Below are 108972 nucleotides of genomic sequence, written 5' to 3' on the forward strand. Positions count from 1 at the left end.
GCACACAGCTGTTGAAATTCATGGACAACATATGTCGCAAACATGATATAAACTGGTGGATAGACTTCGGAAACCTACTCGGAGCAGTACGGCACGAAAACTTCATACCATGGGATGATGATCTGGACATAGGAATGATGAGACAGGACTACCATCACCTCATAAGTGTAATGTATGATGAAATAAACGAACATGGCCTGGATGACTGTATAAACGTTTACTACAGATACCGAAAACTGAATGCAAAACAGCTCAACTCATTCGCACAACTGTTTGTAATGGATAGGGAACGTGCTGGCGGAAACGTAATGGCAGGACTCGATGTCTTCCCATATGACTACATGAAAGAACAGGACACACAGAACATCGGAACAAGATACAACACAGCACAGAGAAACTTCTACAGCAACCTGACACGCGGAGATGATAGGTCAACAGTATACATGGGACTGGACTATGATAAAGTAATAGGAACATACTATGAGGAACTGGGATTATCATATGAAAAACAGCCGTATATCATACCTGGAGTAGAAGGAGCATATGGATACAAACAGAACCTCTATGAATTCAAAATATTTGAAACAGACAAAATATTCCCGTTAAGTGAGGTTCAATTTGGAAAATACAGATTCCCTGCACCAAATGATGTGGATTACTATCTTACAAATACTTATGGGGAATACATGACCATACCGAAAACAATCAGATGTCACGGAAGGGTATCAAACTTCAGAAAAATACCTGAAATAAACGAAACATTTGAAATGTACGTGGACAGATTCCGGGAAGTAAACAGTAACTTCTGACAAACTGAACTCCCATATCTTATTCAGACAGACATATTGTAAATACCCGAGTAAACTTTTAACAATCATATTAAAATAAAAGTTAACACAAAACTTTAACCAGAGGTGTATAATTATTATATTAGATTTATTAGATGGAAAAAATCCGGGATCCGAAGATTCAATGGCATATAAATTCGAGACCAACGCCACGGAATTTGACATTATCTTCAAAATAACAGATATCAAGAAAAGATTTTTTCCACATGTGGGTATAACAGCACGTGAAGGTATATCAGTAATGTACAGGTTAACAGGAACACAAAACTGGTGTAATATTGATTTTTTCTTCAAAAAACCAAGGGAAACAATAGACATGTCCTGCTATGTGGATGAAGGCGAAAACTATGAAATACTGATTTATGTACCGATTATTGCTAGAATCAGCCAGCTGGAAATAGAAGTACCTGAAGGTTCACATATAAGCAAAATAACAACACCCCCAAACAAGACAATGGTGGTTGTGGGGGGACCAACAAGTTACGGCATAGGATGTACAAGTGTTAAAAACATGTTCTCCAATATACTGGAAAGAAAATATGATGCAGAGGTAAGCCACGTAACATACAATGAAAAAAACTACCTTGAATCAGTACTTGACTACTATAATAATGATTATCCTCTTATAGCAGATGTCGGAATAATCGAACTTGACCAGTTCAGACAGAACGAATCAGCAGTAGAGGAAATACTTCCCCAGCTGATATCAATAATGAAACAGAGATGCAAATACCTGATAGGATGGTATGCAATACCCGAGTCAAAGGTATTCAAGAAAATCATAGCAAACAACACAATAAAGGATTATGTCTACAACAATGAAATCCAGATTATAGACTTGTCATACATATATGATGAGGAACACAGGGACATGTGTGCATACAATGATTATTTCATTAATGACACTGGAAACATAATAATATACAAGCAGCTGGACAAAACATTAAGGAGATTACCTCAATGGAATATTTAAAATCAGTAAAAGATCCGTTAAAAAAGATTAATGACAAAAATTTCAAATATCTGAATCTCTTTAAATACCCGCCACTGGTATTCGGAACAAACAGATCCGATAAGGTAGATTTCTGCAAATACCCTAAAGAAGTACGGACTGAGATAATGAAATTACATCCGAAAACAAAGTACCTGATGGAGTACCATAAGGCATCAACATGTGGGTGCCGTATTAGATTCAAGACAACATCAAGAAAACTGATATTCAGAATAAAACTCAGAAGAGGATACAACTATAAGAACATGGTAATGTGGAACTCATCAGCATTAAGCATATACACAGTTGACAAAAAAGGAAAATATCACTATAAAACATTACTGACACCAAGTGCTGGAAAAAACTGCTTTGCAGAGGCAATAAGATTACCAGCGGACAGTTCGGTATGCATATTCCTGCCAAGCTATGATACAATAGAGGAAATGTATATAGGTTTTGAAGAAAAGGCACGCATATTCCGGTTCAACTATCCTAAAGACAACAGATTACCTGTAATATTCTATGGGGGCAGTGCGGCACAGGGAGCATCAGCAACAAAAAGTTCAAACAGTTATCCCAATATTGTCAGCAGAAAATTAAACCGGGACATAATAAACTACTCAATTACAAGATGTTGCAAGGCAACACCATCCATGGCAAAGATTATAGGTCAGACAGACTGTGACAGCATAGTAATCGATTACTCTAGGGATGCAAAAGATAAGAAGGAACTCATGGAAAGACATGAAAAATTCTATAAACAGATACGGCAGGCACACCCTGACAGGAAGATAATACTCCTCACAACAGCTTCATTCAACGGAAGCAAAAAATATGAAGGATATGATGAAATCATACAGAAAACATACGAAAACGCATTGTCACGGGGAGAAAAAACACACCTAATAAACCAGAGAGAACTGTTTAAAAAAGAAGATTATGACATAATATCATTCAACAACGGATATTATACAGACTATGCAATGTTTAAACTTGCAGATAAGATTTGTGAAATAATAAATTCATAAATCAACACTATTTTTCAGATAATTTAATTAATAAATTATTTTAATAAGAATAAAAATTTTACAGGAATGATGATAACTTGGATTTTGAAATAAGATATAAAGATGCAATGGCAAGAATAGGAACATTCGAAACACCACACGGTACTGTAACAACACCAAATCTCATGCCCGTGGTTCATCCAGGAAAACAAACTCTTGATGTAAAACAATTCGGTGCAGAAATAGTAATAACAAACTCATATATAATATACAAAAATGAACACCTAAAAGAAAAAGCACTAAAAGATGGAGTACATTCTCTAATAGACTTTCCAGGAACAATAGAAACAGATTCAGGTTCATTCCAACTATCAGTATATGGTGACATAGACATAAACAATGAAGAAGTAATAAAATTCCAAGAAGCAATAGGAACAGATATAGGGACAAGCCTAGACATACCAACAGCACCATATGTTAAACGAGAAGAAGCAGAAGAAGACCTTAAAATCACAATAGAAAGAGCAGAAGAAGCATCAAAGGTACGGAAAAAATTACTATTAAACAGTGTAGTACAAGGATCAACATACCCTGACCTAAGAGAATACTGTGCAAAAGAAATATCAAAATACGATGCAGACATATATCCAATAGGAGCAGTAGTACCATTAATGGAAATGTACCGATATGCAGACTTAGTGGATGCAGTAATGTACTCTATGAGAGGACTACCAGAAAACAAGCCAAGACACCTGATGGGAGCAGGACATCCAATGGTATTTGCCCTAGCAGTAGCAATGGGATGTGACCTATTTGACAGTGCAGCATACATACTATACGCAAACAAAGACAGGTTCATGATGCCCGATGGAACATTAAAACTTGAAAACCTCATAGAAATGCCATGCAGTTGCAGAGTATGCACAGAACACACACCAGACCAACTAAGACAAATGCCACAAGAACAAAGAGCAAAACTCATAGCAGAACACAACCTCCACATAAGCTTTGCAGAAATAAGAAGAATCAGACAAGCAATTGTTGACGGCGAACTGATGAAACTAGTAGAAACAAGGTGCAGGTCCCATCCATTCCTATTAGACGGACTAAGAAGACTACAAGAATATACAGATGATATGGAAAAACTAAACCCAAGCAGCAAAAAATCAGCATTCTTCTACACAGGATACGAATCACTATCAAGATCAGAAGTGCAAAGACACAAAGAAAAACTAGAAAATATAACCCCAAAAAACAAAAACCTCATCATACTACCAAGCACAAGCAAACCCTACTCAAAACATGCAAACAAGGAATACATCAAAAAATACACACCAAAAATACCAACATTCTACTCAAAAACAACAAACACAGACTACACAGAAAGTGACATAGTTATAGCTGATATACCATTCGGAATAATACCATTAGGACTTGATGAATTCTATCCATTAGCACAAAACGAATCACCAACAAATACTGATGAAAACTCAAAAAAATACATACAACAAGCCATCAATGAATACTCCCAAAAATATGAAAACATTCTCATACACAGAAAAGTAGTAGGAAAATATGACCTGACAGATTATAAATTAATCGAAGAAGAACTAAAACTGCCAGAAGCAAAAGTAACAGACTTTGACAGACTTAAAACAATCGCAGATTATCAATTTGGAAAAGGATCAGGAGATGCATTATTCGGGGACAATCCAGAAAAAATTAAAATAGAAAAAAGTAAAAAAACAGGTAAAATCAGGCATGTATACCAAGATGATGATATAATAGTGAATATGAGAGCAAATGATGGTTTCCTAATATTATCAGATCTTGGAGCAATCAGATTACATAAACATTTACCAAGTCCAAACTTAAGGGTAGTGGTATCAGAGGACTCTGAACCATATGCACTTAAAGGAAAATCAGTATTCAATAAATTCGTCATAGATTGTGATGAAAAAATAAGAAGAAATGATGAAGTACTAATAGTAAATAAGGATGATAAACTATTAGCATGTGGAAAATCATTATTATCCAGTTATGAGATAAAAGACTTTAACACAGGTCAAGCAATAAAAACAAGAAAAATAAAAAAATTAACAGGGTAGATTATAATGTCAGAAAAGAAAGAATTAAAAGTAAAATCAATCAAAAATGGAACAGTAATTGATCATATAAAACAGAACCGAGCATCAAACATACTAAGTATGCTTAACTTACCCGATGATGAAACACCAGTTATGGTAGCAATAAATGTTGAATCATCAAATATGGGGAAAAAAGACATCATAAAAATTGAGGGCAGAGAACTCTCCGAAGAAGAAGTGGATAAACTAGTACTATTAGCACCAAAAGCATCAATAAACATCATAAGGAACTATGAAATAGTAAACAAGTTTAATCTACATTTATCCGATGAAATTGTAGATGTCGTCAAATGCTCAAACCCTAATTGTATTAGTAATTCAAATGAACCAATACAAGACAAGTTCTATGTACAATCAAAGGAACCTGTTATACTAAGATGTCATTATTGTGAAAGAACAATGGACTATGAAGACATAGAATCACAATTCTAGGTGCAACATGAATATTATCAAAGAAGAAATAGTTATCAACACAAAAAAAGAAGTTGAATTAATTAACATAACATCAAAAATAAATGAAATAATATCTGAAAAAGATATACAAGATGGATTAGTAAATATTTCAACAAAACACACAACAAGTGCTATAATAATTAATGAAGATGAATCAGGACTTAAAAAAGACATAATTAACTTGTATGAACAGATAATACCATTTGATGATTATTTTCATGATAAAATTGATAATAATGCAAAAAGTCATCTAAAAGCATCCTTATCAACACCTAATCAAACATTACCCATAATCAATGGAAAAATAAGTCTAGGAGTATGGCAAAGTATTTTCTTTGTTGAATTTGATGGGCCAAGAAAAAGAAGAAAAATACTTATCACGATTATTGATTAAAATAGAAATAGTTAAGGAATAAAAAGTTTAATTATTCCTTTTTAGCAACTATTCTTATTAATGTTGGGTCATCATCCTTATAAACAGATAGTCCATTACTTTCTAAAGCATAAACTATTGTTAATCCATGTTTTTTAAGCTTCTTTTTAGTATCTTCAAAATTAAGATATCTTCTATAATGTGTAGTAACATTTTCATTTTCACTAAGTTTTTCACCTTTTTTAAACATTGGATCATTAATACTTCTAACTTCTAATAAAAACAATCCCTTCTTATTTAATTGACTTTCAATCCAATCAAAAACTTTCGCTTCACGTTCCTCTGTAATTGAATGTAAAGTAAATCTTGAATAAACATAATCATAATTATTATCTTTTTTAAGGTTTGTAAAATCTCTAGTTTTAAATACTAAATTATCTGACCCATATTTCTGGTTAAGATAATTAATTTCGTCATCAATTTGATCAATAGCAGTAACATTAATATTTTTTTCTGCAAAAAATACACTATCCCTTCCATTTCCACAACCTAACTCAATTAAACTTTTACCTTCTTTTAAAAAACCAATACTAAATTGAGCAAATGTTGATGCTTCTACAGGATTTGGATTATTTTTATAATATTCTTTCCAAAATGATTTAGTTTCCATAATATTAATATTTTTCAAGTACTTAATTATATATTTTTCCATGAATATTTGTTTTAACAACTATTTAAAAAATTAGGGGTAAGTAATTTAATAATCACACTTTTTCTATATTATTTTTATAATATTCTAATAAACTATTTTTATTAATTCTAATAAAATATTATTATAATAGATTATTATGGTAATTGTTTTAATCATAAAAAATAATATTTTATAGGGAGATATCATGGAAAAAAATGCTATAATTATGGCTGCAGGTAAATCAGATAAATTTGCACCATTTAGTTACGAAAAACCAAAAGGACTGTTCATAGTTCGTGAAGAAATACTAATTGAAAGACAAATAGAACAACTACTGGAAGCAGGAGTTAATGAGATAATAGTAGTGATGGGATATATGAAAGAAAAGTTCTTCTACTTAGAACAGAAATATCCACAAGTAAAACTAATAGTAAACAACACTTATGGAAAGTATGGAAATATTTACTCATTATATGTTGCACGTGAATATCTTAAAAACACTTATATATGTTATGCAGATCATTACTTTTTAAAAAATCCATTTTTAGAAGAAAATCCTGACAATAAATCATACAGGTCCTGTGCTTTTTACAAAGGAAAATTCAAACAATTTTCCATATACTATTCTGATGCAGATATTATCACAGGTTGCTATCTTGGTGGTCATGATACAATGGCAATGGTAGGACCCGCATATGTAAATGAAAAATTTTCAAAATTATTTAGACAGTATTTGGAAGAGGAGATAAATAATTTTGGAATAGCAAATATGTATTGGGAAGAATACTATTCTACCCATATTAAGGACTTGACATTATATATGAAAAAGTTTAATGTAGATGAACTTGTAGAATTCGATGATATTGATGATCTTAGACAATTTGATTCAGACTTTCTGTTAAATGTGGATTCAGAGATTATTGGAAATATTTGTAACACACTTGAATGTCATCCAAATGATATAAAAGATATTGAAGTTATACAAGCTGGTTTAACAAATGTATCATTCAAATTTTCTATCAAAGGACATGAATATGTATATAGACATCCTGGAGGAACAGCAGATAATCTGATTGATAGAAGAACAGAGTATTATACTCAGTACAAGGCAAAAGAGTATGGTCTTGATAAATCATTAATATATATGGATAGAAGTGGATGGAAAATTTCTCATTTTATACAGAATATAGTACCATGTGACATATTGTCAAACAAAAAACAATTACAACAGGTTATGGATGCACTTCATAAAACACATGAAATGCCATTATCTGAGGAAGCAAAGATATTTGATAATGTAGCAGAATCTAAAAGACTAATAACACAAGCATGTAAAACAAAAGGAAATTTATTCAAAGAATTTGAGGAATTATTTGCAAAAATTGACATGGTTGATAACTTTGTTAAACAAGAACGAGAAAAATATGGCATAGATTTAGTTGTAAGTCATCATGATGTTTACGAACCAAATTTTATCTCAACAAAAGAAGGAGATTTCTATCTTATTGACTGGGAATATGCTGGAATAAACGATCCGATAAATGATGTGTGCAGTATATTCACACGTTATGACTACTCTGATGAAACACGATTATACTTACTTGAAGCATATTATGGAAGAAAATTAACAAAACTAGAATATAGACATGCATTAGGTCAATCCATATTAAACGCATTATATTGGATTAGCTGGGGATTATTCAAGGGAAGTGTAGGTGAAGAAGATGGATTTTTCTTCTTAACCTCATATAGGTATATAGTTAACAATATTGATGAAGTAATAGCAAGTTACGAGGAGATTTAATGAATATTCCAATAATTTTAGCAGGGGGAGTAGGTTCAAGGGTAGGAGCAGATAGGCCAAAACAATTCATAGAAATACAAGGAAAGCCTGTTCTAGTATATACTATTGAAGCATTTCAAAATCATCCTGAAATAGATGCTATAGAAGTAGTATGTATCGAAAGCCATATTGAATACCTTAAAGAATTAGTGGAAAAATATGAACTTACTAAGGTAAAATGGATTACAAAAGGTGGAGAAGACTTTCAACACTCAGTAATGAACGGAATTAATAATCTTAGGGATAAAATTGATGATGATGATATTGTAATGGTTCATTATGGTGCATCTCCCTTTGTAACAAGTGATGTGATAAGTGATGCAATAAGAGTATGTGAAGAAAAAGGAAATTCATCACCAGCTATGTCATCAGTATTACTGCTTGGAAGTAATGATGGAGAAAAATCCACACAGTGGATTGACCGAGATAAAGTTGTAATATTCAATTCCCCTCAATGTTTCAAGTATTCCTATGTAAAAAGTTTATATGAAGAAGCAATAGAAACAGGGGCAATAGATAAGGTTGAACCACATACCACTACTTTGATGTTCTATTTGGGTCATGAGATATACTTATCAAAATCCAATCAATTAAATATTAAAATTACAACAAAAGAAGATTTAGATTTATTTGATGCTTACGTTATGATGAAAAATTCATGTAAAAACTCATAATTTCTTTTTTTTAAAACAATTATCAAAATATATTAATAAAATAAGATAAATTACGATTAATCTTATCGTATGGTTAAATTAATCTTTAATGAATGAAAAAAAAATTAAATATTTGAATAAAAAAATATTAATTATAATCTATAATAATCATAAAAATAGTTTACTCCATTTAAGATAATGATAAATACATTGGACCAAGATAAAAATGTTACTTGATTTACTAAAAAATAAAAATTCAGAAAAAAATCATGAATATGATCAATCCATCTACAAAATCAAACTAAATTCCCCTGAATTCAGGATATCCTATGAAATAACAAAAATACAAAAAGGATACTATCCCCAAGTAGGAATAACAGCTAGACAAGGGATATTAATATTATACAAGTATCCTGATAATAACACATGGCATAACCTGGACAGTTACAGCAGAAGAAAGAACATAAACATCAATATGAAAACATATAACATTGACAAACATGTAAAAGACAATGAAACCTATGAACTAATGATAATAAGTCCAATACTCAGTCAACTAAAAACATTAACAATAGAAGTACCCGAGGACAAAACAGTTCAACTAGACACAACTATATCAGATAAAAAAATAGTAGTAGCTGGTGGAATACACTCCTATGGGATAGGATGCACAACAGTAGGACTAAAATTCTCAAACATTTTGTCACGAAACATGAATTTATCCATAATGGACTTAACATATAACAATAGGACAAGCTACCTTGAAAACATAAACAATTACTATGAAGAAAATCCATTAGCCTCAGATGCAAATGTTGGAATACTGGAATTAGACTATGCCTTACAAGACGATGAAATAGTAAATGAATACCTTAAAAATGTAGTAAATCATATGTTGAGACAATGTGACCATTTAATATGCTGGTACTGCCTACCAAAACAGAAATTATACAAACGAGCATTAATATTCGACAATTTAATGGAAGAGATTACAGAAAAGAAAATAACAATTCTTGACCTTTCATACATATATGATGAAGACCACGAAGACATGTGCACTGCCAGTATGAACTTTATTAATGATGCAGCAAACGTATTAATATACAAAAAGCTTAAAGAGACAATAATGGAGGTAACAAAATGGAATATCTGAAATCCATTAACAATAAATTAAATAAAATATCAGAAAACAACATAGAATATTTTGATTTATTTGACCGACCAGACCTTGTCTATGGAAACATTAACGCATTCCAGGAAAGAGTAAACTTCTGTAAAATACCAATTGAATCACAGGAAGAAATAAGAAACAATTGGAAAACATGTACTCATTCACTTGATTTGTTTAAAAATGCTAGTTGTGGAAACGTTATAAGATTACATACCAACTCAAAAAAACTAATACTCAAAGCCAATATCCAGAGAGATGAAAGTTTTGAAAAAGCATTAAACTGGAATTCCATGGGATTTGACATATACAATATAGAAAATGACGGAAAATACAAGCATAACAATATATTTGCACCAATGGATGGTCATAATATATTTGCCAACACAATAAGAGTACCTGAACATGGAAACATATGTATATACCTACCAAACTTCACAGAAATAAAAGAAATGCAGATAGGTGTTCTTAAAGGAAAAACAGTGGAAGCATACAAGTACCCAGAAAACAAGTTACCTATAATCTTTTATGGAAACTCAGTAACACAGGGAGCAGCAGCATCACGAAGTGGAAACACTTTTCCTAACATTATAAGCAGAAAACTGAACAATGAAATAATAAATTTATCTAGTTCCTCCTGTTGTAAGGGAATAAAAAGTATGGCTGATATGATAGGTAGAATCAACTGTCAATGCATAGTAATAGACTATACTAGAAGTGCAACAAGTGCAAAAATGCTTCAAGATACACACGAAACTTTTTATAAAACTATACGAAAATATCATCCAGACAAGAAAATAATTCTTTTAACCACAGAAGGATTTAATGACTGGAGATTATCTAACTCATTTGATAAAATAGTATCAAGAACATACAAAAATGCTAAATTAAATGGTGAAAATACTGAGATAATAAACCAAAGAAAATTATTCTCCGAAGAAGAATATAGTTATGTGGGTATAGATTCAGCACACTATACAGATTATGGTATGTACAAAATAGCAGATGCAATATGTGATAAAATAGTAGAATAAAACATTTGTTGAATAAAAATGTCTAACATTGAAATATCTATAATTATACCAGTATTTAATTCTGAAAAATACTTGGATGAGTGTTTAAAATCAGTAATTCATCAGACATTCACTAGATATGAAATAATATGTGTAAATGATGGATCAACTGATAGCTCACTTAGTATTATTGAAAAATACTTGCAAAAATATGATAATCTAAAAGTACACAATAAAGAAAATGAAGGCCCAGGTTCTGCAAGAAATTATGGACTAAAACATGCAAAAGGAAAATATGTGCTATTTCTTGATTCTGATGACTGGATAGAAGAAAACACTTTGGAAACTTTATATGAAACAGCAATGGAAAACGATTCCGAACTTGTAATGTTCAATGCCATGGAACATTATAAAAACAACAAAACCAAGAACAGGACATATCATGTCATAAAAGAAGATAATAATTTTAGACAATTCTCTTTTGATTATAACAATAATATAAACCTAGTGATGAATGGATATCATATTGTATGCACAAAATTACATAAAATGGATTTTATAAAAAAATATTCGTTATCTTTTGCCGAAAAGGATCAATTCGAGGATGTTTTATTTCATATAAAAAGCATGATATATGCTAAAAGAATATCATACACTCCGAAGGTATTATATCATTATCGAAGAACTGAGGATAATAGTAGGCAAAACAATGCATTAAGTGGTAAGAAAAGTTTACAATTCTTTGAAATATTTGGGGAAGTTAAAGAATTCTTATATGATGAATGTCTGTATGAGAAGTTTAAAATAAATTATTATAAATTTGTTATTAATGAAACAAGAAATATTGAACAAAATATTGATAATAAATATTATGATGACTTTTTCACAAAAGCAAAAAAAACATTCAATAAATTAAGTATAAGTACAAATGATATGATGAGATTACCTTTGGATTATCAGTACTTTTATAAAGCACTTATTGAATCAGATAACTCTTTAATGTTTAGAAAGAATCTGAAAAAAAGTAATAAGAAGTTATTAATAACAAAAAAAGTATTAAAAGTTAAGCAATGGATTAAACAAATCATTTAATTATCATCATTTAATATCCATTCATAAACTCTTTTTGAATTGTTTCTGTCATTGTATTTGAAGAAATCATTTATTCGTTCCACATATTTATCTTCTATCATACAATCATTTTCAATGTATTGCTTAATTAAATTGATTAATTCATTTTCATCATGGACAATTTGTCCAAAACCCATACTTTTATAGTTAAAATAGCCCTCTTTGTAATGATAATCATTATTCTGATAATATATTACAGGCTTCTTAATATAAGCAAAATCAAAGAATACTGAAGAATAATCAGTTATCAGTAATGATGACTTTTTAAACAATTCCTGGTATGATTCGCTTTCTGAAATTTCAATGTAATCCGGTATGTCTAGTAAATGAATATATTTAACTATTTCAGGGTGTGGCTTAAAAACAAACTTAAAATTGTTTTCTTTTAAGATCTTATGTAATTTATTATTATTTAGGAAAGAATTTAATCTTTTATAATAATCGGAAGTTACAAATAGAGTTTCATTTTCTAATTCTATACGCCATGTTGGAACAAATAATATCTGTTTTATTCTTTCATCTTCCAGTTTATCAAATCTTGGAAATCCTAATGTTTGAATAATATTCTCATCATAATTGTATCCTGGTTCTAGGAACGAATCATGTTCATGGTCTGATACAGTAACTATTAATGACAAGTTTTTATCATATTTTTTAATGAATTCGGATATGTTGTCTTTGGTTACACCATGTTGTAGGAAGTATCGTTTTGCTGTTTTCAGTCCATTGTATAAGGAGGGTGTTTTATAGTAATAAGGGTTTATAAAGTTTTCATTAACATATGATGATATTATTTTTTCTGATAATAGGTAGTAGATTTTATGTTTGTATAATCCAAATTTAAGAATATTTTTACTAATCTTTTTCATTTCATTAAAATCATTACTTGATTCATTTAAAACATAGTATTTACTAACACCATCATTTTTATTAATCGAATATTCAAATAGATGTCTTGCATTGTCATCTGCAAATTCTGGTCTGTCCTGATATAGCCAAATCCGCCTATTTCTATAAAAAGGGTAAATTATAAAATAAAGAAAACTAATCAAAACAGCTTCTTTATATCCTGTCGGCTTATCATGAACTATCTGCTTAATATTACTAACCTCAAAACGTAGCATTGACAAATAAGAATAAGGTAATACTACAAACTTATTAAACTTAAACAAAACAATCAAATCATCAGCAACAAAAAATGCACTATGAGTAGACAAACCACAATTATCCCTAAAACTCACATGAGGAATCATTGAATAATCACATGAACTACCATTATATTCAATTTTAAAATAAAATTCATCATCTACAGAAACTCTGGATTTTACATCAAAACTGAAACGATACTTCCATTCAACATCAATAAAAGTTAAAGTTCCACGATTCACATCATTATAAAAAATAGGAACACTATCAATACAAACAGTTGAATCACCACTCTTCCTAACAAGAACAATCCTCAGGTTCTCACTTCTAAAGGAAGACTCAATGTTACCAGAAAAATATATAAAACCATTACTTAACTCAACAATATCCAACCATAATCGGATAGAATTAAAATCGTCAACAACATAACCCTCAGAAACAACCCTTAACTCAGAATCTTCAACTAATTCTAATTGCCCCTTATTTTTCAAATAAACAAAAAACGATTCAATATTGGAATTAACAAATTCATTACCTATAATACAATCCAAATCAATAAAATCTAAAACCTGGTTTAGTTTCTTCCAAAAGTCAACCTTCTCCTGTGCATCTTCAAAAATGTCTAACTTATTAACGGATAACATCCACTGAAGATCATAAACAAACAAATATTGAATAAACTTAGGAATAAAACCTTCATATTTCAAACAAATATCACATAATTTAAGATAAAAACGTTCTAGACGATTAGTATAATATTCTTTCTTTCTTTGCATCAAATCAACAGTACTGCTATTATCACTTCTTTGACGATAATAATATTCAACACCATTAACTAAACCATAAACCTTTTTATCCAATAAAATTTCATTAATAACCAGTGCATCTTCAAGATTAGCTAATTTGGTGTCAAAAGAATAATTTTTCATAACATTTAACTTAATAAAGCTAGATGAAGCAGATAACTGGGGAGTATTTGGTTCAACATTCAAGTCAACTATTCTAGTTTCCTTAAACTTGGAATTTAAACGATGTGGCTTATTCACACGTTCAAATAATATCATAGGAATAGCAACAATATCAACTTCATCAAAGTGTTTTTCAAAAAAAGTATAAACAACATCTAACGTGTTTTTGGAAAAATAATCATCACTATCTAAAAAATTAACATATTTGCCAGTAGCATACTTTAAACCATAATTACGGGCACTGGATTGTCCACCATTACTCTTAGATAATGCAACAACATTCTCAGGATACTTCTCATAAAATTCTGATATAATTTCACCTGATTTATCCGTACTTCCATCATCAACCAGAATCAATTGAACATTATCTCTAAATCCAATGCTCTGATTAATAACACTATTAATAGTTTCTCTAAGATACTTGTCCACATTATAGACTGCAATGATGATAGAAAACTTAAATGAACTCATAGCAAATATGCTCCTAATCCTAAACTATAACTATTTTTCTAAGTCATCATGTATAATCTTTAATATTTCAGGATATTTCTTAATAACATCCCGTATATGCTTATCATTAATACCCTTTCTATTAGTTAACCATAAAGTTGTTTCATTCAATAAATTTAATTCACGGGCAGGATTAATATAAATCAAGTCATGATAACAATCATAAGCAATTTTAAATTTGCTTCCATTAAGCACAGCCATGGCCCAAAACCAAATATCATCACCATACTTACATAATTTTAAAAACTTATCCTCATCAAAAACATCCTTATACAATGCATGTGGTGGATATAATATGCCACCAGCACCAGTCATGAAAGTTAAGAAAGATGCTTCCCGATTATCTGTAATTAATTCCCATGAATTGTATTCTTTAAATTTTTCTTCGGACTCTAAAATCATCTTACGTGCCCTATGGACAATAATATTGTTTGGAAAATCAATGTAAGTTGAATACAATTTAAATAGCCAATCTTTTGGATAGAATATATCATCATCAGCCGTTACAATAATTTCCTCGGAATACTCTTTAAGTACGGGTATTAACTTTTTATAGGAATAAATATTATGGTACCATCTAATATCCAATCCATAACGGGTAAGGTTTAACAAGTCCTTAGGAATATCTTTCTCACGATTTGGAAATTCTTCTTTAGCTAACCATAAAATCAGTTTATCTGGCTTGAACTCTTGATTCAGTAAGGAATAAACAGCATATTTCGCATCATTTATCCTTAAAGGATAAGATGTTAAAGACACAACCACCTTTTTATCACGTGGCTTATTATTTAAACCATAACTGCTAAGAGTACTAAGTTTGTCTTTAAAATATAATCTGTTAATGGCTTTTGGCTGATAAAAAGAGGGATTAAGCTTAACCATACCTTCATCCATACCTTTTAAAACAAGGTATACTAAAGGATTAACTTCTGATTTTCTTGCATTAACATTATACTCTTTGTAAAACGATGCATCAAAATATGAACTAGGATTCTTTCCTTCATAATATCCATGATATAAGTAATGAAAAATAGGTGGAACACTTAAATTATAATCATATTCCTGCTCATAATATTTTTTATCAAAAAAATTCAGTAATAAAATCTTCTTAAAACCATTGAAATAAACTTCATTAGAGAATAAATCAATAATAATCTCTTTATATAAATTATTTTCAAATTCTAATTTTTTAAGACCATAACTAAAATGAGCACTATCTTGTTTGGTTTTATCATTAATATATTTAAGCTTATAATCTTCAGATAATTCCAAATCTAATAAAGGGTCTTCTTCAATTTTAATAATACTATGAGTCTTAAATGTCTCATGGTCCATGTTTTTATTGTAAACATTTGTTAATAATTTCTTAAATTCCTTATTTGAATAAATTAACTTATTCAATAAGCGAACTTTAGAAAAAACCTTATTTTTATCATATAAATTACTAAAAAACATAGAATAATCCTTAATATTACTTACTATGATATATGTTATAGTTTAAATAAATACTTTAGTACTTATCATAATTACTTGTATAATTCAATTACAATTAATATTTATAAGATATTTTAAAGTAGTTAAATCAACATAAATATAAATTAATATTTTAATGTAAAAAAAATTATACCAATATAAAACATGAGGGGAAAGCATTGAACAATACATGTAACTTTACAATAATAATACCATACAAAAACTCAGAAATGCACATAGAAGAAACATTATTATCAATAACCGAACAAAAACTATCATTCAAAGCAAACGTTCAATTAATATTATTAAACAACAATTCAAAGGACAACTCAACACTAATAGTCAGACACTTCCAAAGAACATACCCTAAAAACATAAGCATAATCAACGAGTCAAACATAAACAAATCCAAAAACATTGCACTAAAACAAGCTAAAGGAAAATACATAGCATTCATAAACAGTAACGACTATTTATCCAAAGAAGTACTAGCAAATGTGTTAACACAATTTAAACAAAACCCCGAATGTAACATAGTTAAAGTACCCTTCAACGAAATAGGTGTAAATCAGGAAATAAAAGAACAACTCGGACAAACAATAATAAACCTAGAAAAAACAAACAACATCCCCACAACATTAGAATCTTTATTTATAAAAAAAGAAATACTTCAAAACCAACAATATGACGAAACACTAACCGACTCCGAAAACCTACAATTAATAAACAATATTTTCACCAGTAACAAAACAATCAACATCGCAGAAGGAACATATAACAAAAGATTAACAAATCAAACAATTAAAACAAAACAACACTACGAAAACAAGATAACAACATATAAACAACTACTAAAAACAGAAAACAACAATCCAAATTATGTTCAAAACCTAATTTTAAAAGATTTAAACAAAATAATAACAGTACCCCACATACATCTATTCAAAACAACAGAAGAAAAAGAAAGCTATGTCAACTCAATACAGGAAATACTACAACAAATAGACACACAAAAAATATTAAAACAAAAATTCACAAAAAACATAAAAAAACTATTAATACACTTAAAAGAAAACAAAGAACAAAAAACCACACAAAATAACTTACAATTATATGAAATATTTAACAATTACTACCTGGAAGGAAATGAAATAAAATTCACAATAATACTAGAAACAATAGGAACACCAAAATACTTGGAAGAAAGCATCAAATCAATAATAAACCAGACACTACTCTTCAAAGAAAACATCCAAATAATAATTATCAACAATAACACCAACATTGAAACAACATGTATATCAGAACACTATCAGAAAATATACCCTCAAAACATAAGAATAATAACAGAAGATTCACAAAATGCTAAAAAAATTGCAATACAACAAGCAAAAGGAACATACATAAGTTTCCTGAATGAATCAGACTACTACTCCTGGAATGTAATGGAAAATGTATACAACGCATTTAAGGAAAATCCACAAACAAACATAATAAAAATAGGATATAAAGAAGTAGGAATCAAAGAACAATATACTGAACAAGAAAATACAAGCATAAACCTCAATAACATAATAAACAAAGATTACTCATACAAAACATTATTCATAAAAAAAGACAAACTCACACAATACAATTTCAATCATGACAAACATGACACAGAAAATCTGCACATACTAACAGATCTAATACAAAACAATCCAGAAATATTTCTAACTAAAGGATGGTATAATCATAGAACAATCAACACATTACAAACAGAACACCACTTCCAAAAAATAAAAGTATGCCAAGAATTACTAAACAAGACCAATAATAATTACACACAAAACCTAGTAATATCAGTCATAGATGAATTATTCACAACAGAATATATAGAAAATTTAGATGATAACAACGAGAAAAAAGATTACATTACCACGATACAAGAAATAACAAAGCAGTTAACTAAAGAACAAATAATTAATCACCAATACACTAACAACAAGACAAAAAGATTATTAATATACCTAAAAGAACAAATATCAGAAAATACAACAAATCTAGAAGTTTATAATATAATAAACACCATATTTCTCAAGGAAAACGAGATAGACTATTATCAATCAGGATCATTCAATTTCTCAATAATAATACAATACTCAAACTCAGAAAGGCTAATAGAAAAAACAATAACCTCCATAACAGAAGACCAAACACTACCTTTCAAACAAAACACTCAACTAATATTTATCAATAACCAAAGCACAGACAATTCAACAACAATAATCAAACACTACCAAAACCAATACCCCGAAAACATATCCATAATCAATGAATCAAACATAAATAAAGCCAAAAACAGAGCACTCAAATATGCAACAGGAAAATATGTAGCAATAATCAACGGAACAGATTACATATCACCCCATACACTAGAAAACGTACTTGAAATGTTCCCAGAAAACAATGAAATAAACATAATCAAAATGCCAATAAAACATATAGGACTACACAATATCAAAGACCCCATACTACAAGAAGATTCAATAGTAGACCTAAGGGAACATCCAAGCAAAACTCAAACATACGAATCCCTATTTATAAAAAACAAAATAATTAAACAAGAACAATTCGATGAAACACAAACAGATATAGATAACATAGAATTACTAAACAAAATCATACTAGAAAACCCAGTATTAGGAATAGCAAAAGGACAATACTATCAAAGAGTAACATATGATAATCTAAGAATACAAAACCAAAATCAAAGCACAAAAGAACATTATCAAAACAAAATAAAAACCTACCAAAAAATAATAAAAGAATCCACCAATAACGAAAATAAAATCAATGATTACACACAATACATGATATCCGATGATTTAGAACAACTAATCAGCAAAGCACATTTACATCTTTTCGAAACAGAACAAGAAAAAACAGAATACCTTAACAATCTAGAAAATATAATACAACAATTAGATGAAAACAAGATAATTAACCAAAAACACACATATACAAATATTAAACGTTTACAAAAATCATATAACAAGAAAAAAAACTATGAAGAAGATAATTTAACAATAAACAACATCACAGAAAAAGATAACAACATATACATTAAAGGAAACTACACATCAATACGAAACAACAAACACATACCAATCAACATAATACTAAACGAAAAAACAGAAATTCCATGCAACATCATCAAAACAGAAAACACAAACTATGATCCAGTAACACTAGCCGATGAAATAGAATTCACAGACCACTTCGAAACAACAATACCTAAAAACAATACCACAAAATTCGAATTTCAAATAACAGAAAACAACACACAATACACCCCACAAATAAAACTACAAGAAAATAAAAAAACAAAAAACTCAGTAAACATAAACAAAGAACTAATAGCATACAACAATACCAGAGACATAATACTTCAGGAAACAAAAAAAGACAAACATTACACATTCTCAATAATAATGGCAGTATACAACACAGAAAGATTCATAGAAGAATCAATAAATTCAGTCATCAACCAGACACTAAGTTTCAAAGAAAACACAGAACTAATCATAGTAGATGATGGAAGCACAGACAATTCAATAAACATAATAAAAGGATACAAAGAACAATACCCTGAAAACATAACAATCATAGAAAAAACACATAGTGGACAAGCAAGTGCAAGAGACTTGGGACTAAAAATAGCAACAGGACAATATGTTAACTTCCTAGACAGTGATGACTACCTTGAAAAAGACACACTAGAAAAAGTAAAAGATTATATTGATACAATAAACAATAAAACAGATGTTATAACAATCCCAATGAATTATGTGGATCGACTGGAAAAAGAACACCCACTAAATTACAAATATGATCAAACAAGGATAATAAACCTCGAAGAAGAATATGAAAACCCACAGTTGTCCATATCATCAGCTTTCATAAACACAGAAACCATACAAAAATATGAATTTGACACATCATTAATAAGCTCAGAAGATACATTAATACTAAACAAAGTTCTACTCGAAAAAAGGACAATGGGCGTACTAAATAACACACATTATAATTACCGGTTACGATTTAGTGAAGACAACCTCACAGAAAGTCTAACAACAGATAAACAGTATTACACACACAGATTAGAACACTTCCACAAACACCTATTAAACTACTGCCTGGAAGAATATGATGAAATACCATTATTCATACAATACATGATAGCAACAGACCTAAACAAATTGTTCAGCATACGAAAATTAGATGTATTTGAAGACAAAGACGAAATAGACGAGTTCTGGGAATACATTAAAAGTAATGATGGAAAATATGACATATTAACACACATATCCGATGAATGCATAAAAAATAATAATAACATTAAACAACCACTAAAATCCCTAATGTTATACCATAAAAACAGAGAATACAAAGTGTCAGTATCAAAAAATGGTATAGTAAAATTATCAACAAAGAATCATACAATAGACACACTAAATAATCATGGATTATGGTTTGACATAATAGAAGTCCGCTTTAACAAATTAAACCTATCCGGACACTTCGTATCCAACTTCTACCCAGAAACAATCACACTAAAAATTATCAAAACAAACGAAAACGGACGAGAACAAGCATATCCATGTGAATACTTCGAATATGCTACAGAAGACCGCAGTCACCTAGAATCATTATCATTCCCATGGAGGTATGATTACAACTTCAATGTACAAGTACCATTAGATAATGTTAGTATAGCAGACTTCAGATTCGAATTAAGATATGAGGAAAACGGAAAAACCATAACAATAACACCAACAATAGGATTCAGAGTACCATCCGGATTAACAGAATTCAACAAATACTTCGTACAAGAATCCAGAATAGTATTCTACCAAGACAAAAAAATATACATCTACCCATACTCCTATAAAATGATGTTAAAACGAGAATTCAGAACATTACAACTAATAACACAAGACAAACAAGACGGATACAAGAAAATAATATTCTACAGAATACTCTACATGATATTATACCCATTCATGAAAAACAAGAGAATATGGTTTATAAATGATAGATTAGACAGTGCAGACGAAAACGGAATACATTTATTCAAATACGCAAAACAACAAAAAGATGGAATAAAAAAATATTACATACTAGACAAACACTGTGATGACTACAAAAAACTTAAAAAAAGATATGGTAGAAGCATACTCGCACATAACTCATTCAAACATAAACTATTATACTTCTTCACAGAAAAAAGAATAGCCTCATTTTTAAATGAATCATTCTTCAACCCATTCTGGATTGACGGAAACTATGATATAAGAAAAATATACTGTAACCTGGTAACATCACCATGGTATTTCCTTCAACATGGAGTAATATATAGGGACTTAACCAGTCACATCAAACGATACAAATACAACCTAGCACTAATAGTAACATCAGCAGAACGTGAAAGACAATCATTCTTTGACCTAAAATATGGATTCCCTGAAGAAGTTGTTCAAATACTAGGACTACCAAGATATGATAACCTCATCAAAAACAATGAAGTCAAAAAACAGATTCTATTCACACCTACATGGAGATTACAACTAGAAAAAGACGAATCGTTGTTCTTAAATTCGGATTATTATCATATGTTGAATAGTTTTTTAAGTAATGGTGAGCTTTTTGAATTGTTGGATGAGTATGGTTATAAGTTTATATTTAAGCCTCATCCTCAGTTGATTAAGCATTTGGATTCTTTTGAGATGAATGAGGCTGTTGTTGTTTCTACGGGGGAGTCTTATCAGGAGTTGATAAGGGATTCTGCGTTGATGATTAGTGATGTTTCTTCGGTGATTTCGGATTTTGCTTATCTTAAGAAACCGATTATTTATTATCAGAAGAATGAGGATCATCATTTTGAGCCTTTCTTTGATTATGTGAGTGAAGGTTTTGGTGATGTGCTTAAGAGTGAGGATGATGTTATCTGTAAGTTGAGGTTTTATCTTGAAAATGGTTGTGTGATGGAAGATAAATATAAAGAGAGGGTTTCAAACTTTTTCAAGTATAATGATAAGAATAATTGTAAACGTGTGTATGAGTGGATTTTAAAGCATTAAGTTGATTATTATGAGTGATAAGAAAGGTTTTATGTTTTCTGTGGTATTGACTGTGTCTGATAATCCGGGTTATTTGGAGCAATCGATTAGTTCTGTGTTGGATCAGACATTGGATTTTAAGGATAATGTTCAGATAATTTTTATAGATTATGGGGGATGTGTTGAGTCAACAGAGCTTATTAGGCGTGTTGGTCGTGTGTATCCGGATAATGTTGTTATTTTGTCAAAGGATTATCTTGGTCAGCCTTATGCTGAAAATAATGTTTATAAAGTTCCTGGTGGTGAATATGTTACATTCCTTGAAGGAACTGATTACTTCTCAAAAAACACATTCGAACAAGTAAAAAACTTCTATGATAAACATTCTGAAGAGAGTAATATAGTATCAATTCCAGTAATTAATGGAAATACCGAAGATAGATTAAACTACAAATTCGAACAAACAAGAATAATAAATCTTGAAGAAGAGGCTAATAATCCACAACTACACCTAAAATCATGTTTTATCAAAAAATCAGCACTACACAACTACAAATACAATAGAAAAACATTATTTGAAGAAGAAACCATACTAATAAACCAATTACTCTTAGATCTTCCACGAATAGGTGTGATAAAAAATGTTAAATATTATATTAGACAAATATTCGACCCTAAACTCTTTAAAAACAAAACAATCCAAGAAAAAAAATATATTCAAAGAATAATTTTTATTAAAAAATTATTATCCACATCAATCACAAAAAAGAGTATTGTACCTGATTTTATCAAATATACAATCACATACTACATACAAAACATACTTAAACTACCTGATTTAAGTTTTCTAGATAAAGAAGGAAAAAACCAGTTACTTGGCGAAGTACAGAGTATTATCAGTATTCTTGATGATGATATGATTTATGATAATGAGAATATTGATTATGCTTTGAAGGGTTTCTTCATTTATCTTAAAAAGGGCGTATATTCTATTGTTGGTGAAGATGATAATGTTGTGATGCGGTCTGGTGATTATTATATTGATGATCTTAAGAAACATAGGATATGGTTGGATATAGTTGATATTAATGACAATCAGTTGATAATTTCTGGGGTATATACTACAAACTTTGATAATGATTCACTTAGAATAAACCTGATTAAAGAAGATGCAGGAAATAATAGGGAAACTTTTTCATGTGATTATTTTACTTATCCTCAAAGGGATAGAAGTAATGTTGAATATTTGGGCATTCCATGGAAGTTTGTTTATAATTTCGAAGTGTCATTAAAATTAAAAGATGTAATTCATAACAAATATACTTTCGAAGTAACATTTGAAGAAAATAATATTCAAATGAAATATACTCCTCGGATAGAGTTCAGGATATCCTCTTATTTTTCTAGTGTATCTATTTATGCGGTTATTGGGGAGTATATTTTATTTAAGGATAGTTCTTCTATTTCGGTTATTCCTTATTCTTTTAGGAAACTTTTTAACTTTGAAGTTAAGAATATTTTTAAAATCATTAAAAGTTCTGAAAAAGGTAAGGTGGGAGCTGCATTTATGCATTTCTTATATCTTTTATTGTATAAGTTAATGGATAATAAGAAGATTTGGTTATTGAATGATAGACTGGACATGGTCGATGATAATGCAAAACATTTATTTGAGTATGCACTTAAACAAGATGATGGTATAAATAAGTATCTTATCGTAGACAAAAATTCTGAAGATTATAAAAAACTTAAAAAGAATTATAAGAACATCATAACTTATGGATCATTCAAACATAAAATATTATACCTATTCAGTGAAAAAAGAATATCATCTCTCCTAAATGAAAAATTTTTCAATCCCTTCTATAATGACGAAGAAGATAAACGCAAACTCTACTGTAATTTAGTAACAGCACCAAGATACTTCATACAACACGGAGTAATCTACAGAAACTTAACAGAACACATAAAACGATATAATCATAATCTAAGATTAATAGTTACCTCAGCAGAACGTGAAAAACAATCATTCTTTGACCTAAACTATAGATTCCCAGAAGAAGTTGTTCAAATACTAGGACTTCCACGTTTTGACAACCTTATAAGAGATAACAAAATAAAAAAACAAATATTATTCACGCCAACATGGAGATTACAACTAGACAAAAATGAATCGTTGTTCTTAAATTCGGATTATTATCATATGTTGAATAGTTTTTTAAGTAATGGTGAGCTTTTTGAATTGTTGGATGAGTATGGTTATAAGTTTATATTTAAGCCTCATCCTCAGTTGATTAAGCATTTGGATTCTTTTGAGATGAATGAGGCTGTTGTTGTTTCTACGGGGGAGTCTTATCAGGAGTTGATAAGGGGTTCTGCGTTGATGATTAGTGATGTTTCTTCGGTGATTTCGGATTTTGCTTATCTTAAGAAGCCGATTATTTATTATCAGAAGAATGAGGATCATCATTTTGAGCCTTTCTTTGATTATGTGAGTGAAGGTTTTGGTGATGTGCTTAAGAGTGAGGATGATGTTATCTGTAAGTTGAGGTTTTATCTTGAAAATGGTTGTGTGATGGAGGATAAGTATAAAGAGAGGGTTTCAAACTTTTTCAAGTATAATGATAAGGATAATTGTAAACGTGTGTATGAGTGGATTTTAAAGCATTAAGTTGATTATTATGAGTGATAAGAAAGGTTTTATGTTTTCTGTGGTATTGACTGTGTCTGATAATCCGGGTTATTTGGAGCAATCGATTAGTTCTGTGTTGGATCAGACATTGGATTTTAAGGATAATGTTCAGATAATTTTTATAGATTATGGGGATGTGTTGAGTCAACAGAGCTTATTAGGCGTGTTGGTCGTGTGTATCCGGATAATGTTGTTATTTTGTCAAAGGATTATCTTGGTCAGCCTTATGCTGAAAATAATGTTTATAAAGTTCCTGGTGGTGAATATGTTACATTCCTTGAAGGAACTGATTACTTCTCAAAAAACACATTCGAACAAGTAAAAAACTTCTATGATAAACATTCTGAAGAGAGTAATATAGTATCAATTCCAGTAATTAATGGAAATACCGAAGATAGATTAAACTACAAATTTGAACAAACAAGAATAATAAATCTTGAAGAAGAGGCTAATAATCCACAACTACACCTAAAATCATGTTTTATCAAAAAATCAGCACTACGCAACTACAAATACAATAGAAAAACATTATTTGAAGAAGAAACCATACTAATAAACCAATTACTCTTAGATCTTCCACGAATAGGTGTGATAAAAAATGTTAAATATTATATTAGACAAATATTCGACCCTAAACTCTTTAAAAACAAAACAATCCAAGAAAAAAAATATATTCAAAGAATAATTTTTATTAAAAAATTATTATCCACATCAATCACAAAAAAGAGTATTGTACCTGATTTTATCAAATATACAATCACATACTACATACAAGACATACTTAAAATACCTGATTTAGATTTTCTGGATAAAGAAGAAAAAAATAGTTTGTTTGAAGAAATTAGGAGTATTATTGGTATTCTTGATGATGATATGATTTATGATAATGAGAATATTGATTATGCTTTGAGGGGTTTCTTTATTTATCTTAAAAAGGGTGTATATTCTATTGTTGGTGAGGATGATAATGTTGTGATGCGGTCTGGTGATTATTATATTGATGATCTTAAGAAACATAGGATATGGTTGGATATTGTTGATATTAAGGATGATTGCTTGGTAATCTCTGGGGTATATACTACAAACTTTGATAATGATTCACTTAGAATAAATCTGATTAAAGAAGATGCAGGAAATAATGGGGAAACTTTTTCATGTGATTATTTTACTTATCCTCAAAGGGATAGAAGCAATGTTGAATATTTGGGCATTCCATGGAAGTTTGTTTATAATTTTGAAGTGTCATTAGAATTAAAAGATGTAATTCATAATAGATATACTTTTGAAGTATTATTTGAAGAAAATAATATTCAAATGGACTATACTCCTCGGATAGAGTTCAGGATATCTTCCTATTTTTCTAGTGTATCAATTTATGCGGTTATTGGGGAGTATATTTTATTTAAGGATAGTTCTTCTATTTCGGTTATTCCTTATTCGTTTAGGAAACTTTTTAACTTTGAAGTTAAGAATATTTTTAAAATCATTAAAAGTTCTGAAAAAGGTAAGGTGGGAGCTGCATTTATGCATTTGCTCTACCTCATATTATATAGGTATATGGATAATAAGAGGATTTGGTTATTGAATGATAGACTGGACATGGTTGATGATAATGCAAAACATTTATTTGAGTATGCACTTAAACAAGATGATGGTATAAATAAGTATCTTATCGTAGACAAAAATTCTGAAGATTATAAGGAACTTAAAAAGAATTATAAGAACATCATAACTTATGGATCATTCAAACATAAAATATTATACCTATTCTGTGAGAAAAGAATATCTTCATTTTTGAATGAAAATTTTTTCAATCCCTTCTATAATGACGAAGAAGATAAACGTAAATTCTATTGTAATTTAGTAACAGCACCAAGATATTTCCTCCAACATGGAGTAATATCCTGTGATTTAACAGAACAAATCAGACGATATGATCATAATTTATCTTTAATACTCACATCATCAGATCTTGAATGCCAATCATTCTTTGACTTGGACTATAATTTTCCGAGGCAATCTATTCAGGTATTAGGACTTCCAAGATATGATAAATTAACAAATAAGGAAAAAAGGAAACAAATATTATTTATACCTTCCTGGAGATCATACCTTGATAATGATGGGGAACTTTTAAAACAATCTGATTATTATAAGTCAATTGAAAGCTTAATTAATAATAATAAACTAGCAAAATTATTAGATTCTGCTGGTTATCAATTAATATTTAAGCCACATCCTGAACTAATTAAACATACCGAAAAGTTCAACATAGGTAGTAATGTAAAGTTATCAATTAATAATTCATTCCAGGAATTATTTAACAATTCTTCATTATTAATCACAGATTTCTCATCAGTAATATTTGATTTTTCTTATCTGAAAAAGCCTGTAATATACTATCAACCAAATGATGATTACCATTACAAAGAAGGCTACTTTAACTATGAAGATATGGGATTTGGTGAAGTAATTAGGAATGAAGAAGATTTAATACTGAAAATAAGGGAATACATCGAAAACAATTGTATTATGGAAGAAAAATACCAAGAAAGAGTAACTTCCTTTTTTAAGTATCATGATAAAAATAATTCAAAAAGAGTTTATGATTGGATTAAAAAAAATTAGTAACACATTACTTCCATAAAAAATCTATTTAATGTCTTTATCATATAATTTAAGCATTAATCAATAAAATATAACTAAAAACTATATACTAAGTTAATCAAATAATTATTTAATTAAAACTGGGATAAAATATCAGTTTAATATTTTATGGGGATTAAAAAAATGAAGAAAATATCTGTAATAATACCTGTCTATAATGCATCAGATTCTATTGAAACAACATTAAATAGTGTTATAAATCAAAATATTGATAAAATGGAAGTAATATGTATAAATGATGGGTCAACTGATAAATCCTCAGAAATATTGAACAAATATTCATCAAAACATGATTTTATAAAAATAATTAATCAAAAAAACATGGGACCAGCCGGAGCAAGAAATAACGGAATACTTGAAGCTGAAGGAGAATACATAGCATTTCTAGATGCAGATGACATATACCTTGACAATGAAGCTCTAGATAAGATGCATAAAATAGCTGTCAAAAATGATGCTGACATGGTATCAGCAAATCTAAGAAAAATTAAACAGAATGGCGAATTAGAAGAAAGTTATGACTATAAAAATGCACAGTTTACTTATTTTACAAAAGAAACTATTATTAAAGCACCAGAATATGGAATACCATGGGCTTTCTATAAAAACATATATAAGAAAGAATTTTTAATCAAAAATAATATAACTTTTCCTGATTTACTAAGAGGACAGGATCCCGTCTTTTTGGCAGAAGTATTAACTCATATAGAACAGATTTACACAGTACCCCTAGATTTTTATGGATATAACTATTCTATTGGTGGCGGATTAAACATAAAATTAGACACACACGCTAAAATAAAGGATTACATATCACATTATAAAGAAGTATTTAACATATTAAAAGATGAAGAATTCCAGGACACAGTATACAATTATAAAAAAGAATTCATAGACTACCTAAATTTCAGACAAAACATCAACAATGAAACTATTAAAGAGATATTGTCAGAAGAATTTGGTGACTATAAATACTTCCAAGAATCAGATTATGGTTATTTAATCCTCAAGACATTAATAGATGATTATGATGAGAATGATGAAGAATACGATTTAATAAAATATTGTCTATTTGAAGAAAGTATGCTGGAAGACACTTTCATAGACATTGAACGTTTACAAGATTTTGTAAAAATATCCAAAGATAATGATATAACAAAGAGGGAATCATCATTCAAACAACTAAAAAATATAGACAATTACACATTTGAAGAAAAAAGAAAAATCAATGGAAAAGTGGATAAATTAAAGATAGATATTGCACGATTCATAAAATCAAATAATGATATATTAACATCAAATAGTTGGAAAATAACAGGATTTTTACGATCTATAAAAAATAACTCTGGGGAATAATTACATGACAAAAGTAACATTAATAATGATAATAAACTCGGAAAATTATCACGAAAAAAAAATTCAAAACATATTAAAATACTCAGTATATGATTTTGAATTAATATGGATAAAAAATTATTCCAAACAAGGGGAAAACATCGCAATCAATGATTCAAGGATAAAAATAAAAGAATCAGAAGAAAATAATCTGATGAAAACATTAAACATATCAATAAATGAAGCACAAGGAAAATACATAATATTCACAAACACACTAAACATATTATTGGATGATACATTAAAAAGAGGATATAACAAATTGGAAGAAAATAATGCAGATATGATAATATTCTCAGGAAAAACAAAGGAATCAACATTAATATCCAGAATAACACAAGGAAAACCATTCAACATAGAAAAAATAAGAGAACATGTATTTTCAACAAACTTTCAATTACAAGATTGCCTGTACAACAAACAATTTCTATTGAACAAAAATATACAATTCAATACACATAATAACAATGACTCAGAAGTATTCACATTTAAAAGTCTCATAAAAGCAGATAAAATATTATTATACGAAAAAAAATTAAATAATCCCAACAAAGAACAAATAACAATACAAGAATATAAACAATACCTTGAAAATCTCGAATATATTAAAGAAATATTCTACCAAAAATATGATCATATAATAGAACAAGCAGTAAACAATTATGCAATCAATCAAGCAATCAAAGCATACAATAAAATAGGAATAAAAAATAAAAAAGCAGCATATAATTTACTTAGAACAAATTTCATAGAAAAATTAAATACAAAAACAATAGAACAATACATAAAAACACTTACAAGCAGAAACAAGAAACAATTCGAACAAGTAATCATAACAGAAAGTGTAGAAGAATACGAACTACTAAAAAAAGTCTATGAAGATAAAAAGCATATAAACTACATGAAAAGATACGAACAAATACTACAAACAGAATACAAGAAAATACGAGAATTTAATCATAGTTTAATATCATCAAACAGTTGGAAAATAACCAAATTTTTAAGAATAAGAAACAAGTTGTGATAATGATGGTAAAAGTATCTGTTGTAATACCAGTATACAATGTTGAAAAATATTTGGATGAAAGTTTAAAATCTATAATAAACCAAACATTAACTGATATTGAAATTATATGCATAAATGATGGATCAACCGATAACTCATTGGACATCCTACAAAAATACGGAAAACAAGATAACAGGATAAAAATAATCAACCAAGAAAATCAGGGACACGCAGTAGCAACAAACATTGGAATGTCACAAGCAATCGGAGAATACTTATTTTTAATGGATTCTGATGATATCTTAGAACATAAAGCACTAGAACTCACATACAACAGAGCAAAAGAAACCAATGTGGACTTTGTAATATTTAAGGCATTAAACTATAATCACGACCAACAAAAATACTACGAAACACCATCATACAGTATGAACGAAATATATGGAAGAGTACAAGAAAACATATTCAGTTACAAAGACGTACAAGATTTAATATTTACCATGTCAGTAACACCATGGAGTAAACTATACAACAGACAATTCATCCAAGACAACAACATAATATTTCCTGAAGGATTAATATTTGATGACAACATATTCTTTTGGGAAGTACTCTTCAATGCCAAAAAAATAGTATTCCTAAATGAATTCCTATTTATCAGAAGATTTTACTCCACATCATCAACAAATAATGGAGACCTAAGATTTCTAGATTCAATAGAAATAAATAACATGATATGGGAAACATTCAAGAAACATAACCATTTCAAAACACACAAAAAAGAATTATATAATAATAAAGTACTGTCAGCATACAATAGATTCACAAAAATTAAGGAAATCCACAAAGAAACATTTTTCCAAGAAATGAAAAAATCATACATGAAAATACTCGAAGATGAAGAACTATTTGATGACTTCATAAAAAATTTGAATGAAAACAATAAACAGATATTCATACAAGTATTAAGCACACAAAACAGCAACGACTTTGAACTTCTAAGACTAACTTACAGCTCAATAATAAAAAACACTAAATAAAGGGTGGTGAATAATAAAATGGAAAAAAAACAACCAAAAGTATCTGTAATAATGCCATCATTAAACATGAAAAAATACATAACACAATCAATAGAAAGCGTAATCAACCAAACACTAACAGATATAGAAATTTTATGTATAGATGCGGGCAGTGATGATGGAACACTAGAAATACTGAAAAAATATGCAGAAGAAGATGAAAGAGTACATGTATTCTTATCAAACAAGAAAAGTTATGGAGCACAAGTAAACCAAGGATTAAACAATGCAAAAGGAGAATATGTTTCAATAATTGAAACAGATGACTACATCCAAGAAAACATGCTGGAATCATTATATAACTTGACACAAATAGGATATATTGACATAGTAAAAGGAAACTTCTACCATGTATATGATAATGTAGAAAACATCATTAAAGCAGACACTGCAAAAAGGTCTCTAGCAAACCTGGATAAAGCATTCAAAATAAACAATCAACCAATATTTCTCGAAGGACATCCATCAATATGGTCAGCAATATACAAGAGAAGTTTCCTATTAAACAATGAAATCATGTTCCTGGAAGAAGAAGGAGGAGCATGGGTAGATAACCCATTTTTCTATGAAACTGCATTAAAAGCACAAACAATAAGATATACGGACACTCCCTACTATTATTATAGAGAATCCAATGAAAATTCATCAACAAACAACTTAACAAACTTAAGCATACCAGCAAAAAGAATAAAAGACATATTTGAAGTATTAAAAGATAATGAATGGGACAACCCAGAAATAAAAATATTATTTTATAACAGGATATTTCGATACATAGAAATCATAATAGAAAACCAAGAAAAAAGTGGAGAAGAACTAGACTATGAAGCAACAAAAGATGTACATGAAATACTAAGAAATGTTGATATAACTTATGTACAAGAAAATTTATCCACCAAAAATAAAAGAATCTACTATAAATTCGCCTCCCCATTAATCTTAGCAAAATTTGAAAATAATTAAGCTAAGAAAACTACATTTTTCCACACTTTTTGAAATGAAATTAATTAAAAATATATTCTATTTCTTACATATATTATATTATTATCGAGAATTACTGAGAAAAATAGATAAAAAAATTTTTTATCAACACAATCAATAATTCAAGGAAAAAAATAATTATAATCATGAATTATGGGAGATATTTTTTAAATGAGTAGTAATGAAATTCCAAAAGATTATGATCATACAAAAGAAGAAGAATTACAAACACTATGGCAGAACGATAACACTTACCGGTTCATAGGTGATGGAACAAGACCAACATACATCATAGACACACCACCACCATACCCAACAGGAAAATTACACATGGGACACGTATTAAACTGGGTGTACATGGATATAATTGCCAGATACAAACGTATGAACAATTTTGACGTATTGTTCCCACAAGGATGGGACTGTCATGGACTACCAACAGAAGTAAAAGTAGAAGAAATCCATGAAATCAAGAAAAACGATGTACCAAGAGAAACATTCCGTGATTATTGTATAGACCTAACCCATGAAAACATAGAAAAAATGAGAAAACAAATGCGTAGCATGGGATACTCACAGGACTGGGACCATGAATACATTACAATGCTACCAGAAAACAAGAAAAGAACACAATTATCATTCCTCAAACTATACAATGATGACATGATCTATCAGGACATTCACCCTATAAACTGGTGTCCACGTTGTGAAACAGCAATTGCGTTTGCAGAAGTAGAATACAAGGATAACACAACAAAACTAAACTATGTGAACTTCCCTGCAACAGATGGTTCAGGAAATGCAACAATCGCAACCACCAGGCCAGAATTATTATGTGCATGTGTAGCAGTAGTAGTACACCCAGAAGATGAAAGATACACAAATCTACATGGAAAAACAGTAACACTACCAATATACAACAGAGAAGTAACAATCATAACCGATGAATCAGTAGACCCAGAATATGGTACCGGGGTCGTAATGATCTGTACCTTCGGGGATAAAACAGACGTTGAATGGGTAACCAAATACGATCTTGATGTAATCGATGCAATAAGTGAGAATGGGTTAATGCTACCAGTAGCAGGAAAATATGAAGGAATGCAAATAAAAGAATGCAGAAAAGCAATCATCGATGACCTAAAAAATGAAGGATTCCTCATAAAACAAGAAGATGTAGAACAGAATGTGGGACTCTGCTGGAGATGTAAAACACCAATAGAAATCATGACAAAAAAACAATGGTTCGTAGCAGTAAATAAAATGCAGGAAGAAATTATTGAACAAGCAAAAAATATGAGATGGATACCAGGACACATGTACCAGAGACTAGAAAACTGGGCAAACAGTATGGACTGGGACTGGTGTATCTCAAGACAAAGACTATTTGCAACACCAATACCAGTATGGTACTGTGATGAATGCCATGAAGTAGTACTTCCAAGTGAAGAACAATTACCTGTAGATCCAACACTAGATAAGCCAGACCATGCATGTAAATGTGGATGCGAATCATTCACACCTGAAGAGGATGTGCTGGACACATGGATGGACAGTTCAATAACACCCCTAACAATAGCTGACTGGCCAAATCCTGGATGGGAAAAAGTATATCCATCAACACTAAGACCACAGGGACATGACATCATCAGAACATGGGCATACTACACAATAATGCGTTGCTATGCACTAACAGGAGAAAAACCATTCGATGAACTAGTTATCAATGGTATGGTATTTGGTGAAGACGGACATAAAATGAGTAAATCCTTAGGTAATGTTATAGCACCTGAAGAAGTCATCTCAGAATATGGGGCAGATGCACTAAGATTATGGAGTGCAAACAGTGTACCTGGATCTGATGTGCCATTCGGATGGAAAGACATAAAACATGCATATAAATTCCTACGAAAATTCTGGAACGCTTTCAGATTCATTAACATGCACCTTGATGAAAACATACCTGATCAATTAACAGAAAATAATATTATAGACCAGTGGATATTATCAAAACTTAACAGACTAAATCAGACAGTTACCGAAGCATTTGAGGAATACAACTTTGCAAATGCAGAACAAGCAATCTATGACTTTGTATGGCATGATTTCTGTGATGAATACATTGAAGCAGTTAAATACAGGTTATATGAAGACACAACATCCACGCAGGATGCAAAGTTCACACTTAAGAAAGTTATAGAAACAGTACTAAAACTAATGGCACCTATCACACCATTCTTTGCTGACCAGGTAAATAGTTATCTTGGAAACAAATCATATGACTTACATAATGGTGGATGGCCTGAAATAGAGGAAGAATTAATAAGTGATGAAATAGAATTAACAGGTAGTTATGCAATTGATGTAATAGATGAGCTACGAAGATACAAGTCATCACATGGAATACCATTAAATCAACTACTTAACACGGTGAACATATACACTGAGGATGTTGAAAAAGTCAACTCCACAATAGATGATATTAAAAACACAAACAAGGTTGATAATATCACAGTTCAAAATGGAAAACCTGACTTACATGAAAAGGTAAATAAAGTAGAACCAATCATGAGTAAAATAGGACCAGTTTTCAAACAAAATGCAAAGAAAATCATAGACTACATAGCAAACACTGACCCACAAGAAATCATGAAAGAACTAGAAGAAAACGGAGAAGTAAAAGTAGAAGATGTAGCATTCACAAAAGAACACATAACAACAGAATCAGACCTTGTAAGTAAAACAGGAGAAATAGTAGACATCATAAAAACCGAAAACTACGAAATATTACTAGAAGTACAACAATAAAACAGTACTTCAAACACTACTCATTTTAAACAATTTTTTTTTAATAATTACATTGGAGACTCTTTTTATGGACTTAAAAATAGAAAAAGTAGAAAAAATCACAGGAACAATAAAAGCACCCGCATCAAAAAGCTACTCACACAGAGCATTCATAGCAGCAGCACTAGCAGAAGGAGAATCAGTACTAAGAGACCCACTATACTCCGAAGACACACTAGCAACACTAGAAGCATGCGAACAATTAGGAGCACTATTCCAAAGATACCCCGATAAATGCATAGTACAAGGAACAGCAGGATACATAAGAACACCAGACAACATAATAGACGTAAAAAACAGTGGAACAAGCGTCAGAATACTAAGCAGCATAGCAGCAATAGCACCAAGAGCAAACTACACAATATTCACAGGAGACGAATCACTACGAAAAAGACCAATGCAAGACCTGATAGATGCACTAGAAAACCTAGGAGTAAACATACACTCATCACAAAGCAACGGAACACCACCAATCATAGTAAAAGGAGGATTTGATGGGGGAGAAACAGACATCAAAGGTGACGTAAGCAGTCAATTCATATCCTCAATCATAATGGCAGCACCATACTCCAAAAAACCAGTAACACTAAATGTAAGAGGAACATTCGTATCAAAACCATACGTAAACATGACACTATCAGTTATAAGCAAATTCGGAATAGAATTCGAATACGACACAACAAACCAGCCAGAATACTCATCATACTACATAGAACCACAAAAATATGAATGCACAGACTACACAATAGAAGGAGACTACTCATCAGCATCATACATCCTAGCCGTTGCAAGCATGATCCCATCAGACATAACAATCCAAAACCTCTACAAAGACTCAATGCAGGGAGACAAAATCATAGTAGATATAATACAAAAAATGGGAGCCAACGTAACAATCAACGAAACAGACATACACATAAAAAGTGATGGAAAACTCAAAGCATTTGACATAGACTTATCAAACGCACCAGACCTTCTACCAACAGTAGCAGTACTAATGGCACAAGCAGAAGGAACATCCAAGATAACAGGAGTAGAACATGCACGATATAAAGAAACAGACAGAGTACATAACTGTGCAATAGAACTAGAAAACGTCGGAGTAGAAGTGGAAGAACTACGTGACGGACTAATAATCAAGGGAAAACCAACAGGTGGCCTAGTCGACTCACACATGGACCATCGTATGGTAATGGCATTCTATGTATTAGGACTGAAAATAGGAAACATCAGCATAAAAGACGCATCCTGTTATGACATATCATTCCCCAACTTTATAGATGTAATGAACAAAATCTCAAACTAAGGAATCAAGAAAATGGACGAAAATATGAAAGGAAACTTCTCAACAGATGAAATAAAATTCATAGTTGACGAACTAGAATCAATATTTGAAAGAAGAACATTCGAAGACCAAACACCTTACCAGGTACTTATAAGAACAATACTATCCCAACGAACAAGGGACGAAAACACTGACAAAGCAACAGAAAGCCTATTTAAGGTATATCCCACGATGGAAGAAGTAGCAGAAGCACCAGTAGAAGAAATAGCACAACTAGTACGACAGGCAGGATTCTATAATGTGAAAGCAGCAAGAATAAAAGAAGTGTCAAACATACTACTCGATGAATATGGGGGAATCGTTCCGGATAATATTAAGGAACTAATGAAATTACCTGGTGTTGGCAGAAAAACTGCAAACTGCGTACTAGTATTTGGCTTCCAAAAGGATGCAATACCTGTAGATGTGCATGTTCACAGGATATCCAACCGTTTAGGACTTGTTCATACAAAAGAACCCGAGGAAACCGAAGATGTTCTACGTGAAATAGTGCCCCAGGAGTACTGGTTACCCATTAATGATTTAATGGTTCAGTTTGGTCAAAACATATGTAAACCAATCAACCCACAACACATGGAATGCCCATTCACAGACTTATGTGAATTATACAATACAGAACTTGAATAAATGAAGACTGTATTTTTTTTCATTTTATTTTTAATAAAGTGTTAAAATCTAATATGCTCTGATGGATATTATTGTTTTTCTTATATCTTTTTTCAATTCAAAAAAGTAATATTCTAATGGACATATTTTTAATATAAAGAATTAAATTTAAATAATATTAAAATTAAACTTTTAAACATAATAATTTGTAGGGGAATAATTTTTTGTCAAACAATTCTGAAAACAATATAAAAAAAGAAATGTTAACTGAATACGAAGAACAGTTAGACTTAATATTCAATAATTTTAAGGATAAAACGATTGATCAGGAACGCTTCAAAAACAGTTTGCATTGGTTAAAACAAGTTTGGAAATATTCACGTATAGATATAAAAAATAGGGGCAATGCTTCAAATGATATTAAATTCTTTGAAAGAGATATAAGGTATGATAAGGATTTATCAATAGAAGCTCCAGACTGGTTCCAAAATGAAAATGGTAAAGGAGTAAAAATAGAATTTAAAGGTAGAAAAAAACATTTACACTTCCAATGTAAAAATGATGGCCATTTGGAAATAGCAGTCAGGGGATTTGATTACAGAAACATACATGATGAAAGAAAACCGGTATACATAAATTGTATAACTCTCATATTAAATGGTAAAAGTTTCATCTCTAAGGATATGTTAATAGATCATGATAATCCATTCTTATTCTCAAAGAGATGCCATAATCTTGAAAGAATAAATGTAGAAATAGAAACAAAAACTATTTACTATTATTATCCAGAATTGGATAACTTCTTTAATACGGATGATGTCAACATATTAACTAAAGATTGTGAAGAAACCAAAAAATTTATTGACACACAAAAAACAGCATTAAACAACAACAGTAACATAATAAATTTTAATGTCACAAACAAAGAAGAAAAAGCAGAAACCACGAAAACTAATATCGCAATATTTGGTTCATGTGTTAGTGTTGATCCATTCAGAACCTGTTATAACAATTATAAAAAAGATTTTAACAAGATGTATGAACATCAGAGAAGCACAATAATCAGTTTAATGAACCCAAAAATAAGTTATGCAGAAGAGGATATTAAGTACTTAATCAATGCTCCGGATAAACTATTCATAGATTCTGATATAAGAAGAGATTTTGAAAAAGAAATATTCAAACACCTTGATAACATAGATTATCTTGTAATCAATATGGTTCATGACATCCGGTGGGGAGTATTTGCATTTGAAGATACATATATTACGAGAAGTGACTATATCTATAAAACAAAATTCTATGAAAACAACCAATCAAAGCTACGACCTATCACCATATTTGATAATGAACATGAATACTTTGAATTATGGAAAGACAATTGTGACAAATTCTTCGAATACTTATCCAAAAACTATCCGAAACTAAAAGTAATCCTACAAAAAATAGAACTAAAAGATCAGTACATAAAATATGATGGAACTTATGGATATAGACAGGATTTCCATGAACAAGCACAAAAATTAAACCCTTATTTCAAAAAGTTAGAACAGTACATTGAAGATAATCATGATACAATAGTAATACCATTCCCATCAGATACATCGTTAGATGAAGGAAATATTTGGGGATTATATTCCACTCATTATTCTAGAAGTTATTATGAGAATGTTTTCAATAAAATTAAGATTCATGTTTTAGAAGATAAATTACATGATTCTAATAAATAATATTTTCTTTTTTTTTAAACTTTTTTTCAGTCTTAAAAAATATATGGGTAAAATATAAACTTTTTAAATAACATACTAAATATATTAATGAATTTTTTTTTCATGATTCTATAATATTTTCAATAATAATAAATAACTAAGTTACTAGAATAAGTTACAGGTTAATGGGAGATTTTTATGGTAGGAATATCAATAATAATGCCAGTTTATGATGTATCTAATTATTTACAAAACGCTATCAACAGTATTGAAAATCAAACATTTGAAGATGTAGAAGTAATATGTGTAAATGATGGATCAACAGATAATTCTCTAGAAGTATTAAATAAAATAAAAAAAGATTATGATAAACTAGTAATAGTAAACCAGGAAAATGCGGGTCCGGGAATAGCAAGAAACACTGGAATAGACTATGCTACTGGGGAATACATAGCATTTTTGGATTCTGATGACATCTTTCTTGACGAAGATGCATTAGAAAAAATGTACAATTCCGCTAAGGAAAACAATGCCGACCTGGTCTGTGGAAATCTTAAATGGATAAACCAAGATTACACCGTAGACAAGTACTATGATTATGTGAACACAAAATATGCATATGCATTTAAAGAAGAAGAAAAAACTACACAGGAATATGGTATTCCTTTCGCATTCTATAAAAACATTTTTAAAAAAGAATTTTTAAATCAATATAATATTCGTTTTCCTAACATGCGTGCAGGTGAAGACCCTATATTCATGGCTAATGTATTAACCAACACAGATAAATGTTATATGGTGCCTGTAGACTTGTATGGATATAATCATTCCATTGGTGGAGGAGTTAACGAGAAAATTGACTCATATGAAAAAAAATATTCTTATATCATTCATTTCAAGGAAATTTTTGACATATTTAAGAAAAACAATTTTAACTCAGCACTGTCATTATACAAGAACGAATTCATCCGTTATTATCTAATTTACTCTGATAATATGCAGGACCCTGAAATCATTGAAATAATAAGAAGTAACTTCAATAATTATGAAGATTACTTTAATAAGGAAGATTTCGGATACTTTATAATGGATTATATTGTTAATGAAGATATGGGTGCATCCTCTGATGAGTATAATTTAATCAAGAAATGTTTATTTGAAGAGGCATGCCTAAACAATAACTTCATTGAATTAGATGAACTGAAAGAATATGTTAAACTAATGGATGAGGACAAATATTCTTCTGATAAAAATAATCTGGCTAAATCTTCATATCATGAATTAAACACAATTAAAACAGTAACAGATAAGAATATTGACAGTGTAACTGAAGAATTACAAGGCTTAAAGGATGAATTAACTTCACAATACTATGATAATAATGCTGAATTCCTTAGAAAATACTATGAATCAAGATTTGACATTAAAAATGTTGGAGAAGAAGATAATGACGTTACTTTACTTGAATGTGATGATGTTATGTGTATTCCATCCAAGCCATCATGGTTTACTGATGAGGAAGGAAAAGGTATGGTATTAAATAGTATTAAAGGTGACATAAACTTTACTTTCCAGTGTGTAAATGATGGTCTTCTAAGAATTAACTTTAAAGGATTAGATTATAGGGATAAAAAAGACAACCGTATTCCAATATTCATAGATTTCTCTGAAGTAATAGTTGATGGGGTTAATTATGTGAATAGAAGTAGGGTAGCATGGCATGATAATCCAATCGTTGTCGAGAAAGAAGTGCGGGATGGTCAAACTGTTAATGTACGTGCAAAATGGTCTCCATTAAATTATAGTAGTAACTTAGAATTGTTCAGTAACTATGATGAATTATCCTATCTTGTTTCAGAGGGCAGAATGGATATCAAGAACTTTGGAAGCAAGGATAATAATGTTAAAATATTGAATCAGGATGAGCTGGAATGTGAAATTACCCAACCTGAATGGTTTGTTGATGAAGAAGGTAAAGGATTAATAATAGAATCTAATGAGGGAAAAATTAACTTACAAGTTGAATGTGAGGGTGATGGTGATTTCCTCATAGAATTCCGTAGTATCGATTATAGGGATGATCAAGATAATAGGATTCCAGTTTTAATCAAGTATAATAGTATTATAGTTGATGGTGAAACGATATTGGATAAGGAAAGAGTGTCATGGCATGATGATCCTATACTTTTTGAGCAAAAAGTTAAAGATGGGCAGGTGCTGAATATTGAAGCAAAATGGTCCTTATTTAATGATAAGTATTATGAAGTCGAAGAGTTACTTGACTTAAAATATAGATTATATTATGAAAATATGGAATTAAGAAAGTTCAGAGACACAGTTATTAACTCAACTTCTTGGAAAATAACAAGTCCTTTACGTTTACTTAAAAGGATAATACGATAATGTGGGGGATTGATTACTATGGTAGAAATTTCTGTAATAATGTATGTTTACAATAATCAAATCTTCTTAAATGAATCATTGGATAGCATAATAAATCAAACATTGGATGACATTGAAATAATATGTATTGATGATGCATCAAGTGATGCTTCACTAGAAATACTCAGTGAATATCAGCAAAAATATGATAATTTAAAAATAGATTCCTATGAACATATTGGATTAGCTGATGCTTTAAACAGTACCTTAGATAAAATAAATGGAAAATATGTTTATATAACAAATCCGGGATGTATACTTAGTGAGGATGCTTTAAAAATATTATTTGAAAAATCTGAAGAAAATATTTCACAAGTAACAGTATCTAACAAGAAAATTTTAGATGAAACCGGTCATATTGAAGAAGAAAAAGCATTCAATAAAGTAGGTGGGCAGGTATTCAACTATGAATCTATTGATGATTTAACAAAAATGGATGTTTCAATAGAAAATAAATTATTCAATACCAATTTTATTAAAGAAAATAATATTAAGTTTATGAATGATGATGTTAAATCATTTGTATATAATTCCATATTCCAGTCTGAAAGAATTTCATACATTAAAAAAGCATTATTCACAATTAAACAGTATTATCAAAAATTAAATAAAATTAATGATAATCAGCTATTTAACACAATACCTATACAGAATAACATTATAGATATATTCAGGCAATTCAATAAATTGGAAACTAATAATAATAAATTATATGATAATAAAATGTGGACAACCCTGGATGCATTGAATAAAATTTCTCCAGACTATAAAGAGAATTATTATAATGCTATTCGTGAAGATTTAAAACAAATATTATTAGATGATAATTTTTGCAACGAATTCTTGGATAATATATCATTACATTATAGGAAATTCTTTGAAATGATTATAATCTCAGAGACTTACTATGAATATGAGTTATTGAAGAAAACATACTATAAAATGAATGATTACTATGGATTATTAATTGATAGAAATTATTATAGGAATGTTCAAGAAAAGAAAAAAGAGATGGAATCATAAAAAAAAATTTAATGTGGGGGATAAGATAATGAATACATCACCAATAATTTCTGTAATAATGCCGTCATTAAATGTTGAAGATTATATGCAGCAGTGTTTAAAAAGTGTTCTTAATCAATCATTAACTGATATTGAAGTGATTTGTATAGATGCAGGATCCACAGACAAAACAGTAGATATAATAAAGGAATGTCAAAAAGATGATGATAGGATAAAGTTTTTAACTTCTGATAAGAAAAGTTACGGATACCAAGTAAACATGGGACTTAAGGAAGCCAAGGGAAAATATATTAGTATTATTGAAACTGATGATTATATCAGCAGTAACATGTTTGAAACATTGTATTCTCTTTCAGAAGATGATACTGTCGACATTATTAAAAGTAATTTCTTCTATCTGAATGATTATGATAAAAATGATGTGCAAATAAAAATTGATGTTGCTAAAAGAAATCTTGTTAATAATGGTGTATTTACTTTAAAAGAAGAACCATTAATAGTGGAGGGCCATCCATCAATTTGGGCAGGTATTTATCGTAGGAACTTCTTAATTGATAATAATATTAACTTCCTGGAAGTTCCTAAGGGTGGCTGGGTTGATAATCCATTTTTCTATGAAACTGCTATTAAGGCTGAAAAAATACGTTATATTAATGATGCATTTTATTATTATAGGATAACTAATCCTAACTCTTCTACTAATGATTTTGGTGATAATAAATTACCAATGCAGAGAATTCTGGATATTTATGATGTTTTTGAACGATGTGGTGAGGATGATTTAAATGTTGTTTTAATGTTTTATATTCGTATTTTCAGGTATATAGAAATTATATTGGAGAATACTGATGGTGGTTTGGATAGTTTAGATTATGATACTTGTTCTATTATTCAAAAAGTATTATCTAAGGTGGATGAATCATTAGTTAAAGAATATATGAATAAGAATTTTAAGGCATTGTATTATAAGTTTATGTCACCTCTCGTGTTACTAAAATTTAACACTTAATTATTAACTTCCATAAAAAGAATATAGATTATCTATATTCAAAAATTATTTTTACTAATTTCATTGTTCTAATCATTTATCTAAAAGTTGTTACAAATAATTTATATGCTTATCGTTATCAACTGCATAATTCTCAATCACTTTTATTAAAATATTCTTCATAATAATTAACTATTTTTATACCTGTTCATTAAATTTCAAAACATTTATTAATACCTTTAAACTTAAATTATAATAGGCTAGGTTGGGAGGTTAGTGGTCTCTTGTAAGCTCAAATCCTCTATATGGAGCAACCGAAGTTTTTGGAGAGGCATATTAAATATTAATAAGCCTATTTCTGTGATGTCGAAGTCTCGTCCCATAGGATTAGCGGTAATAGGGGTTCAACTGGAGGGTTGGATTAAACTATTTTAATTAATTGAATGGGTCAGGTCTGGAAAGAAGCAGCTCTGTTTTAGACAACTGATGTTTATGGATCAGCGGGGTGGAGTTACGGAATTAGATCACTTATTTCTATGAGGTATGTCCATCCAATTACATGCCGCTCTGAAACAATAACATTAAAATCGTAAACTATAAATGTAACAAATAACATACTTTTATACAGTCTTATTTTAACAAGTCGAGATGGCCCAGCCTGGTACGGCGGTGGCCTGCTAAGCCACTGGACAGATGTCCACCCGGGTTCGAATCCCGGTCTCGGCGCTTACTTATTTTTAACAAAATTTTACAATTAAATCTAGAAATAATATTATAACCTATTTTTAATAAATATAATAAACAATTAACATAATAGGTGGTAATTCTATGACAAACAATGCTCAAAACGAATTTATTTCTAAAGCAAAAAAAGAAATAGAACAAAGAATCAAAACAGAAACCAAAACATTAAAACTATTAAACACAGAAAAAAAAGAATTAATAAATGCAATACAAGGATACAAAAATTACCATCACGAACTCGAACATTTCATAGAAGACAATGCAAAAGACTTCAAAACAACACCAGAAGAATTACCAGAATACTTTAAAAGCAACATAAATGATGTATATCAAAGCTATGTGCAAATAAAACAAGACGCAAAAGAAGAAATACAAACACTACAAAAATACATCACGCACTGCAAAAAAGAAACAAATACAAACCAACGAACACTAAAATTCTACCGATCACAATACATGGACAGTGACTTCTTCGATGAATGCTTACCACTAGTACAAATATACCAAGAAAAAATAGAAATATACCAAGAAAACATAACACTAACAGAAAAAACAATAAAAGAATTAGAAAAAATAGAAAAAGAACTAGAAAAATGGAAATAAAATATTAAACAATTTTTTCCAACCTTCTCATAGCCTCCTCAAGATTCTCATAACTCTGAGCATAAGACAACCTAATAAATTCCTCACCCATACTACCAAAAGCACCACCAGGAACCATAATAACATCTTCTTTTACAGCCTTCTGAACAAAATCAACTGGATTATCATGATGGAAGAACACATAAAAAGCACCATCAGGCATTACACAATCAAGACCCATATCATTAAGACTACCAACAACAAGATCCCTTCTTCTTCTAAACTCACTTGTCATCTCACTCACACAATCCTGACTACCAGTTAAAGCAGTATTACAGGCAACCTGAGTAGCAGTATCAATACAAGCAACATTATACTGATGAACCTTAAGAATTTCCTCAATAATCTCAGGACTAGAAGCACAATAACCAACACGTAAACCAGTCATAGCATAAGCCTTACTAAAACCATTTATCGTCACAGCATTATCAGTAAAACTCTGGAAACTATAATGTTTCTTACCATAAATAATCTTCTCATAGATTTCATCAGAAAAAATAATAAATTCCTTATCAGTAGCAAGATCACTAATAGCCTTAATATCCTCTTTTTCCATAACAGCACCAGTAGGATTACAAGGAGAATTAATTACAATTGCCTTAGTGTCCGGAGTAAGAGCATCCTCAACATCAGATACTGTAGTTTTAAACCCATTTTTGCTACTTGACTTAACAGGAACACTATTTGCACCAGCAAGACGTACACACTCAGCATAAGATAAAAAACCAGGATCTGGAATTAAAACATCATCACCCGGATTAACAAGTGCCTGAATACTAGAATATAAAGCTTCACTAGCACCAACAGTAACAATCACATCATCACTGGAAACTCTGATATCATTATCTTTATTTAATTTACGAGCAATACTTTCACGTAACTTTGGTTCACCCTTATTCTGTGAATAATGAGTAAAATTATTATCCAATGCATTCTTCAATGATTCAATAATATGTTTTGGACAATCAAAATCAGGTTCACCAAGTGCTAGATTAATAGCAGTAGGACTAGCCTGTTCAAACATTTTACGTACCTGTGATAAATTAATATCTTTAACTCTATCTGCTCCAATATTCATAATAAACTACCTCAATTCAAATTAAAACTCTAATTACAACTTCCACAATTATAACAACCATCACTTTCACACCATGGAGTTACAATAGCATCATTTACTTTTTCATACTCTTTTACCAGGAATTTTTCATTAATACCAACATCAATTTCATGCCAAGGAACATGATAATCATCATTCAACTTAGCTTTATTAATACTATATGCAAGCTTGTACCAATCCTTAAATGAAATTTTATCTCCCACTTTTAACAAATCATTTAATTCAACACCACTATTAGTAAGAACATACTGTATAGTAGCTTTTTTCAAGTTTTCTTGTTTATTTCTATGTCTTAGACGAACACTGTACTTCTTAAACCTATCAAACAGGGTATCATAATCAAAACCCATAAACTGTAAAGGAGTATGAGGTTTAGGAATCAGAGGATTAACACTAGTTGTAATGGCATTATAACGAACACCACGACTAGTTATTGCTCTAAGAAAATTAACTAACTCTAAAACGTCATCATTGGTTTCACCGGGAGTACCTAAAAGAAGATACATTTTCACTTTTAACTTCAAGTCAAGAGCCCGGTCAATAGTACTGACAATATCCTTATCAGTCATTGGCTTATTAAGCTTAAGACGTTGCTTATAAGTGGTTTCAGGTGCAATGGTAATAGTTTTCATACCACTTGTCTTAAAAATCTCTAAAAGTTCATCACTAACAGATTCAACACGAAGTGATGGAGTAGCAATCTGAAAACCATCCTCATATAAATTCCAACATAACTCCTCAATCTTACTATAATCACTAACAGCCTCACCAATAAGTGCAACCTTGTTATGACCAGTTGCATGACGAGTTTTAACAGCAGTGTCTAATAGAATATCTAGTGGCACTTCACGTCGGGGCCTGTACATACAACCACTCATACAAAACCTACATCCACGGGTACAACCTCGTGAAACTTCCATAAGGAATGCATCAGTACCAAATGCAGGAACAAACTTCTTATTATCAGTTTTGGTTACAATCTGGTAAATAGGTCTCCAAGCATCCTTCATATTCTTAACTTGTTGTATTTTCACTGGTTCACCAGGTTTATAAACACCAGGTATGTCCAGGAAATCATAAATGTCTTCACGGGGGTTATTTGTATCACTCCTGACATCAATGATATCATCAATAATCATCTCAGCATCACCTATTACAAACAAGTCAATAAACTTGGAAATAGGAAGAGGATTGGATGCTGCACAAGGGCCCCCGGCAATTACTAAGGGGTCGTTTGGACGTCTGTTCTTGCTTTCTAATGGAATATTGCTACGTTTTAACATGTCAATCATGTTAAAATAGTCCTGTTCAAATTGTAAAGTAAATCCCACAATATCAAAATCAGCAAGGTCACTTCTGGTTTCAATACTCTTGGTTTGTGGATAAATAACTCTTTCACAATAAATATCCTCACGAGCATTAAGATAATCATAGATAATCTGATAACCTAACGAAGTCATTGCAACCCTATAAACATTAGGATAACATGAAGCAAAACGTGTTATCACTTTTCTAGGATTTTTAATTACTGTGTTATATTCTTCAATCATTTTAATATTCCATTATAAACTAGTAAGTTATATTTATATAATTATAAATTATTATTTTTATTCATTATTATTAGTCAAATTATTTAAGATTAATCTTTAATTTGAAATATGATCATAAATTAAGAAAAACATGATGGATAAATGCAGGTATTAATGAACTAAAACTATTTTGCATTTTGTATGTAATGACATGAAAAATTTAAACTATATATTATGTTACACAACTGATTGAATGAACCAATAATGGAATATGTAATTTTTAATGGAATTTATCAACTATTTATATGATTTAATTTATTGCTGAAATTAATATTAAATAAATTATGAATTATAAAAGTTAATTTGAAAAGGAGAATTAATTTCGTGGTGCAAGATATTCTAAACTTATATTTAATGTATTTTTGGGGATAATATCTCTTAAAATTCTAGATTTTAATTAAAAGAGTATTAGTAAGTTAACTGTCTATGATATTTTGGTTTTCACACATTTTATATTTATAGCAATTTTTTCTTTAATTCCTTGAGAATAGTTTCAAAGAATTCCTTTATTATGGGTTTCATTATTTAAAGTATTTCAAAGAATGACAAAATTTACTCTAAGATAATTATGAGCAAACTGATGTCTCATTCCAATCACATCAGGCCATGGAAAAAAATTATTATCATCTTTGATATATTTAGATAATTTTTCAGAATATTCTTCAATGTTAATAACAATCATCCCCGCTGAAAGAGAGTTTCTTTTATCATTAATAAATTCATTATAATCATAATTAATTTCATCTAATAAATATTCAACATCTGAACAGTTTTCCTAAATGAACTCAAATTATTCAATATCTATTTGTATAGGATTTTTATCTTTTTTTTTCATATAATAATACTCCATATTTTTTTTAATCTTATTTAAAAATTTAGGGTTTTCAATATTTGTTGAAACTAAATTAACATGGCAACCAAAAAAGTGATTTTAATTTTCTTACTAATGAAGAATATTGAAGTAATCCCGTTAATTCACTATTATATAAAAGATTAATATCACTATCTTCAGTTGCTTCACCTTTTGATATGATTCAAACAAGAATAAACTTATAAATTATACTCTTGGGTATTATGTACTGATTTTTCTTTAATTTTATCAATACTGTATACCATTTTTTAATAGTCTCCTTCGTTTGACTAATAGTACTTTTTATATGCAGATAAATAATTTTTTGATTGAAATACATTTCATTATAATTATTCATTTTTTGGTTTTTTAAAGTCAACAAGAATACTTTTATTTATCTCTTAAAAAAACTGATAAATATGATTTAATATTATTTTAAATATTATATTAAACAAAGAGTTATAATAGTATTTAATTATTTTTGAGGATATTATTTTGAATAAAAAGTATAAAAAGATAGCAGTTGGTGGAACTTTTGATAAGTTCCATAGGGGTCATGAAAAACTACTTGGTACTGCTTTTGAATTGGGTGATGAAGTTTTAATTGGGGTTTCTTCTGATGTTTTTGCAAGTAGTAAAAGTCATGAAATTGAACCATTGGATAAGAGGGTTTGTAAAATTATTTCCTTCTTGGAACAATTTGATAATACTTATGAAATAAAGGAGATTTTTGATTCTTGCGGTACTGCTGATGTTGACTCTGATCTTGATGCTATTGTTGTCAGTGAAGAAACTGAAAAGTCTGCTGAGTATATTAATAGTTTACGTTATGAACGTAATCTTGAATTACTGGATATTATTGTTATTGAATGGATAATGGCTGATGATGGGACTCCTATTTCTTCTACACGTATACGTAAGGGGGAGATAAATAAGAAAGGTAAGTTATTATAATTTGTTAAGTATATTATCTCTTCCGGTTATTATTACTTCTTTTGTCTGGTTTGTTATCTCATGGAGTGTATTTGTTGTGTAGTATGCTGTTATCAGTACTATCATGCTCATTATTGAAAGAATTAATATTAGTTCTGCACTTACTTGTCCTTTGCTATCTAGTTTTATTTTCATATTTTTTCTAGGTTTTTGTTAGGTTTTGTCTTATTTGTTCGGCATCATCTTTGGCATTGAATGTTTCTCCGTTTGAGAAGTAGTTTGAATATATTTGTAGTGCTACTAATGCTATTATTATCACTCCTCCGAAGAGTAGTATGTATTCTGCTGCTCCTTGTCCTTTTTCGTCTTTTATGATGTTTATTATGTTCACCTCCTAATGTATTACTATTTACACTTTTTAGTAATAATATTATATAAGTATTACTATTACTCTAATAAAGTAATAATTTTTAAGAAAAAAATATAACATATAACAAAAAACATAATAATAACAAATAAAGCAAAAAACACACAAACAAAAAAACTTCAAAGGAAAAGAAAAAAATGAAAATACTAATAACAACATGCGGAGTAGGAATAGGACACGCATCCAGAGACATAGCACTAGCACAATACCTGGAACAAAACCAACACCAAATAGAATTCGCAAGCTATGGATCAGGACTAAACTACCTAAAAAAATACAAATACAAAACACACAACCTACCCCCAATGAACTTTGAAGGAAAAGAAGGAGAAATAAACATCGAAGAATCAATAAAACAATCCAAAGACATACCATTCACATTCATAAAAAGCATGTACAAAGAATCAAGAATCATAAAAAAATCAAAACCAGACATAATAATATCAGACTCACACTACTCCATGCCAATAACAGCAAAATTCCTAAACATACCATGCTACATAATAACAAACGACCTAACATTCGGATTCTCAAAAAGCACAGAACTAAAAAGCATAAAATACTTCGAAAAAGGAATAAGAAAATTCATAATAGAAATAACAAAAGGATGCCAAAAAATACTCATACCAGACATACCAGGAAACATACAAATACCCGAAGAACTACAAAACAAAACATCACACATCGGACCACTACTACACAACAACTACAAACAAATAGACACAAAAGAAAACCTAAGAAAAAAACACAAATTCACAAACAACGAAAAAATAATAGTAGTAACCATAGGAGGAAGTGAATTCGGAAAAATCCTAATAAAAAACATCTGCACAATATCAGAACAAATAAAAGCAGATAAAATAATAATATTCACAGGACTAGAAGTAAAATCAGAATCATTCCACAACTTCAACAAAGAAAAACTAATAATCAAAGACTTCACACACAACCTAGTAGAATGGATGAAACTATCGACCTAACAATAACACTCGCAGGACACACAACAAGCATGGAACTAATATCAATACAAAAACCAAACATAATGATACCAATAACAAACCACATAGAACAAGAAAGAAACGCAAAACGAATGAAACAATGCGGAATAACAATAACAACAGAAATAAACAATCCACCAGAACTACTAAAACAAATAAACAAAACACTAGACAACATAGAAAACATAAAAATAAACAGAGAATACTACAATACATTCATAGAATATGATGGACGAAAGAATGCACATAACATAATAACAAATTTTAATCAAATAAAACAAATATAACAATAACAAATGAAGGTGATTAGAGTGAAAATAGAATACTTGGGACATTCAGCATTTGAAATAACAACAGAAGAAGGAATGAAAATATTAATAGACCCATTCATAAGTGCAAACCCATCATGCACAAAACCAGTCGAATTATTTAAACCAGACATAATACTAGTAACACACGGACACATGGACCACTTCGGAGACACACTAGAAATAGCAAACAATACAGGAGCAACAGTAATATCAACACATGAAATAGCAACATTCATACAAAAACAAGGACTAAACGCCATAGGCATGAACATTGGAGGATCAATATCAGTAAACAACCTAATAAACATAACAATGACAGATGCAAGGCACTCATCCGGCCTAGACTTCCTAGAAAACATGGAAGAAGGAGGAGTATCCACAGGATTTGTAATAACCCTAGAAAACGGCAAAAAAATATACCATGCAGGAGACACAGGGCTCTTCGGAGACATGAAAATGGTCATAGGAGACATATACCAACCAGATATAGCACTATTGCCAATAGGTGACAAATTCACAATGGGAATCGAAGACGCAGCAATAGCAGCATCATGGCTACAATCCAGAATAGTAATACCAATGCACTATGATACATTCGAAGAAATAGAACAAGACACAAACCTCTTTGCAAAATATGTGGAAGAAGCAAGTCTTGGAACAATCACAGTAGTACTTCAACCAGGAGAAAACTACCAAGAAGAATAAATTATAATAAATAACATAAAAAATAAAAATAGAACTAGGAAAGATTAAACAAAAAAACTAAAATTATATCCTAAAAAAAATAATACATAAGAAAATAATCATTTTTCTTATAAAATCTTTCCATATTTTTGTTTATACTCACGTACATCAAGTAAATCACATTTACCGCTAGGTAAACTACGTACGATATCATCAACACCAAACATTTTTTCTGAATCAATCTTACTCAAAATTTCCTTACTTATACGCTCTTTTTTAGTAAAACCTGGCTTGACAATAACAAAATTATCAGTTAAACGTTCAACACACTGAACAGGACCAGCCATAACACGTTTATCACCATCATAATCAACTATGCCAATAGCAATCAATACAGGAACATTACGAATAAAATTCTTACGACCACGAATAACAAAAGCACCCTTCTTCAAGAACTCACCAGACTGAGGAGTCTTAGAAACCTGATCCAAATTAACCCAATAACTATCATAACTACTAAAACCCTCACTCCAAGCACTACTATAACTACTAGCAAAACAAGCAGCATCATAAAGAGTACTTTCAGGAATTACTTCATCACCATCATTCTGGACAATAGTGGAAGGAGCACCATGAATATCACAATGTAAATAAATATCATTATTCTTAGAGTATTTCTTCACAACCTGTTCATTACTATTTGCATCACGACCACCAATGACAAGAAAACCGTCACGACTAATAAACCATCTGAGTTTCTCATACCATTTAAGTTCACGTTTAACCTTAGGCTTCTGCTTCTCTTTAAGCTCCGCGATAGCAACTTCCTTCTTATCCTGTAAACGTTTAATCTCTTTCTTAGTATTTTCAATAGCTTCCTTCACACCACTAATCTTTCGTTTAGCCTTCTTACCCTTATTATAATATTTTTCAGTACTCTCAGGAATACCAATATTACTATCAACCTGAACAACAACATCATCCAATTTCAATGTAAGAACACCCATCTTATCAACAGATTCAATCATACTAAGCTCAGGAATATTACCTTCCTTCTTAGATTTCTTAATAATCGATGAAATTTCCTTCCAGGAATATTTAAGCCGAGCATTACTTATAACATCAAGTATCTGCTGGATTTCATTATAATGGGCATAAATTGTATCTCCCTTATGTTGTGTATCATCAATAGTTTTATAAAATCCTTTCAGTGATTCTTCCTGCATATGTAAACGTTTTTCAAACTTACCTATACGTTTACTCCATGCATCTTCCTCCTGGTTTTTAATTTCGTTAACTATTTTTTTACTATAAAAATCATCAGCAGCTTTATTAAATGTTTCAAAAGTTTTACTTTCAAAACCTTCATAATTATTTAAGTTAATAGGAACCAAATCCTTATTTTTAGAATTATCCTCCTTATCAAGTATTATCTGAGGATTAGGTTCATTCTCTACTCTATAAAATAATTTCTTAATAGCTTCATCCAATTCATATACTTCATCATCACTTATTTCACCAGCAGGAGTAGACTTGTCAATATTTGTATATCCTATAACTTCTTCAGCATATAACCCGCCAAGACCATTTGTAGCAATAGTACGAGTAATATCAGCATCAGAACTTTCAAGAACACTTCTTATCTCTGAGGGATTAGTATTATTAATATTAATGCCCTTCTCTGGAGGATACTTGTACTCTTCATGAGAAGTAACCTTACGGTCCTGCCATTTCCTATGCTTTAATGGAGAAATAATATTCTTATTCTCATCAAGTAGAATAACATTACCTTTACTAAATAATTCCACGACAAGAGTATACTCCACATTCTTCTGAACAGTAATTTCTATGATTCTATCAAAATTATGTTGCTTAACACTGGTAATACTACCTCCAGCCAAATGTTTTCTAAGAAGCATAGGAAAATTTGGTGGAATGGTTGGATTAGGTTGTGGATAATCGGTTAAATGAATACGAACACCTGCCTGCATAACCAAATCCTTACGTCCCTCACCAGCCTTTCTTAATTTAATTCTAATAGTATCATATGTAGGCTGATATGACTTATCAATACGGGCACCAATAAGTTCATCATTCAATTCCTTCACAATTCTGTAAACATCTACATTAGACATTGATTTAATAATAACACTCTCAAAATAATTTTCTATATAATTCTATAACTCTCATCTTAATTAAAATTTCCATTATGATTTATAAGTAATATTTTTAATCTAAAAACTATAAAATAATATATAAAAATGATTATTTTTTCATGTTGAGAAGTGTGTAATATGGGATCAAATGTAGTATTAATCGGAAAAATAGCAGATTACCAATCTAATTTTAATTTAATCAATATGCAAATTCAAAAAGGAATATTAAACATTCTAGGATGGGTATTAGAAGAATCAAATTATGAAACAATAGATGATATTCCAGTTTACTCCTCATATTCAGAGATTAAAGATTTGGACTTTGATTATTTTATCTTATTAACCGAAAATAAGGAATATTATAATAGTATATCAGTCGAAAATAATTTTAAACAAAAAATTATACCAATAAGAGTATTTAATTTACCATTTTTTGATTTTGAAAAGTATCAAAAATTACTTGAAAATCCTCCATCAATTATAAGCAGACATTGTTGGGGTGGAATTGTTTATCATAGTTTAGGATTACAATTCAGGTCACCATTCGTGAATTTATTTTTACACGAGACCGATTTTAATAAATTAGCTAAAAATTTTTCTTATTACATGAACAAAGAACTGGAATATATTCAGGAAGGTTTTGATCCAATTCTTAAAACAAATTATCCAATAGTACGACTTGGAGACTTAACATTATACTTTAATCATTATTCTACATTTGAAGAAGCCAAGACTAAATGGGATGAACGAAAAAAGAGAATAAATTATGATAATTTGTTCTTTGAAACAACAACTGAACTAAAAAGTGTAGCACTACAATTCAAATCATTAGATTTAGAACGAAAAATTTGTTTCTGTGTTGATGATATTGAAGGAAAAGGAATGATAAACTGTGTAGACACAATTCCCGAATTTAGAAGAGGAAAATTAGGCATGTTTGTTAATGGAACAGCAACTGGCGAAATACCTTACTTTGATCTGATAGATTTATTATTAAATTATAATTATACTTCCAGAATTAAAGTTCCACAAAGATCAGATAAAGAAAGAGCATACTCATACTATAAGACAACAAACCTATATGAACTAGAATATACCAGATTCTTTGGTTTAGATGAACAAGTACCATGGGAATTAAATGATAACATACAGCTATCAAATTTTATAGAAAACTTAGGTATTAATCATCCTAAAATATACTATAAACTAGATAATATATCCGATTTAAAGAAAATAGAAAATAATTTACCAACAAAGTTTTTCCTCAAAAGCTCTTACAAAACATCAAGTAACATGATGCTGCTTAAAAAATTCGATGACAATCATTTTGTTGATGAATTTTCATCAAAAAAATATACAATTGATGAAATAATTAATGAAAATATTAATAAATTCAATTCAGTAAAAGAAATAAATCCTTATTTTGTTGTAGAGGAGTATATAGGTAATTTCCTACCAAATCTTAAGGTTCCTTTAGAATATAAAATATTCTGTTTTAATGGAATTCCAAAGATAATTTTACAAACTAATAAAAACAATCAGACATATAGCTTTTCATTATTTGACGGAACTTTTATTCCATTACATGAAGGAAGAGATTGGTTTATTGATAAAACTTTAGCAGAAGTGGGAATTCCAATCATACCACCAAATGCATATAAAATATTAGCTCAATCAATTAAAATATCCCAATCAATAGGTGACAAACTAGTTATAATTGACTGGTTTGATAATGCTGAAGAACCAGTATTTAAAGGATTAACTTTTGCGAGTAAGGAATTATTCACTGGAATGTTTTCATTATCAAGGGAAATAATATTAAATCTAAATACTTCCCTGGATAAACAATATCCTATGGCTTATATTGAGAAAGGATACAGAGTTGATGAAACTAAATTATATAATTGTCTCAGTCAAGAATTAAATTTCTATACTCAAGAATATAATGATTTACTAAATAGTTGGGCAGAGGGTAATATGGAATCATTAGAAAAAATAAGTTCCTACTTTAAAAAAGTAGCTTCTTCAGAAAGTGATGAGATTAAAAAAAGACTTTATCAACATTTAGAAATTGCATGGCTAGAAACTTTATTATTATATGATGAATTGTTAACAGAAAACCTATGTCGACAAATAAGGGCAGGATGGGGCTTCGTATTTTTAAAAACAATATATCATAATCAAAGAATAAATGAAGCAAATGAAATATTATATCATAACGCAAAAGAAAGTGATTGGTATAAAATTAGGTGGGCACAATTCATATTAGATTTAAGTGATAATGAAGCAGAAATAAGTCAAGCAAAAGAATATGTGAATACTTATTCAGAAAAAGGAATGGATTATGCATTAAGTGTGAAAGAAAAATATGCTTTATGAGTAGACTATTAGTCTACATCCCATTTAGCAGTTTTAAACCCATACTTCTTCTGTTCTTCTGGCGACCATCTGTTTTGAACATATAAAAGATTATGTTCCTTCTCAGATTTTTTTCTAAGCGTACTGGTTGCTTGTTGTAATTTATGATACACTCTTGCCTCAGATACATGATATATCTTCTGATTAAGAATGCTACGAATATAATTGCAATATATCATATCTGATCTGAAATGTCTTCCTAGTTCAGCATCTAATCCTAATGATTTATTGTATGTGTCACGTTTAATGTATACGCAGAAAAATGCTGCGAAACTAATTTCAGTATATTCACCATTATGGAATAATGGAACATTAATAATATTCTTATGATGGTTTGATAAATTCACATCACATTCAATATTTTTTTGAGCAAATGGTACATGAACATTAATTGTTTTAGTATTTGCAGGCAATACTTGTTGTGGAACAGTTATTCCACAATCTTTTAATTCATAAGCTGCTTTTTGTAGTAATGGTATTGCATTTTTAGTTACAACAGCATCATTATTTAGTAAAAGAATATCATTTCTTATATCTGAAATTTCAATTCCTTGATTAACTGCATAAGTAAATCCAAGATTTTCATTGTTTAATATTAATTTAATTTTATGTTTATCTTTTAAATCAATCAGATATTTTATTACATCTTCACTAGAATTATTATCTATAACAATAATTTCGAGCCAAGAAGCTTTTAATTCAAATAGTGAGTTCAAACATTCTTTTAAATCTTTTAAAGATTCATAACTTGGAATGATTACACTCACGCCATGTTTCATGTTAAAATCATATTTTTTGGACTCTAATCTCTTTTTTTGATTTTCAATCACTATTTCGGATTGGTTTAATAATTTAACATCATTTGATATGGAATTTTCTGCAATATTAAAATAATAGTTAGATAATATGACTGGTATTGAATATATTTTCCCGTAGGTCATATATTTTAATATTAAATCCCAATCTACAAAACGTTTTAAACCTTCATCAAAACCGCCATTTTCTTCATATATCTCACGGGTATGACAAAAACTATTTAAGTCAACATAGTTCCTGTTCATTAATAACCCTTTGTTTATGGTACCATATCGTATATATTTAAGGTTGTTCTTTTCTTTTTCATACACGTATTGTCCTGAATATAATGCATCAGCATCTTCAAGTACATTGAATGCTCCAATCATAGTTTTAACATAATCTTTTTCCCAATTGTTATCTGAGTCCAAGTACATTATGTATTTTCCTCTGGATTCTTTTAAACCAATGTTTCTGGACTTGGAAACTCCATAATTTTCTGGATTATTTATTAATTTTATACGATTGTCATCAAAACTATTTATCTTGTCAAGAGTGTTGTCCGTACTATTATCATTAATGATTATTAACTCTAAATTCTTATAACTTTGAGTTAAAACAGATGTAATTGCATTTTCTATTAAATCTTCCCTATTATAGACTGGCATTATCACAGTAACTAGGGGGTTATCATTTACATTTCCACATAAATATTTGGCAATATTATTCATTACGGCAAGTATTTTCTTTCTAGGTTCATTTAATGGTAAAATCATTTCTGGTGATGTCATACTATGGGAAAAGAATCTTTCTATATTATTTTCAAAGTCATACTTGACAAATGAATGACTTATCTCGCTAATTACTTTGTTTTCTGCTATTAATTGTATTTTATGTTCTTTTCCGTCAATAAAGTCATCGGGAATGCTGAATTCAAAGCCATGTTTTCCTTGATTTATATGTTTTAGTTTAAGGTCTTCCCTGTATATGTCGGCTATTATTGGATAGGATTTGTTTTCAATCTTTATTTTTGCAGGTACTGGTTCATTATTTCCAATTTCTGCCACCCATCCTTTAATCAAAGTATCCTTTATGCTGCTCTGAAAAGCTCCTTTCACTGGTTTTTTGGAGCTACGATCATTTTTCTTGGAATTGTAGGTAATTTCATCAATTTTGAAAGTATCAAAGTATATTAATTCAATTTTGTGGTCATTGTTGTCTTTGTATTCTTCTGGGATAATAAATTCAAATCCGTGTTCGCCGTGATTTATATGTTTTTTTTCTAAATCTTCCCGGTAAATGTTAGCGTTTAGGGGATATATTTTATTATCAATTTTAAGTTTAGCATCTATTGGGTAATTGTTTCCAATTTCAGCTATCCAACCTCTCAGAACATTATCCAGTACTGTTTCTTGTACTGTTCCTCTGATATGTAAATTTATGTCTCGTTCTTCTTTTCTTCCGTACAATAAGTAATGTAATGCTGGATTGATACTTATATTATTCAAGTCTGGATTTGCTTCGATATATCTATGATAATTAAATTCTTCATTAGGTTTTTGATTTTTATTAAGACAGTTATACAAGTAATGTAAATACACGTTATTACAATTTTTAATCTTGTATGTTCGAAGGTAATATCCAATATTTAAAAAGTTACTTTCATCTAATTGCTTGTATGATTTAATATTAAGTGGCAGGTTTTTAATTCCACCTATCTGTTTTGAATGAATTAATAAACTTAAAGGGTATATGGTGGATGATATTTTATTTTTTAAATTTTTATTTTTATTATATTCGTTTAAATATATTTGATTTAAAATGTTGTTTAACATTGGATTAAATTTATAACTGTTATTTAATTTCTTATCCAGATTATCAAATAAGTATATGAGATCATAATTTTCTGAAAGAGATATTGTTGTTAAGTTGTATTCGTTTAAGTCTTCATTAATTTTCTTATCTGATTTAATAATTAATAATGGAATTTCATCAGTTTCTTTCTTAATTATTTTAAGATAGTTTTCTGATGAAAAATCAGTGTTATCAATAATTAGATCATAACTGTTTTTTGAAAAACTTTTTTTAAAGTTTTGTATGAAATCATTTTCATTAACAGAAAGGGTTACGCCTTTTTTATCATTAAATGCATTATTTAAAAATATGTTTTCATTTATACTTGTGTCCTTAATGAATAAAATATTATCAATATCAATATTTTTTATAAAATCATAAATTATCTCTTCCACAAAATCCCTTCATTAATTATTATATTTTAATTTATACCTTTTGTTTCTTAAATAATTTTATATAGATTTAAATTTTGTTATCATTTAAATTAGCTATGAATTAACATCAGAGTTGTTTATAAATTAAATAAAAACCTTATTTTAGTCAATCAAATAATTATCTTAATTATAATATAATTAAACTAATATCTTGTTAATAAGAGTTGATAATAACGATGTAACCTATTAAAACAGGTATTTATTCAAATTTTTAATTCAAGAAAAATTAATTAATTATCAGATATATAATTAGATGTATTATAAAATATGTTCTAAGAATAAAATGGAATGTTTAAAAAAATAGAAGGTAATTATAATGGCTTATGGGATTAAATCAATGAGTGCAAATGCGATTAAAACTAAAATTATCAGAAACAAACTTTTTGATGAAGAATATTATTTATCATTTATCAAAGAGGAAAATATAGATGATGCATTAGAACATTATTTGAACATAGGATATAAAATGGGATTAAATCCTTCACCTTTTTTTGATACAAAATATTACTTAGAACATAATCCTGATGTTAAAAATACAAATATGAACCCATTAGCTCATTATGCAATATATGAATTAGGCAGTGACAAGAAAATTAAATTTGATCTAAGTTTATCTGAATATAAAAAATTCATTGAATTGGTCTATGCAGAGAAACTTTTTGATGAAGAATACTACCGAAAACAATGTAAAGATGAAAAAATAACTGATCTAATGGACCATTACATATATATTGGAAGTAAAAATGGTTTAAATCCATCAATATTATTTGATACAAATAATTATTTAAAAAATAATCATGATGTATCAGAAAAAAAAATTAATCCATTAATTCATTACGTACTTTATGCATTAAATAGTGAACGTAAGGTAAAACATGATTTATCCATTCAGGAGTGGAAAAACTTTAGAAAAAAAGTTTACAGGGAATACTTATTTAATGATTCATATTATCTATCAAACCTAAAAGAAACACAGGTAACAGACCCTCTGGATCATTATCTGAGTATAGGATATCATAATGGATTAAATCCATCAGAATATTTTGAAACAACAACTTACCTGGAAAATAATCCTGATGTAAAAAAATTGGATATTAATCCATTAATACATTATGTTCTATATTCATTTAACAGTAATCGTAAAGTAAAAATAAATCTAAGCTTGTCAAATTATAAAAAATTTAAAGAAACAGCATATAAAGAAAAATTATTTATAGACGAATACTATTTAAATCAATTTTCTGAAAAAATAAACAATCCATTCGATCATTATTTAACAATAGGCTGGAAAGAAAACAAAAATCCATCCTATCGTTTTAACACACAATATTATCTTCAAAAAAATAGGGATGTTAAAGAATCAGGAATTAATCCATTATTCCATTTAATAAATTATTCTTTAGAAAGTAATAGAAAATTCAATTTTGATATATCCTATCCAGAATTTAAAAAATTTGAAAAAGAAGTTATCGAAGAAGGATTTTTTGAAGAGGAATATTATACTAGTCAATTAAATGAATATACGCAGGACCCATTAGGACATTACTTGGAAATTGGATGGAAAGAAAATAAAAATCCTTCTTATATATTTGATACAAATGAATTCTTAAAATATAATAGTGACAGTATTAAAGGAAACAATAATCCATTAATCTATTTTATGTTAAATGATAGGGATAAGAACCATAAAATAAATTACGGTTTCTCTTATAAAGAATTCTGTGGATTTGAGAAAAAAGTTAAACAATTAGGTTTATTTGATGAAGAGTATTATCGTGTAACTAATCCTGATGTTCATGCTCATAATCTTTTATCTCACTATTTAACCATTGGATTTAAAGAGGGAAGAAATCCATCCGGATTATTTGACACTAACTGTTATTTAAAAAACAGTCGTGATATAGTTAAATTAGGATTAAATCCTTTGATTCATTATGCTAATCATGCATATAATGGGAATAGAAAAATTAAATGTGACTTAAGTTTATCTAAATTTAATGAATTTAAAGATTTTATAATAAATGAAGGATTTTATGATGAAGAATACTATTTAGAACAATGTAACACTACTATAATTGATCCATTGGATCATTATTTAACAGTAGGTTGGAAAAAAAATAAAAATCCTTCACCATTGTTTAATACAAAAGAATATTTACGATTTAATGAGGATATTCGTGAATCAGGAATGAATCCATTACTCCATTATGTGAAATATGGAATGAATCAATCAAGAATCTTTAATTTCGGATTAACATATGAAGAATTCAAAAACTTCCAAAAAGTTATAATGGAAGAAGAATTATTTGATGAAGAATACTACTTAAATCAATTAAAAAATCAAGAAATAAAATATCCATTATACCATTATTTAACAGAAGGATACAAATTAGGGCTTGATCCATCAGTCAACTTCAGCACATCTGGTTATCTAAGCCAATATACCGATATTGCTAATGATGGAAGAAATCCGTTAGTACATTTCTGTCAATACGGTATGGACGAGGACAGGATAGCTAAATATAATATCACATTACCGGAACTTAAAGAATTTAGAAAAAAAGTTGTTGAAGAAGAATTATTTGATGAAGAATACTATCTCAGTCAATGTAATGAAAAGAATATTAGAAATCCATTAGACCATTATGTGGAAATTGGAAGCAAAAAAGGATTAAATCCATCAATCTTATTCAACACAAACAATTACATAAAAAACAATCCTAATGTCAAATATTTAAATAAAAATCCATTAGTACACTATACAATGTATGCATATGATTCTAATAGGAAAGTAAATCATGATTTAAGTTTAAAGCAATATAAAAAATTCAGGAACTTTGTAATTAAAGAAAAATATTTTGATGAAAAATATTACTTATCAAATCTTCAGGATACAAGAGAAGTAAATGATGCATTAGAACATTACTTGAACATAGGATATGAAGAAGGGTATGATCCTTCCGAGAAATTCAATACAAGCGAATATCTTGAAGAATATCCGGGTATTGGGGATAAAAACCCATTAATTCATTACATAATGAATCTGTTAAATGCATATGATACTCTATCCGATTCTGAATTATTTGATGAAGAATTCTATTTAACACATTTAGATGACTATTTAATCACTGAAGAAGACGAAAAATTAATGAGAAACGAATCAGATGAGTTCGAAAAAAAGAGCAAATATGATCCCGAAGAAATAGACGATCCAGTAATGCATTATCTTACCATAGGAGTTAAAGATGGTTTAAACCCAAATCCATATTTTTCATCATTAAAATACTTGGAATGGAACCAGGATGTCAAAGATGCAGGATTGGATCCATTATACCATTATATTATTCACGGAAAAAGACAAACCAGGGATAGTTACATGGTATTAAGTAATCACTTAAAAAAATTCGATAAAAGATACAAGATACATTCAACATCTAACATGCTAAAAGCATTAAAAAACAAAGTATCCATCATAATACCAATATATAATGCTTACGAAGAAACAAAAGAATGTATTACAAGTGTGCTACGAAATACACATATAAACTATGAGTTAATCTTAATAAATGATTGCAGTACCGATAAAAGAATAGATGAATTACTAGACTCATTAAGATACGTTCCACAAATCAGGATAATAAGAAATAAAGAAAATCAAGGATTTATCCGAAATGTAAACATGGGTATGAACTCTACCAAAAACGATGTAGTACTATTAAATAGCGATACAATAGTCACACCACACTGGCTAAGTCATCTAGTATACTGTGCATACTCAAGTAACGAGATAGGTACTGTAACACCATTTTCCAATGCATCAGATATTTCCATACAAGAATTTGATAATAAAAACTTCGATGAAATAAACAAAAATGCTTACCGATTAGATAAGTTATCATATAACCTAAATATTGAAGCACCCACAGGTAACGGTTTTTGCATGTTCATCAAACGAGCCTGTATAGAAGAAGTAGGTCTTTTTGATGAAACCTTCGGAAAAGGTTATGGTGAAGAAACAGATTTCACTTACAGAGCATTAAATAATGGATGGTTAAATATAAGAAATGATTCAGTATTCATATATCATAGAAGACATGCCTCATTTAAAAAAGAAAACACTAATAATTTAAAAGCAAGAAACAAGAAAATACTAGAAAAAAGATATCCTAGTTTATACGATGATTGGAATGAATTCGTACAATCAAAATCATTACAAGACTCACTAGAAAGAATACGATTACATCATGATGATATTAAAAATCCTGAAAGAATATTATACGTAACTGGAATAGAAAAGAATACACCAATCCTTGATGAAGATTATCATAAAATTGCAGATTATTACGATACATATATCCTAACACTACACAGTAAACAGATCAAATTAGGAGTTATAAGGGAAGGTAGATTCGTATTATACGAAAAATGGGATATAACATCAAAATGGGATCAGAACACATATGTCTCATTATATACAAATATCCTACTAAATTTAAAAATTGACCTGGTCTATGTAAAATACCTATACTCATACTATAATCCAAATAATCAGGATTTATCATTATTCATACGATTATTATCACGATTTGAAATTCAAGCATTATATGAGGCAACATGCAACAAGGAAAACATACATGAAACAATACACAACCTATTAAATCCACATGAATCACTCAAGGAATTAATAAACAAGAAAACACATGAAATTGACTTTAACAATTCAAAATTAGTAGTTTACACAGCATTAACTGGAAACTATGATGAATTAGTTACTCCACTAGTCATAAACCCTAAATTCGATTACATCTGTTTCACAGACAATCCAAACCTAAAATCAGATTTCTGGACAATCAAGTACATGGAAGAAGAACACATAGACAAGATACGAAAAGCCAGAAAATATAAGATATTACCACATAAATACCTAAAAGAATACGATTATTCATTATGGATAGATGCAAACTTTGACATAATAGGAGATATTGAAGAATACATTCACAAATATTCATCAAACAATAAACTATTAGTAATAAAACACGATATCCGGGATGACATATACGATGAAGCAGAAGAATGCATACGACTAGAAAAAGACACACCAGAACTAATACACAAACAAATAGCAAGATATGCAGAAGACAATTATCCAAGACACAACGGATTAATAGCAAGTGGAATAATATTCAGAAATCATAATAATCAAGAAGTAAAAGCATTAATGAACGAATGGTACCGAGAAGTACAAGATTATAGTAGACGAGACCAATTAAGTTTTAACTATGTATGCTGGAAAAACAACTTCGAATACGATGAAAGTCCAATATTCTATTTCAAAAACCAGTACTTCCAAAGATTATTACACGTCGGAGACAATAATATCAACTTAAAATATGATGAAGAAAGTATTAACAGAATATTAGAATCATTTAATCAGAAAACATCAATCATAATACCAATATACAACGCTTATGAAGAAACAAAAGCATGCATAGAAAGCGTACTAAAATACACTACAACACCATACGAATTACTATTAATCAATGACTGCAGTACCGACAAACGGATAGAAGAATTATTATCTAAATACCAAGATTATCTAAATATAACAGTAATAAATAATGAACAAAACCAGGGATTTGTAAGAAATATTAATCTAGGCTTTGAAAAAACAAGTGACGATGTAATAATACTCAACAGTGACACGGAAGTCACACCAAAATGGTTGCAAAAACTAAAAATAGCAGCATATTCCAAAGAAAACATAGCCACAGTAACCCCACTATCAAACAATGCCGGAGCATTTTCAGTTCCAATAGTAGATGAGGACAATGAATTACAACCAGAATTAGGAGTTACAGGAACAAGTAATTTAATCGAAAAAATATCAAAAAACATCAAATTATATGTTCCGACAGGAAACGGCTTCTGCATGTATATCAAACGAGAAGCAATCTACTCCGTAGGCTTCTTTGACCAAATATTTGGTAAAGGATACTGTGAAGAAAATGATTTCTGTATGAGACTGCTTGAAAAAGGATGGTTAAACGTTATAGAACCTTCAACATACATCTATCATAAACATAACGTATCCTTCGCATCATTAAAAGACGAATTATACCTGAAAAATCGTCAATTGTTGGAAGAAAAATATCCTGATTACAGTTTAAAACTATTAGATATGCTACGATCATACAATTTAAGAGATATAAGAAAAAGAATAGCAGTAATGCTAGAATCTGAGAATAACTATAAATTCAATGTCCAAAGAATACTATACTTAATTCATGAAGGAACAGGTGGAACATTACATACAAGCATAGAACTAATGGGAAATTTACCAGATAACATAGAATCATACATATTAACCGCAGGAAAAGAAGAAATAAAATTATATAAATACACAAAGTCAGTAAATGATTCACAAAGTAGTGAAGAGGATGATGATGAATTTTTACAACATTTAACATTATTATCCACATGGACTATAAAAAATGAATACTCCATAAAAGACGTATTCAATAATGAATTTAGAAGAATTTACTTCAACATACTATGTTCATTAAAGATAGACTTAGTTCATATTAGACATTTAATCAGACATTCATTTGACATGCCATACATAGCAAAACAGATCGGAATACCAGTAATATTATCATTCCACGACTTTTACTACGTCTGTCCATCACACAATTTAATAGATGATACCGAAAAATATTGTGGAGGGCACTGTAGTCCAATCAAAAATAATCAGGGGCAATGTGATATTACTGGAGGATTAAATGCACCACTATTAAAAACATACATCACACAATGGAGAAAAGAAGTTTCACAAATGCTTGACAATTGTGATGCATTCGTAACAACATCACAATCAGCGTATGATATTTACACAGAATTTTATCCAAAACTATCTGAAAAAACTTTTATGATAATTGAACATGGAAGAGATATTTCCACACCGGATAAAATAAACCAGAAGCTTCCAACATTCAAAGATCAACCAATAAGGATATTATTCCCTGGACATATTAATGTAAATAAAGGTGGTTGGCTAATCAAAGCAATAAAAGAGTATGATACAGAAAATAGGTTAGAATTCCATTATATGGGAAATATTCATTCAAAATTCCATCTTGAAGATATTGGAATACATCATGGTTACTATAAACGCAGTGAATTTTGTAAAGAAGTAGAAAAAATTAAACCACACTTCATAGGATTATTCTCTATATGGCCTGAAACATACTGTCATACATTAACCGAAAGTTGGGGATGTGGAATACCAGTAATCACCCTGGATATGGGAGCGCTTGGTGAACGTGTAAAAAGACATGGTGGAGGATACTTTATAGAAAATAATCCTAAAAAAGCATATGATAAAATAATTGAAATTTCAGAAAATGATTCTCAATATGATGAGATTATCAATCAAATAACCAAAATCAACTTTAAATCTACTAAACAAATGGCAGATGAGTATATGGAGTTATATAAAAATTTTTTAGACTTTAATTAACTTATATATGAATACCGTTTCTATGTATCTATAATATTTTGAAGGTAGATTACCTATTAGAATTAGTATATTACATAATTACTAATTATTTTTAATTTTTTAGGAATATTCTGAGACTTTTTATTAATTAAATTTTCATTTTTTTATTAAAGTAATAATCATTAACTAAAATAAATATATTTAATTATATTCTATCTTGTTTTAAGGTATAACATTAAAAAACAAAAACATTGAATAGATATAAAATACTTTTTTTACATTAATATTATTAATGATTATAAACAAACATTGAATCATCCAATAAGGATATAAAAAATTAATATTATTGGGATGATTTGATGAAGAATAACATTAAATATTTTGTAGTGTTATTTGTTTTATTAATCTTCGGTATATCTTGTGCATATGCTGCCAATGAAACATCAGATTCAACTGTTTCTGATGATACGGTAACAGCACAACCTTCTGAAGTTAATAAAGTTATAACAAAAACAAATACTAAAGACAAAACAGTTAAAACTGGATATAATGAAGTAACATCATATAATCAATTAGCTGATGAATTAACGGAAAAAACTACCGAAAAAACAGTTTATCTTAAAAAAGGAACATACAAAGCAACAAAAACTATTAATCTTTGGGATAGTCCAACACTTAAAAAGGTTGAAATTTTCGGTAATGGAGCAGTAATAGATGGTTCAAACTCAAAACAATTCTTAAAAATATTTAAAAATGTTAAAGTTACAGTTCATGATTTAACCATTAAAAATACTAAAGGGGGAGAACGATCTGGAGCTATTGATGTAAATGCTAAAGGAATGTTAGTAGCTGATAACTGTACCTTCATCAATGCTGTTTCAACAGGTAAAGGTGGAGCTATAACAGACTCAGGATCATCAACCATACAAAACTGTAAATTTATAGGATGTACATCAGGTCATGGTGGAGCTATATGGAGTACTGGTGAAAATGGAGGAACATTTAAACTAGAAAACTCTGTATTCACTAAAAACAAGGCAAGTGTTAAAAATAATAACGACAGAACAGCAGTAGTTTACTATTTACATCTAAAAAATGTAAAAATAAGCAACAATGTATTTGATAACAACATAGGCAGACCACTCCATTCATTTAAATCTGTTTCAGATGTAACCGGTAACACCTTCAAAAACATAGTATTAAATGCTCCAAAAGATACAATAAGAGGAGCAGTAATTGATAACTATGAAGCAAACATTAACATAATCAACAATGAATTCAATAACATTAAAATATCTGCAAAAAGTGTTAAAGGTGGACTATTATACAACGAAATAGGAACATCCTCATTTGAAGATAACAAAATCACAGGCTTAAAAATTTCCTCAACAGAAAGAACTGACAGTTTAAATGGTGGAATATTATTCAACAGACATTCAACATTATCAGTAGCATATAACACTATAAGCAACACCAACAATGGATATAAAGTTCATGGTGGATCATTATATAACAATGGTGGAAAATTATCTGTTTTCACAAACACCTTCAAAACAACAAGCACTGCTTCAAATGAAATAAGAGGTGGGGCAATGTATAACGATCCAAGTGGAACATTAGTTCAGGGTGGAAATGATTTCAGTGGAATTAAAAACATTGGAAAAGAAAACAAAAGAGAAATCTATGGATCAAGTTCAGTAAAAACCGCTCCTAAAAAATCAACAAAAGTCACCTTAAACAAAGTAACAGGAGTAGTTGGTGACACTGTAAACATAGAAGCTACCGTTAAAGATAATAGAGGAATAGGAGTAACAAGTGGAAACTTAGCATTTAATGTAAATGGTAAAAAAACAACAATAAAAACCAACAAGGATGGAGTATTCACATACAAATACAAAACTACAAAAGTAGGATCCAACACAGTAACAGCAACATTTGCAGCAAATAACAAATACACAGCAAGTTCTGCTAAAAAAACATTCACTATAACTAAAAAAACTAGTAAACTCACAGTAACCAAAGTAGCTAACAAAATATATAATGATAAAGTTACAATAACTGGTAAATTAGTTGATAATTCAGGTGCAGTAATTAAAAATGCAAATGTTAAAGTGAAATTTAACACTCAAACAGTCACTGTAAAAACTAATACTAAAGGAGTATACACAACTAAAGTAACTGCTAATAAAGTTGGTAAAAACAATGTTACAGTAGCTTTTGCAGGTAATACCAATACTAAAGCATCCAGTGTTAAAACAACTTTTTATGTAGGTAAAAAAGCAACAAAAGTTACTCTCAATAAAATAGCAGATGTAACCGTGGGAGATGAAGTAACAGTAACAGGTAAATTAACTGATGTTTCTGGTGTTGTAATTAAAAATGCTAACTTAAGAGTAAGAATTAGTGGTCAACTTCAAAATGTAAAAACAAATAGTAACGGTATATTCACAGCTAAAGCAACTACTAAAAAGGTAGGTGCTAATAAAATAGCCGTACTTTACGAAGCTACTACTAATTATAAGCTTTCTAGTCTTGAATCTACATTTAACGTAGTTAAAGCAACAGACTAATCAGATTTATCATTTATTGTTAAATTTTAATTAATTATGAGGATATTTATCCTTGTTTTTAATTATTCTCTCTTATTTTTATTTTTTTAATCTATTTATTCGGAACTTATTTTTTTTGATAATTAATTATTTCAATTATAACAAACTTTTATTAATATCATTATACATATATTATTATAATATAAACAGTAGGGACAAATAATATAGTAACGGTAGATATAATGGATGAAGTTAGTATAATGTCCTATACACATATTATTGGAGGAATTATTGCAGGAATCATATCATTCCTGTTTACAGTAAAAGGTTTACTTCCTGTTACAAATGAAATGATAGGAGTTTTAATCTCATTAATAATTGTGTATGGACTTGGAAAATTTGCAGAAAAGAAATATGGAAGAGAAAAAATTGGTTTAGGATCATGGTTTACTAATGGAGTATTACCATACTACTTCATGTGGATGACAGTATGGATACTGTTACTAAACTATGTAAAATTCTAATAAAATTCTTAAACTCCCCCCAATAAAACTTTAAATTCACACTTTTTTTTAATTAGAGGAATAATTAATGTGTTCAATAATAGGCATAAACGGAATTAATGTAAAAAATCACTTATTTACCATGATTGAAGTTCTAAAACATAGAGGTCCTGATGCTACAGGAGTATATTCTAACAATAAAATATACCTTAATGAAAATGTTCATCAAGCAGAAAACTCAAATTTCATGTTAGCACATAACTTGTTATCAATAATAGGAAACAATGAACTTCAGCCATTACAAAGTAATAATTTAACATTAATTGCTAATGCTGAAATATACAATTATGAAACATTAATAAAAAAGTATAATATCACATCTTTACAAACACAATCAGATTGCGAAATAATTTTAAAGCTAATCGAAAAACATTATGATAACAATTTAAAAGAAGCCGTGTTGAATGTAATATCAGAACTTGATGGAGATTATGCTTTTTGTATAACTGATGGTGAAGATTACATGGTCCTACGTGATGAAGTAGGGGTAAAACCAGTATATTATGGTAGTACTGATAATTATTTTGCATTTGCATCAGAAAGCAAAGCTTTAAAACAGATTAATATTGAAAACATACACTCATTAAAACCAACACAAGCAATATACAATAATAAAATAATCAGTATACGGCAGGAGTTCATACGAGTCGAAGATAATACTGAATATTCTTTGTTAAAAGAGGAATTGAAGAACAATATTATAAATGCGGTGCATAAACGTGTAAACAGGTTAGATGAGGTTGCAGTACTATTTTCTGCAGGAGTTGACAGTACACTGCTAGCAGTACTTCTTAAAAAGTTTGGTATAAAAACAACATTATACACAGTAGGTACCAAAAACAGTCAAGACCTAAAATTTGCTAAAAAAGTATCAGAAGATATACAGTTACCACTAAAAACCAGGATAATTAATGAAGAAATAATAGAAAATAATTTCATACCTACACTAAACATAATAGAAGATACAAACCTGATGAAATTAGGAGTGGGAATGACAATAAATCTCACAAGCAAACTTGCAAATAAAGATGGTCATAAAGTAATCCTATCAGGACAAGGTGCAGATGAACTATTCACAGGATACAACAGATACAAAAGAAAATACAAAAACAAAACCAAACTACTTGATGAACTAACACACGACCTAAACAACATGTACCATGTAAACCTGGAAAGAGACGATAAAGCCACAATGGCCAACTCAATAGAACTAAGAGTACCATACATGGACAAACAAATAATAAAAACAGCAATAAAAATCCCAATAAACTACATGCTACACTCAGAAGAAGACAACATACGAAAACACATACTACGAGATATAGCACAAGAACTAGGAGTACCAGAATACATAGCATACAGACCAAAAAAAGCAGCACAATACGGCACAGGAATAGATAAAATAATCAAAAAGAAAATAATCAAAAAAGAAAAATACCAAAAAATACTCGAAAACTATCACTAACAAAAAAAGTCACACATATAAATCTAAACATTTTTAAAATAAAATAAACATAATAAATAACATAACTAGGATAAAAAAACCTTAAAAAATAAAAGATTAATCTTATAAAATAATAACAAAATAATTAGGAGCAAAATAAAATGGAAATAGAAAAAGAAGCAGAAAACATATTAAATAAATTTTCTGAAGCACTAGACCAAATACCAGACTCAGAAGAAACAAGATACATCGTAGACAACCTCAACAGAACAAGAGAAGATGTAATGGAAAAGAAAAATCCAGAAAAAATATTAAGAAATGCACGTGTCGATAAAAACGGCAGTGTTGTAGCAGAAAAAGGGAAATGGACGAAATGAGACTAAAATTATTAATAGAAATACCAGACACCCCTGGACAATTAGTAAACATACTCCAACCATTATCAAACTTTGGAGCTAACATATCAACAATCATACACGAACACGACAACAGAACAGCAGACGGAAAAATACCAGTACACTTCACAATAGACGCATCAAAAGAAATACTAGAAAAAGCAGTAGATTTCATAAGAAAAGAAGGAGTAGACATAGTAGAAGTAGATGGAGTACTACAAAAAGATACACAAACATTCCTTTTACTAGGTAATATGCCAACAAGTGACCTAATGCAAACAGTTCATAAAATTGATGAAATTAATATAATAAAAATAAACAGTGTAGACTTAAACATAGGAAACAACCTACAAGAATCAGTATGTAAAATGGTCATTGAAACAAAAGAAGACAACCGAACAGAAGCAATACAATCAGTACAAGAAATCGCAGATAATGATGGATTAGTCTTAATAAAGGAAATATAACATAAGGGGTAGAATCAATGGCTGTAAATAAAATGAAATTATGCGTTCTTGGTTTCGGAGCAGTAGGTCAAGGAGTAGCAAATGTCATACTACAAAAACATGACGAACTAATTGACAAATACGGATTAGATATAGAAATCACAGCAATAGCAGACAGATCTGGTGCTGCAATAAATGCTGAAGGATTAGACCTACAATTAGCATTAGATACCAAAAACGAAACTGGAAAAATAAAAGATTACCCAGAATATGGGGTAAGTGATGTGGATGGACTAGAAGTAATGGACTTAGCAGAATATGACTGTCTGGTAGAAGCAACACCAACAAACATAGATGATGGTGAACCAACACAATCAAACATTCTAAAAGCATTCAATGACAAAAAAGATGTAGTAACATCAAATAAAGGACCATTAGCACTAAACTTCAAAACACTAATAGATGCAGCACAAGAAAATGGAGTAAAATTCAGATTTGAAGCATCAGTTGGGGGAGCAATGCCCGTAATTAATACTGCACGCCAATCATTAGCAGGAAATCAAATACAATCAGTACAAGGAATACTAAATGGAACAACCAATTATATCCTATCACGAATGGCTAATGAAGGAACAGATTATGAACCAACATTAAAAGAAGCTCAAGAATTAGGAATTGCAGAAACAAATCCTTACCAAGATGTAGAAGGATTAGACGCTGCATGTAAAATAGTAATAATAGCAAACTCACTGATGGGATGGGATGTAACCCTTAAAGATGTAGCATTACATGGAATATCTGACATAACATCAAACGCTGTTAAACTAGCACTTAAAGATGGTTACCTTATAAAATTAGTAGCAGAAGCTAAAGATGGGAAACTTACAGTTGGACCAATGCTAGTAAAACAAGGCTCACCATTTGCAGTAAATGGCACATTAAATGTAATTAATTTCAAAACAGACTTATCAGATGATGTGACAGTAGTAGGTGTAGGAGCTGGATCAATTGAAACAGCATCAGCAATACTTAGTGACATAATCAGTATAGGAAAATCTAATGCTAATTAAGCATTACTTTTTATTCCACTCCTCTTTTTATGTAAAATAATTTAGTGATTACTATGACAAATGAAAAATACTTAGCACCTCCATGGATAAAATATCCAACATATCCCGAAAAATCATCATTCTGGAAGACAGGAAGCGGTGCAGAATATTTAATAAAATATAATGAAACAATAAACGATAAAGAAGAATATCTTAAAATATTTCCTAAAGCTCCATCATTTAAAGAAAGTGCAGTACCTAGTGAATCAGTAAGTGATGAAGTAAAAGAATATCTTCTATCACCAGAAAAAGCTTTAATCATAAATTTATGGCAAAAGGATGCAAAACCAAAATATGACAAGATTACTGCAGAAAAGAAGAATGTAATCTTTATGTTTGACACATTATTTTTTGATCAATCAGCACACATACATGTTGGAACAAAAACATACGATTCTGCTAATGAAATAGTAGAACTATTAGAAAAAGAATTACAAAGCAAATCCCCAGATTTATGGGAAGAATTAAAATATACAGTTATAATTAACGCATTATATTATAAACTTGCTACAGATATCACATTCACTAAACAAGTAATAAGAACAGACGGTCAAGATATTATCTTCAAAAGTGATAACCTGGAATTAGGAGTTCAAGAAGATGACGAAGGAAATTACATCGGTAAAAATTTATTAGGTTTTGCAGTTATGGAAATAAGAGATGTTCTTAAGGAAGTTTATGCAAACTATGATTTGATAGATTGGGATATTTCAGGAGATCCTTATAGTATTGAACGATGTACCTGTGGACACGTACACATGAAGTAATAAAAATAGTTAATAAGTTAATAGTACAACATTATAATTAATAACCAAAATTTTTTTATAAACAGTGATTAAAATGAAATATGTTATCGTAATAGCAGATGGTATGGCTGATGAGCCACTAGAACAACTTAACGGAAAAACGCCAGTAGTCGAAGCAAACACTCCTAACATGGATTTCATTGCAAAAAATGGGTATACTGGTTTAACAAAGAATGTTCCTGATGGAATGACTCCAGGTTCAGACGTAGCAAACACTTCTATCATGGGATTTAATCCATCAATGTTAAAAGGTAGAGGACCATTAGAAGCACCTAGTGTTGGAGTATCATTAGGAGATACTGATGTAGCATTTAGATTAAACTTTATCAATGTAAAAGATGGTAAAATTAATGATTTTACAGCGGATCATATTTCAACAGAAGAAGCAGCACAGCTTATTGAAGCATTAAATGATAATTTCAGTGAAATAGGAGTATTTTATCCTGGAGTTAGTTATAGAAACTTGTTCGTGATTGATGATATTGAAATGGAAGATTTAACTTCTACACCTCCACATGATGTTGTAGGTCAACCATTTGAGGATAACTTACTAAAACCAGATAATGAAAAAGCACGATTAATCAATCAATTGATGAGAGATTCTGTAGAAGTATTAGAAAATCATCCTGTTAACAAAAAAAGAGTTAGTGAAGGAAAATTGCCTGCTAATATGATTTGGTTATGGGGTCAAGGTGCTAAACCAGTTATAGGAAACTTCCCTGAAAGATATAATATGTCTGGTGCAACTATTACTGGTGTTGATTTATTAAAAGGAATCAGTAATTATATTGGATTGGATGTTATTGAAGTACCTGGAGCAACTGCTTATTTCGATACTAACTATGAAAATAAGGTTAATTATGCATTAGAATCATTGAAGACTCATGATGTTCAATATATTCATATTGAAGCACCTGATGAAGCAGGTCATGAAGGAAACTTGCCTGAAAAATTAAGGGCTATAGAAAATATAGATAGTATTATTCTAGGAAAATTATTAAAAGAATTACCGGGTATTGATGAAGAGTTTACTATTGCTGTTTTACCAGATCATCCAACACCTATTGATATTAAAACTCATACAATGACACCAGTTCCATTTGCTATATATAGTACTAGCATTAAAGAACCTGATGCCACTGAAGTATTTTCTGAAGATATGTCACAGGGTAAGTATGATACGATTATTGGTCATACTTTATTGGATGAAATGATTAAGATTAGTAAGGAATAATTACTATTTTTTTTACTATTCTTTGATTAAATCATTTATTAATTCTTTCCATATTTTTCTTTGCGTGTTTTGTCGATAGGCTGTTTTTATTAGTTTTAATGTTTTTTCGCCTTCTTCTGTTAGGCGGTATATTTTCACATCTTTCTTTTTATGAATTCCAGGGTAGAATTCTATTAATTTGTGTTCTGTCAGGGTCTTTAAAAGAGGATATATTTTGTTTGCTTTTGTTTCTTTCATTAATCCTACTTCTATTTGTGGCATAAAGAATTCATCAATCTTCTTCATTATTAAATAGCCATGCATATTTCTTTTAGATAGAAACCATAATATTAGAAATATTGTAAAAGCTTTACTGGCTCCTTTTACAAAAATGTTGTATTCGATGAGTTTATTCAATATATCTTCATCATATATTATATTATTATCTTTATCATTTTTTTCCATATTTTTTAATATATTTTTTTGTATATATAAAAATATTGATATTATTGTTATTTTTTTATTAATTTATTATATTTTTATTTATTTTTAACTTGTTTTATACTATATATTTTTATTCATTAAAATGTGATTTCCTAAATTTTTCATACTGGTAAATGTGATAAATCTAAATAGTATCAAATACAAACATTTTATTATAATTAATTTTTTTTTTAAAAAAATTACAAATATTTATATTAAAAAATAAACAAAGTATTAATTAATAATTATTATATTATTTAATAATATAGTAATTATATTGATAATTTTATAACATTTTAAGGGAAGAATGGTAAACTTGTCAAAATATATTGTAGTAACTGGTGGAGTAGTAAGTTCCATAGGAAAAGGAATAACTTCAGCATCAATAGGTAGAATATTAAGGTCTTATGGAGTAAATGTAACCGCAATAAAAATAGACCCATACCTAAACTGGGACTCCGGAACATTAAATCCATACCAACACGGAGAAGTATACGTAACAGATGACGGAATGGAATGTGACCTAGACTTAGGACATTACGAAAGGTTTCTAGACACAGAACTATCCGGAAAAGCAAACATCACAACAGGAAAAGTATACTCATCCGTCATAGAAAAAGAAAGAAAAGGAGAATATTTAGGATCCTGTGTACAAATAATACCACACATCACAGAAGAAATCAAAATAATGATACGTGATGTAGCCAAAAAAACAAAAGCAGAAGTAGTAATGGTTGAAGTTGGAGGAACCGTAGGAGACATAGAAAGTCAACCATTCATTGAAGCTGTAAGACAACTAAAAAACGAAGAAGGACATGAAAACTGTATGTTTGTACATGTAACCTATGTACCTTACCTAAAAGCAGCTAAAGAATTTAAAACAAAACCAACACAACACAGTACAAAAGAACTAAGAGGATTAGGAATAAACCCTGACATGATAGTATGCAGATCAGAACTATTACTAGATGACAACTTAAAAGAAAAAATAGCACACTTCTGTGACGTACCAAAAAATGCAGTCATAAATACACCTGATGCACATTCAATCTACGAAGTACCATTAACAATGTACTCCGAAAACGTTGGAAACATAGTTCTAGACCGCTTAGGAATGGAAAAACCAAACAAAGCAGACTTATATGAATGGAGCCAAATTGTAGAAGACTTAAAAATAGAATCACCAAAAGTAAAAATAGGTGTTGTAGGTAAATACATTGAACTAGAAGACGCATACATAAGTATCAGAGAAGCTCTAAAACATGCAGGTGCTGCAAACAAAGTTAAAGTTGAAATTGATTGGATAAAAGCAGATAATGATTTCAACATAGATTCTCTATCAAAATATGATGGATTATTAATTCCTGGAGGATTTGGAGAAAGAGGAATATCCGGAAAAATAGAATCTGTTAAATACGCAATAAACAATAAAATCCCAATCTTTGGTATATGCTTAGGATTACATGCAATGTCAATAGCAATAGCTCAACTAAATGGACATCCTGAAGCAAATAGTACCGAGTTTGATGAAGATTGTTCCTGTCCTGTGATTGATATGATGGAAGAACAGAAGAAAATTAACAACATGGGTGGAACTATGAGATTAGGAGCATATCCATGTAAAGTTAAAGAAGGAACTATTGCATATGAAGCATATAAAGATTCACAGGTATCTGAAAGACATAGACATAGATACGAAGTTAATAATGAGTATCGTGATTTATTAACTGATTTTGGTGCAGTAATTTCAGGAACTTCTCCTGATGATTTCTTAGTTGAAATGATTGAACTTAAAGATCATCCATGGTTCTTAGGATGTCAATTCCATCCAGAATTTAAATCAAGACCTAATGCTCCTCATCCAATATTCAAATCTTTCATTAAAGCAGCTAAAGACAATAAACAAGGCAAGTTTTAATTCTTTTCTTCCCTATTTTTTTTAGAAAGACATTATGAATTTGTATATAATTAAAATATTTGGAATAATTTTAGTAACTATGTGTTGTTTAATCGCAACATATACTGATGTCAAATATCAAATAATACCTAATAAATTAACATTTACAACAATCATTCTTGGTATTAGTTTAGTAAGTATTTATTTTTCTTTAGTTGGACATTTTAATCTTTTTTATTACATTTCAATATGTGCAGTATTTGTATTCTCATATATCTTATGGAAACTTGGAGTATGGGCTGGTGGTGATGTTAAATTATTTACTGCAGTATCTACATTGCTCATACCAGATTTTATGAATATATTGCCTAGTTATGTCATAAATGGTATTTCTTTACCGTTTAATATATTTTCTTTGAGAGTACCTGCGTTTTATGTAATGTTTAATAGTATACTGTCCATAATACCTGTTGTTCTAATATATGTGTCAATAATAATTATGAAAGATAAACCTTATTTAAAAGAAAAGTTCATCCAATCTTTTAATTTTAAAGATGTTTTATTAACAGTAAATTCATTAATCATATCTTATATGATAATTTCAGAATTAAATGTATATCATACTTTAATAAAAATAATATTTTTACTAATATTGTCTTATATCCTGTCAAAAATATTGAAATATAAAATAATACTGATAATATCCACAATATTAGTAATATCTCAGCAGATATTAACAGCTAATCTGATATTCTACTTAACTGAATTTATTATAATCACAGTATTAATTACGGTTAAAAATATTTATCATAAGAGCATAATACAGGATGCATTAACACAAAATATAGATATGAATTTATTAGAAGAAGGAATGATACTTCAATATCCATTATACTATAAAAATCAACAATATTACTTTGATAAAAGTAATTGGTATGATTTCAAAGATAAAGGAGAGTTAATATGTTCAAACAATGCATGTGGCTTAACAAATGTTGAAATAAAAAAATTAAAAAAGGTATATGTCAATTCAACAATATCTATAAAAAAAGGATTATCTTTTGCTCCATTTATATTAGCAGGATTAATAATTACATTATTGCTGGGAAATACGTATCAGCTTTCAATTTATTTGGTGGGGTTGATATAATTGGATAATAAAGGCCAAATAGCTTTGGAATATTTGTTAATATTTTTTATTTTATTGATTATATTGTCAATAATAACTATTCCCCTTTTATATGATGGTATTGAAGCTACAAATGATGTGACAAAGACGGTTAAGGTTAAAAGTTTTTTAACAGAACTTCAAAAGAATGTTAAATTAATATATTCATTGGGTGCTGGTTCCAAGAGAACTATAGGTGTTTATGTTCCAGCAGATATGGTTATTTATTATACTCTTCGTAGTGGAAGACATTATGTTTATACTAATTTGATGTTATCTGATGGTTCTAATAAGAGGGTAGAGTTAGAAATGCCGTGTAAAGTTTCGTTTAATAATAATAGTAATCATTATTATTCGAGTTTAAGAAAGCGTTGGTATTATAATGTGGAGGTTAGATGGATTGAATCAGCAAATGGTGAGAGGAGTATTAATATAATTTTTAAATGAATAAATTTTATTCTTCTTTTTTATTTGCTAATTCTTTTAATTCTTTGTACATAATTTTTCTGTCTTCTTCTGATCTGTTTTCATGGTATACTATTTCTTCTAATTCTTCTTGTCTTCTTATTATAGTGTTTAATATTTCGGTTATAGGGTCTGGTATTTTTCCGTGTTCTAAGTCACGTTTATGTTGGCTTTGTTTACGTATTGATTCTAATGTTCTTCCTGGTATACCTACTATTGTTGAATCTGGTGGTGCTGGTTTTGTTACTACTGATCCTGCGCCTATTTTACAGTCATCTCCTATTTCTATGTCTCCAAGTACTATTGCGTTGGTACCGATTACTACTCTGTCACCTATTGTTGGATGTCTTTTTTTTGCTTCTAGGCTTGTTCCTCCGAGTACTACTCCTTTGTATAGTAGAACATCATCTCCTACGATTGTTGTTTCTCCGATTACTACTCCCATTCCATGGTCTATGAAGAATCTTCTTCCGATTGTTGCTCCGGGGTGTATTTCTATTCCTGTGAGGAATCGGTTTATGTGGGAGATAAATCTTCCGATTAGTTTGTGATTTTTTTTCCAGAACCAGTGTGCGATTTTATGTAGCCATAGGGCGTGTAGGCCTGGATAGCAGAGTATGACTTCTATTGTGCTTTTTGCTGCAGGATCATTTGAGAAAACAGTGTTTATGTCTTCTTTTATTGTCTCAAACATTGTTTCAGTTCCTTTTTTGGTTTATGTTTTTTCTTTTTTCTTTATATACTTTTATTGTTCTTTTTATTTATTTTTTCTTGACAATATAATTATATAACTATAGTTATATTTATATATAATTATAACATATATTAATTTGTAGTCAAGAATATGATAAATTTATAATTTAACATTGTTATTTTATAAATCATTAAAAAATTATATCTAAAAATTTTAATATTATTATATTTCAAAATTTTAGAAAAATAAATAATTAAGTAAATAATTTCAAATTATAATAATCATTTATGATACAATAAAATATAACAATTGTTATACTTAATTTAATATCAAAACCCAATAAAATAAAAAAATCAAAAAAAATAAAAATAATAATAACAAAAACAAAAAAAGATAGGACGTGAAAAAACATGACAATAGAAAATATACCAATATTAAAAAAACCAATAGCAAACGACATAACAGAAACAATAGGAAACACACCACTAGTAAAAATAAACAAACTAACTGAAGGAATCGACGCAACAGTACTAGTAAAAGTAGAATCATTCAATCCAGTAAGCAGTGTAAAAGACAGAGTAGCAGTATCATTAATAGAAGACGCAGAAAAACAAGGAAAAATAAACAAAGATACAACAATCATCGAACCAACAAGTGGAAACACAGGAGTAGCACTAGCATTCGCAGCAGCAGCCAAAGGATACAAACTCAAAATAATACTACCAGAATCATTCTCAATAGAAAGAAGAAAACTAGTAAAAATATTCGGAGCAGACCTAGTACTAACACCAGCATCCGAAGGAATACCAGGAGCAATCAAAGAAGCAGAAAGACTAAACAAAGAAATAGAAAACTCAATAATACTACAACAATTCGAAAACCCAGCAAACCCAAAAATACATGAAATACTAACAGGAGAAGAAATCTACACAGACACAGACGGAAAAGTAGACATAGTAGTATCCGCAGCAGGAACAGGAGGAACAGCAACAGGAATAGCAAGAGCAATAAAACCAAAAAAAGAAAACTTCCAACTAATAGTAGTAGAAGCAGCATCATCACCAATAATCTCCAAAGGAGAAAAAGGACCACATAAAATACAAGGAATCAGCCCAGGATTTGTAGCAGACACATTAGACCTCGATGTAATAGATGAAGTAATAACAGTAGAAGACGAAGATGCAGGTAAAGGAACAATCAACTTAGCACAAAAAGAAGGAATCCTCGCAGGAATATCATCAGGAGCAGCAATACACGCAGCAATAGAAGTAGCAAAAAGACCAGAAAACAAAGGAAAAACTATAGTAGCAATATTACCAGATACTGGAGAAAGATATTTAAGCGTAGACTGGTTATCTGAAATATATTACGATTTAGATTAATAAATCTAAATTATTCCTCCTTTTTATTAAATTTAATATTAAATTTTCAAACATAATCACAAAAAACAACCATCACTACAAATTTATATAATAACTAATTTTTACATAAAAACCTATACAACTTTTTTAATATTTGAAAAAACAAACATATTAATATCTGAAATTCTTGAAGGATAAAAATATGATAAATGTAACAACTTTTTTAGATGCTAACGCTTGTAGATTAGATAAGCCAGTATATTATTCCATAGACAAAAACAAGAAATATACATCACGAGATATCTTAGGAATAATATCACACTTGGGAAGAACATTAAAAAAATTAGGAATAAAAAAACAAGACAGAGTAGTAATATACCTAGAAAACTCTCCAGAATACTTATTCTCCTTCTTAGCATTATGGAGAATAGGTGCAGTAGCAGTACCAACAAACAGAATATACACAATACCCGAACTAAAATATTACATAAAAGACTCAGGTGCAAAACTAATCATAACCGACCATGAAATAAATGAAATAGACATTCCATGTTACCAAATACCATTATTAGATGAATATACAAATGAAAAAATATTGGAAGCAGAAAACACATCATGGGACGATTTATGTCAATTACAATATACAAGCGGAACAACAGGCAAACCAAAAGGAGCAATGTTAACCCATGGAAACTGGTTTAGTGCAATACACAATGAATGTGACGTGCTAAAAATGAATCAGGACAGTGTCATGTTCTGCATTTACCCTATGGCACATGTCGGAATCTCATGGGCAATTTCAGCACTAAGAGCAGCAGCATTATGCATAACCAAAAACAGATACACATTCGAAGAATACCTTGACATTATATATGAAAACAGTGTAACTCATGCAACAGGAATGCCACCAGTAATACATTCAATAGTATCAAACCCAGAACTAGTATCTAACAAACTATACACAGTAAAATGCATAATATCTGGTGGAGGACCATTACACCAAGACACGTGGAAAAAATTCTATAAAAAATACGGAATACCCGTACTAAATGCTTATGGATCATCAGAAACAATAGTCATAGGAACAGGAACAGTCATACGACCAGAAGATTATGCCTCAGCAGATAAATATGAAAGTGTAGGACACCCCGTATGTTTCACAGAAATAAAAATTGTTGACACTGAAGATCCATCAAAAACATTAAAACAAAAAGAAACAGGAGAAATAGCACTACGTGGACCTTCCACCACAATCGGATACTGGAATAACCCACAAGCCAATAAGGAAACATTCACAGAAGACGGCTGGTACCTGTCCGGTGATATAGGATACATTGATGATGATCAAAGACTATTCATAACCGACCGTAAAAAAGACATGATAATAATGTCTGGATGGAAAATATACCCTACCGAAGTTGAAGAAGTATTAATAGCACATGACTCAGTAGATGAAATAGCAATATTCAGCATACCTCACGAACATCGCGGAGAAATACCAGCTGCTGCCGTAATATGGAAAGAAGAACCTGATGAAGAAGGATTACTAGAATATGCCCGACAAAACCTGGCAAGATATAAAATTCCTAGAAAAATTTTCACAGTAACAGAATTACCTCGAGTAAATAATTGGAAACTGCTAAGAAAAGACTTAAAAGAAAAATTATTATAACATTTAATAAAATTCTCCCCAAAAAAATATTTTGTTAAGATTAATATATTTAAATTATAAAAACTATAATAACTATTAGATATAACTAATTAATCAGAGTGTTTAATATGCATGGAAAGAATATAAGTGAGAATGTAGAAGAATATTTAGAAACCATTTACAAAAAAAGTCTCACAGATAACATGGCAAAGACAACAGAGATTTCAAAAGATTTAGGAATCGCTCCCGGCAGTGTAACACAAATGCTTAAGAAATTAGAAGAAGAAGGTTACGTAAATTACTACCAATACAAAGGAGTAAAATTAACAGATAAAGGTTATAAAATTGCAGAAAGTATAGTTCGTAAACATAGATTACTGGAAACATTCTTATACAACACATTAGGTATTGAAATGGAAGACCTACATGAACAAGCATGTGCAATGGAACATTCATTATCTGATGAAGCCGAAAGAAAATTATGCCAACTATTAGAATACCCAAATCAATGCCCAGATGATCATAATGTTATCCCAGTATGTGACTTGGACATAGCCACATGTTATGAATGTTCAAAAATGCAAAGCATTAAAGATATACCTAAAAGAATAGAAAACCTAATATCTGTAGGAAACATGGCTCCAAAAGAAGTTGGTACAATAAAATTTATCCGAGGAGACAATGACCAACTCAAGGAATTGCTCGATATAGGAATAACATTAGAAACTAAAATAACATTAATTAGTGCTGCACCATTAAATGGACCTGTAAAAATATTAGTTGAAGATAAAGAAGTACAAATTGATAAAGATGTATCCTATAATTTATTTGTAGTAATCGAATAATATATTAATTAAAAAAATAAAATATTAAAACAATAAATTATGGAGTGATATATATGGCAAAATATAAATGTATGTTATGTGGATGGGTATACGACTCAGAAAAAGGAGACGAAGCACACGGAATAGCACCAGGCACATCATTTGAAGATTTACCTGATGACTGGAAATGCCCATTATGTGGTGCAGGAAAAGACATGTTCCAAGCACAATAAGTTAAGTAATATAATTACTAACTTCCTTTTTTTTCTTAAAATAATCTTTCTAACACTATTTTTAATAAAATTTATCATTTTATAAAGTATTTTATTCTCAAATATTATTTTTTCTAAAAAATATAACTATTATATAACTTAGATTACATATAAGTAATTAATTATGATTTAATCATAAAATTTTGAAAAAAGTATAAGGTGGTGAAAACATGTTACTAGTTGAAGGAGTAGTTGGTGGAAAAAAATACAGAGAACCATTCTCAAAAGGAATCCTTTCAAAATCATTAGTAAGATCAGAAGTTGATCCAGACAAAGCATATGAAATAGCTTCTGAAGTAGAAGAATCAATCACAAACGATGGGACAACAGTAATTTCAGTTACTGATTTAATAAAAATAGTTAAAGAAAAACTAAAAGAAGACGACCCAGTATTAGCAAAAAAATATATAATATGGAAAGAAATAAGAAGATCTAAAGATCCATTAATAATACTTATAGGTGGAGCATCAGGGATAGGAACATCATCAATTTCTTTCGAATTAGCAAATAGGCTGGGAATAAAAAGTTTACTAAGTACTGATATGATACGTGAAGTAATGAGAAAAATGGTATCAAAACAGTTATGTCCAACACTATTTGAATCAAGTTACACAGCAGAAGAAGCATTAAAAACACCCGCACCACCAGAATTTGATAAAACATTACTCGGATTTAAAGATCATGTAGAAACAGTAAGTGTAGGATTAACCGGCGTAATAGAACGTTCAATAAAAGAAGGTATAAGCATAGTAATAGAAGGAGTGCATATAGTACCAGGATTTATTGATGAAGAACTATTAAACACACCAAACGTTTACATGTTTGTATTAGCATTATCCGATGAAGAAATACATAGAGGAAGATTCTACTCAAGATGTCGTCAATTATGGGCAAGAAGACCATTAAAAAGATACCTTAAAAACTTCACATCAATTAGAAAAACACATAATTACATAGTAAATGTTGCAGATAAACATGATGTACCAGTAATAGAAAATATTGATGTAACAACAACTATAGATGAAATAATAGAACACATCTTAGAAGTAAAACAACAAGAAAGATTAGAGAAAAAACAAAAATAATCTAATCCACATTTTTTTTAAATATATGTGCTGTGTGAAAACTAATTTTGCTATGCTAATTGCAAATAGTTTTATATGATGCATTGAACATAATCTCCTACAATATTCCATAGTTATGAACATGATTATAATAACTTTTTCTTAAAAACTTTAAAAAAGAATTCTTTGCACGCTTCAATAACACCTATTATTAATATAACAATTAAATTACATATAATCTCTTTTTCCAATATTTTTTAATTATTCGTTTATTAAATCTAATAAAGTATTTAAATATTAATTAATAATAAATATAAATTACTAAACGATTAACAATGGTGATGTAATTAATGATAAACAATAATTTAAAAAAGATTATATTACTACTATCACTCTGTTTTCTATTAATAGGAATAGTAAGTGCTACCAGTACCAATGACACTACAACAAAAACAAGTAATATGATTAAAGAGGAAAAAAATGTTGATACAAGCATAGCAAAAACAAATATCATCAATAAAAATGTGAACAAAGAAGTCAAAAAAGCACCTAAAAAAAATAATACAAAATTATCTATAAGTTTAAACCAATCAAAAGCAATATTGAATGATAAAGTCAAAGTAACAGTAACCTTAAAAGATAACAAGAACAAACCAATAAAAAATCAAAATATTTCAGTAAAAATTGGTACAAAAATATATACAAAAGTAACAAACAAGAACGGTAAAATAGTACTAAACTATAAAATAACAGATAATAATGTACTTGGAAAGAATATCACAGCAAAATATAAAGGAAACACAGTTTACATATCATCAAAAGCAACTAAACTACTAAAATCAAACGAAGCAACAATCTACAATAAAAAAATGAAACAAATAGCCACATATATTGACAAAATAGAAAAACTAGAAGATGCCATAGATATGGTGGAAGATCGGTTAGATGATAAACATATCTCATTTAACACAGCATATAAACAAATAAATTCTTATATTACAAGTTCAATAAATTATCTGAATAAAGCAATAACAACTTCAAACGATTTATACAAATATTTAACAGATAAAAACAGAAAAACATTCATAAACTTGAATAAAAATGAATTAAAAACAGTAAAATCAATAATGTTAGAACATCAGAAAATCTGGAAACAAACAAAATTATTTGTTGATGGAAAAATATCAGAAAAAACATTTAATTCACGATTATTCTCTTTGGATAATAAAATTGAGAATTATGATGATGCTCTTGATATCATCGAGTTTAAAATAAAAAATTTGTATCTTAAATATCCTAGTTTAATTAAAGGTGTTGAAAAATATTTTATTGATTAAATATAATATTTAATCTTTTCTTTTTTTTATTTATTAAATTATTATGTCTATTTTTTTGCTCTGAATTACTAGTTAACATTTCTAGTAATCTATCATTATTATTAAGTTTTTTTTAGAAAAAGAAAAAAATTATGGGAAAGATTTAAGCTTTCCATAATCCGTGAAGAGTACAGAATTCTCTTGCTTCTACTGAATCTGCTTCAGGGATTTTGAATGTTGCTTCAGGTTTGTCACCAGGATTTAAGTACTGTTTGTGGATTTGTCCATCAGCAATTAATTCTATCATTGCAATGTAATGGTCTTCATCCATTGGGTGTTCTACTTCTCCTACTTTAACATGGTATCCATCTTCAATTCTTGTTACGATTGGAACGTGTTTTGGAGATCCTTCACCTTCAGTTTTTGCTTCTATAACATTTAATTGTGCTACATCAACATCTTGTCCTGGTTTAATTATTTCAATAATATTTCCACTATTTTTACATAAAACTATGCTTGTTTTATCAAAATCTGCCATGATATTTAACTCCTAATCATTTTCTATAAAAAAATGGTTTGGGTGGTGAGGTGTAAGCTTCTATATACTTAGAAGTCTTCTTGTGATAATTCGAAGTATGCGGATGGGTGTTCACATATTGGACATACTTCTGGTGGTTTTTCTCCTTTGTATACGAAACCACATTTTCTGCATACCCATGTAATTTCTTCGTCTCTGTTGAAGAATGTTTCTCCTTCTACCATTGCTAGTAATTTTCGGTATCTTTCTTCGTGGTGTGCTTCTACTAGACCGATGTTTCTTAATCTTGCTGCTATTGTGGAAAATCCTTCTTCTTCTGCTACATCAGCAAATTCTGGGTACATGGATGTAGCTTCTTCGTTTTCTCCTTCTGCTGCTGCTTTAAGGTTTTCGGCTGTGGTTCCGTATGTGAATCCTACACTTGTTGGGATGTCGATACAATCTGCATCTTCTTTTAATTCTTGTATCATTTTAAATAATACTTTTGCGTGTTGGAATTCGTTATCTGCTGTTAATAGGAATATTTCAGCGATTTTTTCGAATCCTTCTTTTTTTGCAATTTTAGAGTACATTGTGTATCTGTTTCTTGCTTGACTTTCTCCAACGAATGCTTTGGATAAATTTTCTAATGTTTTTACCATATTAAATCACCTTTTTTTATAACAAAACTTATTAAAATTTATTTATTTATTGTTTTATTATAAAGGTATTTATCTGTTTTTTAAGTATATATAAATTATTATTTTTAATAAAAAAAGTAAAAACGAGGGGGAGGATTATTAGAATATCCATATAATTGTTGTTATTGCTGCAATTATGAATACTAGTGGTGCTAATAGTTTACTAACGCTGACTACGGAGGATATTGTTGTTACTAATTCGGTTGAGTTGTTTGGACCTAATGTTTTAATGTTTACTCTTGCTGTGGATGAGGCAACACTTACCTGTTCAAGGTCGTTTAATGCTTCTGGAATTAGGTCTAGTATTGCTTGTATTAATTTTTCTTCATGTTTAAATCCTACTGTTAATCCTCCACCGGATATTGTGTTTACCATGTGTGTATCTGTTGTCATGGTTTCCATCATATCTATTTCTGGGTATTTGTTTTTTATTGCTTCAAACATTTTTTCTCTGAAGCCTGTTTGCATATTGTTTCCATCAAATACGATGTATAACATTTTTTGATTGTTTACTTCTGTAATCATCAATTTTACTCCACTTTCACCGATTCCATCTTTAATAGGTATTTCGTCTAGTGGATTATATGCGTATCCCATTTTTATTGGATACATTTCTGGTTTTGTTATTTTATCTATTGCTTTTTCGATTTGGTATACTCTGTTATGTCCTGGAAGTAAGCGTTCATAGTTTCCGTTTAGGCAGTTATGACAATCTACTAGTACAACGTCTTTAATGTTTGTCATATACTTTGTTTGGTAGATCATGGATAATCCTACTCCATAATCTATGTCATCTCCAGGGTTTGGGGCGAATGTGCTTAGTAGTATGGCACCTTCATCAAAGAATTGTACTCCTATTTTTGCGTCATTAAATTGTACTCTCTGGAATTCTGTTGCTTTATCTGTGTATGTTAATTCTGGTAGTACATTGTTTATTGCATCTGTTATTTTGGATACTTCTTTTGATGCTACTGGATTAAAGTCATGTGTAGCTGCTCCATGGGCTACTATTGCAAAGTCTTCTAATTGGTTTGATAGGATGGTGGGCATGTTTCCTCCACCGATATTACCAACAGGTCCTGGGTGTATGCATGGTGATATAAAGTTTGCTTTTATTCCATTTTTTGTTTTGAAACTTATTAATGATACTATTGTGTCAATGTCTTCTCCCATTTCACTAAATACTTCTTCCATTGCTATTGATCCTTCAGTCACTTGTGCAATGAATAAACTTAGTAATTCCAGTCCACCTACTCCTAAGTTACTTTTTATTGGTGATTCTATCACAGATACAAAGGCGTATACTGCTATTGCCAGAACTAATGCTCCAATTATCGCCTTTAAGTATAATGAGTAAATATTTGCTGTTGTAGCGGCTGTTAAATTGTTGATTAGTACCCACATACTTATTGTTAGTATGGGTTGTATTGCTGAAATTATTACTCCTTGGAAGTATCTGATGTTTGATGTTGCCCATAGTACTAATGTTTCTATTGCGAAACCAAATAATAATCCTAGTAGTAAAGTGTTTGATGTAATGTCTATATGTATTATTAATGTTATTATTGCTCCTAACAGGTAAAAGAAACATGTTATAAGCATATACACGAATGCGAGGAACATTGCTTGTTTAAGTTTGACATGTCTTCCATTAAGTTTGTTTACTATTGAATGTATTAATCCTCCTGATGCTATGGTTGTCAGACCTAGTAGGAAGAAAGTTGTTGCAGCACCATCTAGGAATGAGTAAACAACTGAGTTCGTGCTTAATCCTGGTGTTAAACATTCAACAATTCCTCCAGTCAGTATACTGATGATTAATATTAGGAAAACAGATATTTTAGTTTTTGGAAGGGTTACCATATATTTTGTTAATCCAATTATTCTCTCTGATAATCCCATAGCCTACCTCCATGGATTTATATAAAATACTATATGTTATATATTATATTAAATTTAATGATTGTATTAAGTATTTAATTAATAAAAAACAGAAGTAATATATAGTAATTATATGGGGTATAATTTTGGAATATGAATTAAACACACCATTAAAAGATGTAGACATAAATAAATTAAAAGCAGGAGATACTGTTTATTTGACGGGTAAAATTTTCACTGCTCGTGATAGTGCACATAAAAGAATTATTGAATCTGGCGCGCCAATGGATCTGGAAGGCGTTGTATTGTTTCATGCAGGTCCTATTATACGTCAACAAGATGATGAGTATAAAATTGTTGCAGTAGGTCCTACCACTAGTATGCGTATGAACCCTTATGAGGCCGATGTTCTTGATATGGGTGTTAAAGCTGTTATTGGAAAGGGTGGAATGGATGAAAACACTCAAAAAGCTTTAGTTCGTAACAATGCAGTATTTTTAACAGCTGTTGGTGGTTGTGCTGCTTTATATGTCAGCAGTATTAATAATGTTGATTCTGTAGAATGGCTAGATTTAGGTATGCCTGAGGCTATTTGGCAGTTAGATGTTACTAGGTTTGGGCCATTAATTGTTACTATGGATTCGAATAATGAAAATCTATATAAAAAGAACAAAAAGGATGATTGATTTATGAGAAGCAAAGTGTTACTTCCTATAATTGGAGTATTATCTATTATTATTATTTCATTATTCTTCGTAATGTCTCCTACATTTATTACTAATAATGGTGATAGTAAACATTTTGAAGATAATGATTTGGCATTTGACATGACTAATAATTGGACAGTTTATGAGTATGATGATATAATTAAAACACCATTTTTATCATCTAGTCCGGATTCTATTATAATTAATCCTATTAGTAAATCTCAGTTTAGTTATTATGATGGTAATGTTGAAGAATTGCAGGATGATGTAATAAATACTAGTTCAACTAATCAGTTTGATGTTGCAATTGTTAAAACAGAAATTACCAAACATGATTCTTTACCTAAAGGAGTTACATTGGATGATGCTTATAAAGCTGATACATTATACTCTCTTATGAGTGGTAGTGGTAAATTTAATTTAGAAGAAACTAAAACATTAAATGTTAATGGTAAAAATGCCCGTCAATTTAAGTATACTGTTAGTTTAGTGACTTATCAGGATACTTGGATTGAAAATAATGGTCATTATTTTAGGGTTTTAAGTCAAGCACCTACTGACTTTTATGCTGATGCTCAGCCACAGTTTGATTATTTAATAAGTACGTTAGTCATTAAATAACCTTTTCTATTTTTAAATTTTTTTGTAAAAAAAAGTGTTTAATTAATTAGTTCATTGAACTAATTATTGATTTTATATTATTTTCAGTTGCACTGTCTGTATAAGCAGTTTTTATGTTAACAACATTCTTGTCTTTTTTGAACCAATACCTGAGTGTTGTATGTGTTCCATTTATTTCCTTAGCTGTTGTTTTTATAACTTTTTTGCCATTGTCTAATGTGAGATTTTGTATTGTGATATTGTAAGTTTTATTGTATTTGTTTTCATATTTTTTTATTGCTGCGTTAACGTTATTTGTATCCTGTGATATGATGTGTATTTTGTGAGTTCCATTACCGATGGTTAAAATATTATCAGATGATTTTTGAACTGTGTATCCTGTTGGAAGTTTTACTGCTTTTCCATCTATTGTTGATTTGTTTAATGGTGAATATGGACTTAACAAAAATATTCCCAGTACTAATGTTAGTATAACGATTATTGCTACATAATGTATACGTTTCAAGTTTCTTCCTCCCTTTGAGTTAATATTATTAGTTCTATTTTTAATTAGATATGTATTTGTCTACTAGGTAAGTTAATATGTTTCATTGGTTAATATATAATATTATAAAATATGATGAGAGAATAAAATGGATGAAAAGTTAGAACGTATTTTTATTAATTTTGCTGATTCTCATGAAGAATCTTTGAATGAGATGGGAATGACGAAGGAATCTTTTATTGAACAAGCTAGGTCTTGGTGTGAAACAGAGGAGGGTAAATTGGAGATTCAGAAGTTCATTCTTGAAAATGAGGTTCAAGATTTGGAGAAGGAGATTTCTGAAATTAAGAAGATAATTAATAAGAAGCGTGAGTCTATAGATGAGATTAATGAAGAGTTAAATAATTTATAGTGGTGATGTTTTATGGTTGAATTGTCTATTAAGAAGAAAGTGTCACGTAAGGATAATGATCCTAATGAGCCTATGTATGTTGAAATTCCTAGTGTTATTGTTGATGGTTATAGCTTGAAAGATGGTGATGAGGTAGAGTGGACTTATTTTATTAATTGTAAGAATCAGAAGAAAGTTACTTTAAAGTATGAGTATAAAGGTTTTTAACTTTTTTATTTGATTCAAATTTTCTTTTTTTTTAATAACTTTTTTTTAATCAGTATTATTTTCATAGTTTCCGAGTAATACAAATGTATTACTTTTTAGTAAATTCATTTATATATCTGTATTACAATAGTATTACTATACATTAAAAATATTTATATGGAGGTAATACTTTGGAACAAATAGAAAAAATCATGAGAGTTCTAGAAGGACTAAAAATGACCATAGTAGGTGGAATATTCCTATTAATCAGTTTATTCTTTGTCCTAACCGGAACAAAAATACCATATTACCTAGATCCTGCATGGGTAACAATAATAATCTGTGGAATACCACTAGTATACCTAGCACTAACCAGACTCATATACGAACACTGGGTATCATCAGCACTACTAATAGTAATGGCAATGGTAGCATCAATATATATAGGTGAAATATTCGCAGCAGGAGAAGTATGTTTCATCATGGCACTAGGAGCACTCCTAGAAGAATACACAGTAGAAAGATCAAAACGAGGACTAACAGACCTAATCAACCTAAAACCTGAACAAGGAAGATTACTAATAACAGAAAACGGAAAAACAATAGAAAAACAAGTAAATGCAAAAGATATTCAAAAAGATGCACTACTCAGAGTTTTACCTGGAGAAAAAATACCAGTAGACGGAGTAATAATAAGCGGAGACACATCAGTAGACCAATCAGTAATGACTGGAGAATCATTACCATTAGATAAAACCACAGGTGATGAAGTATTCTCAGGAACACTAAACTTACACGGAGCAATAGACATCCGAGCAACAAATGTAGGAGCAGATTCATCACTCGAAAAACTCATAAGACTAGTTCAAGAAGCAGATGAAAAACAAGCACCAACACAGAGAATAGCAGACAAATGGGCAACATGGTTAGTACCAGTAGCATTAGGAATAGCCATAGTAACATACGCATTAACAGGAAACCTGGAAAGAGCAGTAACAATACTAGTAGTATTCTGTCCATGCGCATTAATACTAGCAACACCAACAGCAATCATGGCAGCAATAGGACAAGCAACCAAACAGGGAGTACTCATCAAATCAGGGGAAGCCTTAGAAATAATGGGAAATGTAGATACAATAACCTTCGATAAAACAGGAACACTCACCTATGGAAACCTAGAAGTATCCGATATCATACCATTAGTAAACGATGTATCACAAGAAAAACTACAAGAACTAGTAACAATATCCGAAATAAAATCAGAACATCCAATAGGTAAAGCAATAGTAACTCATGCAAAAGAAGCAGGAAAAACATATAATGATCCTGATAAATTTGAAATGGTACCCGGTAAAGGAGTAAAAATAGAATATAACAATTCCATAATATTGTCTGGAACAACAAGATTCATGGAAGACAATAAAATCACAGTAACCGATAACTGTATAAAAGAATTAGACCTGCTAAGAAACGAAGGTAAAGCATCAATAGTAGTAGCACAAGATGATAGAATCATTGGAATAGTAGGTTTATCAGATGTATTAAGAGAAAATGCTTCCAAAGTCGTAAGTACATTACATGACGACTTAGAAACAAACGTTGAATTATTAACTGGTGATAACCATAAAGCAGCAAATTACTTTGCATCAAAAGTAGGAATAACAGATATTCACTCCGAATTATTACCTGAAAATAAAGTAGAAATAATCGAACAATTAAAAGGCGAAAAAAAGAAAGTGTGCATGGTTGGTGATGGAGTAAATGATGCACCAGCACTAAAAACAGCAGATGTTAGTGTTGCTATGGGTGGAATTGGTAGTGACATAGCAATTGAAGCAGCGGACATAGCACTTCTCGGTGACGATATTGAAAAATTACCATATCTTAAAAAATTATCAAATTCAACATTATTCACAATACATTTAAGTATAACAATATCCATGATCATTAACGCTATAGCAATTATATGTTCCGTTCTAGGATTATTAAATCCGATTACAGGAGCTTTAGTGCATAATATAGGTTCTTGTGCAGTAGTAATGCTCGCAGCATCACTTTATGATAGGGACTTTTCTAAATATGTTATAACAGCATAAACATTATATAACCTCCATATCTCCATACTTTTTTTTTAAGAATTATTTTTTTCTTTATAATAAAATTATTAATGAAAATCTATAAGATTAACAATTATTTTTAGTTAAGGATTATTTTTACATATGGAATATTTAATCATAAAGATTGTTTAAACTTTTTTTTTTAATAATTATTATGGAATGTTTTTATAAGATTAATAAATAAAATATTAATTACTTAACATATGAATGAAGATTATTCTGACTAAATTTTTAATAATTGGAAATTTTACTAATTTTTAGTCATTAATATAATGTTTTTTGCAGAATTGTGTTTATTGAAAAATAATTGACTAGAGCCTTGTGGTCAAGATTCTTTATTATTAAATGTGGAATTTGGTTAAACGGATATTTTATTCTTTTTAAAGTTATTTATGGGTTTATTATGAAAAAACAGGAAAATAAGGGTATATTTGATTATAGGTTACATTTAACAATTTTGTTTGTTTCAGTAATTTCATTATATGTTGGTATCGTAAATATTAACTTATTTTATGGAATAAGAATAGTTGTTCTGCCATTAATATTTTCTTTATTCTTAGCAATGATTTGTTATTTGTCAAAATCTTTTAAATGGATTGATAAAAAATCATCGGCTGTTTCTTCAAGGTTGTTATTGCTGCTTATTGGTCCTTTAATTGTAAAGCTTGCTATTGCTAGTGGTCAAAATATTGAAATGTTAATTAGTGTGGGGCCTATATTGTTACTTGAGGAATTGGGTGATATTGGTACTATATTGTTTGGACTTCCTGTTGCATTATTGTTGGGTTTTAAGCGTGAAGCTATTGGTATGACCAGTTCTATTTGTCGTGAGCCTCAAATGGTTGTTCTTATAGATAAGTATGGTTTTGATTCTAGTGAGGTTAAAGGTTTTTTCACGGTTTACTTGATTGGAATTATTTTTGGAACATTGTTAATTAGTTTAATTGTTAATTTCCTGGTTTATGTTCTGCCATTACATCCTTATAGTTTTGCTCTTGCTTCAGGGATTGGGAGTACAAGTATGAGTGTTGCAGCAGTTTCATCTTTAACTGCTATTTATCCTTCATTAACTGATAAATTGTTGGCATTTAGTGGTATATCAAACTTAATTTCAGTAGTGTTCAGTATATATGTCTACATGTTTATTTCATTACCATTAACTGAGTGGCTATATAATAAATTTGAACACTATTTTAATTAAAGAATAATACAACACTACTCAAATAATTTATCATATATTTTATTATTTTTTATCTTCAAAATTTTTTACAATAACACTTTTCAATAAATTAACAAAATAAAAAAATTGTCATGATTTTTCATTAAAAATTTTATTAACTAACAAAAACATAGTAACAATTATATAAAGAAACTTTTTAGGAGTAAAGAAAACATGAGTGATTTAATAATTCAAAAATCAACAGATTTAATCGAAAAACTAAGACAAGAAAGTACACTAACCCACTGCATAACAAATGTAGTAACAGTCAAAGACTGTGCAAACGCAGTACTAGCCGTGGGCGGATCACCAATAATGGCAAATGCTCCTGAAGAAGCAGAAGAAATAACCAGCATAGCAAGTTCACTAGTAATAAACATAGGAACATTAACAACAGAACAAATACAAACAATGAAAAAATCAGCAAAAACAGCAACCAAACAACAAAAACCATTCATACTAGACCCAGTAGGAGTCGGAATAAGTAAAATAAGAAATGAAACACCAATAGAAATAATAAAAGAATCAAAACCAACAATAATCAGAGGAAACCTATCAGAAATAAAGGCAATAGCAATGTTCTATGACATACTCGAAGAATGCACAACAGCCAAAGGAGTAGATGTAGCAGACACAGACATCATAAACGAAAAAACACTAAAAACCAATGCACAAATAGTAAAAAACATAGCTGAAAAACTAAACACAACCATAGCAGTATCAGGACCAATAGACATAATATCCGATGGAAAAGAAGTATATGCAATAAACAATGGTGATGCAATGATGGCAAACATCACAGGAACAGGATGCATGCTAGGATGCATAATGGGAGCATACACAGCCGTAGGTGATGGACTTACAGCAGCAATAACAGCAACAACAGTAATGGCAATAGCAGGAGAACTAGCAGCACAAAAAACAATGGAAACAAATACTGGAACAGGATCATTCGGAATATACTTAATCGATGAATTATCCAAAATAAACAAAGAAACATTCACAAAATATGCAAACATCCAAAAATTATAGGGTGGATAATATGAAAGAATATGGATTATATTTGGTAACAGACCAATTTGACCTAACAGAACAACAATTCTTACATGTAATAGAACAAGCAATAATAGGTGGAACATCCATCATACAAATACGTGAAAAAACCAGCACAACAAAAGACTTCTATGAACTAGCAAAAAAATGTAAAAAAATCACAGATAGTTATGACGTACCTCTAATAATAAATGACAGGATAGATGTAGCACAGGCTGTAGATGCTGCGGGAGTACATTTAGGTCAAGATGATATGCCATGTAGGATAGCAAGAAAAATATTAGGTCCGGACAAAACAATAGGAATAAGTGCATACACATACAAAGAAGCATTAAAAGCACAAAATGATGGTGCAGACTATCTTGGGGTAGGAGCTATAAAGGCAACATCAACCAAGAAAGATGCAAACATAGCTACACCCGAAGAATTAATTAAAATCAAGGAAAAAATTGAAATTCCAACGGTTGCAATAGGTGGAGTAGACAAGTCCAATGCACATAAATTAGTTACTGAGTATGGTTTTGATGGAATAGCTGTTGTGTCTGCAATAATGAAGAGTAACAATCCTCGTAAAGCGTCAATAAAACTTGTGAATGAGTTAAATAGATAACTTCAATGTTACTATTATTTTTTTAGAAGAATTATTGGAATGTATTATAATTTTTTCAATTGTAATATTTCGTTTCTTTTTATTTTTTTAGTAATTTTGTCCATTCTGGATGATTGTCAACAAATTCTTTTAGTATCAGTTCTAGTCCTATTGCAAATCCATTGTCTTCATCATACCAATTTTTTTCTTTTCTTGTATTGATGTATAATATGGAATATGCCTTCATTTTATAGTTTTCATACATTACTGCTTGTGGATATTTTTGATTGTATTCTGTTGGATCTATTTCTAGTATGTAAGCTAATTTTGTTGGGTATGGTTGGGGACTTTTTTGTAGTTCTTCTCTTATTTTTTGTGCGTATTGTCTGTTTATTCTTATTTTTCCGCTGAAATTTCCTGGTTGTTGTTCGTACCATTGGAGGTATTTTAGCATTTTTTCCTGTTCTTTTTCCAGTATTTTGTTAATTTCTTTTGTTGTTTTCAACGGTTTATCTCCTGTTGGTGTTTTTATAAAAAAAAGGGTTTTTTTGGTGGGTGGTGATATTTTTTTTGGGTTATTCGTCGGTTATGATTATGTTTTTGTATTGTGGGAATTCTTCTATGAAGTCGAATATTTCTTTGTCTAGAAATTCTTCGTATCGGCCTATTGGGTCTGAGTCGGGGTTTGCGTATTTGAATTGTAGTTCGTTTCTTTTTGCGTAGCTTTTTTGTAGTCTTTCTTTTGTTTTTGGGTCGAAGTTGTTGAATTTTGTTGGTCTGTCGTGGTCGTGTCCTATGTATGCTAATCCGATTGCATTGAATCTGTAGGGCATGATTGTTCCTGCGTTTAGTGCTACTTCGTACATTTCGAAGTATTTTTCTGTTATGTATTCATAGTTTAGGGTTACTTTTGATTCTTTTATGTGTTTATCTACTTCTTTTAGGTTGTTTATGTAGGTTATATCCCATTCTTTTTCGTTTATCATTTGTTTTTCACTCTCTATTTATCTTTCTTCACAATGTTATATATGTTTATTAATATAAATACATTGTTAATAAATAATCATTCACTCAAATTTTCATCAAAAAAAGTAAAATTTAATAAATTAAAAAAGATAATTTGAAAAGAATATTTATTCAAATTAATCTTCAACATAAACAGTTAACTTATCTGACTTACTGCTAATTGATATAAATAAGTCTAGTAATGTGTTAGTCATACAACCTGTATTAATGATATGTATCTCAGTTTCTTCTTCCAGGTTTTCTAGAAATTCTTCTAGTTTTTCATAACTACTATCATAATCCGGTAATTCTAGCACGTCCTGCAGGTAGTACTTAGGATCTTTTCTAATTATTTTTCCATTAATTTCTATTAATTTCATGGCGTATCATTCATCACATATAAAGTATAAGAAGGTATTTTCTAATGATGCATCAAAGAATGTGTCTATGAGGTCTTGGTTTACATATTCACTATTTATCAGTTCTATTTCTGTTTCGACTCCAATTTCTGTCAGGCAATCATATAATGCATCAAGGTTTCTACCATAGTAATCTGGAAATTCCAGTATTTCTTTTAGGTAGTCATGTTTTTTTTCTTTAATTATTTTACCATCGAGGATTATGTGTTTCAATGTGTTGTCTCCTATATTTCTTTGAATGTTTCGTAATGGTCTTCTGTGTAGTAAACTTTGTAGTCCTGGGTGGAGTATACTATTCTTTTTGCTCCTCTGCTTGTTCCATTTGCATCTATGTCACATTCAATATATTTGCTTTCTATATGTGGTAGGATTCCTTGTCGGTTTGTGAACACATCTCCTCCTATGCTTTTTCCTGGAGCGTAACTTTTAAGTGGTCCTCCTTTCCATCCTAGGCTTTGTGCTTCTTTTTTGGTTATATAATTACTTGGTAGTTTATGGTATTGTTTTATGTATGCTGCTACCTCGTCGGCTGTTATGTATTCTCCACTTTCTATTACAGTTGTGTTATTTGTACTGTTTAGTGTGGTGTCTGTATTGTTTGAATCGGATAATGCTCCTGTTCCAAATAATCCTCCGAGGAGTGCTATTATTATAATTATTATAGCGGATATTATTTTATTATCCATTTTTTCCACCTCATTTTTTTTTGGTTATGTGAAGGGTTTTCGGCATATCTTTTTGTGTATGTTGGATTTTGTGGGTGGGTGTGGCTTGTTGTGATAGTTTGTTATTTGGTGGGATGCTGTTTTTTTTTTGTTGGTATTATATTGAATTATTTTTTTTGTTTTAGTATTCGTTGTGGTGTGTTTTTTTACTTTTTGTCTTTATTGAATATTGCCGTTTTTCATGTTATATTATTTGTTTTTTGGTGGTTTTATCTTTTTTTGATTATGTTTTTGTTTATATTTTTTTATTATTTTTTTTTATTTATTGCATATTTTATTACTTTTATTGTTAATTGTATGATACTTTTATATATTATTTTGTTCAATATTTAATTGTAATAAGAAAATACCATAAAAGTATTACTTCTTATTATTAACTAGAAAAACTAAAGAGGAATCCACATGAACAAAAACAATAAAAAACTATTCATAATAACAACACTAGTATTTCTTTTAGTTGGACTAAACACAATAACAGCAAACGAAATAAACGAAAACCAAACAACAAACATACAAGAAAAAACAACACAAGAAATAAACACAGAAATAACAACAAACACACAAAAACAACACAACCACCAACAAGAAAACAAGAAACAAATACACAAAACAAAACAAAACACAAAACAAGACACCCCTAAAATAACAACAAACCTGGAAATCAAATTCCAAAACAACCCAGAAGACGAAATATATAAAACAACACACATAAACGAAGAATACATAATAGACATCTCACTTACAAAAGATCCAGACCAAACACCACTACCAGCAACAATACAACTATACCTACAACAAGACACACAACCCTTAAACATAACCCTAAACCAATCAGGACAAACACAACAAAAATACACAGCACAAACACCCGGAACATACGAAATACATGCAGAATATCAAGGAAACAACGAATACGAAAACACAATAAGTAACACCCTAATACTAAGCATAGAACAATACACTCCAACAATCACAACCAACACAATAGAAAACACATGCTACAACTCAACAATCACAATCAACGGAACACTAACCCTAGAAGACACACCAATGATAAACAAAAACATAGAACTATCATTCAACAACAACCACATAACCACACTAAAAACAGATACCCACGGCCAATTCACATACACATTAAACCTCGAAAACGTACCAATACAAAATAAAGCACTAATCCTCCTAGAATACACTAGTGACAACATAACACATACAGACGCATACCAAGAAACAAGTTTTGACATAGAAAAAATCAAAAACAACATACAAACAAACAAAATAGAAAATACCATAGTACTAAACAACATAAACATAAACGGAAAAGTAACAAGCGAAAACAACAAAACATACACACAAACATTAACAGCAATAATAACAAACACAGACACAAATACACAAGTATACAATAACACAATATCCATACCCAAAGGAACATACTCCATAAACTATACTCCAATAACAAGTGGAAACTACACAGTAAAACTAATAACACCCGAAGACGAATATTACCTAAACAGCACAAATCATACAGAATTCACAGTAGAAAAAGCAACACCCACACTAATACTAGAAGATGCATATCACATAACAGTACAAGAAAACATATCAATAACAGGAAAACTAATAACAGAATATCAAAAACCACTAACACACACAAACATAACCATCTCAACACAAAATCAAACAATAACAACACTCACAACAGACGAAAACGGAATGTTCAACTTTACAAACTACATATTCAATGAAAGCATAGAAGACGAATATCTGAAAATATACTTTGACGTCACTAATAACACCAACTGTAACAACATACATAACGAAACAAAACTTTATATAAATAGAAGAAATACAAATATAACCCTCAACACAGAGACACATATAAAAATAAACGGAACTCTACACATAAAAGGACAAATAAAAGATGCAAAGAACCAATCAATAAAACCCCTGGGAACAATCACAGCATACATAGAAGATAACATAATAAAAGAAAATATACAAATAACAAATGGAGAATACGAAACAACCATAAACATCAAAGAAAATTACATAGGAAAAGACAAAATCAGCATAAAAACAGTATTCATACCAGAAAACCCCCTAGTATACAGCACAGAAAATTATGCAAAACAAACAATCACACACCAACCACTAAACACACAACTAACAATACAAGTCAATAATTCCCATGTGGACACTAAAGTGAATATAAGCATAACCCTAGAAGATGAAAACAAAAACAAGTTAGATAAAACAGTAAAAATCACAGTAACCGACCAAGAAAACAACAAAATCCTCGACAAAACATTAACATTAAACAATGGAAAAAACAACACATCATTCACGCCAAACAAGGAAGGAATATACAATATTATCACAGAATATGCAGGCGAACCAAATATCTACACACAAACAACAGCATCCAAGGAAATCATTGCTACTAAAACAGACACAAAACTAGTAACCAGTACACCAAACAGATCATACGTGAATGACACAATCAAAATCACAGGAAAACTAGTGGATGAAAACAATCAAACAATAACCAACACGAAACTCAATATACTCATAAAATCAGCAAATACAAACACGTCCGACATTATACAAACAAGAGCAACAGGAAGCTACGAATACGAATTCAAACCACAAGAAACACAACAATACAATATCACAATAATATTCAATGGAACATATAAATACAATCAATCCCAATCACACATCACAATAACACCAATTAAACACAGTACACACACCACAATAACAAAGATTAACACATCAAAATATAATTCAACCATAACCATAACAGGACAAGTACTTGATAACGAAAATAACCACACAGTCAATGGAACAGTAACAATAATACTAAACGACAATATAATCACTACAATAGCATTAATAAACGGACAATACAAAACAACACACACAATAAAAACAATACAAGACAATAAACTACAAATAAAATTCAATGAAAACAATGTATACACACAATCAAACAAAACAATAAACTTTGAAACAACACCATTAACAACAAAAATCACAGCAAACAAGATACCAAGCACAGAAATAAATGAAACAATAACAATCAATGGAAGAGTCACTGATGAAAACAATAAAGATGTAGATGGAAAAGTACAAATATACATCAACAATCAAAGCACTATCAGGGAACTGAAATTAAACAATTCCACATACCAATTCACATACCAAACAGTTAAAATGGGACAGAACACGCTGAACATAATATTCACACCAGACACAAACATATACACAACCACAGGAATTAACACGACATTCAATGTAATCCGAACAAACCTTCAATTATCAAACATGGAAAAACAAGCCGATAAAAAAGATGATACAATCACAATAATTGGTAAACTAGTAAACAATAACAATATTCCAACAAACAATATAAAAGTCAACATAATATGCAACAATAAAACATATACTCAAACAACAAATAATGACGGAATTTTCACTATAAAAACAGACAGGTTACAGCCAGGTAATTACTCAGTACTGTTAACAGTAAAGCAAACAGATTACTTTAACGAGTACGATCAAGATATGGGAAATGTGATTATAGAAAAGAAAACACCAGTCATAAATCTGGACAATATAGAAAACACAACATATTCCAAACAACTAATCATAACCGGAAACCTAACAGACAATTATAACAGGCCACTCACAAAACAAAACATAATAATCAAAACAGATAACACGGAATACAAGACAATAACTGATGATAATGGAAAATATAATATAACAATAGAAAACTTCCAAGCAGGAATAAACAATTTAACCATAATCGTACCGGAAACCGTGAACACTAAACAAAGCAGTTTAAACAAAACATTCAAAGCAGAAAAAGAAGATGCGAAGATAATACTAGACCTTCCAGAACAGGTAGTGCCTGGTCAAACATTATCTATTCAGGGAAAACTAGTTAACATAGAAAACCAGCACATACCCTACAGGACTGTTAACATCACAGTAAATAACCAAACATTCAATGCAGTAACCGATGCTATGGGCAGATTCATAAAAAACATAACCAATATTAATATGGGAAAATATGATATAAATGTGATATTCGAAGATTCTAACTATAATACGATTATTGCTCATAAAACTATTAATAGTAACAAAGTAGATGTACAGGTAAGCGTGGATAACATAGTAGCACGAGTTGGAGAAAACATAAAATTTCAGGCAAAGGTACATGATAAGTATGGAAATCCTGTTTATGGAGGAAACCTTGTATTTAAACTAAACGGTAGAACATTAAGAAGTGACGGCAGATTTGACACCAACAATAGTTCTGTTATAAAGTTCAGTGTTAAAAACGGATTAGTGGAATACATATTAACTGCAGATTTATATCTTAGGAATGGAAAAAATATCACGGCCAGTTATAGTGGATCATATAAGTATAATAGTGCAAAATCAAATATTGCAGTTGCAAACATACAACTAAGATATGCCAGTATTAAAGTAACAACAAACACAGGTAAAGTAAAACATCATGAAATCATTACTTTCACTGCCAGAGTAAAAGATACAACACCAAAATCTAATAAAAACTTATTAAATAATGATGCTCGCATATTTTTTAAAATAAATGGTGTAACAATCAAAGACAAAAATGGGCAAATAATTAAAACAAAAATAAAAAACAATACTTCAACATTAAAATATAATATTACAACAATGGCAGGCATAACTAAAAGCAATACGCTAAGAAATTATGTTGTCACAGCTGTATATGATACACCATATTATTATCCTGTAAACAATAAAAACACGACAAGATTCAATGTTGAAAGGTCTCCTGTAAATATTAATATACTAGAAGCAAGAGTGAATAAGGTATTAGTGTTGAGGGGTAATTTAACAGATTATCTGGGGTACCGGCTCGTTGGCAAAAGTAAAATATGTATAAAGATTAATGGAGTTACTTACAAGGAAAATAATTCCACTAAGTATTATACTATTAAAAATGGTGTGATAAACATAGATAACATAAATGTTAAAAATGTGAAGGTTAAAAGCTTAGAAATTGTTACCGGACAAAGACTCGCATATCTTGCAGCTAGAAAAAAAATATCTAAGATAACAAGTTAACCCCCCCACTTTGATACAAAGAAAACCAGTATATTCTCATTCCTTTCTTCATTTTTCTTTTTTTCCCATCACAAGGCATGAAATAAACATGGACACACTACCATTATAGAAGATAATCATCCCCAGCATATAAAAGAAGAATTCATATTACTGAAAAAATTCTATTAACAATAATGGTATACCCTTATTTTTCCACCCTCATTAATTAATACTAATTCCAAATATATTTAAGTAATTATTTATACAATAAATAAATTATTGAATAAAAAATTTTAATTGATAAAATGGAGGTGGATGTTATTAATAAAAGATTTAACTTTTTATTTATTTTATTAATAATATTACTATTTGCTTCTGTTGTATCAGCAAGTTCTGATAATATTGCAAATAGTACAAGTGACGATAAAATAATTAAAAATGATAATTCTATTGAAGATAATATTCAAGAAAAAACTATTAATAAACAATCAAATGTATTAAATAAGACAAAAGAAGCTCAAACAAGCAATAAACATAAAACAACTACCTCACTAAGAACATACACTAATGGTAGTCATATAATAATGAATTCTACTGTAAAATCAAGTATAAAAGTAAATGAAGGTCATGTAATCTTTAAACTTGATGGTGTAACACTAAAAAACAAGGGAAACAATATTAAAGTAAATGTTGTAAATTCCCGGGCAGTGCTAGCAGTATCAGTATCTGAATATAAAGCATTATACTCTAAATCAGAAGCAGTATATTCAGGAAGTGACAACTTTGTTAATTCAAGAAAACAAATAAGAAACACAGAATTATTCACACATAATACCACAACATCTTTAAGAACATATTCTAATGCAACACACATAATCATGGATGCAACAATAAATTCAGATATTCCCGTTTATAACGGTTATGTAATATACAAACTGAACAAAAAAACCCTAAAAAATAAAAATGACAACACAATAAAGGTAGATGTACGAGATTCAAAAGCAGTCTTAGCTTTACCAATATCCGAGCATAGAAGAGTATATTCTAATGCTGAAGCAGTTTATTCAGGAAGTGCATTATACTCTAAATCAAGAACATTAAACGATAACACACTTAACTTTAAACTCAACCCAAGAATATCCGTGACTGCTAATCAATCATCCTATTACCCTGGAGAAAATATAGGCCTGAAAATAACAATACTTTCCGATGAAACAAATAATTTCAATAATGGTAAAGTTGCTATTAAAGTAAACGGTGTAACACTCAAAGATGAAAATAAGAAAAGCATAGTGTACAGGATAAAAGGTGATAGTGTTGATGTATCAGTTCCTGTTCCAAAAGGATTGAAATATAATCATATGAATATCACAGTATTGTCTGAAGGTAGTAATTATAATGATGTAAAATCAGTTAATAAAATTAATTTAAACCCATTAGACACTAAAATAGTGGTTGACAATTATGTTATAGATAATAATAATGATTTCATAATTAATGCAAATATAAAAGATAAATATGGTTATAATGTTATTGGTAAAAGATTCATGGACTTCCTAGTGGATGGTAATAAGGTCAGAATCAACGGCAAATCCAAAGTATATGTCATTATGAACGGTAAAGTAGATTTACAAGTTCCCTTAGATCAGTATAAAAAAGGTTCACATACAATACAGTTAAGACTTAGATCAGATAGTGCATATGCGTCAAGTTCAAGCACACTATACACTATTAATCTCAGAGAAAAATATGATTCAAACATAATCATAGACACTCCACAAAAAGCTAAAGCAGATTCTCAAACAAAACTAAGAATTTATGTAACATATGATGATCAGTCAATACCTAAAACAGTCAATGATGGAAACATAGTTCTTAAAATTAATGGTCAGTCATTATCATCAAAAGTAACATATGGAAAGGCAATAATCTCATACAAACTCCCAAGTAAAACAGGAGAATATACTATAACTGCTAAATATGAAGGAACTGGTGATTTAAAAGACTCATCATCTAATAAGGTTATAACAGTAACTTCTGGAAGCATATCTTCATCAGAATCAGCAATACTAGGAAATAAAGATCCTAAAAATGAAAGAATATCCTTTACTAATGGTATACCTAACTTAGTTTACATGACAAACTATGTCTGGGCAGATGAAGATGCAACATATACCTTAACAAAAAGTCAGTTAGAAGAAGTATTTAAACAGGATTCCTATTCACTATACTTAAATGGCCACGTATCAAAGTATGTTGCATTCAAAACAGCAAATGAAAGCGATGTATACCATGTTTTAAAACGAGAAAAATGGAACGTAATTGAGAAAGCAGCTAATAAAGTAAGAGTAAGTAGCAGTAAAGGAACTTTACCAAACACTTTGACCGTGAACTTAAAAGGAAAACGGTATACCTATGGTGAAGCAAGAGCAATACAAAGCACAGAATATACATGTGGACCAACAGCTGCAAGTGTATGTACACAGACACTACGAAACTATGTTAACGAACACACATTAGCAACAGAATTCCATACATATGATTATCGTGGAACTTATGCAAGCTACATTGATGGTGCAATGCGAAAACATAACATGAAAGCAGTATACTACTATAAGAATAACTTTGACAGTGCATTAACCAAGGTAGCAAATGGAGGATATACCTTCATATTCTATGGTGTAAACCATTACGTTTCAATACTTGATGTAAGTAAGGATAAGTCAAAAGTATTAGTGTCCAATTCATATGGAAACTATGATATGGGTGGAGGAAAAATCCCTAATGGTTGGGTAACATTATCCTACATGAAAAGCAGATTCTCTTCCGATTCATTTGCCGGATTACTTGTATCACTTGATTATTCATTATCATCAAGTACAAAAACAATAGTAAACAATTTATACAACAACTTTGGAAGCAATTGGAACAGACAAAACACAAACGAAGAATTAAATGTATAAATTCTTCATATTACCTTTTTTTGGGAAAATATTTTAATATTTTAGTTAAATTTAATTTTTTGGCAGTAGTAATGCTCTTTTTTCCTTGTTTTATTGTGATTAAAAATAATCCACAATAACTTAAATTTAGGCATAACTAAATATTTAATAATATTAAAAAACAAAACATAAAACAAATAAATCATAAGAGGAAAAAAAATTTGGAAACAATAAACATAATCATTGGATTCATAACAATGATAATATTCATATATGCCCTAATAATAATACCACGATCACTAGGCGAACTAAAAGGAATATACATGGAAACACCAGACCCATTCTTCGGAAAATTCGAACTAGACTGCAAATGGACACACGGACCAACATACTCCATAGGAATAATATCCTACATAGTAATCATGCCAATAATAGTACTAATATGGGAACAAACAATGAACAAACTAGGAATAATCCCAGCAACAATAATCATAGCACTAATACTAATCCCATTCAAACTATACTACAACAAACAAAAACCAATCAACGAAGAAAAAGCATACAAAAAAAACATAGAAGACGGATACATAAAACCAACAGACCCAAAACCAAAAACAGAAGGAATAATAACAAAAATAATCAAAAAATAACCCCCCCCCAACCTATCATACTAATTATACAACACACATTTTCACCACACAGAACAATCAACCAATTTTTCACAAACAATCAAAACCAAAAGAAAACTATTAATAAACATAAAAAATAAAAAAAAGACATACTCACAAAACAACTATAGGAAGAAAAAGAATGAAAAAAATAGATAAACAAAAACTAAAAGAAACAAGCAAAATCATACAAAAACTACGTAACAACTGTCCACTAACACACTGCATAACAAACTACGTAACAATAAACGATTGTGCCAACGCAGTACTAGCAATAGGAGCATCACCAGCAATGGCAAACGAAGAACCAGAAATGACCGAATTCGTAAACATAGCCGGCTCAACAATAATCAACATCGGAACACTACTAGACAACCAAATCGAAGCAATGAGAAAAGCAGCACAAGAATGCAAAAAAACAGGAACACCACTCACACTAGACCCAGTAGCAGTAGGAGTATCAAAACTAAGAAATGACTTCACAAAAGAAATCATAGACAACACAAACATAACAGTAATAAGAGGAAACATGTCCGAAATAAAAGCAATAGGAAAACTATACAACATACTCCAAGAAACAACAACAGCCAAAGGAGTAGACGTAGCCGAAACAGACATAATCACAGAAGACAATATAAAAACAAACGCAGAAATAATAAAACAAATAGCCAAAAAACTAAACACAACAATAGCAGTATCAGGAAAAATAGACATAATCACAGATGGAACAAACACATACCTCATAGACAATGGTGAACAAATAATGTCAAAAATAACAGGAAGTGGATGCATGCTAACCTGTATAATAGGAGCATTCACAGCAGTTACAACACCATTAGAAGCAGCATTAATCGGAACATTATCCATGACAATAGCAGGAGAACTAGCATATAAAACAGTACAACACAACAAACAAGGATCTGGATCATTCAGAACATACCTAATAGATGAATTATATAATATGAATGAAGAAAAAATAACAAAATATGGAAAATTATACAAAAACTAATAAAGGTGAAAAATAATGATAACAGCAGACTTTGCAATTGTACCTGTAGGAACCCAAGACACAGAATGTAAAGAATATGTTAAAAATGCAGTTCAAGAAATTAAAAAATCAGGATTAACATACCAATTAACAGGAATGAGTACTC

General features: G+C 29.7%; 82 protein-coding genes, 1 tRNA gene and 1 other RNA gene (2 of these 84 only partly in view). 64 read left to right on the forward strand and 20 right to left on the reverse strand.

Going from position 1 to position 108972, the window contains the following annotated elements; genetic code table 11:
• The 6 genes from PXD04_RS15070 to PXD04_RS15095 form a co-directional block, all read left to right on the forward strand.
• On the forward strand, positions 1 to 809 hold the end of the coding sequence (locus tag PXD04_RS15070; protein WP_323735648.1) for a phosphorylcholine transferase LicD. 967 nt of this gene lie to the left of the window's left edge; 809 of the gene's 1776 nt are visible here — the last part of the coding sequence; its start codon lies beyond the left edge, outside the window; the stop codon is at positions 807 to 809.
• 163 nt (positions 810 to 972) lie between these two features.
• Positions 973 to 1821: an SGNH/GDSL hydrolase N-terminal domain-containing protein gene (locus PXD04_RS15075; protein ID WP_323735649.1), complete on the forward strand. Its 849-nt coding sequence runs from the start codon at positions 973 to 975 to the stop codon at positions 1819 to 1821.
• Complete coding sequence (locus PXD04_RS15080) at positions 1809 to 2867, forward strand: SGNH/GDSL hydrolase family protein (RefSeq protein ID WP_323735650.1); 1059 nt, start codon at positions 1809 to 1811, stop codon at positions 2865 to 2867. The genes PXD04_RS15075 and PXD04_RS15080 overlap by 13 nt, the downstream gene beginning before the upstream one ends.
• A gap of 77 nt (positions 2868 to 2944) precedes the next feature.
• Positions 2945 to 4954 (forward strand): tRNA guanosine(15) transglycosylase TgtA, encoded by a 2010-nt coding sequence (tgtA, locus tag PXD04_RS15085; protein ID WP_323735651.1) that lies wholly within the window; start codon positions 2945 to 2947, stop codon positions 4952 to 4954.
• Positions 4955 to 4960: 6 nt separating this feature from the next.
• Entirely contained in the window at positions 4961 to 5425 is a 465-nt protein-coding gene (gene pyrI, locus PXD04_RS15090; RefSeq protein WP_323735652.1) for an aspartate carbamoyltransferase regulatory subunit, read from the forward strand.
• A gap of 7 nt (positions 5426 to 5432) precedes the next feature.
• Positions 5433 to 5840, forward strand: a complete 408-nt coding sequence (locus PXD04_RS15095; RefSeq protein ID WP_323735653.1) for a secondary thiamine-phosphate synthase enzyme YjbQ — start codon at positions 5433 to 5435, stop codon at positions 5838 to 5840.
• Between the two features lie 31 nt (positions 5841 to 5871).
• Here the strand turns inward: PXD04_RS15095 and PXD04_RS15100 are convergent, their stop codons facing one another.
• Positions 5872 to 6489, reverse strand: a complete 618-nt coding sequence (locus tag PXD04_RS15100; protein ID WP_323735654.1) for a class I SAM-dependent methyltransferase — start codon at positions 6487 to 6489, stop codon at positions 5872 to 5874.
• A 226-nt stretch (positions 6490 to 6715) separates the two neighbouring features.
• Here PXD04_RS15100 and PXD04_RS15105 point away from each other — a divergent pair, with 226 nt between their 5' ends.
• From PXD04_RS15105 to PXD04_RS15125, 5 genes are all read left to right on the forward strand, one after another.
• Entirely contained in the window at positions 6716 to 8314 is a 1599-nt protein-coding gene (locus PXD04_RS15105; protein WP_323735655.1) for an NTP transferase domain-containing protein, read from the forward strand.
• On the forward strand, positions 8314 to 9027 hold the full coding sequence (locus tag PXD04_RS15110; protein WP_323735656.1) for an IspD/TarI family cytidylyltransferase: 714 nt from the start codon (positions 8314 to 8316) through the stop codon (positions 9025 to 9027). The genes PXD04_RS15105 and PXD04_RS15110 overlap by 1 nt, the downstream gene beginning before the upstream one ends.
• Before the next feature lie 205 nt (positions 9028 to 9232).
• Positions 9233 to 10159, forward strand: coding sequence for a hypothetical protein (locus PXD04_RS15115; RefSeq protein ID WP_323735657.1), 927 nt, complete (start codon positions 9233 to 9235; stop codon positions 10157 to 10159).
• Positions 10147 to 11208, forward strand: a complete 1062-nt coding sequence (locus PXD04_RS15120) for an SGNH/GDSL hydrolase family protein (protein WP_323735658.1) — start codon at positions 10147 to 10149, stop codon at positions 11206 to 11208. Before PXD04_RS15115 ends, PXD04_RS15120 begins: the two co-directional genes overlap by 13 nt.
• Positions 11209 to 11226: 18 nt before the next feature.
• Complete coding sequence (locus PXD04_RS15125; RefSeq protein WP_323735659.1) at positions 11227 to 12279, forward strand: glycosyltransferase family 2 protein; 1053 nt, start codon at positions 11227 to 11229, stop codon at positions 12277 to 12279.
• On the opposite strand, the gene PXD04_RS15130 is transcribed toward PXD04_RS15125, so the two are convergent.
• Together PXD04_RS15130 and PXD04_RS15135 are read right to left on the reverse strand one after the other, a co-directional pair.
• Entirely contained in the window at positions 12276 to 14903 is a 2628-nt protein-coding gene (locus PXD04_RS15130) for a CDP-glycerol:glycerophosphate glycerophosphotransferase (RefSeq protein ID WP_323735660.1), read from the reverse strand. The two genes, PXD04_RS15125 and PXD04_RS15130, sit on opposite strands and share 4 nt — an antisense overlap.
• 30 nt (positions 14904 to 14933) lie before the next feature.
• A complete protein-coding gene (locus PXD04_RS15135) occupies positions 14934 to 16397 on the reverse strand; it encodes a hypothetical protein (RefSeq protein ID WP_323735661.1) in 1464 nt (487 codons plus the stop codon).
• A gap of 197 nt (positions 16398 to 16594) precedes the next feature.
• Between PXD04_RS15135 and PXD04_RS15140 the strand changes: the two genes are divergently transcribed.
• The 17 genes from PXD04_RS15140 to PXD04_RS15220 all read left to right on the forward strand — a co-directional run bounded on the left by PXD04_RS15140 (position 16595) and on the right by PXD04_RS15220 (position 44643).
• The gene (locus PXD04_RS15140) at positions 16595 to 22537 is read left to right on the forward strand and encodes a glycosyltransferase (RefSeq protein ID WP_323735662.1); all 5943 of its coding nucleotides are present in this window, start codon (positions 16595 to 16597) and stop codon (positions 22535 to 22537) included.
• A gap of 10 nt (positions 22538 to 22547) precedes the next feature.
• On the forward strand, positions 22548 to 25187 hold the full coding sequence (locus tag PXD04_RS15145; protein WP_323735663.1) for a CDP-glycerol glycerophosphotransferase family protein: 2640 nt from the start codon (positions 22548 to 22550) through the stop codon (positions 25185 to 25187).
• Positions 25188 to 25382: 195 nt separating this feature from the next.
• A complete protein-coding gene (locus tag PXD04_RS15150) occupies positions 25383 to 27836 on the forward strand; it encodes a CDP-glycerol glycerophosphotransferase family protein (protein ID WP_323735664.1) in 2454 nt (817 codons plus the stop codon).
• A gap of 162 nt (positions 27837 to 27998) precedes the next feature.
• Complete coding sequence (locus PXD04_RS15155; protein ID WP_323735665.1) at positions 27999 to 29231, forward strand: glycosyltransferase family 2 protein; 1233 nt, start codon at positions 27999 to 28001, stop codon at positions 29229 to 29231.
• A 4-nt stretch (positions 29232 to 29235) separates the two neighbouring features.
• A complete protein-coding gene (locus PXD04_RS15160) occupies positions 29236 to 30294 on the forward strand; it encodes a glycosyltransferase (RefSeq protein ID WP_323735666.1) in 1059 nt (352 codons plus the stop codon).
• Between the two features lie 2 nt (positions 30295 to 30296).
• The gene (locus tag PXD04_RS15165; RefSeq protein ID WP_323735667.1) at positions 30297 to 31316 is read left to right on the forward strand and encodes a glycosyltransferase family 2 protein; all 1020 of its coding nucleotides are present in this window, start codon (positions 30297 to 30299) and stop codon (positions 31314 to 31316) included.
• Between the two features lie 18 nt (positions 31317 to 31334).
• Positions 31335 to 32318, forward strand: a complete 984-nt coding sequence (locus PXD04_RS15170; RefSeq protein WP_323735668.1) for a glycosyltransferase family 2 protein — start codon at positions 31335 to 31337, stop codon at positions 32316 to 32318.
• A gap of 189 nt (positions 32319 to 32507) precedes the next feature.
• Complete coding sequence (locus PXD04_RS15175) at positions 32508 to 35144, forward strand: valine--tRNA ligase (RefSeq protein ID WP_323735669.1); 2637 nt, start codon at positions 32508 to 32510, stop codon at positions 35142 to 35144.
• A 67-nt stretch (positions 35145 to 35211) separates the two neighbouring features.
• The gene (aroA, locus tag PXD04_RS15180; RefSeq protein ID WP_323735670.1) at positions 35212 to 36489 is read left to right on the forward strand and encodes a 3-phosphoshikimate 1-carboxyvinyltransferase; all 1278 of its coding nucleotides are present in this window, start codon (positions 35212 to 35214) and stop codon (positions 36487 to 36489) included.
• A 12-nt stretch (positions 36490 to 36501) separates the two neighbouring features.
• Positions 36502 to 37155, forward strand: a complete 654-nt coding sequence (gene nth, locus PXD04_RS15185) for an endonuclease III (RefSeq protein ID WP_323735671.1) — start codon at positions 36502 to 36504, stop codon at positions 37153 to 37155.
• A gap of 203 nt (positions 37156 to 37358) precedes the next feature.
• Positions 37359 to 38864 (forward strand): DUF6270 domain-containing protein, encoded by a 1506-nt coding sequence (locus PXD04_RS15190; RefSeq protein ID WP_323735672.1) that lies wholly within the window; start codon positions 37359 to 37361, stop codon positions 38862 to 38864.
• 177 nt (positions 38865 to 39041) lie between these two features.
• A complete protein-coding gene (locus PXD04_RS15195) occupies positions 39042 to 41246 on the forward strand; it encodes a glycosyltransferase family 2 protein (RefSeq protein WP_323735673.1) in 2205 nt (734 codons plus the stop codon).
• Positions 41247 to 41264: 18 nt separating this feature from the next.
• Positions 41265 to 42308, forward strand: coding sequence for a glycosyltransferase family 2 protein (locus PXD04_RS15200; protein WP_323735674.1), 1044 nt, complete (start codon positions 41265 to 41267; stop codon positions 42306 to 42308).
• A 28-nt stretch (positions 42309 to 42336) separates the two neighbouring features.
• Positions 42337 to 43317, forward strand: a complete 981-nt coding sequence (locus tag PXD04_RS15205; protein ID WP_323735675.1) for a glycosyltransferase — start codon at positions 42337 to 42339, stop codon at positions 43315 to 43317.
• 232 nt (positions 43318 to 43549) lie between these two features.
• Positions 43550 to 43865: signal recognition particle sRNA (gene ffs / locus PXD04_RS15210), an RNA gene on the forward strand.
• 73 nt (positions 43866 to 43938) lie between these two features.
• Positions 43939 to 44022: transfer RNA gene (locus PXD04_RS15215), tRNA-Ser, on the forward strand.
• Positions 44023 to 44124: 102 nt separating this feature from the next.
• Positions 44125 to 44643: a hypothetical protein gene (locus PXD04_RS15220; protein ID WP_323735676.1), complete on the forward strand. Its 519-nt coding sequence runs from the start codon at positions 44125 to 44127 to the stop codon at positions 44641 to 44643.
• A gap of 4 nt (positions 44644 to 44647) precedes the next feature.
• Here the strand turns inward: PXD04_RS15220 and PXD04_RS15225 are convergent, their stop codons facing one another.
• Together PXD04_RS15225 and PXD04_RS15230 are read right to left on the reverse strand one after the other, a co-directional pair.
• On the reverse strand, positions 44648 to 45760 hold the full coding sequence (locus PXD04_RS15225) for a pyridoxal phosphate-dependent aminotransferase (RefSeq protein ID WP_323735677.1): 1113 nt from the start codon (positions 45758 to 45760) through the stop codon (positions 44648 to 44650).
• A gap of 29 nt (positions 45761 to 45789) precedes the next feature.
• A complete protein-coding gene (locus PXD04_RS15230) occupies positions 45790 to 47349 on the reverse strand; it encodes a radical SAM protein (protein WP_323735678.1) in 1560 nt (519 codons plus the stop codon).
• A 1381-nt stretch (positions 47350 to 48730) separates the two neighbouring features.
• Between PXD04_RS15230 and PXD04_RS15235 the strand changes: the two genes are divergently transcribed.
• Positions 48731 to 49192 carry a phosphopantetheine adenylyltransferase gene (locus tag PXD04_RS15235; protein ID WP_323737455.1) on the forward strand — a complete coding sequence of 154 codons (462 nt, stop codon included), beginning with the start codon at positions 48731 to 48733 and terminating at the stop codon, positions 49190 to 49192.
• Here the strand turns inward: PXD04_RS15235 and PXD04_RS15240 are convergent.
• The gene (locus tag PXD04_RS15240; RefSeq protein WP_323735679.1) at positions 49187 to 49366 is read right to left on the reverse strand and encodes a class III signal peptide-containing protein; all 180 of its coding nucleotides are present in this window, start codon (positions 49364 to 49366) and stop codon (positions 49187 to 49189) included. The two genes, PXD04_RS15235 and PXD04_RS15240, sit on opposite strands and share 6 nt — an antisense overlap.
• 7 nt (positions 49367 to 49373) lie before the next feature.
• Positions 49374 to 49562, reverse strand: a complete 189-nt coding sequence (locus tag PXD04_RS15245; protein WP_409988272.1) for a class III signal peptide-containing protein — start codon at positions 49560 to 49562, stop codon at positions 49374 to 49376.
• Between the two features lie 173 nt (positions 49563 to 49735).
• Between PXD04_RS15245 and PXD04_RS15250 the strand changes: the two genes are divergently transcribed.
• From PXD04_RS15250 to PXD04_RS15260, 3 genes are read left to right on the forward strand one after another with little or no spacing between them, the layout of a single operon-like run.
• Positions 49736 to 50578 carry a glycosyltransferase family protein gene (locus PXD04_RS15250; RefSeq protein WP_323735680.1) on the forward strand — a complete coding sequence of 281 codons (843 nt, stop codon included), beginning with the start codon at positions 49736 to 49738 and terminating at the stop codon, positions 50576 to 50578.
• Positions 50557 to 50883 (forward strand): glycosyltransferase, encoded by a 327-nt coding sequence (locus PXD04_RS15255; protein ID WP_323735681.1) that lies wholly within the window; start codon positions 50557 to 50559, stop codon positions 50881 to 50883. The genes PXD04_RS15250 and PXD04_RS15255 overlap by 22 nt, the downstream gene beginning before the upstream one ends.
• Positions 50884 to 50907: 24 nt before the next feature.
• Positions 50908 to 51612 carry a metal-dependent hydrolase gene (locus PXD04_RS15260; RefSeq protein ID WP_323735682.1) on the forward strand — a complete coding sequence of 235 codons (705 nt, stop codon included), beginning with the start codon at positions 50908 to 50910 and terminating at the stop codon, positions 51610 to 51612.
• Between the two features lie 107 nt (positions 51613 to 51719).
• On the opposite strand, the gene rqcH is transcribed toward PXD04_RS15260, so the two are convergent.
• Entirely contained in the window at positions 51720 to 53735 is a 2016-nt protein-coding gene (rqcH, locus tag PXD04_RS15265; RefSeq protein ID WP_323737457.1) for a ribosome rescue protein RqcH, read from the reverse strand.
• Positions 53736 to 53885: 150 nt separating this feature from the next.
• Between rqcH and PXD04_RS15270 the strand changes: the two genes are divergently transcribed.
• On the forward strand, positions 53886 to 56126 hold the full coding sequence (locus PXD04_RS15270; protein ID WP_323735683.1) for a DUF1919 domain-containing protein: 2241 nt from the start codon (positions 53886 to 53888) through the stop codon (positions 56124 to 56126).
• 8 nt (positions 56127 to 56134) lie between these two features.
• Here the strand turns inward: PXD04_RS15270 and PXD04_RS15275 are convergent, their stop codons facing one another.
• Entirely contained in the window at positions 56135 to 59209 is a 3075-nt protein-coding gene (locus PXD04_RS15275; RefSeq protein ID WP_323735684.1) for a glycosyltransferase, read from the reverse strand.
• 355 nt (positions 59210 to 59564) lie between these two features.
• On the opposite strand from PXD04_RS15275, the gene PXD04_RS15280 reads away from it, so the two are divergent.
• From PXD04_RS15280 to PXD04_RS15320, 9 genes are all read left to right on the forward strand, one after another.
• The gene (locus PXD04_RS15280) at positions 59565 to 66764 is read left to right on the forward strand and encodes a glycosyltransferase (protein WP_323735685.1); all 7200 of its coding nucleotides are present in this window, start codon (positions 59565 to 59567) and stop codon (positions 66762 to 66764) included.
• Between the two features lie 338 nt (positions 66765 to 67102).
• On the forward strand, positions 67103 to 69313 hold the full coding sequence (locus tag PXD04_RS15285) for an Ig-like domain repeat protein (protein WP_323735686.1): 2211 nt from the start codon (positions 67103 to 67105) through the stop codon (positions 69311 to 69313).
• A gap of 221 nt (positions 69314 to 69534) precedes the next feature.
• Positions 69535 to 69816, forward strand: a complete 282-nt coding sequence (locus tag PXD04_RS15290) for a hypothetical protein (RefSeq protein WP_323735687.1) — start codon at positions 69535 to 69537, stop codon at positions 69814 to 69816.
• 67 nt (positions 69817 to 69883) lie between these two features.
• Positions 69884 to 71320: an asparagine synthetase B gene (locus PXD04_RS15295; RefSeq protein ID WP_323735688.1), complete on the forward strand. Its 1437-nt coding sequence runs from the start codon at positions 69884 to 69886 to the stop codon at positions 71318 to 71320.
• 140 nt (positions 71321 to 71460) lie between these two features.
• Positions 71461 to 71676: an Asp-tRNA(Asn) amidotransferase subunit GatC gene (gatC, locus tag PXD04_RS15300; RefSeq protein ID WP_323735689.1), complete on the forward strand. Its 216-nt coding sequence runs from the start codon at positions 71461 to 71463 to the stop codon at positions 71674 to 71676.
• Positions 71664 to 72161: a hypothetical protein gene (locus PXD04_RS15305; RefSeq protein ID WP_323735690.1), complete on the forward strand. Its 498-nt coding sequence runs from the start codon at positions 71664 to 71666 to the stop codon at positions 72159 to 72161. The genes gatC and PXD04_RS15305 overlap by 13 nt, the downstream gene beginning before the upstream one ends.
• A gap of 17 nt (positions 72162 to 72178) precedes the next feature.
• Positions 72179 to 73210, forward strand: coding sequence for a homoserine dehydrogenase (locus tag PXD04_RS15310; protein ID WP_323735691.1), 1032 nt, complete (start codon positions 72179 to 72181; stop codon positions 73208 to 73210).
• A 53-nt stretch (positions 73211 to 73263) separates the two neighbouring features.
• A complete protein-coding gene (locus PXD04_RS15315; RefSeq protein ID WP_323735692.1) occupies positions 73264 to 74016 on the forward strand; it encodes an NADAR domain-containing protein in 753 nt (250 codons plus the stop codon).
• Positions 74017 to 74089: 73 nt separating this feature from the next.
• A complete protein-coding gene (locus PXD04_RS15320) occupies positions 74090 to 75289 on the forward strand; it encodes a cofactor-independent phosphoglycerate mutase (protein ID WP_323735693.1) in 1200 nt (399 codons plus the stop codon).
• A 15-nt stretch (positions 75290 to 75304) separates the two neighbouring features.
• Here the strand turns inward: PXD04_RS15320 and PXD04_RS15325 are convergent, their stop codons facing one another.
• Entirely contained in the window at positions 75305 to 75733 is a 429-nt protein-coding gene (locus PXD04_RS15325; protein WP_323735694.1) for a PadR family transcriptional regulator, read from the reverse strand.
• Positions 75734 to 76058: 325 nt separating this feature from the next.
• On the opposite strand from PXD04_RS15325, the gene PXD04_RS15330 reads away from it, so the two are divergent.
• The 3 genes from PXD04_RS15330 to PXD04_RS15340 are packed head-to-tail and all read left to right on the forward strand — an operon-like array spanning position 76059 to position 79263.
• Entirely contained in the window at positions 76059 to 77669 is a 1611-nt protein-coding gene (locus PXD04_RS15330) for a CTP synthase (RefSeq protein ID WP_323735695.1), read from the forward strand.
• Between the two features lie 40 nt (positions 77670 to 77709).
• Positions 77710 to 78798 carry a prepilin peptidase gene (locus PXD04_RS15335; protein ID WP_323735696.1) on the forward strand — a complete coding sequence of 363 codons (1089 nt, stop codon included), beginning with the start codon at positions 77710 to 77712 and terminating at the stop codon, positions 78796 to 78798.
• On the forward strand, positions 78799 to 79263 hold the full coding sequence (locus PXD04_RS15340; RefSeq protein ID WP_323735697.1) for a class III signal peptide-containing protein: 465 nt from the start codon (positions 78799 to 78801) through the stop codon (positions 79261 to 79263).
• A gap of 7 nt (positions 79264 to 79270) precedes the next feature.
• Here PXD04_RS15340 and cysE read toward each other — a convergent pair whose 3' ends face one another.
• Entirely contained in the window at positions 79271 to 79975 is a 705-nt protein-coding gene (gene cysE / locus PXD04_RS15345; protein WP_323735698.1) for a serine O-acetyltransferase, read from the reverse strand.
• A gap of 416 nt (positions 79976 to 80391) precedes the next feature.
• Here cysE and cysK point away from each other — a divergent pair, with 416 nt between their 5' ends.
• From cysK to PXD04_RS15375, 6 genes are all read left to right on the forward strand, one after another.
• Entirely contained in the window at positions 80392 to 81357 is a 966-nt protein-coding gene (gene cysK, locus PXD04_RS15350) for a cysteine synthase A (protein WP_323737458.1), read from the forward strand.
• 181 nt (positions 81358 to 81538) lie between these two features.
• Positions 81539 to 83008 carry a class I adenylate-forming enzyme family protein gene (locus PXD04_RS15355; RefSeq protein WP_323735699.1) on the forward strand — a complete coding sequence of 490 codons (1470 nt, stop codon included), beginning with the start codon at positions 81539 to 81541 and terminating at the stop codon, positions 83006 to 83008.
• Between the two features lie 107 nt (positions 83009 to 83115).
• Positions 83116 to 83832, forward strand: a complete 717-nt coding sequence (locus tag PXD04_RS15360) for a metal-dependent transcriptional regulator (RefSeq protein ID WP_323735700.1) — start codon at positions 83116 to 83118, stop codon at positions 83830 to 83832.
• 53 nt (positions 83833 to 83885) lie between these two features.
• Positions 83886 to 84044, forward strand: coding sequence for a rubredoxin (gene rd, locus PXD04_RS15365; RefSeq protein WP_323735701.1), 159 nt, complete (start codon positions 83886 to 83888; stop codon positions 84042 to 84044).
• 209 nt (positions 84045 to 84253) lie between these two features.
• Positions 84254 to 85168 carry a 2-phosphoglycerate kinase gene (locus PXD04_RS15370; RefSeq protein ID WP_323735702.1) on the forward strand — a complete coding sequence of 305 codons (915 nt, stop codon included), beginning with the start codon at positions 84254 to 84256 and terminating at the stop codon, positions 85166 to 85168.
• A gap of 329 nt (positions 85169 to 85497) precedes the next feature.
• Positions 85498 to 86484, forward strand: a complete 987-nt coding sequence (locus tag PXD04_RS15375) for a hypothetical protein (RefSeq protein WP_323735703.1) — start codon at positions 85498 to 85500, stop codon at positions 86482 to 86484.
• A 142-nt stretch (positions 86485 to 86626) separates the two neighbouring features.
• Here the strand turns inward: PXD04_RS15375 and PXD04_RS15380 are convergent, their stop codons facing one another.
• From PXD04_RS15380 to PXD04_RS15390, 3 genes are all read right to left on the reverse strand, one after another.
• Positions 86627 to 87001: a desulfoferrodoxin family protein gene (locus PXD04_RS15380; protein ID WP_323735704.1), complete on the reverse strand. Its 375-nt coding sequence runs from the start codon at positions 86999 to 87001 to the stop codon at positions 86627 to 86629.
• Between the two features lie 68 nt (positions 87002 to 87069).
• On the reverse strand, positions 87070 to 87642 hold the full coding sequence (gene rbr / locus PXD04_RS15385) for a rubrerythrin (RefSeq protein ID WP_323735705.1): 573 nt from the start codon (positions 87640 to 87642) through the stop codon (positions 87070 to 87072).
• Positions 87643 to 87780: 138 nt separating this feature from the next.
• Entirely contained in the window at positions 87781 to 89583 is a 1803-nt protein-coding gene (locus PXD04_RS15390) for a DUF2070 family protein (RefSeq protein ID WP_323735706.1), read from the reverse strand.
• Between the two features lie 125 nt (positions 89584 to 89708).
• Here PXD04_RS15390 and PXD04_RS15395 point away from each other — a divergent pair, with 125 nt between their 5' ends.
• Together PXD04_RS15395 and PXD04_RS15400 are read left to right on the forward strand one after the other, a co-directional pair.
• Complete coding sequence (locus tag PXD04_RS15395; RefSeq protein ID WP_323735707.1) at positions 89709 to 90248, forward strand: FumA C-terminus/TtdB family hydratase beta subunit; 540 nt, start codon at positions 89709 to 89711, stop codon at positions 90246 to 90248.
• Positions 90249 to 90251: 3 nt separating this feature from the next.
• A complete protein-coding gene (locus PXD04_RS15400; protein WP_323735708.1) occupies positions 90252 to 90890 on the forward strand; it encodes a hypothetical protein in 639 nt (212 codons plus the stop codon).
• A gap of 46 nt (positions 90891 to 90936) precedes the next feature.
• Here PXD04_RS15400 and PXD04_RS15405 read toward each other — a convergent pair whose 3' ends face one another.
• A complete protein-coding gene (locus PXD04_RS15405) occupies positions 90937 to 91395 on the reverse strand; it encodes a hypothetical protein (protein WP_323735709.1) in 459 nt (152 codons plus the stop codon).
• A gap of 199 nt (positions 91396 to 91594) precedes the next feature.
• On the opposite strand from PXD04_RS15405, the gene PXD04_RS15410 reads away from it, so the two are divergent.
• The 6 genes from PXD04_RS15410 (at position 91595) to thiE (ending at position 96971) form a co-directional block, all read left to right on the forward strand.
• Positions 91595 to 91786: a hypothetical protein gene (locus PXD04_RS15410; protein WP_323735710.1), complete on the forward strand. Its 192-nt coding sequence runs from the start codon at positions 91595 to 91597 to the stop codon at positions 91784 to 91786.
• Between the two features lie 12 nt (positions 91787 to 91798).
• Complete coding sequence (locus tag PXD04_RS15415; RefSeq protein ID WP_323735711.1) at positions 91799 to 91993, forward strand: hypothetical protein; 195 nt, start codon at positions 91799 to 91801, stop codon at positions 91991 to 91993.
• 170 nt (positions 91994 to 92163) lie between these two features.
• Positions 92164 to 94068, forward strand: coding sequence for a cation-translocating P-type ATPase (locus PXD04_RS15420; RefSeq protein WP_323735712.1), 1905 nt, complete (start codon positions 92164 to 92166; stop codon positions 94066 to 94068).
• A 424-nt stretch (positions 94069 to 94492) separates the two neighbouring features.
• Positions 94493 to 95290, forward strand: a complete 798-nt coding sequence (locus PXD04_RS15425) for a DUF3100 domain-containing protein (RefSeq protein ID WP_323735713.1) — start codon at positions 94493 to 94495, stop codon at positions 95288 to 95290.
• A 192-nt stretch (positions 95291 to 95482) separates the two neighbouring features.
• Positions 95483 to 96340 carry a hydroxyethylthiazole kinase gene (gene thiM / locus PXD04_RS15430; RefSeq protein ID WP_323735714.1) on the forward strand — a complete coding sequence of 286 codons (858 nt, stop codon included), beginning with the start codon at positions 95483 to 95485 and terminating at the stop codon, positions 96338 to 96340.
• Between the two features lie 10 nt (positions 96341 to 96350).
• Positions 96351 to 96971 carry a thiamine phosphate synthase gene (thiE, locus tag PXD04_RS15435; RefSeq protein ID WP_323735715.1) on the forward strand — a complete coding sequence of 207 codons (621 nt, stop codon included), beginning with the start codon at positions 96351 to 96353 and terminating at the stop codon, positions 96969 to 96971.
• Between the two features lie 79 nt (positions 96972 to 97050).
• Here thiE and PXD04_RS15440 read toward each other — a convergent pair whose 3' ends face one another.
• The 5 genes from PXD04_RS15440 to PXD04_RS15460 all read right to left on the reverse strand — a co-directional run bounded on the left by PXD04_RS15440 (position 97051) and on the right by PXD04_RS15460 (position 99060).
• Positions 97051 to 97455 (reverse strand): hypothetical protein, encoded by a 405-nt coding sequence (locus tag PXD04_RS15440; protein ID WP_323735716.1) that lies wholly within the window; start codon positions 97453 to 97455, stop codon positions 97051 to 97053.
• Positions 97456 to 97525: 70 nt separating this feature from the next.
• A complete protein-coding gene (locus tag PXD04_RS15445) occupies positions 97526 to 97936 on the reverse strand; it encodes a hypothetical protein (RefSeq protein WP_323735717.1) in 411 nt (136 codons plus the stop codon).
• A gap of 156 nt (positions 97937 to 98092) precedes the next feature.
• The gene (locus PXD04_RS15450; protein ID WP_323735718.1) at positions 98093 to 98335 is read right to left on the reverse strand and encodes a hypothetical protein; all 243 of its coding nucleotides are present in this window, start codon (positions 98333 to 98335) and stop codon (positions 98093 to 98095) included.
• A 6-nt stretch (positions 98336 to 98341) separates the two neighbouring features.
• Entirely contained in the window at positions 98342 to 98587 is a 246-nt protein-coding gene (locus PXD04_RS15455) for a barstar family protein (RefSeq protein ID WP_323735719.1), read from the reverse strand.
• A gap of 11 nt (positions 98588 to 98598) precedes the next feature.
• A complete protein-coding gene (locus PXD04_RS15460; RefSeq protein WP_323735720.1) occupies positions 98599 to 99060 on the reverse strand; it encodes a ribonuclease domain-containing protein in 462 nt (153 codons plus the stop codon).
• 441 nt (positions 99061 to 99501) lie between these two features.
• Here PXD04_RS15460 and PXD04_RS15465 point away from each other — a divergent pair, with 441 nt between their 5' ends.
• The 5 genes from PXD04_RS15465 to PXD04_RS15485 form a co-directional block, all read left to right on the forward strand.
• Positions 99502 to 104229, forward strand: coding sequence for a hypothetical protein (locus tag PXD04_RS15465; RefSeq protein WP_323735721.1), 4728 nt, complete (start codon positions 99502 to 99504; stop codon positions 104227 to 104229).
• A 290-nt stretch (positions 104230 to 104519) separates the two neighbouring features.
• On the forward strand, positions 104520 to 107171 hold the full coding sequence (locus tag PXD04_RS15470; protein ID WP_323735722.1) for an Ig-like domain repeat protein: 2652 nt from the start codon (positions 104520 to 104522) through the stop codon (positions 107169 to 107171).
• Positions 107172 to 107371: 200 nt separating this feature from the next.
• Positions 107372 to 107800, forward strand: a complete 429-nt coding sequence (locus PXD04_RS15475) for a hypothetical protein (protein WP_323735723.1) — start codon at positions 107372 to 107374, stop codon at positions 107798 to 107800.
• A 160-nt stretch (positions 107801 to 107960) separates the two neighbouring features.
• Entirely contained in the window at positions 107961 to 108827 is an 867-nt protein-coding gene (gene thiM, locus PXD04_RS15480) for a hydroxyethylthiazole kinase (protein WP_323735724.1), read from the forward strand.
• A 15-nt stretch (positions 108828 to 108842) separates the two neighbouring features.
• Positions 108843 to 108972 carry the beginning of an MTH1187 family thiamine-binding protein gene (locus PXD04_RS15485; protein ID WP_323735725.1) on the forward strand. Its footprint extends 176 nt past the window's final position, so the window shows 130 of its 306 coding nt (coding positions 1-130); the start codon lies at positions 108843 to 108845; its stop codon lies off the right edge, out of view.

The sequence above is a fragment of the Methanosphaera sp. ISO3-F5 genome, from assembly GCF_034480035.2.
Taxonomy (GTDB): domain Archaea; phylum Methanobacteriota; class Methanobacteria; order Methanobacteriales; family Methanobacteriaceae; genus Methanosphaera.

What these genes read in the sequence shown, in the direction of transcription:
- cysE (WP_323735698.1), bottom strand. Translation starts at nt 79,975, where the DNA reads ATGTTTGAGACAATAAAAGAAGACATAAACACTGTTTTCTCAAATGAT.
- PXD04_RS15155 (WP_323735665.1), top strand. Translation starts at nt 27,999, where the DNA reads ATGAAGAAAATATCTGTAATAATACCTGTCTATAATGCATCAGATTCT.
- PXD04_RS15255 (WP_323735681.1), top strand. Translation starts at nt 50,557, where the DNA reads ATGGATGAAACTATCGACCTAACAATAACACTCGCAGGACACACAACA.
- PXD04_RS15175 (WP_323735669.1), top strand. Translation starts at nt 32,508, where the DNA reads ATGAGTAGTAATGAAATTCCAAAAGATTATGATCATACAAAAGAAGAA.
- PXD04_RS15165 (WP_323735667.1), top strand. Translation starts at nt 30,297, where the DNA reads ATGATGGTAAAAGTATCTGTTGTAATACCAGTATACAATGTTGAAAAA.
- PXD04_RS15130 (WP_323735660.1), bottom strand. Translation starts at nt 14,903, where the DNA reads ATGAGTTCATTTAAGTTTTCTATCATCATTGCAGTCTATAATGTGGAC.
- thiM (WP_323735714.1), top strand. Translation starts at nt 95,483, where the DNA reads ATGAGTGATTTAATAATTCAAAAATCAACAGATTTAATCGAAAAACTA.
- PXD04_RS15115 (WP_323735657.1), top strand. Translation starts at nt 9,233, where the DNA reads ATGTTACTTGATTTACTAAAAAATAAAAATTCAGAAAAAAATCATGAA.
- PXD04_RS15295 (WP_323735688.1), top strand. Translation starts at nt 69,884, where the DNA reads ATGTGTTCAATAATAGGCATAAACGGAATTAATGTAAAAAATCACTTA.
- PXD04_RS15325 (WP_323735694.1), bottom strand. Translation starts at nt 75,733, where the DNA reads ATGGAAAAAAATGATAAAGATAATAATATAATATATGATGAAGATATA.
- PXD04_RS15120 (WP_323735658.1), top strand. Translation starts at nt 10,147, where the DNA reads ATGGAATATCTGAAATCCATTAACAATAAATTAAATAAAATATCAGAA.
- PXD04_RS15195 (WP_323735673.1), top strand. Translation starts at nt 39,042, where the DNA reads ATGGTAGGAATATCAATAATAATGCCAGTTTATGATGTATCTAATTAT.
- PXD04_RS15200 (WP_323735674.1), top strand. Translation starts at nt 41,265, where the DNA reads ATGGTAGAAATTTCTGTAATAATGTATGTTTACAATAATCAAATCTTC.
- PXD04_RS15095 (WP_323735653.1), top strand. Translation starts at nt 5,433, where the DNA reads ATGAATATTATCAAAGAAGAAATAGTTATCAACACAAAAAAAGAAGTT.
- PXD04_RS15250 (WP_323735680.1), top strand. Translation starts at nt 49,736, where the DNA reads ATGAAAATACTAATAACAACATGCGGAGTAGGAATAGGACACGCATCC.
- PXD04_RS15310 (WP_323735691.1), top strand. Translation starts at nt 72,179, where the DNA reads ATGGCTGTAAATAAAATGAAATTATGCGTTCTTGGTTTCGGAGCAGTA.
- PXD04_RS15445 (WP_323735717.1), bottom strand. Translation starts at nt 97,936, where the DNA reads ATGATAAACGAAAAAGAATGGGATATAACCTACATAAACAACCTAAAA.
- PXD04_RS15280 (WP_323735685.1), top strand. Translation starts at nt 59,565, where the DNA reads ATGGCTTATGGGATTAAATCAATGAGTGCAAATGCGATTAAAACTAAA.
- PXD04_RS15315 (WP_323735692.1), top strand. Translation starts at nt 73,264, where the DNA reads ATGACAAATGAAAAATACTTAGCACCTCCATGGATAAAATATCCAACA.
- PXD04_RS15390 (WP_323735706.1), bottom strand. Translation starts at nt 89,583, where the DNA reads ATGGGATTATCAGAGAGAATAATTGGATTAACAAAATATATGGTAACC.
- PXD04_RS15170 (WP_323735668.1), top strand. Translation starts at nt 31,335, where the DNA reads ATGGAAAAAAAACAACCAAAAGTATCTGTAATAATGCCATCATTAAAC.
- PXD04_RS15160 (WP_323735666.1), top strand. Translation starts at nt 29,236, where the DNA reads ATGACAAAAGTAACATTAATAATGATAATAAACTCGGAAAATTATCAC.
- PXD04_RS15375 (WP_323735703.1), top strand. Translation starts at nt 85,498, where the DNA reads ATGATAAACAATAATTTAAAAAAGATTATATTACTACTATCACTCTGT.
- PXD04_RS15460 (WP_323735720.1), bottom strand. Translation starts at nt 99,060, where the DNA reads ATGGATAATAAAATAATATCCGCTATAATAATTATAATAATAGCACTC.
- PXD04_RS15075 (WP_323735649.1), top strand. Translation starts at nt 973, where the DNA reads ATGGCATATAAATTCGAGACCAACGCCACGGAATTTGACATTATCTTC.
- PXD04_RS15410 (WP_323735710.1), top strand. Translation starts at nt 91,595, where the DNA reads ATGACGAAGGAATCTTTTATTGAACAAGCTAGGTCTTGGTGTGAAACA.
- PXD04_RS15220 (WP_323735676.1), top strand. Translation starts at nt 44,125, where the DNA reads ATGACAAACAATGCTCAAAACGAATTTATTTCTAAAGCAAAAAAAGAA.
- PXD04_RS15380 (WP_323735704.1), bottom strand. Translation starts at nt 87,001, where the DNA reads ATGGCAGATTTTGATAAAACAAGCATAGTTTTATGTAAAAATAGTGGA.
- pyrI (WP_323735652.1), top strand. Translation starts at nt 4,961, where the DNA reads ATGTCAGAAAAGAAAGAATTAAAAGTAAAATCAATCAAAAATGGAACA.
- PXD04_RS15225 (WP_323735677.1), bottom strand. Translation starts at nt 45,760, where the DNA reads ATGAATATTGGAGCAGATAGAGTTAAAGATATTAATTTATCACAGGTA.
- PXD04_RS15370 (WP_323735702.1), top strand. Translation starts at nt 84,254, where the DNA reads ATGTTACTAGTTGAAGGAGTAGTTGGTGGAAAAAAATACAGAGAACCA.
- PXD04_RS15105 (WP_323735655.1), top strand. Translation starts at nt 6,716, where the DNA reads ATGGAAAAAAATGCTATAATTATGGCTGCAGGTAAATCAGATAAATTT.
- nth (WP_323735671.1), top strand. Translation starts at nt 36,502, where the DNA reads ATGGACGAAAATATGAAAGGAAACTTCTCAACAGATGAAATAAAATTC.
- PXD04_RS15305 (WP_323735690.1), top strand. Translation starts at nt 71,664, where the DNA reads ATGGACGAAATGAGACTAAAATTATTAATAGAAATACCAGACACCCCT.
- PXD04_RS15110 (WP_323735656.1), top strand. Translation starts at nt 8,314, where the DNA reads ATGAATATTCCAATAATTTTAGCAGGGGGAGTAGGTTCAAGGGTAGGA.
- PXD04_RS15205 (WP_323735675.1), top strand. Translation starts at nt 42,337, where the DNA reads ATGAATACATCACCAATAATTTCTGTAATAATGCCGTCATTAAATGTT.
- PXD04_RS15425 (WP_323735713.1), top strand. Translation starts at nt 94,493, where the DNA reads ATGAAAAAACAGGAAAATAAGGGTATATTTGATTATAGGTTACATTTA.
- PXD04_RS15415 (WP_323735711.1), top strand. Translation starts at nt 91,799, where the DNA reads ATGGTTGAATTGTCTATTAAGAAGAAAGTGTCACGTAAGGATAATGAT.
- PXD04_RS15125 (WP_323735659.1), top strand. Translation starts at nt 11,227, where the DNA reads ATGTCTAACATTGAAATATCTATAATTATACCAGTATTTAATTCTGAA.
- PXD04_RS15320 (WP_323735693.1), top strand. Translation starts at nt 74,090, where the DNA reads ATGAAATATGTTATCGTAATAGCAGATGGTATGGCTGATGAGCCACTA.
- PXD04_RS15135 (WP_323735661.1), bottom strand. Translation starts at nt 16,397, where the DNA reads ATGTTTTTTAGTAATTTATATGATAAAAATAAGGTTTTTTCTAAAGTT.
- PXD04_RS15290 (WP_323735687.1), top strand. Translation starts at nt 69,535, where the DNA reads ATGGATGAAGTTAGTATAATGTCCTATACACATATTATTGGAGGAATT.
- gatC (WP_323735689.1), top strand. Translation starts at nt 71,461, where the DNA reads ATGGAAATAGAAAAAGAAGCAGAAAACATATTAAATAAATTTTCTGAA.
- PXD04_RS15270 (WP_323735683.1), top strand. Translation starts at nt 53,886, where the DNA reads ATGGGATCAAATGTAGTATTAATCGGAAAAATAGCAGATTACCAATCT.
- PXD04_RS15360 (WP_323735700.1), top strand. Translation starts at nt 83,116, where the DNA reads ATGCATGGAAAGAATATAAGTGAGAATGTAGAAGAATATTTAGAAACC.
- PXD04_RS15100 (WP_323735654.1), bottom strand. Translation starts at nt 6,489, where the DNA reads ATGGAAACTAAATCATTTTGGAAAGAATATTATAAAAATAATCCAAAT.
- PXD04_RS15145 (WP_323735663.1), top strand. Translation starts at nt 22,548, where the DNA reads ATGAGTGATAAGAAAGGTTTTATGTTTTCTGTGGTATTGACTGTGTCT.
- PXD04_RS15465 (WP_323735721.1), top strand. Translation starts at nt 99,502, where the DNA reads ATGAACAAAAACAATAAAAAACTATTCATAATAACAACACTAGTATTT.
- rbr (WP_323735705.1), bottom strand. Translation starts at nt 87,642, where the DNA reads ATGGTAAAAACATTAGAAAATTTATCCAAAGCATTCGTTGGAGAAAGT.
- PXD04_RS15285 (WP_323735686.1), top strand. Translation starts at nt 67,103, where the DNA reads ATGAAGAATAACATTAAATATTTTGTAGTGTTATTTGTTTTATTAATC.
- aroA (WP_323735670.1), top strand. Translation starts at nt 35,212, where the DNA reads ATGGACTTAAAAATAGAAAAAGTAGAAAAAATCACAGGAACAATAAAA.
- PXD04_RS15080 (WP_323735650.1), top strand. Translation starts at nt 1,809, where the DNA reads ATGGAATATTTAAAATCAGTAAAAGATCCGTTAAAAAAGATTAATGAC.
- PXD04_RS15355 (WP_323735699.1), top strand. Translation starts at nt 81,539, where the DNA reads ATGATAAATGTAACAACTTTTTTAGATGCTAACGCTTGTAGATTAGAT.
- PXD04_RS15400 (WP_323735708.1), top strand. Translation starts at nt 90,252, where the DNA reads ATGAGAAGCAAAGTGTTACTTCCTATAATTGGAGTATTATCTATTATT.
- thiE (WP_323735715.1), top strand. Translation starts at nt 96,351, where the DNA reads ATGAAAGAATATGGATTATATTTGGTAACAGACCAATTTGACCTAACA.
- PXD04_RS15450 (WP_323735718.1), bottom strand. Translation starts at nt 98,335, where the DNA reads ATGAAATTAATAGAAATTAATGGAAAAATAATTAGAAAAGATCCTAAG.
- PXD04_RS15330 (WP_323735695.1), top strand. Translation starts at nt 76,059, where the DNA reads ATGGTAAACTTGTCAAAATATATTGTAGTAACTGGTGGAGTAGTAAGT.
- rd (WP_323735701.1), top strand. Translation starts at nt 83,886, where the DNA reads ATGGCAAAATATAAATGTATGTTATGTGGATGGGTATACGACTCAGAA.
- PXD04_RS15230 (WP_323735678.1), bottom strand. Translation starts at nt 47,349, where the DNA reads ATGATTGAAGAATATAACACAGTAATTAAAAATCCTAGAAAAGTGATA.
- PXD04_RS15240 (WP_323735679.1), bottom strand. Translation starts at nt 49,366, where the DNA reads ATGAAAATAAAACTAGATAGCAAAGGACAAGTAAGTGCAGAACTAATA.
- thiM (WP_323735724.1), top strand. Translation starts at nt 107,961, where the DNA reads ATGAAAAAAATAGATAAACAAAAACTAAAAGAAACAAGCAAAATCATA.